Origin of the sequence: Vulcanococcus limneticus LL (assembly GCF_002252705.1) — a bacterium.
In the GTDB taxonomy this organism is placed as follows: Bacteria; Cyanobacteriota; Cyanobacteriia; order PCC-6307; family Cyanobiaceae; genus Vulcanococcus; species Vulcanococcus limneticus.
In genome coordinates, this window is sequence record NZ_NQLA01000005.1 from 1 (window position 1) to 109,915 (window position 109,915).

Sequence of the window (109,915 nt, forward strand, 5' to 3'; positions counted from 1 at the left end):
TTCTTTTTGCCTTGTTTGCCTTCTGGCTGCAGATTCTGAGCAGCCAGCTTGTAGCTCTGAGGCGCAACAAACTGCCATCAAGCGTTGAGACAGCTGCGGCTTGATAATCACTCAGCAAGGCACCTGACTGCCAGAATCTGTATTGGCGGCAGCGGCTCCGACTTTCTCAGGAGGCCCCACGTAGGCATGCTGGCAGCCTTCTGAACTCAGGCGACGCAGAAGGTCTGCTGGCGGCTCCGAGCTCGCATGCAGCTGAATCCCCGGACCATGGCTGAGGGCGATCGGCCTGGAGTTGAACATCACAACCCTGTTGCCTGCACAGGGCCAGAGATCAAAGCCGGTCACCTGATCGTAGGTGTGGCGTCGCGTGATCAGAACATCCACGCTGGCCGTGAACTCGGCATAGCCGCAATCATCGCCCCGCAGGACAGTCGCGTTGGCTTCCACGAGTCAGTCGATCGCGCCGCTCTCGGGGCGATGAAGCCATCCAGGCTGGCCTGCGCTCCACCGCCTGGAGAAAGGCTCTGCTGTCAGCAGGCGAGCGTCAGTGGTGAACTGGCTTCGACGCGGCGGCGGCGGCAACCAACTGGCGATACCGAGGGGTGAGTCTTGGAATGACAGAGTCACCACGCGGAAGCTGTTCATGCTTCTACGCCAGACGGGGCTCATCGCAGGCCCACCCTCGGGATTGACGAAGAGCGCCTGCCGATAGAGAAGCCCCTCATCAGCCTGTTGCTCCACGCGTTTGCCGGCCAGAACAACCTGAATCAATGGGACCATGAACGCATGGATCAATGAGCAACGCCATCGAGTTCGTCGGGGAGCACAACAAATCACCAGTAGCACATTGGTGGACAGCCTTTGGGCTTCGATTCGCCTTATCCTCACTGCCGCAATGGCACCTGGCGAAAGAGAACCCCGCCGCTGGAATAAACGCCGGAACACACAAAGCCATTACCCGAATAAAACGGGAAGCAAAAGCGACTTACCACCCAAGAAAGATGCGCGAGACGGCGTCGGCCGGACTGACTATCGGAAAACTTCTGTTCCGCCAATACCACCCATCGCACCCTGCCGACAACCTCTATGCTCAGAACAATTGGTTCCGGCAGACTGCGTGCGCGGGCCATAGATTAGCCACGCCTCAAGCCGCGAGAACCGAATACTTGACTCTCGAAAAGCCGGTGAAGGCAGAGGTGGATGCATCAATGCAACCTATGTGGCCAGCAATCACCAGCTCAAGAACCGGAGTTACTCAACGACAAACGCAGGCTTGATCTGGGTTAGGCAGCGGCTATCGGGCGTTTGCTCAGGGTTCGCCAAAAAGTCAGCAGCGATTTTAGTCACACATGCTTCTGCAGCCACGCCCCGTGGCGCAAACAACGCCCCATGCCCGACACCAGGAAAGGTGTAAACATAGGAGGTTTTCATGCTCCTAGCCACGGCTTCACCGTAGGGCTAGGGCGTTACCGGATCGTAAGAGCCGTTCAACACCAGGAGGGGAATTTCCGGATTACCGGAGACAAAGGGCGGCTTCAGCTCGACCTGGAGAACGTCACAAGCTTTCTTCACCGCTTCTGCTTCGCGGATGCCCAAGGGGACCAACTGTGGATAGGGTGGCGGCAGCACTTGGTCAGGCGAAACACGAATTGATTTCGCCCGAGCACAGAGAACAGTGTGATACATCTCCCTCGCCCCCCTAGGTTCCAGATCTGAAAGTGATGCTGCAATCCAAGCAAAGTCACCCTGGCTCGCGGCATGGATGAACTTGGGCAGGGAACTACCACGGGCGGTTTCACCTGAGTAGGGCCGAGCTAGATAAGACTCGATGCCAATGACAAAGGCATTGCCATCGAGCTGGGCAGTGAATGTCCTTTTACTGGAGGGAATGGTCAGGGTCAGAGGCAGGGGTTTCTGGTTGAGTTGATCGACGATCTTCAGAAATCTCTGTTCCAGCTTGGGATAGGTCGAGCTGCATTCTTGATCCTGTGCGCAGGCATGAAACACATTCCTCAGGGCATAGCTAATCGTATGACCAGCCGCCAGGTTAAAATCAACATCTGGCCTGACCACTCCATCCAGGATCACGCTGCGGAGTTTAGATTTGTGCTTGTCTGCCTGGACAATGACATACTGCCCCAGCAACGTGCCATAGGAAACGCCGTAATAGTTAAAGCGTGAGTAGCCCATCGCTTCGGCTACAGCATAGATATCTGCCGCATTCTCGCGAGTATTGAAGGCACTGGGATTAACGCCTTGAGCTTTAAGGCGATCATTGCACCCTTTGATCCAGCCCGAATCGGTGTAGTCTCTTTGCCCCTTGGCCACAGCAATATTGTGAGCGTTCAGCTCTGGACAGGATAAGAAAGGCCTGGAATACCGTGTTCCCCGCTCTTCTACGAAGATCAAGTCGCGGCTCTTTAGCAAAGCCGGGAGCTCGGGATACTTTGGCAAGGCTCCATCGGCGATGTCGCCGATAGTTGAGTCGCCAGGGCCACCCTGTTCGACAAACAATGGATCGGCAGCCGGGGCATTGCCAGTGCTACGGGTACGCACAACAGCAAGCTGGATGGTACGCCCCTCGGGTTTATCGTGCTGTTCGGGGACGGTGACGTATCCACAATCTGACTTGGCAGCAATGGAGGCAGGCACGTCAAAGGTTTTGCAGTCAACGCTTTTCCATGCCACACCAAACTTGGCCCGGCTGGAAACAATATGATTGACAGAGCAACTGCCGATTGCAACAACAGCAGAGGCAAGAAGAGTGAACTGGCAACACCGAGTCAGGGTCGACGGCTCTTGAGGCTTTATCTTTGATCGGGATTCAGAACGGTAGCTTTTCATCAGCCGCCAAGGATTACATGGATTCTAGCAAGGACTTAGTCGACTGGCTTTGGCAGGGTTTACCAAAGGCTGCCTATACGGTGAACCCAGTGAATTGACCAGATGCCTGTCGATTCCTGTCCATGTTTTCCGTCAAAGCCATAAAGACGAGCCTCACATCCAGCGATTCTCCTAGAATTGGCCTTCTTCCTTGGAACAGCAACAACATAGACCTATCTTCACACCATCAATGGCAGCCGAAGTGCACCCGCTTCAAGCACACTGCTGGCCCATACAGGTAGCGGCCTTACGGCGCGGTTCACGACGATCTTCCGGATCGAAGTAGATGGTGGTCCGTCTCGATTAATCCGTCACTCAGTAGTTGCGCTTTGGCGTCAAGACGGTGCCACCTCCGGAAGCCTCTTCAATCTAGAGCTTCAGATCAGAAGCGCGCATTAACTCTTGGACATCAATGATACTTCATAGACCCGTCTTCTACGTCTGGATGCTAGGCCACCAGCCTGTCAGCCATGGCGCGCCGCTTCGATCACGGCAATATCAATCTTTCCCATTGTCATCATCGCGTCGAACGCACGCTTGGCGACAGCAGGATCGCCATCGCCTATCGCTTCAGTGAGAGCCCGCGGCGTGATCTGCCACGACACTCCCCATTTGTCCTTGCACCAGCCGCAGGAGCCCGCTTCGCCGCCATTGCCGACGATCGCGTTCCAGTAACGGTCTGTTTCTGCTTGGTCGTCGGTAGCCACCTGAAAGGAGAAGGCTTCGCTGTGCTTAAACGCAGGTCCTCCATTAAGCCCAAGACAGGGAATGCCCATCACAGTGAAAAGCACGGTCAACACATCACCTTCTTTGCCCGACGGGAAGTCTCCCGGCGCACGGTGCACTGCATCGAGGGAAGAGCCCGGAAAGGTAGCGGCGTAAAATCCTGCTGCGTCTTCTGCATCTCCGTCATACCAGAGGCAAATCATGTTCTTCGCAACCGTTGCCATAGTGCTTCTCCAATGAGATCGAAAGATTCAGCCATTGACCGTAGCGTGGGTATGCGTGAGCGTTGACGGCCTCACTTGCCATCGGCTGGTTCCGCGACCCTTCTCAGCAGTCCCATCCTCGGCGACATCTGCAGCTGGAGTAGTTGCTTCTGAGTGCTGAAGAACAAGGATTGGCCTGCAATTGGCCTCGGGTGGCTCGCTGGAATGAGAGCTTCTTCTCCAAACCCGTGAACAGCCTGTGCCTACCGCCATACGGGCCCAGTGTGGAATCGCCCAAGCCACCCTCATGGCCAGCCGCGATAGCGCACAAACAACTGCAGCATCGACCACGACCCCAGCGTCACCTTGAGGGCCATCAGCACGTTCAACGGCGGGATCCAGCCGCCACTGCCCGTCGTGCCGAATGTTCCCTCCGGCAGGGGGAGCCCCAGCAGGCTCAGCAGGGCGATGGCGATGAAGGCCAGCACCGCCGTCTTTTCCAGCAGCGGCACACGCCAGCGATGATGCAGCGCTTCGCTCTGCCGGCCCCGGCCGCTGAGCAGCCCCAGCCCCAGGGCCGTGCCCCCGGCCACCCCCGCCGCGAAGCCGCCCCCTGGCGACATGTGACCCCGCAGGGCCAGCTCCACCGCCACCAGGGTCGCCAGGGTGGCCCCCAGGCGGCAGAGTTCGATCGCCACCGGGTCGTCCAGGTCCCGGATCGGGCCCTGGACCCGCTCGCCCCGCAGCATCCAGCCCACCCCGAGCGAGGCCAGGGTGAACACCACCACCTCACCGATGGTGTCGAACAGGCGGACGTGCAGGATCACCCCCGACACCGTGTTAGGCACCCCGGCCTCGGCCGCCAGCTGGCTTACCAGGGCGGCGTTGTCTGAAGCTGCCGGCAGCGCACCCGCCAGCGGCGGCAGCAGCGGTGCCAGGCACAGCAGCGCCGCCGCCACCAGCACCAGGGCCCTCATCGCCGCTCCTCCAGCCACAGCGTGCCGCCCAGGCGCTGCCAGTCCTCAGCTCCCTCCAGGGCCAGCAGGCGCTGGCCGAGATGGTGGGTGCGCAGCCGCAGGCACCCGCCTGGCTCCAGCAGGCCATGGAGCTCCGCCGGCCAGGGTTCGCCGCCGGGCTCCAGCGGCACCAGCTCCAGCCGCAGCTGGGCCTGCTCCAGCCAGCGGCGCAGGACGGCCTCCAACTCCGCCTCCGTCCCCGTCTCCGCTTCCGTCCCCGCCGGCACCCCCAGGCGCAGCACCATCGACGCATGCAGCGCCACCGCGTAGAAGGCGGTGGCCAGCAGGGTTCCCACCAGCGCCTCGGTGAGCGCCACATCCGCGGCCCCCAGCAGCGCATACACCAGGGCCGCCACCACGCCGAGCATGCCGCGCAGCACCAGGGCCGTGGCGGGCCGGGCCTGACCCACGCACAGCAGCGCCGTGACCGGCAGCAGGGCCATGACCGGCAGCAGCAGGGTCAGCTCATCCATGGGGATCCGGGGGCCTCTCCAGGGGAGCCGCTGACGCCTCGGGCCGCCGGGCCCCGTGGGCGCTGGACGCCAGCACGGCGCTGAGCAGCGTGTTCCACACCAGCAACGACCCCAGCGCCAGCACCAGCAGGGGCCATTCCGGCGGACGCCGCAGCAGCAGCCCCACCACGATCAGCGCCGAACCCAGCCCGTCCGCCACCGACAGCCCATGCAGCTGGCGCAGGACGCTCGCGCGCCCCAACAGGGGCCAGCTGCCCCACAGCCAGAAGGCCACCCCCAGCGCCATCACGACGGTGCTGCCCCAGCTGCCGAGCGCGATCATGCCCCCCCCCTGCCGCAGCAGCTGGCCCAGCAGCAGCAGGCCGGCGTTGCCCACCGCCAGCACCAGCACCCCCACCATCCCCAGCATCGGATCGTCCCGCAGCACCGACACCACCAGCATCAGCACCGCGGCCTTGGTGGACAGGCTGGCCAGGGCCGCCAGCCGCTGCCAGATCGGGCCGGGCCGGCACACCCCCGCCACCGGCAGCAGCAGGGCCGCCGTCATCGCCACCACCAGCAGGGTCAGGGCCATCAGCGCCACCGCCAGGCCCCCCACCTCCGCCACCCCGGCCATGGCGAAGCTGTGGCGCTCCTGATAGATCAGGGCGGCACCGATCAGATAGAGCAGCATCACGGTGTTGCTGACCAGCCCGTAGCGCAAGGCCAGCCAGATCGCACCCTCACCCCGGCCCTGGGCCAGCAGCAGCACCGCGATCCCCACCGCCTCCAGGGCCACATAGATCGAGATCAGATCCACGGCCACCACGGCGGTGTTCAGGCTCCCCTGCAGCACCAGCAGCAGCAAGAGGGCCGGTTCCGATCCCGGGCGCCGCCATCCCTGGAGCACCGCCGCCGCCACCACCAGGCCGTTGAGCAGCAGGAACGGCGCGGCCAGGTCGTCCAGGCGCAGCGCCACCCCCAGGGGCCCCAGCAGCTGCAGCGGGCCCGCCAGCCAGCCCTGCTGGGCGGCTGCCGCCATGGCGGCCGTGGCCGCCGAGCTGAGCAGCAGCAGCGGCCGGGCCAGCGGGGGCTTCAGGGCGGCCAGGAAGGCGGCCAGGAACGGGGCCACCAGCCAGGTGATCACCAGGCCTGTCATGGCCGCGGCGCCGGCGGATCGGCCGCGAGGGCGTCCAGGCTCTCCACGTCGAGGCTGGGGTCAAGGCGGGCGAGGCGGGTGGTGGCCACCAGCAGCAGCGCCTGCACCGAGAAGCCGATCACGATCGCGGTGAGGATCACGGCCTGGGGGATGGGGTCAGCCCAGCGCTGGGCCGGGTCCGCCAGCAGAGAGCCCGGCGGCAGGATCGGCGTGCGCAGGCCACCCCGGGCCGCCACCAGCACGAACAGGGCGATCACCCCGGTGCCCATCACGTCCATACCGAGCAACTTCATCCAGAGGTTGCGATGGCGCAGCAGAGCCACCAGGCCGATCAGCACCGTGGCCAGCACCAGGGCCTCCAGCACGGCATACGGATGCATCGCGCTGGGCTGCGAGGGTCACCCCATGATGGCCCGAACTGGTCATTCCGCTGAGATCGGCGGTGAGCTGGTGCCGCTGGCTACAGCACGCCCTGCTCGATCTCATCCAGGTAGAGAAAGTGTGGGGCCTTCACGCCTGCCCGGGTACGGATCTCCACCAACTCCGGCGATTCGAAGAAGCGGCGGGCCCCATCCAGCGACGACCACTGCGAGAAGTGGACGATGCTATTTGCATCTGTGTCGTGGCGAAAAAGCTGGTAGCTGATTTCGCCGGCCTGCTTGCGGATGTCCGCAGCCTGATCGAAAATAAGCTTCCATGCCGGATAGGATTCAACCTCGTGGAGGATTAGAACGTAGGGCATGGAGCACTCGGTTCAGGGCGAGCTGATCATGCCATAGGCAGATCCGTCTTTGCGCGTGAATTCCCACAGTCCGTTCACGAAAAGTGCCTGGAGATCGTCATCCGGATACACCGCGGAATCCCCCGGGCTACGGTCTCCCACTTCAAGCACAACCACGTCCTCCTGTGAGCGATTGATCAGATGGTGGGCGCTGCTGGCGCCGGCCTTGAATCCGGCGCACATGCCAGGCGAAAGTTGTGCTTCCCCTTGGTCGGTCACAAGAACGGGATGGCCGGCCAGGATGTAGATGAACTCATCTTGTGTCGAATGGGCATGCCTCAGCGACGAGATCGATCCCGGCTCCAGCGTTGTGAGGTTGACACCGAAATTTGCGAGGCCAAACACCTCGCCGAGGGTCCGCTTTGTCCGGCCGGCCATGCGGGAGGCAAAGGGTTCTGGATAGCTCGATGGCTTGGTGCGTGGGGCCACCTCTGCCGCCACAACGGCCGTTGGCACGGGCCGATGACCCACCCCTTCGCCTGGATCCTGCGAACGGTCCGGCTCGGCTGGATGGCCAGCGAGCTTCGTCAATGCTTCGGTCTTGAGGTCCGGGATGATGGGCATCCCCACCCCAGCCAAGCGGGGGTAATCGGCGATAATGCCAGTTCTTTGATGGCCTCGCCGGCCATAGAAGTCCATCAGCTCGGTCCTTGCTGTCAGCACGCAGATCGTGAACCGCTCGGAGCCCAAGGTTGTGCGCGCGTAGCGCTCGGCATGATCGAGCAACCGCGTGCCCATTCCCTTGCCTTGATGGCGAGGAGTCACCGCGAGGAGTCCGATCGAGCTCGCGCTGTCGCGCCGCTCGATCAACACGCAGGCGACGATCTCCTGGCCCTCAAGGCCCAGCAGGATCACGGCATCTTGCCGGGTCAGGATGGCGGCCACCTGGCTGGCACTGATACGGCTGCCCGCCACGAACTCCGCTTCGTGGGTCCAGCCAGCCGAGCCAGCTTCGGGCCGATAGGCAGCGTTGACGAGTTGGGCAATCGCCTCCGCATCGGAGGGCGTAGCGGCAACGACGTTGACAGGGCCCATGGCGGATCTAGCCGTTGAATGTGGTCAGGAGAGGCTGCTCGGGCGCCACCTCCAGAATGAACGCATCGATGTCGTCGAAGGCCGCCTTGCAGGCGGGCCGCTTGGCGAGGCGGGCGAGGTAACGGCGAAAGACGCTGGCCCTGCAGAGGCCATAGCGCCGCGCCCAGAGCACGTTATGGCCCATGATGCAGTCGGCGGCAGTGAACGCTTCTCCACAGATGTAGGGAGCTGATTCCAGGCGCTGGCAAAGCTGGGGTTCAATCTCCGTGGCAAATTTGCTTCGGTATCGCGTCACCGTGCGGGGATCGCGCTCCTGGATCGCCAGCATGTGCTCGTGGATTCGGATCTGCCAGAGCAGCATGTCCATGGTGGTGCCGCCAAACTGAAGCATCTGCAGGTAATCGGCGCGGCCCCTTGAAGCCTGAACCGGTGGTGCCAGGTGCGCTTCGCCATAGGCGTCGGCAAGGAAGGCCACGATGGCGGTGCTTTCGAGCATCTGCTGTGCGCTGCCATCGGACCAGAAGATCTCCAGGATGGGCACGCTGACGCTGTGGTTGGGATTCATGCGCAGGAACCGCGGGCTGAACAGTGCCCCTGCGTAGACATCGACGATCTCGATCGCGAATCGGCTGCCAACGACTTCGTGGAGCATCCACTTGACCCGCGCACTTCTGGAGGCGGGGAAGTGGTAAAGCTTCAGGGACTCAATGGACATAGCGGCTGACCGGAGGCCCCTATCTCACTTGCATTCTGCAAGTGAGACTAGCTGGTTTGCTTGCGCCATGCAAGTCAGGCCGGCGCCGCCGCGGCCCTGTTCCGCCCCCTGAGCCCCATGGCCCCCACGCCTCGCTCCCCCTGCCCCGTGGCCTGCACCCTCGATCTGATCGGCGATCGCTGGACCCTGCTGGTGATCCGCGACATGCTCTTCTTCGGCAAGAGTCGCTTCGAGGAGTTCCTGGCCTCCCCCGAGGGGATCTCCACCAACATCCTCACCAGCCGCCTGCGCCAGCTTGAGGAGCTGGGGCTTGTTGAGCGCCATCCCTACGGCAACCATCCGCGCCGGATGGCCTACAGCCTCACCGAGCAGGGCCGCAGCCTGCGCCCCGTCCTGCGGGTGCTCGCCCTCTGGGGCCTCCGCCACATCGCCGGCACCCGACCCGCAGCACAATGACCCCCCAGCCGCCCGTGGCCGTGTCGCTAGCCATCGCCCTGCTCACCGTGTCGGATCGGCGCAGCGCCGACCCAGCAAGCGGCGATCCCTCCGGGGATGCCCTGCTCGAACGGCTCACGGCGGCGGGCCATCGCCTCGCGGCCCGCGCCATCGTGCCCGACAATCGCTACGCCATCCGCGCCGTGGTGAGCCAGTGGATCGCCGAACCCACCGTGCAGGTGGTGCTCAGCACCGGCGGCACCGGCCTCACCGGCCGCGATGGCACCCCCGAGGCCGTGGCGCCCCTGCTCGACAAGACGATCGAGGGCTTCGGTGAGCTGTTCCGGGTGCTCTCCTTCGAGACGATCGGCACCAGCACCCTGCAGAGCCGCTGTCTGGCCGGCGTGGCCAACGGCACCGTGATCTTCGTGCTGCCGGGTTCCCTCGATGCCGTCTCCACCGCCTGGGACCGGCTGATCCGCGCCCAGCTCGACGCCACCACCCGCCCCTGCAACCTGGTGCAGCTGCTGCCGCGGCTCACCGAGTCGAGCGAGCGGCCCGCTGCGCCATGACGACGAGCCTGGGCTGGCGCCGGCTTGCGGTGCTGCTGCGGCGCCAGCGCCGCCGCGGCCGGGCCTATCAGCCGCGCTTCCGGGCCCGCCAGGTGGGAGTCACCTGGCTTGGGGCCCTGGCGGCCATCGGCCTGCTGAGCCTGCTCAGCGCCTGGAGCGGCAAGCTGCTGATCGCGGCGCCCCTGGGCGCCTCCAGCGTGCTGCTGTTCGGCTACCCCGCCAGCCCCCTGGCCCAGCCCCGCAACATCGTGCTGGGCAACACCATCGGCGCCTTGCTGGCGGTGGCGGCGGTGGGGCTGGGGGGCCGCGGACCGCTGGTGATCGCCCTGGTGGTAGGGCTCACGATCCTGCTGGGTCAGCTCCTGCGCTGTCTGCATCCGCCCGCCGGTGGCCTGGCCTTTCTGGGGGTGTTCCTCGGGGCGAAGCTGCCCTTTGTGGTGTTTCCGGTGCTCAGCGGCTCGCTGCTGCTGGTGCTGCTGGCCTGGGCCTTCAGCCGCTGGGTGCGGGGCGCCCTGCCCTACCCCCACCACTGGCTGTAGGAAGGAACGGGCGTTCCAGGAGGTGGTGAACGAGCTGGCGTTGCCCAGCGGCACGTTCGCAGCCTGCTCCTGGGTGACGGCCTGGTGCTGCGGGTCGACGATGCTTGTCCGCGCTGCGTGGTCACGACCCTGGCCCAGGGCGGCCTGCCCCAGGACCTTGAGCTCCTGCGGGCCACGGGCCGCCACAACCAGGTGGTGGCGGGAATCCGGCTCACCCCCCCAGGTAGGCCATCTCAGCGTGGGGCTGTGGTCGGGTGGAGGTTGGACTGGCCCCGTACGCCAGGGCGGTGCTGCGCTCCTCGCTGTAGCGGTCGGCGCGCTGACGCCACAGGGCGGCTAGGACGTTGCTCAAGCCCGCGGCGTCGGGGCCCGCCGGGCCGCCGCGCAGGACAGGCTTGAGGTCCGTGCCACTGGAGGCAAACAGGCAGGTGTAGGCCATGCCGTCGGCGGTGACGCGCAGCCGGTTGCAGTCGCCGCAGAAGGGGGCGCTGATCGAGGCCACCACCGCCAGATGGCTGCCGCCTGGACCGTTCCCCTGGTCCGCGGCGCCGCCACCATCGCGGTAGCGCCAGCGGCTGGCGGTGCCGTGGCTGGGGCGGCCCAGGGGTTCGAGGGGCCAGCGCGCGCCGATGCGCCGCACCATCTCGGCCGCCGGCAGCACCTGCTCCGGGCTCCAGCCGTTGCGGCTACCCACGTCCATGAACTCGATCAGGCGCAACTCCAGCCCGCGCTCCCGGGCCAGGGCCGCCAGGGGAAGCAGCTGGTCGTCGTTGCGGCCGCGGGCGATCACGCTGTTGAGCTTGAGCTGGCCGGAGCTCGGATCGAAGCCGGCGGCACGGGCGTGCTCGATGGCCGCCAGCACCCTGGCCAGGAGCGCGTCGCCCTGGCCGGGTGCCGCTGCCGACGCCCCAAACCCCGCCATCCGCGCCACGCTGGCCCCGTCGGCCCCGTCCAGGCTGAGGGTGATCCGGTCCAGGCCGGCGGCACGCAGGGCATGGGCCCGCTCGGCGCTGAGCAGGCTGCCGTTGCTGGTGAGGGCAATCTCCCGCAGCCCGCCAGCGTCCCGCAGGGGCCGCAGTGCCGCGATCAGCTCCTCCAGCCGGGGATGGAGCAGCGGCTCGCCGCCGGTCAGTCGCAGGCTGTGGACCCCCAGCCCCACCGCGGCCGTCACCAGCGCAACCCGCTCGCCGGTGCTGAGCAGCCCCGGGGGATCCCGGTCGTCCGGCAGGCAGTAGGGGCAGGCCAGGTTGCAGCGCGCCGTGAGCGAGAGGCGCAGCACCCCCGGGGGGCGGCCGTGGCGATCCAGGAGGGGGGCGGCCATCGGCGGAGGCTAGGCAGTGGGTCGTGGCCGCTGTCGATCCAGCCGCTGTCGATCCGGCAGCGGCTGATCTGCCGGACCGCCATTGGCGGGGGCCACCTCCAGACCCGCAGAACCCATCAGATCCGCCAGATCCGCCGGGTGGTTGGCGTTGCGCAGTGGCCCGGCGGGCAGGCCCACCGCTGTGTGATCCACGGCGACCAGCCAGCGCTGGAGGCTGCGCCCCCCGGCGGCCGTGAAGGCCGCCAGCGACCGGCGATGCCGCCCATCGGCGGGGTAGAGGCCCAGCAGCGGCTGCAGGCGGCTGCCGTCGTGGGCGGTGTGGATGCGGGCGGGATCGGCGCTTGCGGCCGCCCGCAGATCCGCGAGGGTGGCGATGTCCAGCCAGGGCATGTCCACCGGACAGAGCAGCAGCCGCTCGCTGGGGTATCGCTGCATCAGCCGCGCCAGGGCCAGCAGTGGCCCCTGCCAGGGCTCCGGCTCCTGCACGATCTCCAGCGCCGGCTCCACCGGTTGAGCGGCGCTGCCTGAGCGCACACCCCCGGAACCCCGGTCCGCCCAGGCCTGGGCGAGGGCGCCGTGGCTCCGGTGGCGGCTCATCAGGGTCACGGGTGCCCCCAGCTCCGCCAGCAGCGCCAGGCTGCGCTCGAGCCAGGTGTCTCCGCTGGGATGGGGCAGCAGGGCCTTGTCGCGCCCCATGCGCCGACTCTCCCCGCCGCTCAGCAGGCAGCAGCGAAGCGGCAGGGTCAGAGGTGCCTCCCGGTGGGGGCTGATCCTGGCGAGCGGGGTGCGCGGCGTTCGTAACAACCGACACCGCTGCGGCCCCGACGCCTTGATCGAATGCTGCCCCGCGCCGCCTCAGCTTGAGTCCGACTCCCCTCCAGAGTGCCCGCAGCCAGTGCCCCTACTGCGGCGTGGGCTGCGGCCTGGAGCTGCGGCCTCCGGCCCCCCAGGGAGAGGTTGCCGGCGAGGAGGACGACGAGACTCCGAGTGGCCCGGGCCAGGGCGCCACCAGGGCTCCGGACAGCGACGATCTGCCCTGGACCAGCCGCGGCGATCGGCTGCATCCCTCCTCCCTGGGTCAGGTGTGCGTCAAGGGCGCCACCGTGGGCGAAACCCTCGCCCCCAACCGCCTCAGCCAACCCCTCTACCGCGCCAGCCGCGATGAGCCCTTCGCGCCGATCGGCTGGGAGCAGGCCTTCGCGCTGCTGGTGGAGCGCATCCAGGCCGAACTGGCCACCCGTGGTCCCGGCGCCCTGGCGATGTATGGCTCCGGCCAGTTCCTCACGGAGGACTACTACCTGGCCCAGAAGTTGTTCAAGGGGGCCCTGGGCAGCAACAACTTCGATGCCAACTCGCGGCTCTGCATGAGCTCGGCGGTGGCGGGCTATGCCCGCAGCCTCGGCTCCGATGGCCCTCCCTGCTGCTACGACGACCTCGACCTCGCCGATACGGTGCTGCTGATCGGCACCAACACCGCCGAGTGCCATCCGGTGCTGTTCCAGCGGCTGCTGAAGCGCAAGCGCAAGCAGAAGACCACGCCCCGGCTGATCGTGGTGGATCCCCGCGCCACCGCCACCAGCGACGCCGCCGACCTGCACCTGGCGATCCGTCCCGGCACCGACCTGGCCCTGCTGCACGGCATCTCCCATCTGCTGCTCGCCCAGGGAAATCTGGACCGCGCCTTCATCGCGCAGGCCACCGAGGGGTTTGATGCCTTTGCCGAGCTGGTGCGGGCCTGGACGCCGGAGCGGGTGAGCCGTCTTTGCGGGATTGGCGAAGCTGACCTGCGGACGGCGGCGACGGCCTGTGGTGCCAGCAACACCCTGCTGAGTCTCTGGTCGATGGGGGTGAACCAGAGCGTGGAGGGCACCGCCACCGTGGGCGGCATCATCAACCTGCACCTGCTCACCGGCCAGATCGGCAAGCCCGGTGCCGGGCCCTTCTCGCTCACGGGCCAGCCCAACGCCATGGGCGGGCGCGAGGCCGGCGGGCTGGCCCAGCTGCTGCCGGGCTACCGCACCGTGGCCGATGCCGAACACCGGGCCGAGCTGGAGCATCACTGGGGCTTTGCCCCCGGCTCGATCGCCCCCGAGCCGGGCCTGGCGGTGTGGCAGCAGATCGAGGCGATGGAGCGGGGCGAGCTGGGCCTGTGGTGGGTGGCGGCCACCAATCCGCTGGTGAGCATGCCATCGCTGGATCGGGTGCGGGCCGCCGCCCTCAACTGCCCGCTGGTGGTGCTGAGTGAGGCCTATGCCGGCACCGAGACCGCCGCCGTGGCCCACCTGCTGCTGCCCGCGGCCCAGTGGAGCGAGAAGCAGGGGGTGATGACCAACTCCGAGCGACGCGTGACCCTCTGCACGGCCTTTCGCGAGCCGCCGGGCGAGGCACGGGCCGACTGGGCCGTCTTCGCCGAGCTGGGACGGCGCCTGGGCTTCGCCGAGGCGTTCAACTACGGCTCCAGCGCCGAGGTGTATGCCGAGTTCGCGGCGATCACCGCCGGCCGCCTCTGCGACCACTCGGGCCTCAGCCACGCCCTGCTGGCGGAACACGGCCCCCAGCAGTGGCCCTTCCCTACCGGCACCGCCCCCGGCGACGGACAGGCCCGCCTCTACACCGACGCGCGCTTCCCCACCTCCACGGGCCGCGCTCACCTGGTTGCCGATGCGCCCCTGGGCCTCGCCGAACCCCCTTGCGACGCCTACCCCCTGGTACTGACCGTGGGCCGCTACCTGGGCCACTGGCACACCATGACCCGCACCGCCCACGTGGCGCGGATCGCCAAGGCCCACCCGGAAGCCCTGTTGGAGGTCCATCCCGGTGACGCCCAGCGCCATGGGCTGGTGGATGGCGCCGTGGCCCGGATCCGCTCGCGCCGCGGCGCCGTGACCGCCAAGGTGCAGATCACCGAGCGCATCCGCCCCGGCACGGTGTTCCTGCCGATGCACTGGGGAGGCTCCCAGGCCAACGCCTGTGAGGCCAACCGGCTGATGCACGAGCTGGGCTGCCCGCTCTCCAAACAGCCCGAACTCAAGGCTGCGGCCGTGTGCCTGGAACCCGCCGGGGCCTGATCAGGCCTGCACCAGCTCCGGGGCCAGCCGCAGGCCCCCCTGGGCGTTGGTATCGCCGGCAACCAGGCCCGCCTGGCGCCATTTCGACAGCTGGCGCGTCACCGTGACGCGCGTGTGGCCGACCAGCTCGGCCAGGCGCTGGTGGCTGAGGTGCAGGGGCAGCTCATACCAGTCGCCGCAGCGACGGCCCAGCCGCTCCACCAGCAGCTGCAGCAGGGCCGCCAGGCGCTGCTCGGCTTCCCCCAGATGGCGGATCAGCAGCAGGGCCACTGTCCAGTCGTGCAGGGAGGTGGCTCCCTCGGGGGGCAGGAGGCCGGCCCCCTCCTCCAGGTGCACGGGGGTGAGGGCCTCCAGGTGGAAGCGGCTGCGGCGCAGCAGGTCGAGGGGCAGCTGATCGCCCGCCTGCAGGAAGCCGAGGGTGATCGACTCACTCTCGAGTGCCTCCACATCCGGGCCGGAGACGGCCACCCGCAGCAGGCCCTGGGCCACGCTGAGGCAGTGGCTGAGTTCCATGCTGTTGCGCTCCAGGCTGGCGGCATCGAGCAGCACCGTGTGGCCGGGGGCGATGCGCAGCGCGGCCGGCGCCGGCACGACCTTCGCCGTGGCCCCTGACTCAATCGTCATCGTGGGCATAGCGGCGGAACAGGAAGTCGAGGGCGTGGTTGCGCAGCTGGCCGTAGCGGGGATCCCGCTGAATGGTCTCGTAGCTGCGGGGGCGATCGAAGGGCACCTCGAGGATCTCGCCGATCGTTGCCGAGGGTCCGTTGGTCATCATCACGATCCGGTCGGCGAGGAACAGAGCCTCGTCGATGTCGTGGGTGATCATCAGCACCGTGGGGCGCTGCTCCTGCCAGATGGCGAGCAGTTCCTCCTGCAGCTCCTCCTTGGTGATCGCATCGAGGGCACCGAAGGGCTCATCCAGCACCAGCACGGCCGGGTTCACCGCCAGGGCCCGGGCGATCGCCACCCGCTGGCGCATGCCGCCCGAGATCTGGGCCGGTTTCTGGTGGCGGGCGTCGAGCAGGTGCACCATCTCCAGGTGGTGCTCCACCACCTGGGCCCGTGCCCCTGGGCTCAGCTCCGGCCTGGCGGCCTTCACCGCCAGCTCCACGTTCTGCTGCACCGTCTTCCAGGGCAGCAGGGAGTAGTTCTGGAACACCACCATCCGGTCGGGGCCGGGCCGCTCGATCGGTGCGCCCCGCAGGCTCACCCGGCCGCTGCTGGGGGTGAGGAACCCCGACACCATGTTGAGCAGGGTGCTCTTGCCACAGCCGGAGTGGCCGATCACGCAGAGGAATTCCCCCTGCCGCACCTGCAGATTGATGTCGCGCAGGGCCTCGAAGGGGCCGCGGCGGGTCTGGAACACCTGGCCGACACCGTCGAAGCTGAGGAAGGCCTCCGGGGTGGCGCTGGTCGCGGTTGCGGTGGCCGAGGGAACGGCTCCCGCCTGGGAGGCGCTGGGAGTGCCGGTGTCAAGCATGGCGGGCATCGCGGCTGGCGGCGAGGGGTCGGGGGCTGGCGGCCGGTGGCAGGGTCACCGGTTCCACCGTGGGGGTGGCGCTGCAGGGGAGGCCGTCGAGGTAGCGCAGAGGTGCGTCCTGGTCGAAGCGACGGCCATCGGCCAGGGCAAAGGGCTGGCGCTCCGGCCAGAGGCAGGGCAGACCGGCCTGGGCCATCGCGGCCTCATAGAGGTCACCGCGGTAGGTCTGGCTCAGCAGCTCCAGCCGGTTGCTGGGGAAGGGGCACCAGCCCCAGCGACTGAACTGGCTCAGCATCCAGGCCCCTTCCGCCTGGTCGGGCACCTGGGCCCGATCGGCGTGGTAGCGGTTCAGCAGCAGCCGATCGCTCGACTGCTCACCGGTGCCGAAGTCAAACTGGCGCTGCAGGGCCAGGGCGGAGCTGGGGCCGAGCCACTGGGGGTCGCTGAGCAGGCCGATCAGGTAGGGGCGCTGGCCGCCGTCGTCACAGATCGGACCGGCCTGCAGCAGGCCGGCGCAGAGGTCGAGCAGGGCCTGCCGATGGCTCTCAGCCCAGGCCTCATGGCAGGTCAGCACCTTCTCCGGATGGGCGGGCCAGATGTCGCGGTCCGTGGCGACGACGTAGGCAAGCCCGTCCTCGACTGCCCTGGCCACCCGGTAGCGGCCGGCAATGAACCCGTCGATCTCCCCCGCCCGCAGCGCGGCCTGCATCGCCATCGGCGAGAGGGTGCGCAGCTGCAGGTCCCGGTCGGGATCGAGACCGCCGTTCGCGAGCCAGTGGCGGAGCAGCAGCTCCTGCATGTTGCCCCGCTGGGCGATCGCGAGCCGCAGGGGCGAGGTCCCGGCCCGCTGCCGCTGCGCCAGGGCAGCGAGGTCGGTCAGGCCCTGGCTCAGGAAGCGCTGCGAGAGGCACACCGCGTTGCCGTTGCGGGTCACCGTCATCGGCGTGATCGCCGGCCAGGGGGCCTGGCCGTGCAGGCCGAGGCTGAGGGCCAGGGGGGCGGTGGCCGAGGTGATCGCCGCCTCCAGCTCGCCCGCCATCAGCTTCTCCTCCAGCTGCTGCCAGCGGGTGAAGGGCACCGGCAGCACCCGCAGCCGCTCGCGGTCGAAGAGCTGGCGCTCCAGCGCCACCGCCAGGGGGGCGCTGTCCAGGCCGGGCAGGTAGCCAATGCGGACAGTGGTGAGGGCAGCGGTTTTCGTTGCGCTGGCGCGGCCGCTGCGCGGGGCACCTGGCTGCAGCGTGCTCTGGCCCAGGCTCTGCTTGCGCTGGCGCAGGCGACGCTGCTGCTGCAGGAAGCCGATCAGCTCGCTGCGCAGCTGGTAGTAGTCGGGGTGCTCCATCACCTCCAGCCGCTGGCGCGGTCGGGGCAGCGGCACCTCCAGGATCTGGCCGATGCGGGCCTCCGGCCCGTTGGTCAGCATCACCACCCGGTCCGAGAGCAGCAGGGCCTCGTCCACGTCGTGGGTCACCATCACGGTGGTAATGCCGCTGGCCTGGCAGAGCTGCATCAGCTGCTGCTGCATGTTGCCGCGGGTCAGGGCGTCGAGGGCGCCGAAGGGCTCATCGAGCAGCAGCAGGCGCGGCTGGATCGCCAGGGCGCGGGCAATGGCGACCCTCTGCTTCATGCCGCCGGAGAGTTCAGCGGGGTGCTTGTCGGCCGCGGCGGCCAGGCCCACCAGCTTCAGCTGCTCATCCACCCGCTCGCGCTGCTGCTCTGGGGTGAGGTCGGTGAGCACGTTGCGCACCGCCAGCGCGATGTTCTGGCGGACGGTCTGCCAGGGCAGGAGCGAATAGTTCTGGAACACCACCATCCGGTCGGGGCCGGGGCTTGTGACCTCGCGGCCGTCCAGAAGGATCCCGCCCTCGCTGGCGCGGGTCAGGCCCGCCAGCAGGTTGAGCAGGGTGCTCTTGCCGCAGCCGGAGTGGCCGATCAGCGATACGAACTCACCCTCGGCGATGTCCAGGTCGATGTCGCGCAGGGCGATGTAGGCGCCGCCGCCGGCCAAAGGGAAGCTCTGGGTGACTGCGTCGACGGTAATCAGGCCCGGCATCTCAGCGGCCTCCTGCGGCGACGCGATCACCCACCAGGCCCACCAGCCGGTCCAGGGCCAGGCCCACCAGACCCACCACCAGGATCGCCAGGATGATCTGGCTGGTGCTGCTATCGCCACCGGCGTTGTAGGCGTCCCAGATGAAGAAGCCGATACCGCCATCGGCCTTGAGCATTTCGGCGGCCACGATCGCCAGCCAGGCCAGACCCACGGAGATGCGCAGGCCCGTGAACACGTAGGGCGCCGTGGCCGGCAAGAGGATGTCGCGCACGTAGCTACGCTTGCGCAGCCGCAGCACGCGGGCCACGTTGGTGTAGTCCTGTGGAATTTCGCGGATACCCACGGCGGTGTTGATCACGATCGGCCACACCGCCGTGATGAAGATCACGAAGATTGCGGCGGAATCGGCCTGCTGCAGCAGCAGCAGCGAGATCGGTAGCCAGGCCAGGGGGGGCACGGTGCGCAGCACCTGGATCAGCGGGTCGAAGCCGCGCCGCAGGAAGGCATTGAGGCCGATCGCCATGCCGGCGGCGATGCCAATCACCGCCGCCAGGGTGTAGCCGATGGCCACCCGTTGCAGGGAGATCAGGATCTGCAGCCCGATGCCCTTGGAGGTGCCGCCGTCGTCATAGAAGGGCTTGCTGATGTAGGGATCCCAGGTCTGGCGGATCACCTGGATCGGGCCGGGAAAGCCATCGGCATTGCCGAGGCACAGCAGTTGCCACACCAGCAGGGTCAGGCCGATGCAGACCACCGGGGCCTTCAGTTGATTGACCAGGGGTGAGCTGAGCCAGGTAGCCCGCGGTCGCCGCAGGCTGCGGGGGGAGGCGAGGGCGGTGGTCATTGGGGGCGGAGCTGGTGGGTAAGGAGGGGGTCTGGAGCCGCTGGCTTGCTGGCTCAGCGTGAGTGTGAGACGGGACCGGGGGATTGCAGACTGGCAATCCCCCGGCGTGCATCACGGCTCAGAGGCTCACTTGAGGGCCTTGATCTTGAGGCTGTCGAGGTAGGCCTTCGGGTTGGCGGGGTTGAACTTCACGCCGTCGAAGAAGGTCTCCACGCCGCGGGAATCGCTGCTGGGGATCTCCTTGTATCCATTGGCCTTGGCGGCAGCGCGCCACAGGTCGGAGCGGTTCACCTGGTTCACCAGGGCCTTGATGTTGGTGCCCTTGGGCAGGTAGCCCCAGCGGATGTCCTCGGTCACGAACCAGGTGTCGTGGCTCTTGTAGGGGAAGGAGGCGTTGTTAGCGAAGAACAGCATCTTGTAGGGCGAGTTCTTCACGTTGCGGCCGTCGCCGTAGTCCACGTTGCCCTGCAGGCGGGGCAGCAGATCCTCCACGGTGGCCTTCACATACTTGTCCTGGGCCAGGATCGTGGCCAGTTCCTTGGTGTTGGAGGGGTTGTCGGCCCACTTCTGGGCCTGCTGCACGGCCTTGAGCAGTCGCAGGGTGGCATTGGGGTTCTTCTTCACCCAGTCGGCGCGCATCGAGAAGGCCTTCTCAGGGTGCTGCTTCCAGAGCTCACCGGTCTGGGCCACGGTGTAGCCCAGTTTCTTGTTGACCAGGCGCTCGTTCCAGGGCTCACCCACGCAGAACACATCCATCGTGCCCGACTGCATGTTGGCCACCATCTGCGGCGGCGGGATCACCACCAGGTCGGCATCCTTGTTGGGATCCACGCCATTGGCGGCCAGCCAGTAGCGCATCCAGAGGTCGTGGGTGCCGCCGGGGAAGGTGACGGCAGCCTTGAACTTGTCGCCCGTGCTGTTTTTCTTGGCAACCACCTTCTTGAGGCCGCTTGCTTTGATCTGCAGCTTGGCGTCCAGGAAGTTCTTGGATGCCGAGATTCCCTGACCCTGGGTATTCAGTCGCGCCAGGATCGCCATCGGCACGGGTTTCTTGCTTTTGCTGATCGCCCCGGTGGTGAGCAGGTAGGGCATCGGCGAGAGGATGTGGGCGCCGTCGATGCCGCCGCGGCTGCCGCCCAGCTCCAGGTTGTCGCGGGTGACGGCCCAGGAGGTCTGTTTCTTGAGCTCCACGCCGGTCATCCCCTCCTTGGCGAAGAAGCCCTTCTCCTTGGCGATGATCAGGGGAGCGGCGTCGGTGAGGGCGATGAAGCCCAGATCCACCGAGGTGGTCTCCGGCTTGCCGGGGGCCGTCTGGGCCTGGGCCGGTGCCAGGCTGATGCTGCCCGCCAGCTGCAGCGTCAGGCCGGCCACAGTGGCGAGACCGGTGAACAGAACCTGGCGGCGGGAAAGGCGGCGGGAAGGATTGACCATGGAGGGGGATAGCTGTGGAGCGCAGAACAGATCAGGCCGATGCACCACGGCATCAACCAACGGATAGGGAGCGGGTCGTTCTCTGGAAGCCCGGGCTAGAAACCCATCACCGCGGGACGTAACGCACCCGGGCGGTGAAACGCGTCGTTGGCGCACAGGCTGACCAACGGCATTAAGAACACCACGTCGCTCGCCCTTGCAAGCGTCACATTGGCTACCGATTCGCGGATGGTGCGGATTTGCCGATGGCGCCCACCCCAGGCATTTGTGCCCAGAGCTACCAAAGCCGAAGCAGGATCGTGCCGGGGGTCATGGGCGGAGCCTCTCCAGGGCCGCCAGGCCGGCTCGGGCCGCCAGCAGCGCATCGGCCTGGGCCAGGGCAGCGGGCAGTGACTCCAGCTGCCCTGCGCACCAGAGGTAGGCCCCCACGTTCCAGCGGAGCGCCGGAGCCAGCGGGCCCTCGCCGGCCAGGGCGGCCAGGGCCTCGTCCTGCCACTGCTCCAGGTTGCTCCAGGCCACCTCGTCCGCGTCGATGCCGTGCTCGCGGGGATGCAGCAGGATCCGAGCCGGCGCGCCATCCCGCAACCGGGCCGTGATCGCGGCGCGGGTGGTGGGCAGGTCCGTCGAGCCCTCCAGGCCCTTCACGGTGAGCACGTCCCGTTCGCCGGCGGCCTGCAGCGCCTCCCAGGCCCGGCTCTCGGTGGGGGGGTGCACGAAGCCGCTCACCAGCAGGTGATCGCCCCGGTGGGGCGTCCAGAGCAGCTCCAGGCTGGCCACCGGCGGACGCTTGCCGATGTCCTCGCGGATCCGAACCAGCCTCTCGGCGGCCGGGAAGTGGTCAGGCTGGTGGGTGAGCGCCAGCCCGTGCTGATCCAGCCGCTCCTGCACCGCCGCAAGCGCCAGGCCGCGCCACTCCACCCCCAGGGCGGCGAACAGTTCGGCGAGGGTCACGCCGTATTTCACCGGCATGGGGGCACCGCCGTGCAGCACCACCGGCTGGCCTGCCGCCGCCAGCACCAGGGCCACGAGCGGCAGCAGCGGCGCCGTGCGGCTGCGGCCGTCGTAGGGCACGCCGAAGCACAGGGGCCTGCGGCCCGGGGTGTGCAGACGGGGGCCCTGCTCCCGGTAGGTGTCGAGCATGCCGGTCAGCTCAATCGGCGTGGGCCGGCGGATCCGGTGGGCGATCAGGAAGGCACCGAGCTGGCTGTCGCTGGCCACGCCACTCAGCATGAGGTCCATCGCCTCGCGGGCTTCGGCCCGGTCCAGCCCCGTGCTGGTGTGCTCGCCGCTGCCCACCTTGCCGAGCAGGTCGCGGAAGCGCGCCCGCTCCGGGCCGAGCTCGCCGCGGCGCTCCTGGCGGCGGCGCGTGTCGCGCCCCTCGGCACGCAGGGCCGCGCTGTCGATGGCGGTGTCGATGGCGGTGTCGGTGCCGCTGCCAGGTGTCGTGCCGGTGCGGGTCATCGGTAGCGGTTGTGACACGGGGGCCTGGGTGCCGCCGCCACATTGTCATTCCCGCATGCTGGCCGGTCTGTCCAATGGCGTCTGCTGCTCCTGAGGCCGAATCGCCGCTGGCCGCGGCTCCAGGGCCAGTGACTGCCATACCGGGGGCCTCCGGCACCGAGAAGCTCAGCAAGGTCGAGCAGGCCAAGGCCGCCTTCTGCGGGCTCGAGCTGGAACCCCGCCTGGCGGAGCTTGGCGCTCAGGGTTGGGAGGCCCTCGATGAGGCCACCCTCACCATCCACCTCAAGTGGCTGGGCATCTTCTTCCGGCCCGTGACCCCCGGGCGCTTCATGCTGCGGCTGCGGCTACCCAACGGCGTGATCCAGGCCGATCAGCTCGCCGTGCTCGCCGATGCGGTGGATCGCTGCGGGGCCGAGGGCAGCGCCGACATCACCACCCGCCAGAACCTTCAGCTGCGGGGCCTGCTGCTCGAAGACATGGCTCCCCTGGTGGAGGCGATGGCGGCGGTGGGTCTCACCAGCCGCCAGTCGGGCCACGACAACCCCCGCAACATCACCGGCAACCCCCTGGCCGGCATCGACCCCGAGGAGCTGGTGGACACCCGGCCGCTGGTGGAGGCGATCCAGGCGCGGCTGCTGGGACCGGGCGGGCCACGCAACCTGCCGCGCAAGTTCAACGTGGCGGTGGGCGGCGCCCCCGACAGCTTCCTGCTGCACAACGACCTCGCCTTCCTGCCGGCCGAGCGCGACGGCGAACTGGGCTTCACGGTGCTGGTGGGGGGCTTCTTCTCGGCCCAGCGCAACGCCCTGGCGATCCCGCTGGGCCTGTGGCTGCGCGGTGCCCAGCTGCCCGATTTCAGCCTGGCGGTGCTGCGTCACTTCGAACGACACGGCAACCGCGCGGCCCGCAACAGGAGCCGCTTGCTCTATCTGATTGACGAGCTGGGCCTGGATGCCTACCGCGCCGAGCTGTTAGCAAGCTTCGCCGCGGTGCTGGCCGAGGGCGCGGGGGCTGGCACCGGGGAGGCCCATGGCCTGGCCGGTGCCGACGGCTCGCCGGAGAGCGCCCGCCTCGCCACCACGTTGGCGCTCTCCCACGATGGCTCCCACCTGGTCAACCAGGCGCCCCGCTCCGGGCTGGGGGTCAACGCCCAGGCCCAGCCGGGGCTGCATTGGCTCGGCCTGCATGTGCCGATGGGTCGCCTCGACGCCGACACGATGCTGGAACTGGCCCGCCTGGCCCGCCACTATGGCTGCGGCGAGCTGCGCTTCACCGAGGCCCAGAACGTGCTGCTCGTGGGCATCCCCACCGAGCACCTGGACGCTCTGCTGGCCGAACCACTGCTCCAGCGCCTGCGGCCCGAGCCCGGTCCGCTGCAGGCCGAGGCGGTGAGCTGCACCGGCAGCCGCTACTGCAGCTTCGCCCTGATCCCCACCAAGACCACCGCCCAGACCGTGGTGGAGGAGCTGGAGCGGCGCCTGGAGTTACCCCACCCCCTGCGTAGCCACTGGACCGGCTGCCCCAATGCCTGCGGCCAGCCCTACATGGGTGAGATCGGGCTGATGGGGGCCAAGGCCCGCCACGAGGGCCAGATGGTCGAGGCCGCCAAGATTTTCCTGGGGGGCTCGCTGGGGTCAGAGCCGGCGCTCGCCGAATTGCACGGCAAGCCCATACCCCTCACCCAGCTACCCGACGTGCTCGAGGAACTGCTGGTGGAACGCTTCGGTGCCCGCCGCCGGCCTGGAACCTGAGGCCGCTGCGCCGGCCGGGCCACCAGCCCGCGCCCCGGCGCCGCGGGGCATTGCGGCGCCGCCAGGCGTCATCCAACGCCTGCAGGACTTCCCGATCGTTCACGTCGTGGCCGCCATAGAGCAGGGCGGTGATCCGCTCCGGGTCGATCTCCAGCGCAGCCACCTCCTGCCACAGCCGCTCGCCGAGGGCCGCCGCGGCCGGTTCCTGCTGGGCCGCGGCTAGCTGGCGCACCAGCAGGAGCACCAGCTGCTGCTCCTTGCGCTCGGCAAAGCTGCCCTCAAAACGGCCCGTCCCGCCGCCGCTCCCCCGACAGTCGCCCTCCGTCCAGCCCGTAACCGCGCCACCTGATCCGTCCATTGCCCGTCCCCGCCTCTGACTCCGTGTTAAGTCCGCCCTTCCGCTCTGCCAAGCACCCCCTGGCCGCCGCCGGCCCCGGAGCGGCTGCCAGGGTGGAGCTTGCCGCCGCCCCCAAGCGGGTGCCTGAGGCCCTCCCCCAGCCCGAAGCCCATCCGCCCCTGCCAGCGCCGGACAGCGAGGCCCGCTGGCGGCTCCTGCAGCGCCTGCGGCGGCAGGGCGTCGATCCGCGACCCTGGCTGGAGCGCCTGGAGCGCGGTGCGCTGGATCCCGAGCCCGACCTGTTGGCGACGCTCGCGGTCCTGGTGGACCGCGCCGGTGCGGAGCGCCTGCTGGCCCTGGCCAGGCACCACGGGCCGGACGGCCTGCGGCAGGCCCTGGCTCAGGAGCTGCCGGGGGTCGATGGGGCGGCGTCTGCCGCCTGGCTGGAGCCGCTGCTGTCCGCCTGCGCGCTGGATCCCGTCTGGCTGGTGCCGCTGGGGCGCTGTCGCGAGCCACGGGTGGCCCAGCGGCTGCGGGAGGCCATCGCCCAGGCGTTGGAGGAGCACCCCCCGGCGCTGCAGTGCCCGCCCGCCGCCCTGATCGACCTGCTGCCGCTGCTGGGTCAGCAGCGGCAGGGCCAGGACGCCGCCCTGCTGATCAGTCTGGCCCTGGACCCGGCCCCGCTGGCGCTGCGGCGGGCCGCCCTGGAGGGTCTGGCCCTGGGGCTGGCCGCCTGGCCCCAGGCCCCCCTGGGCCAGGCCCTGGCCAGGCTCGCCCAGGATCTCGACCCGGCCCTGGCGGCCAAGGCGGTGGACCTGCTGGCGCGGCTGCCAGCTGGGCAGACCCTGTTGCATCGCCTGGCCCCCAGTCCCCTGGAGGCCAGCGTGCGGGCCCGGCTGGGCCGGCGCCTGCGCTTCTCGCCCCTGGTGCTGCTGGTGCACGGCCGCAGCGGTGGCCGCATCCCCGCCGAGCTGGAGGCCCTCGCCCAGGATCTGGCGGCGCGCCGCGGTGCCCCAGTGCTGCTGCAGGCCCTCACCGCTCCAGCGCCCGAGGCCGATCCCGCCTTCTGGGCCGCCGCCAGGACGGCCGGGGCCCTCACGCTGGTGCCCCTACTGCTGCTGCCCGGCGGCCATGTGCGCCACGATCTGCCGGCCATCGCCGAACGCTGGCGCTGCCAGGCGGATGGGGCGGGCGTGGCCCTGCGGCGCCGGCCGTTCCTCGGGGCCTGGCCCGCCTGGCAGCGGCAGCTGGCGGCCCGCTGCGCCGCCGATCGCCAGGCAGGTCTCGATCCCCTATGGCTGCACCATCCGCTGGAGGGCCACCTGGCCGCCCGCTACCTGGGCCATCTCAGGCTCCAGCTGGCCGCACCGGGCCTTGCTACTCCATACAGTGCCCAGGCCTGCGAGCTGCCGCTGGCGGGTCCCGGGCCCGTGGCGCTGCTGCCGATGACCCTGGCCAGCAACCGGCTCAGCGAGACCCTCAAGGCCGCCTTCCCTAGGGCTGCCGACCCGAGCCAGCAGCCCCCCGTCCGGCTCCATCCCCCGTTGCTGCAGCAAGCCCCCGTGCGCCAGTTCCTGATCGACGCCCTGGAGGTGCTGCCATGAGTGGGCCGGAGGCCCCGGGTGGCGGCAAGGTCTATCTGGTGGGGGCGGGGCCGGGCGATCCCGAACTGCTCACCCTCAAGGCCCACCGGCTGCTGAGCCAGTGCGATGCCCTCGTCTACGACTCGCTGGTGCCGCGGGCCCTGCTCGATCTGGTGCCGGCCCACTGTGAGCGCCATTTCGTGGGCAAGCGCCGCGGCCACCACTCCGTACCCCAGCCCAGCACCAACGCCGTGCTGGTGGAGCTGGCCAGTCGCCACAGCCTGATCGTGCGGCTCAAGGGTGGCGACCCCTTCCTGTTCGGCCGCGGCGGCGAGGAGGCGGCCCACCTGGTGAAACACGGGGTCGCTGTGGAGGTGGTGCCCGGTGTCACGGCGGGCATCGCCGCTCCGGCCTACGCCGGCATCCCGGTCACCCACCGCCGCGCCGGCTCCAGCGTCACCTTCGTGACGGGCCACGAGGAGATCGACAAGGCGCGCCCCGGGGTGGACTGGCAGGGCCTGGCCCGTTGCAGTGATGGCCTGGTGATCTACATGGGGCTGCATAACCTGCGCCGCATCTGCGCGGAGCTCATGGCCGGCGGCCTGGACCCCGCCACGCCGGCCGCCGTGGTGCAGCAGGGCACCGTGCTGGGTCAGCGCCAGCTGGTGGCCTGCTTGGCCGAGCTCGCCGACCAGGTGGAGGCCGAGGGCTTCGGCTCCCCCTCGATCGTGGTGATCGGCGCGATGGTCAACGAGCGGGTGCCGGACTGCGCGCCGGCCCCGGCCGATGCGGAGATGCCCATTCCCTTCTGAGCTTCAGGTCAGCCCGGGGCTCAGGGCGGCAGCAGCCTGAGCCCCTCCCCCTGCCGTTCCACCCGGTAGGTCCGCAGGGCCGGATGCCCGCCGCCCGCCGCCTCCCCGCTGCAGGCATGCCAGCGCCAGAAATGGTCGAGGCAGATCACCAGTCCTCCCTCGAGGGTGCCCCGGCAGAGGGGCACGCCCCGGTGGGGACAGCGGGGCTCGAAGGCCGCCAGCTCGCCGGTTTCGAGCAGGGCTAGGCAGACCGCCTGCCCATCGCGGCTGGTGGCCTCCACGATCTCGCCGACCTGGGGCAGCGCCGTGCTGGCCGGCAGCTCCAGAACGCCGGGCTCCGTTGCCCGGCTCCCCTGTGGGTCGTTCATGCGACCCGGGCCTCCAGGCCGAGGGCTTCGATCGCGGCCCGGGAGAAGAAGTTCACCCGCGTCTCCTCACTGATGTCCGGGTAGTTCTCCAAGTAGCGCACCACGCCGGAGACGCCGCTCGAATCCCAGTGGGGGTAATCACTGGTGCAGGCCATGTGGCGTCCTCCCAGCCATGCCATCGTTTCCTTCAGCAGGGCCTCCTCGGGTTCGAAGGAGCAGATCACGCACTGGCGGCGGAAGTAGGCCGAGGGAGCCATGGCGAGATCGTGCATCTCGCTCGGCCTGGCTTCGTAGTGGTTGTCGAGGCGGAACAGCATGTAGGGCACCCAGGTGGCACCTCCTTCGCAGAACAGCACATGCAGGCGTGGATGGCGCTCGAGCACGCCGTAGCCGATGATCGCCGAGAGTGCGGTAGCCATCTCCAGCGGGTGCGACACCGCGTGGGCCAGCCAATAGCGATCGAACTTGTAGTCGGTGCTGTGGGTGGCGTTGTAGGTGCCGGTGGCCTCGTGGAACACCAGGGCCATGCCCAGCTCCTCCATCGTCTGCCAGACCACGTCCCAGGCCTCGGTCCACCAGCGCACCCCCTGCATCACGTTGGGGCGCATCCACACAGCCGTGGCCCCCAGGGCATGGCAGCGCCGGATCTCCGCCACGGCCCAGATGGGGTTCAGCGGAATCGACACGCACCACAGATGGCGCCGGCCCGTCGCCCAGTCGCGTGCGGTCCAGTCGTTGAGGGCCCGCATCACCGCATATTGCAGGTCGGGATTCTCGATGTCGGGGGTGAACAGGCCCAGGGTGGGAATCCAGAGGGCGCAGTCGATCCCGGAGAGATCCATGTCGCGGTCCCGGTGCTCGAAGGCGTGGCGGTAGGCCAGCTCATAGGAGAGGCCATCGCCGCGGGGGCGCTGGTCGCCACAGCCCTCAGGCCGGCCGGGGCCGAATCCGGAGGGTTTCTGATACAGACGGCCCTCGATCATCAACCGTGGCGCCCCGGTGTTGTCGCTTACAAGTCGGGGGGCCTGATCGCTCCATTCGCGATCCAGATAGAGACTGAAGGCTTCCGGCGGTTCGATGATGTGGCGATCGCAGTCGATCACGAAGTACTGCTGCCCCACTGTCTTGGCAGTGGAGCGGTAGTGCGCCTCCACTGCCTCATGACAGTCGGCAAGCGGTTCGATACTGGCCACCATGACAGGAGGAGCAGGGAGAGAAACTCCAAGCTGTAGGCCCTGAGATGGCAGGGGGCATGTAGTGGCGGGCACCCCCATCGGGACCGGAGGCTGTCAGGGTCAAACAGCGGTGCCGAAGACATCGCCTGCGGCCTGCTCCCAAGCAGTAGCAATTGAAGCCGCGGCAGTCTGAATTCTTGTCGTTGTCCATGATCCGCCAGACCTCGTCGTCCCGACCGGCGCCCCATCGTCACTCCCGTCGTTCGCTGCTGGTCGCCCTGACGGCCCTGGCGGGTTCCACGGGCCTGCTGGTGGGCCTGGGCGTCTCCTCCACCCTGGCGGCCGAGAAGGGCCAGCCCCAGGTGAAGGTCCTGCGCATCGGCCTTCAGAAATCGTCCACCTTCAATATCCTGCGGGCACGCGGAGACCTGGCCCGCAGGCTCCAGCCGCAGGGAGTGCAGGTCACCTGGGCAGAGTTCACCTCAGGGCCGCCCCTGCTGGAGGCCCTGGCGGCCGGAAAGATCGACGTGGGCGAGGTTGGCGATGCCCCGGTGATCTTTGCGCAGTCAAAAAATGCGCCGATTGTGTATTTCGGCCAGTCGCAGCCCAACCCCGAGGCTGTGGCCCTGCTGGTGCCAAAGGATTCATCCATTCGCACTCTGGCTGATCTCAGGAACAAGAAGGTGGCCTTTGCGAAGGGCTCCAGTGCACAACCCCTCGTGGTGAACGCCCTCGCCAAAGCGGGCCTCAAGCTGTCTGACATCACCCCGGTGTATCTGCAGCCTCCCGAAGCTCGAGTCGCGTTCGAATCCGGCAAGATCGATGCCTGGGCTGTCTGGGATCCCTTCTACGCTGCCGCCCAGGTTGGTGGCAACGCCAGGGTTCTGGCCAACGGCAGGGGGCATACCCCATTCCGCCTGTTCTTCGTGGCCAACAGCGACTTCGCTGCGACCAACGCCTCACTGCTGCCCGGTCTGCTTCGCGACCTCAGGTCCGCTGGCCAATGGGCACTCGCCAATCCCGGCAGGTCTGCCGATTTCCTCTCCAAGGCCACCAAGATTCCGGTTGACGTTCTCGAAGTATCGGAACGACGTCGACTGGGGCGCTACCAGGTATCTCCGATCCAGACCGGCGGCCTGCGCGATCAGCAGCAGGTTGCAGACACCTTCGCCAGGCTGAAGTTGATCCCCAAACCGATCAACGTCAACGACATCGTGGTGAACGTCAAGAACTGAGGCCGATGCCCCAACTTGTCGATGCCGCCCAGGCCGCTGTGGCTTCAGGGCCTGCCGATCCTGCCGCTCAGATGGAGGCCCTGGTCCGGGAGTTCCAGCGCACGGCGGTTGAGCGCGACCAGCAAGGGGGAACGCCGCAGGCGGAGCGGGATCGCATCCGGGCTTCAGGGCTGCTGCACCTGGTGCTGCCCGCCCGCCACGGCGGCCATGGTGCCGACTGGATCACAGCCTTCGACCTCGCGCGCCGACTGGCCCGGGTGGATGCCTCCCTGGCCCATGTGTACTCGTACCACAACCTCGGGGTAGCGATCCCGCGCATCTTCGGCAGTGAGGAGCAGCGCCATCACTACGAGGCCGCCACGGTGCGTGAGGGCTGGTGGTGGGGCAATGCCCTCAACCCTCTCGATCGGCGCTGCCATCTCGTGGCCGACGGCGACAACTACCTACTGGAGGGCGAGAAGCGCTTCTGCTCCGGTTCCCACGATGCCGAGATCCTGCCGGTCACGGCGGTGGATCAGGCCAGTGGCGCCCTGGTGGTGCTGGTGCTCCCCGGCGACAGGGCCGGCATCCGCCTGCACCACGACTGGGACGCCATCGGCCAGCGCCAGACCGACAGCGGCTCGGTGAGCTTCGAGCGGGTCCGGGTGTTCCGCCACGAGGTTCTGGGCAGTCGCTCCGACGCGGCCACCCCGTTTGGGACGATCCGTGCCTGCCTGACCCAGCTCAACCTGGCCCACATCTTTCTGGGCATCGTCGAAGGTGGCCTGGAGGAAGCCAGGGCATGCCTGCTGGGCCAGGCAGCTGGCGGCCGTTCACACGATCCCCACGTGATCCAGCTGTTCGGCGAGCTCTGGCTGCAGCTCCAGGGCGCCGCTGCCCTCGTGCAGCAGGCGGCGGTGCCACTGCAGCAGGCCTGGGACCGGGGCCCGGCCCTCACGGCCGAGGAGCGGGGGGCCTGTGCCCTGCGCATCGCCGCCGCCAAGGTGGCCACCTCGCGGGCGGGGCTCGACATCACCAGCCGCCTCTTTGAGCTGGTGGGCGCCCGGGGTGTGACCCGCGGCCTGGGCCTCGATCGCCACTGGCGCAACCTGCGCACCCTGAGTCTTCACGATCCCGAGGCTCGGAAGGTGGAGGTCCTGGGTGCCTGGGCCCTGCACGGGCAGTGGCCCGAACCCGGCTTCTACCTCTGACTGCACCCCTGATCCCCACCCACCCCGCTGCACGCCCGATGGCTGACCCCACCACGGTGTCCTACGCCCAGGACAATCCCGCCCTGGCCAGGGACTACGACACCACCAGCGACTTCCAGTTCGAGCACGGCAAGCGGCTGGCAGAGGAGCTTCAGCTGCGGGGCGGTGAACGGGTGCTGGATGTGGGGGCCGGCACCGGTCGGCTGGCCCTGCACCTGGCTGGTCTCGTGGGGCCGCAGGGTGAGGTGGTGGCCGTGGATCCGCTCGCCGACCGCGTGGCCTTGGCCCGCTCCCGCGCCAGCGCCAATCTGCAGGTGGCCCAGGCCAGGGCCGAGGACCTCGGGGCCTACCCCGACGATCACTTCGATGCCGTGGTGCTCAACAGCGTGTTCCACTGGATCGCCGATCAGCCCGCCGCCCTGGCCGAGGCCTGGCGCGTGCTGCGACCCGGTGGCCGTCTCGCGGTGAACAGTGCCGATGCCGACCGCCCCCATGAGTTCGTGGGGTTGCTGGCCGAGGGCCTGGCCCGCCAGGGAGTGCAGGATCGGCGGGGTCTGGTGCCGCCCCACGTGATCAACGAGGAGCGCTTCGGGGAGCTGCTGGATCGGGCCGGGTTCGTGGAGCTCCGCATCACTCCCCTCACCTTCCACGACCGGTTCCAGGACCTGGAGCATCTCCTGCGCTGGAACCAGAGCTCCTATTTCGGCAACTTCCTGCCCCACCTCGACCTCAACGGCCCCCTGCAGCAGCCGCTGCGGGAAGCGCTCGCCCAGCGCACCGACGCCCAGGGCATCCAGCTGCAGCGCCACCTAGTGTTCGCCTGGGCCCGCAAGCCCGCCAGGACCTAAGGGCAGGTCCTCATTCCAGCTGCAGCACCCCGCGGGTGCGCTCGCGGCGTTGCTGCTCCTGGGCCTCGTAGGCGGCCATGCAGCCGGCCTTCGGCGCCAGCAGGCAGCTCACATAGCCGGAGGCGTCGATCAGGGCAGCGCGGATCGCCTTGGCGGCGGGGGTGCGCTGGGCCTGGGAGCTGTTGTTGCCGAAGTTGAGCGTGCCGGCGGCGGCGGTGATGCCCTGGCCGGTGCGGCCCATGTTGGGGGCGAGCCAGAGGGCCAGGCCGGCGGCCGGCAGCAGGTTCACGCCGCTGGAGCGGGCCTCGGCGCTGTTGCTGGCGCGGCCCTCCACGGTGCGGGAGCCGATGACCTCGCCGGTGCTGCTGTCCACCACGCGGATGTCGATCGCCACGTAGTCGCGGGTTTCGGCCTGCTGCTTGCTGGTGCCGAAGCCCAGCAGGCCGAAGTTGCTGCCGGAGGTCTTGCTCTCCACGCCCGTGTCATAGGAGGTGACGGTGCCCAGCACGATGTAGCGGGCGCCGCGCATCTGGCCCCTGCGGGCGGCATCGGGCCCCTTGCGCACGATGCCCAGCTCCGCCAGCTCCTGCTCGGAGAGCACCGCTTTCAGGTTGTTGCGCTCCACCACCTGAAGATCGCCCGTGGCCTGCAGCTCGTTGGCCAGGGCCGCCGCCAGGTCGGCCGCCACCGGACCCTGCCACCACCAGGCGGGCTGGGTCACCGTGTTCTTGAAGTCCGGCACCGAGACGGTGGGTCTGGCGGCGGGCCGGGCGTAGGGCCTGGGGCTGCTGGGGATCGGGGTCTGGGCGCTGGCCTGGGGAGCCGCGCCAATCAGGCCGGTGGCGGCACTGCCCAGGCCGAGGCCCAGGGCCGCCAGCAGGGCGAGCGGGCGACAGGGTGGCTTGGCCTTTGGCGACGCCATCGCAAGGGGGGAGGCCATGGGGCTCAGACCGGCTCGATCCATTGAAGCAACACCGGCCCGAAGCAATGGCCCGAAGCAACGCCGCCGCGGGGATCCGCAGGCCCTGCCCGCATCCCTCGGAGCCTGCCGGTTCGGTAGCGGATCGGACGACCGGGGCGCCATGGGTTTGCGTCAATGGCCCATCCCGCCCCCTGCTGCCCCTCCGGCAGCGCCGACCATGGCCTCCACCCTGCTGCCGCAGCACCGGCAGCCCCAGCCATCCCCCTCCGGCTCCACGGCCCAGGCACCGCGCCCGGCGCCGATGTTCGAGCTCATCCCCTACGAGAGGTTCCGCGACACTCCGGCGGTGCGCTTCTTCGACATCACCGTGGCCGAGTCCAACGCCCGCGACCTGGTGGTGCACACAGGTCCGGCCGTCAGCCCCCCGGATGACCCGGCCAGCGGAGCCTGGCAGTTCTATCTGCACCCCCACCAGCAGGACAACCTGCTGGCCCTGCAGGGGGGGCGCACCTTCTATCTGGTGAACCTGGGCTGGAACTATCCATTCCACATCGTGCGCCTGGAGAGCGGCGGCGACATCCTGCGCATTCCGCCGGGCACGTTCCACCGCTCGGTCTCCGATCCGGACGGCTCGCTGGTGCTCAACCAGGCGGTGCGGGAGGAGGGAGCCAGTGTGGCCCGTGAATTCCGCATCTACAACAGCTCTCACATTCCGCGGCTCTACGCCACCACCGCCCGCACGGCGCCCCTGCCCAAGCTGCACGGCGTCAGCTGGTAGAGCAGCCTCCAGACCAGGGGGCCTCAGCTGGAGAGGCGTCGCGGCAGCAGTGGGGCGCTGCGCGTGTGCAGGAGCTCACAGAGGGCATAGGCGGCGGGCAGGTTGGCGGCCCGTCGCTCGGGGATATCGCCGTTGGCCGCGCACACCAGATAGCCGCCGCGGATGTCCCTGAGGATCCTGCAGCCGTCTTCGGCTTGGCCCACGACGTGGAGATCGGCTGCCATGGTGATCCGGGCGGGTTGCAGCTACGTTGTAGGTGTGCGATCCGCCAGGTGGCTGTAGGGGATCCCTCACGCAATCAATCGTGAGCCAACAGCGCCGCCGCCAGCCGGGGCAAGTGCCGACCGGCCTCGGCCGCCTCCCTGTCCAACGCCAACCGCAGAAGGGGTGCCGCACGCCAATTGCAGTAGTATGTGGTCATGTTCATGTCTGAGCGGACTGTTCAGAACGGCTGATTGATGGATGCCCCCAGGTCCGCGTTCGATCCTGTGGGGGCGGCCGATCTCAATCGACCCCTCTCCGAGCACCTGAAGCTGGTCCACCAGCGCATCCGCAGGCAGGAACCGTCGATCGAACGACTGGATTTTCTGCTGCATCAACCGGTTCAGGGCCAGCTGATCCCCTACCTGAGTTCCGGCCAACGCCTGTCTGCTGGGGCCCCGGATCGGTTTGCAGACGAGCTCGCCGTGGCCGAGCTGCCCTGGCTGCCGGAGCTGGTGCGGTGTCGCCAGGGGCTGCGGGTCGCGACGGATACCTTCGCCCTGCCCCTGCTCTGGGGTCAGCAGCTGCAGGGGCTGCTGCTGCTGCGCCGCGGGGATGGGCTGGAGCTGGTCCCAGATCTGCAGGACCGGCTGGCCTGTCAGCTGGAACTGCTCGGAAGCCTGGTGGCCCACGAGCTCACCACCATCAACAGCCTCCGGAGCGCCGTGCGGATGGCCCTGCAGTTCAGCGGCCTGCAGGACCTGGAGACCGTCGCCCACATGGAGCGGGTCTCGCTCTACAGCCGCCTGATCGCCGATGGGCTGGGCCGCTCGATGGCGCTGCCCCAGGACTTCGGGCTGGATCTCTACGTCTTCGCCGGCCTGCACGACATCGGCAAGGTGGCCATCCCCCAGGAGATCCTGCGCAAGCCCGGGTACCTCGATGCGGGCGAACAGGAGATCGTGCGCACCCACGTTGATCAGGGGCTGCGGCTGGTTGAGCAGCTGGTGGGAGGCTTCCAGCTGGTGGGCGACGGCAAGCTGCAGATCCTGCGCAACGTGGTGGCTTGCCACCACGAACGGATGGATGGCAGCGGCTACCCCCTCGGGCTGCGGGGCGAGCAGATCCCTCTGGAGGCCCGGATCGTGGCGGTGGCCGACATCTACGACGCACTCATCCAGCGTCGGCACTACAAGCAGTCCATCGGCGAGGAGGAGGTCCTAGCGATGCTGGCGGTGATGGTGGAACAGGGCAGCCTCGACAGGGGCTGTGTGGAGGTGCTGCAGCAGGCGACGGAACAGCGCCGCTGCATCCGCCTGCACTGGCCTGAGTGAGACCCGCGTCGGGCAGGACACCTCAGCCTGCCGTGGCCATTCAGCCTGCCTGGGGGAGGGCCAGGTCGGCCGCCAGCTGAACGCCTGGGATGTTGTCGGGGCTGGGCGGTGGATCGAGAATGTCTGCTTCGATGCTCCAATCCAGGCTGCTCTCCACCCCCGGCGGGCCGGAGAAGGTCCCACTGATGGCGGCGCTGAGGTCGGAGCGGGAGGAGGTGGCCAGGGGGATGTAGCGCTCGTCCACCGCCCCCTGACCGCTGGCGTCGAAGCCGCGCCAGCCCGCCCCCTGCAGGTACACCTCGGTCCAGGCGTGCAGGTCGTAGCGGGCGGGTCTGGGCTCGAGCAGGTGGTAGCCGCTCACGAAGCGGGCCGGGAGGCCCACGCTGCGGCAGGCCTCGATCATCAGCACCGCCAGGTCGCGGCAGGAGCCCACCCGCTCCTTGAGGGTGCGGCCGGCGGGCCAGGCCGGGCCCACGTGGCGCTCGGTGTACTTGACCCGGTCCTGGATCACCTCGATGAGCTGCTGCAGGAAATTGAGGCTGCGCTGGTCACAGCCCATCAGCGCCTCCTGGGCCAGGTCCACCGCCGCCGGGTCGTGCTGGCCGTTGGGCAGCCAACCCTGCAGGTTGCTGAGCAGGTCCGGGTTGAGCCGCCCGATCGACACCGGCAGGCGGGCCATGTCCTCGTCCAGGCAGGCCGTGATCAGGGGCTGGCTGAAGGTTTCCACCTCGGAGCGGGCCACCACCAGGAAGTGGTCGCTCTCGCCCAGAAAGCGGGCCCGCGTCACGGTGTCGCCGCTGGCGGCCAGCAGGTCGTAGAGCTGGCTGGGCTCGGGACTCACCTCCAGCCGGTAATCCAGCACCCGCTGGAATCCCTGGGGCCGCGGCCGCAGGCAGAAGCGATGCGGTCCCAGCAGCACGGGCGCGCTGTAGCGGTACTCGAAGCGATGGGTCAGGCGGGCGCGCATGCCGGGGTGGAACTCGAAACGGGAGAAGTAGGGAGGGACGCGGGGCCGGGTGGGCTGGCCGCGGCGGTGGCACCAGCCTGGCCTGTATCCCCGCTGGGGGGACTGGCGACGGGGGGCGCACCCACGGGCGAGGAGCTCACGAAGTAGCGCGCGTGGATCAGATCGTGGAGGCTGTTCAGGTCGCCCTGCAGGTCGTCGATCGCCTCGTGCAGGCCGTCGGCGATCAGGGCATCGATGTGGGTGTAGCTCCAGCGGGCCAGGGTCAGGCCGCTGAGGCACTCCAGGGCATCCGGCGTGCCCGGCAGCCGCTGGCCCCCGACGATACGCAGGGTTTCGTGGATCCGCTCCAGGCAGTAGCGCACCGAGCGTGGGAACGCCGGATCCAGCAGCAGGAAGTCGGCCACGGCCCTGGGGCAGATCGCCTGCTGGCTCGACTGGCGGAACATCTGGTAGGCACCCGCGCAGCGCAGCAGCGAGATCCACTGCAGCTCATCCAGCACGCCGCCAACCTCCTCGGGGCTGGGCAGCAGCAGGAAATACTTCACGTCCAGGATCCGGGTCGTCTTGTCGGCGCGCTCGATCAGCCGGCCCAGCCTGCTGAACTGCCAGGAGAGGTCGCGGCTGAGGGTGGCGTCGGTGATGCCGTAGAAGAGCTGGCAGCCCCGGCGGATCTCCCGCAGTTGCTCCTGCGGGGGCTGGTCCCAGAAACTGTCGTTCTCCACCAGGGTCCAGTAGAGCCCGTTGATCTGCTCCCACATCTCCGTGGTGATCACATCGCGGATCTGGCGAGTGTTCTCCCGCGCCATGAGGATGCAGCTCACGATGCTGTTGGGGTTGTCCGGGCAGTGCACCAGGAACTCCACCACCTGCGGCGGGCCGCCGCCGGGATAGAGGCGGTCGAACAGTTCGCGGTCACCGCTGGCATCGATCAGCGGCAGCCAGGGCTCGGCGCTGCCGGGGGGGCAATCCAGCGCCATCGCCTCGCTCACCTCCACAAAGCGGGAGATGTTCTCGGCCCGCTCCACGTAGCGGTTGATCCAGTAGAGGGAATCGGCAACGCGGCTCAGCATGGGCGCGCCTCCTGCTGGGCCTCTTGCTGGGCCTCCTGGTCATCGACGATCCAGGTGTCCTTGCAGCCGCCGCCCTGGGAGGAATTCACCACCAGCGAGCCGCGCCGCAGGGCCACCCGGGTCAGCCCGCCGGGGCTCACCCAGGCCCCCTGGCCCCGCAGCACGTAGGGGCGCAGATCGACGTGGCAGGGGTAGAGCTCGCCCTCGCTCAGGGAGGGGACCGTGGAGAGATCCAGGGTGGGCTGGGCGATGAAATTGCGCGGGTCGGCCTCGATCTTGACGGCGAACTCGGCGATCTCCTCGGCGCTGGCATGGGGGCCAATCAGCATCCCGTAGCCCCCCGCCTCCGATACCGCCTTCACCACCAGTTCACCCAGATGGGCCAGCACGTAGGCCCGGTCATCGGGCCGGGAGCAGAGGTAGGTGGGCACGTTGGCGATGATCGGCTCTTCGCCGAGGTAGTAGCGCACCATCTCCGGCACATAGGCATAGATCAGCTTGTCGTCGGCCACGCCCGTGCCCGGAGCGTTAGCGATGGCGACTCTCCCCGCGGCATACACCTCCATCAGGCCCCGCACCCCCAGCATCGAGTCGGGACGAAATACGGCGGGATCGAGGAAGTCGTCGTCAATACGGCGGTAGATCACGTCCACCGGCTGCAGTCCGCCGGTGCTGCGCATCCACACCCGTCCGTCCTGGCAGGCGAGGTCACGCCCCTCCACCAGCTGGATCCCCATCTGCTGGGCCAGGTAGCTGTGCTCGAAGTAGGCGCTGTTGAACACCCCCGGAGTGAGCAGCACCACCCGTGGGTGCTCGGTCCAAGGAGCCAGGTCCCGCAGGGTCTGGAGCAGGTGTGAGGGGTAGGCGTCGATGGGCTGCACCGTGCGGCCCTCGAACAGGCTCGGGAACATGCGCTTCATCACGCGCCGGTTCTCGAGGAAATAGGCGACTCCAGAGGGGCAGCGCAGGTTGTCCTCCAGCACGCGCCAGGTGCCGCTGCCGTCGCGCACCAGGTCCAGCCCAGACACATGGCACCAGCGGCCCAGGGGTGGACTAAAGCCCCGCATCTGGGGCCGCCAGCCCTGGGAGCTCTCCACGTCCTCACGCGGCACCACGCCATCATTCAAGATGCGTTGCTCGCCGTAGACATCGGCCAGGAAGGCATCGATCGCCTCCAGGCGCTGGATCAGGCCCCGCTCCAGCCGCTGCCACTCGCCGGTGCGGATCAGCCTGGGCAGGGGATCGAAAGGCAGGATGCGCTCGCCGCCGCTATTGCCCGAGCCGTTAAGCCGGAAGGTGGCCCCCAGCCGCTTGAGCAGCACGCCGGCGGCGGCGTGGTTGCGGTTCAGCTCCTCCAGGCCCAGGGCCCCGAGGGAGGAGAGCAGGGGCCGCAGGGCCGCGCGCGGCTCGTCGCAGCTGCTGAAATACTCGTCGTAGCCCTTGTCGGGCCGGTAGTCGGTGAACATGGCGGGGCTCCCCAGGGGGGCATCCTGCAGAGCGGAAACGCCCCGTCGGGTCTCGATTGCTACGGAATCGCGGGGCTGACGCTTCGCGACGCGGGGCTGGATTCCTGGGCGGGTGGGATGTGCGGGGGCGGCCACCGTTCCTGGCCCCCCCCTCCGGAGGACAGTGGTCGCGGCTGGGGCACGGCTCTAGCTTAGGCGCGGACTTTGCTGGTGCCCAGCAGTCCCACCGCCGTTTCCGATCCATGCCTTCGATCTTTCCGCCCGATGAGTTGCCCCATCCCGATGCGGGTGCCGCTCGCGGCACGGCCAGCGGCCAGGGCAGCTCCACAGGCGACCCAGCGAGCGCGCCCGAGAGCGGCCTCGCCGAGCTGGAGCAACTGCTAGAGATCGAGGCCGGCACGCTGCTCCATGGATCCGGAGAAGACGAGGACGGGGGGGAGCCAGGCGACGACCAGCGCCGCACCTACCGCCATCCCGTTGAGGTGTGTAGACCGATCGGCCTGCAGTTGCTCAACGACGCGCTCGAACCGGTCACGGCCTGGCTCCTGGCCGACATCCTCGATATCAGCCTCGGTGGCCTCTGCCTGTTGATCACCGACAGCACCGACCATCACTTCGCGCCCCGCCACCGCGTGCGAGTGAATGTGACGGCCCACCCCTCCTTCGGCGTCAGCGACCTGCTCGGGGAGCTGCGCTGGTTCGTCAAGTCCGACTACGTAGTGACCATGGGGATCGGCTTTAATCAGCAGCTGGCCGAGCTGCCGGACCTGCTGCCCTGTCGCCGGGCGGTCCGCCGGGCCCTCTAGATCTGAAGGCCGCCCCGACCAGGCTCTCGAGCCACCTCAGAGAAGGAAGTAGCGCTGGGCCATCGGCAACACCTCGGCCGGCTCGCAGGTCAGCAGGGCGCCGTCGGCGAACACCTCGTAGGTCTGGGGATCCACCTCCACCCGGGGCAGGGCCGTGTTGTTCTTCATCGACGCTTTGCCGATGCCGCCGCGGGTGTTCTGCACCGGCACGCAGAGCCGCTCCAGACCCAGGCGGCGGGGCACGTCGTCTTCCAGGGCGGCCTGGCTCAAGAAGGTGAGGCAGCTGGGAGCGAGAGCCTTGCCGAAGGCGGCGAACATCGGCCGGCCGTGCACGGGGCCGGGGGTGGGGATGGAAGCATTGGCATCGCCCATCTGGGCCCACACGATCGAGCCGCCCTTGATCACCAGCTCCGGTTTCACCCCGAAGAACCCGGGCTTCCAGAGCACCAGATCCGCCAGCTTGCCCACTTCCACCGAGCCCACCTGGTGGTCGATGCCGTGAACGATCGCCGGGTTGATCGTCACCTTGGCGATGTAGCGCTTGAGCCGGGTGTTGTCGTTGCGCTCCGAGTCTCCCTCCAATGCGCCACGCTGCACCTTCATCTTGTGGGCGGTCTGGAAGGTGCGGGTGATCACCTCGCCCACCCGGCCCATGGCCTGGGAATCGCTGGCGATGATCGAGAAGGCGCCGATGTCGTGGAGGATGTCCTCGGCGGCAATCGTCTCCCGGCGGATGCGCGACTCGGCGAAGGCCACGTCCTCCGGGATCCTGGGATCCAGGTGGTGGCACACCATCAACATGTCGAGGTGCTCCTCCAGGGTGTTGCGCGTATAGGGGCGCGTGGGGTTGGTGGAGCTGGGCAGCACGTTGGCCTCGCCGCAGATCCGGATGATGTCGGGCGCATGGCCGCCGCCGGCGCCTTCGGTGTGGAAGGTATGGATGGTGCGGCCGCCGATGGCGCGGATCGTGTCCTCCACGAAACCGGCCTCGTTGAGGGTGTCGGAGTGGATCGCCACCTGGATGTCGAAGCGATCCGCCACCGACAGGCAGCAGTCGATCGCCGCGGGGGTGGTGCCCCAGTCCTCGTGGAGTTTCAGGGTGATGGCGCCGGCGCGGATCTGCTCCTCAAGACCCTCGGGGGTGCTGGCGTTGCCCTTGCCGAAGAAGCCCAGATTCACCGGCAGGCCTTCGGCCGCCTGCAGCATGCGGGCCATGTGGAAGGCGCCGGGGGTGCAGGTGGTGGCGTTGGAGCCCGTGGCCGGGCCGGTGCCGCCGCCGAGCATCGTGGTCACCCCGCTGGCCAGGGCGGTTTCCACCTGCTGAGGACAGATGAAGTGGATGTGGGTGTCGATGGCGCCGGCGGTCACGATGTGACCTTCCCCGGCGATCGCTTCGGTGCCCGGTCCCACCACGATCGTCACCCCAGCCTGGGTATCGGGGTTGCCCGCCTTGCCGATGGCCACGATGCGGCCGTCGCGCAGGCCGATGTCGGCCTTCACGATGCCCCACCAGTCGAGGATCAGGGCGTTGGTGATCACCGTGTCCACGGCACCATCGGCGCGGGTGGTCTGGGCCTGACCCATGCCGTCGCGGATCACCTTGCCGCCGCCGAACTTCACCTCATCGCCGTAGACGGTGTAGTCCTTCTCCACCTCGAGAATCAGCTCGGTGTCAGCCAGCCGCAGCCGGTCGCCCGTGGTGGGGCCGTAGGTCTCGGCGTAGGTGCGGCGATCGATCCGGTAGGGCATGGCCGGGGCGGCTGAGGAGATGGGCAGGCAGGGGGGCCGGGGTTCGCGTTGCGGCCTGGAGGGTTCAGTCGAGTGGGCCGTTGACCAGGCCGTTGAAGCCGAACACGCGGCGTGCACCGGCGAAGGGCACCAACTGCACCTCGCGGCTGTCGCCAGGCTCGAAGCGGATCGCCGTGCCGGCCGGGATGTCGAGGCGCAGGCCGCGGGCCGCTTCGCGGTCGAACTGCAGGGCGCCGTTGGCCTCGTGGAAGTGGAAGTGGGAGCCCACCTGCACTGGCCGATCGCCGCTGTTGGCCACCAGCAGGGTGGTGACGGGGCGGCCGGCATTCAGCTCCAACGTGCCGGGTTCAGGGAGCAGTTCGCCGGGGATCAGGGGGGGCATCGCAGGGTGGCGGCTGTGGGTGTCGGGAGCGGTTCAGCGGATCGGGTCGTGCAGGGTCACGAGCTTGGTGCCGTCAGGAAACACCGCTTCGATCTGCACCTCGTGCACCAGCTCCGGCACCCCCTCCATCACCTGGTCGCGGCCCAGCCAGGTGGTTCCCTCCGCCATCAGTTCGGCCACGCTGCGACCGTCGCGGGCCCCTTCCAGCACGAGGAAACTGAGCCAAGCCACCGCTTCCGGGTAGTTCAGCCTGAGGCCGCGGTTCATGCGCCGCTCCGCCAGCAGGGCCGCGGTCACGATCAGGAGCTTGTCCTTCTCCTGGGGGGTCAGGTGCATGGCGCCTGGGCGGGTGCGGCGTTGGGCTGGATGCCTTCACTCTGACAGTGGGATGCCGCGTTGGACCGTTCAGGGGGAACGGGCTGGTGGTCTGCCCGGTGCCCTCAGGCCGCGATCCCCGCCAGCGGGTCCTCCTGGAACGGCCACACCCGCGGCAAGGCGGGCGGCTCCAGGCCGCGCACGGCGCGGGTGCGGGCCCAGAGGCGCGTGAACCAGAAGCGTGCCGCCTGGGTGGAGCGGCCGCGGTAGCGGGCCACCAGGCCTTGAGGCAGGGGGCCGCAGGCCATCTCCCCCTCCAGCCCCTCGCGGTCGCCGCGGCAGGCGGCGAGCAGGTCGGCCAGGCGGCCGGCCTCGAGCGGTTCAGGCGCCGCCCACACCAAGCTGCCGAACACCGGCTGGCCCGCCATGCCGTGCTCCTGATCCAGGCCCTCGCCGCCCAGTTCCAGCCGGTCCACCAGCTCCCAGCGGCTCCCATCAGCACCCTGGCGACGGATCTCCAGCTGGGAGCGCCAGCGGCCCGAGCCCAGGTCTTCGCCGGCCGCACTCAGCCCCAGCCGCACCACCTCGGCGCTGAGGAAGCCGGCCCCGGGCGCCAACTCCACCCGGGTGCGCTGCTCGAACAGGCCACCGCCGTAGAGCACCAGCTCCTGGGGCAGCCACTCCAGGTCGGCGCCGGCCGCCAGCCGCAATCCCAGCTCCTGCTGGGCCCAGCTGCCCCCCGGCGCGCGGCGCGAGCGCCCCACCGAGCCGTAGACCTTCTGCGCCGCCACGCTGGTGAGCAGGGCGCGGCTGCCGGGCGCCAGCTCGGCCTGGAGCCGCAGTTGATCGCCGCCCACCAGGCCACCGGCGGTGTGCAACAGCGGCAGTTCGCAGCGGCCGTCCCCGTGGTGGATGGCACGCTGCAGCTTGAGCGGCGCCGTGGCCCCGCCCTGGTTCACGGTGCGGCCGCCTTCGCCGGGGGCGAACTGCAGCCGGGCCTCGCCGCGCCAGGGGGCGGGCGGTGGCATGGCGGCGGGATCGGCCTGGAGGCTGATAGGAACTGGGGCCGGACCGTTCATGGGTCCATGCTGGGGTCGCGGTAGGCGCGTTCCGGTAACAACGGGCACAGGGTCGTGATGCCCCAGGTCGCCAGGGTGGGCTCGCTGTACCCCGGCCGGCCTGCTTCCCGGTCGCCCGGCTGTCCCGCCTCTCGCCATTCCGTTCGTCCGCCCCGCCCCGTGTCGTCCGTCCTGCCTTCCGCGTCGTCCACCGCAGGCAGCCCGGATCCGGACCGAGGCCAAGGTCCCGAATCCCTGGCGCCCCTGCTGCTGGAGCAGCGCCTGGGCCACGATCCCCAGGCTGCCACTGGCCCTGCCTCGCTGCGCCTGCCGCTCACGGCCCAGGAGCGCACCAGCCTGCGGGGGCGCCGCAGCAGTGCCTGCGGCCGGGCGTTGCTGTTGCAGCTGCCCCGGGGGGCAGCCCTGGAGCCAGGCGAGTGGCTGGGCGGCCCCGGCGGCACGCGGGTCCAGGTGGAGGCGGCGCCGGAGCCGCTGCTGCGGGTGCTGGCGGCCGACCCCCTGGCCCTGCTGCAGGCGGCCTATCACCTCGGCAACCGCCACGTAGCCCTGGAACTCCACCCCGGCGAGCTGCGGCTGCTGCAGGACTCGGTGCTGGCGGAGCTGCTGAGCCAGCGGGGCCTGGAGCTGGAGGAGCTGCAGGCCCCCTTCCGGCCCGAGGCCGGCGCCTATGGCGGTGGCGCCCACCAGCACCACCACCAGCACCACGCCTGATGGCGGACGCCGCGCGGCTGCGACTGTTCCAGCTGGTGAGTCCGGCACTGCCGGTGGGTGGCTTCAGCTATTCGGAGGGGCTGGAGGTGCTGGTGCAGGCCGGGCGCCTGGGCGACGCGGCAGCGCTGCGGGGCTGGCTGGAGGCGGAGCTGCGGCGCGGCGCGGTGGCGATCGAGGCGGCGGCGCTGGCCCCCCTGGCCGCGGCCCTGCGGCACTGGCGGGAGGCGGAGGGTGGGGAGCAGGCAGGCGACCTGGAGCGGGCTGCGGCGGGGCGGCGGGAGCTGGTCGAACTCGATGGCTGGCTGCTGGCCCAGCGCGAGGCGGCCGAACTGCGGGCCCAGCAACTGCAGATGGGCCAGTCGCTGCTCCAGCTGCTGACCGATCTGGGCTGGCCCCTGCCCGGCTCGGGCATGCCGCTGGCCGCCCGGGCCGGTTCCACCCGTGTTCAGGCTCTGGCCTGGCCGGCCGCCTTTGCCTGGGCCGGCCTCTGCCTGGAGCTGGCGTCTCCGGCCCTGGAGCAGGCCTACCTCTATGGCTGGGTGGCCAACCAGATCAGCGCCGCGGTGCGGCTGGTGCCCCTGGGGCCCACCGACGGCCAGCGGCTGCAGCTGGCCCTGGCGCCGCTGATCGCCGAGCGGGCGGCGAGCCTGGCCGCAGCCGATCCCCGCGATCTCTGGAGCGGCGGGGTGGGAGCGGGCCTGGCCCAGCTCCAGCACGCCGAGCTGTATTCGCGCCTGTTCCGCAGCTGAAGGTGCTAGGCCCCACCTGGGCCCCCACCCGGATTGCCGGCACAATGCGCCGATGCTCTCCATCTGGATCGGCGCCCTCGACCAGGGCCTGGCCTATGCCGGCCTCGCCCTCGGCGTGTATCTCACCCTACGGGTGCTCAACTTCGCCGACATCACCGTCGACGGCTCCTTCGCCCTCGGCGGGGGCAGCGCCGCCCTGCTGATCAGCCGCGACGTGGCCCCGCCCCTGGCCCTGCTGGCGGCCGTGGCCCTGGGGGCCCTGGCGGGCACCGTCACCGGCCTGATCCACACCCGCCTCGGGGTGAATGACCTGTTCGCCGGCATCCTCACCACCACCGGCCTCTACACCGTGACCCTGCGGCTGATGGGCCGCTCCAACATCCCGCTCACCGACCCGCCCCTGGCGATCCGCCACCTGCCCGATCTGGGCCTGGGCCCCGACGGCCAGTGGGCCCTGGCGCTGCTGTTGGTGGTGGCGGGCCTGATCGGCTTCCTGGCCCTGATGCTGGCCACCGACATGGGCCTGGCCCTGCGGGCCCTGGGCAACAACCCGGTGATGGCCCGTGCCAACGGCATCAGCACCGGCCGAGGCCTCACCGTTGGCATTGCCGCCGGCAATGGCCTGGTGGCCCTCGCCGGTGCCCTGGTGGCCCTTTACAACGGCTTCGCCGACTCGGCCATGGGCATCGGCTCGCTGATCCTCGGCCTCGGAGCCGTGATCGTCGGCGAGTCGGTGCTGCGGCCCCGCAGCGTGCCGATGGCCCTGCTGGCGGTGGTGGTGGGTTCGGTGCTGTTCCGGGCGATGATTGCCCTGGCCCTGCAGCTGGGCATGGAGCCGGTGGATCTCAAGCTGGCCACGGCCCTGCTGCTGCTGGCGGCCCTGGCCCTGGGCCGGGTGCGCATCCCACGCCTCTCCGATCCCGGAGGCCGGCCATGAGCCTGCAGGTCCGTGATCTGCGCTGGGGTCACCCCCAACCCGGCGGCGGCTGGCGCCAGCTGTTCGACGGCTTCCAGCTCGCCTGCCCCACGGGCCAGTTCGTGGTGGTGATCGGCAGCAACGGCTGCGGCAAGTCGACGTTGCTCAATCTGATCGCCGGCAGCCTGCGGGCCGGCGGAGGCTCGGTTCAGTTGGATGGCCGGGACCTGGTTGGATGGCCGGACTATCGGCGGGCCCGAGTCATCGGGCGGGTGATGCAGAACCCGCTCGATGGCACGGCCCCCAGCCTGACCATCGCCGAGAACCTGCGGCTGGCCGAATGCCGTCGCAGCAGTGTGTTCGGTCGGCGCGGTCTGCTCGGCGGTCTGCACCCCAGCCGCGCCGATCGCCAGCGCTACAGGGCCCTGCTGCAGGAGCTGGGCCTGCCCCTGGCCGATCGGCTCGACACAGCGGTGGGCCAGCTCTCCGGCGGCCAGCGCCAGACCATCAGCCTGGTGATGGCGACCCTGGGGAAGCCGAGCCTGCTCCTGCTCGACGAGCACACCGCCGCCCTCGATCCCCGGGCCGAGGCCACCGTGATGGAGCTCACCGAGCGGCTGGTACGCCGGCTCGGCACCACCACCTTGATGGTGACCCACAGCCTCGAGCAGGCCCTGCGCTACGGCGACCGGCTGGTGATGCTGCAGGACGGCCAGCTGATCGGTGACTGGAGCGCCGCCGAGCGGCAACAGTTCACCCCGACCTCATTGCGGGCCCTCTACGGCAGCGCCACAGTTGGAGCTGGATCCTCCACCTCCCCATGACCCTCGGCCGTCGCGAGTTTCTGGCCCTGATGGGGGCGGGTGCCGGCAGCAGCCTGCTGCTGGCCGCGTGCGGCAAGCTCGGCGGCGATCGCAGTGCCAAGGGCCCGGTGATCGGCATCCTGCAGATGGTGGATGCCCCGCCCCCCAACCAGACCCGCGACGGGGTGATCGCGGCCCTGGCCGATGCCGGCTTCAAGGACGGCTCCACCGTGACCCTGATCCGCAAGGACGCCGCCGGCGAACTGCCCAACACCACCCTGGTGATGAAGCAGTTCCTAGGCGAGCCGGTGGACATGGTGGTGGCGGTGGGGACGCCGCCCCTGCAGGCAGCCATGAAGGTGATGCCCGCCTCGGTGCCCGTGATCTTCACGTACACCTCCAACCCCTGGGGCGCCGGCGCTGGCACGCCCCCCGGCGGCGTGGGCCAGCACAAGCCCAACGTGGTGGGCACCATCGGCACCAACCCGGTGGGCAAGGAGCTGGATCTGGCCCGGGCCGTGAACCCGGCCCTCAAGACCGTGGGCCTGATCTTCAACCCCGGCGAGCCCAACTCCGAATACGAAGCCAAGGTGCTGCGCCAAGAGGCCGCCAAGCGCGGCATCACGGTGGTGGAGCAGGCGGTGGCCAACTCCGGTGAGGTGCTGCAGGCGGCCCAGGCCCTGGCGGAGAAAAAGGTGGAGGCCTTCGTGAAGATCGGCGATTACGCCACGATCCAGGGCTTCGGCTCGATCGCCAAGGTAGGTCTGGAGAACAAGATCCCCGTGTATTCGGTGGATGCCGACGACATCAAGTTACCGGGCACCCTCGCAACAATCGGTTGGACCTATCACGCCGATGGCTATGCCGCCGGCAAGCTAGCGGTGCGGGTGCTGAAGGGCGAATCGCCCGCCAAGATCGCCTTCGAGCCCCTCACCAAGACCGACCTGCTGGTGAGCAAGACCACCGCTGCCGCCATTGGCGTGACCCTGCCGGAATCGCTGCTCAAGGAAGCCACCCAGGTGGTGGGCTAACCGTGGCCAGCGGGGGCAGCCGGCTGCGGGTCGGGGTCGCCGGACCGGTGGGCTCGGGCAAGACGGCCCTGGTGGAGGCCCTCTGCCGGCGGCTGCGGGAGCGGCTGCAGCTGGCGGTGGTCACCAACGACATCTACACCCAGGAGGATGCCCAGTTCCTCACCCGCGCCGGCGCCCTGGAGCCGGAGCGCATTCGCGGCGTGGAGACGGGTGGCTGCCCCCACACGGCGATCCGTGAGGACTGCTCGATCAACCGGGCGGCGGTGGAGGAGCTGGAACGGGCCTTCCCGGGGCTGGATCTGGTGCTGGTGGAGAGCGGCGGCGACAACCTGGCCGCCAGCTTCAGCCCCGAGCTGGTGGACCTGTGCATCTACGTGATCGACGTGGCTGCCGGCGACAAGATCCCCCGCAAGGGCGGCCCCGGCATCACCCGCTCCGACCTGCTGGTGATCAACAAGACCGACCTGGCTCCGCTGGTGGGCGCCAGCCTGGAGGTGATGGAGCACGACACCGAGCGCATGCGCGGCGGCCGCCCCTGGTGCTTCACCAACCTGCGCAGTGGCGAGGGGCTGGAGCAGGTGGAGCGGTTTCTGCTGCAACAGCTGCCCGGCTGAGCCTGTTCTGCCAAGGCCCTGAAGACACCAGAGCGTTGGGGGCCGCATACATCACTTTGCGCATCAGGATAGTGATCTTTGGAGGGCAGGTTGTTGTGTGCATGGCGACGAAAAGGGCTGCCCCAGAACCGCAAACTCACATCCACGCCTGGGCTTGGCTGGTTCTGTCTCATCGGATACATGAAAGGCCGGTCCCGGTCCTTAGGTTCCGGCTGCCGTCAGCGTTGCGGCGCCCATTCAAATTGAAAAGGGACCAATGGTTCTGAATTTCCCGAGGCGACTGGTTGCCGGTCTCGCCGCAACCGCCGTCGGCGTGTCTCTGGCCTCCTGCGGTGGCGGTGGCGGCGGTGAATCCGGAGGCAAGTTCGACGGAGAAGTGAAGGTCGGCATCCTCCACTCCCTGAGCGGAACGATGGCCATTTCCGAAACGACCCTGAAGGAGGTCGAGGAGATGGCGATCAAGGAGATCAATGAAGCCGGTGGTGTCAAGGTCGGTGGCAAGTCCTACAAGATCGTGGCCGTCTCCGAAGATGGCGCCTCGGACTGGCCCACCTTCGCCGAGAAGGCCCAGAAGCTGATTGATTCCGACAAGGTCGCCGTGGTGTTCGGGGGCTGGACCTCCGCCAGCCGCAAGGCCATGCTGCCGGTCTTTGAAGCGAAGAATCACATCCTCTTCTACCCGATTCAATACGAAGGTCAGGAGTGTTCCAGGAACATCTTCTATACCGGCGCCGTTCCCAACCAGCAGGCTGAGCCTGCCGTGGATTGGCTGATGAAGACCTTCGGCGACAAGCTGGGCAAGAAGGTCTACCTAGTTGGCTCCGACTACGTCTATCCGCGGACGGCCAACACGATCATCAAGGAGCAGATGAAGGCCCTTGGCGGCGAGACCGTCGGCGAGGACTACATCCCCCTCGGTAATACCGAGGTTGCTCCGATCATTGCCAAGATCAAGAAGGCCTTCCCTGACGGCGGCATCATCATCAACACCCTGAACGGGGACTCCAACGTCGCCCTGTTCAAGCAGTTCAAGGCCGCCGGCATCGATCCGGCCAAGTACCCGATCATGTCCTTCTCCATCGCTGAGGAGGAGATCCGCCAGATCGGGCCTGAGTACACCACCGGCACCTACGCCGCCTGGAACTTCTTCATGAGCCTGGACACCCCAGCCTCCAAGAAGTTCACCGCAGACTTCCAGTCCATGTATGGCAAGGATCGGGTGACCGGTGACCCGGCCGAATCGGCCTACAACATGGTCTATCTCTGGAAGAACGCCGTTGAGAAGGCCGGCACCTTCGAGGATCTCGACAAGGTCCGTAAGGACATGATCGGCATCACCTTTGCCGCTCCGCAGGGTGAGATCAAGATGTTCCCCAACCACCACACCTCCGAGCGGGTGCTGATCGGGGAAGCTGAGGCCACCGGCCAGTTCAAGATCCTGGAGGACAGCAAGAAAGCCATTCCGCCGATCCCCTGGAACCAGTTTGTGCCCGACACCAAGGGCTACACCTGCGACTGGACCTTGAATCGGCCGGATGCCGGCAAGTTCAAGATGGGCACCTGATCGCCGTCCCAACCGCTGGTCCGATCCCGGGGTTACCCGAGATCGGACCACCCCGCCGTCCCTCTGGACCTGTCACCGGCCTCGCCCCGCCGCCTTCAGGCGGCGGGGCGGCCCTGTCACCTTCCCCCTCGGGCTGGAGCTGCTCCGGTCCTGAGAACGTCGCTAGCGCTTTCCACCCGTGGAACTTTTCTTTTCCCAGATTCTCGATGGACTCAGCATCGGCTCCGTGCTGTTGCTGGCCGCCACGGGGCTGTCGATCGTCTTCGGTCTGATGGGTGTGATCAACCTTGCCCATGGCGAGTTGATGATGCTGGGTGCCTACGTGACCTTCGTCGTCCAGTCCCTGTTCAAGCCCATGGGGGGGGTGATCTTCGAGCTCTACTTCCCCGTGGCACTGGTGCTCTCCTTCATCGTGACTGCCCTGGTGGGGGTCTTGCTGGAGCGAACCCTGATCCGCCAGCTCTATGGACGACCCTTGGAGACCCTGCTGGCCACCTGGGGGGTCAGCCTGATCCTGATCCAGCTGGTGCGCAGCATCTCCAGCGCCATGCTGATGGGGATCCTGATCGCCGTCGCCCTCGGCTTTCTGGGAACACGTCTGTTGCGCCTCAAGATCGGCGACAAGCCTTTCTTTCCCTATCTCTATGGCGTCACCTGGGCCATTGCCGGCGTGATCGGCCTGGTCAGTGTCAACGCCCTCTCGGCGATCAGGCCCCTCGCGAGCGCCTGGTTCGGACCGCGCAACATTGACGTCACCGCTCCGAAATGGCTGCAGGGCAGCTGGGGCAAGATCGGCGGCATTGAACTGCCCGGCATCCGCATCTTCATCATCCTCCTCTCCATCGTGCTGCTGCTGGCGATGGTCTGGTTCCTGACCAAGAGCGCCTGGGGGCTCCGCATCCGTGCCGTCACCCAGAACCGTCAGATGAGCAACTGCCTGGGCATTCCCACCGATCGGGTTGACAGCATCACCTTCGGTATTGGCTCCGGGCTGGCTGGGGTGGCTGGATGCGCCATCACGTTGCTTGGTTCCGTTGGGCCCAACCTGGGGGCGGCCTACATCGTGTCCTGCTTCATGGTGATCGTGCTGGGAGGTGTGGGCAATCTGCTTGGCACAATTCTCGCCTCGCTGATCCTCGGCATCATCCAATCCGTTGTGGGATCGGGGTCTCTGCTGATCGTATTCCCGAACCTGCCTCCGGCTGCCAAGGGTGTGGTCGAGTTCTTCGCCACCACCAGCATGTCCCTGGTGTTGGTGTTCATCTTCATTATCGCCTTCCTGCAGTTCCGTCCAAACGGCATGTTCCCGCAAAAGGGACGTTCCGTCGAAGCCTGATAGCGCCCGCGCCGATCCCCCTGACCGCGACCGTTCTCCTCCAACTCTGGAGCTCCAGCCTTGAAACTCGTTCAACGCCTCGTTCCCTGGATCCTGCTGGCGATCGCCCTGTTCATCCTGCCGGCGATCCTGGATGACTTCCGACTCAACCTGTTCGGTCGCTATTTCGCCCTGGCCATCACGGCCCTGGCCATTGACCTGATCTGGGGCTACACCGGTCTTCTCAGTCTGGGACAGGGAATCTTCTTCTCCCTGGGCGGTTATGCGGTGGCCATGAACCTGATGCTCAACACCAAGAGCGAGGCAGGTGGCAATGGCATACCCAAGTTCTTCGAGAACTACGGCGTTGAACAGCTGCCCTTCTTCTGGCAGCCCTTCTGGTCGCCCACCTTCACCCTGATTGCCCTGTGGCTGATTCCGGCGATCGTAGCCGGTCTGGTGGGTTACCTGATCTTCAGGAACCGCATCAAGGGCGTGTACTTCTCGATCATCACCCAAGCGGCGTTGATGGTCTTCTATCACTTCTTCAACGGCCAACAGAAGCTGATCAATGGTACCAACGGTCTAAAGACCAGTACCACCGAACTCTTTGGCATGTTGGTGGGCTCTCCTGACATGCAGCTCTGGCTTTACCGCCTTACCGTGGTATTGCTTCCAGTGGCCTATCTGATCTGCCGTTACTTCACCAGCGGTCGTTTCGGAGATGCCCTGATCGCCATACGCGATGATGAGCAGCGCCTTCGCTTCACCGGTTTCAACCCCGTTCCCTTCAAGACAATCGTCTTCCTGGTGGCGGGTGCCCTCTGCGGCGTTTCGGGTGCCCTCTACACCGTGCAGACCGGCATCGTCTCGCCCCAGTTCATGTCCATCTCCAACTCGATTGAGATGGTGATCTGGGTGGCTGTGGGCGGTCGCGGCACCCTGGTGGGACCGATCATCGGCGCGACCCTCGTCAACTACCTGCGCAGTCTGGTCAGCGAGGCCTTGCCCGAACTCTGGCTCTTTGTTCAGGGGGCCCTGTTCATCTTCGTTGTTGTGCTGATGCCGGACGGCATCTACGGCTGGTTCAAGAATGGCGGGTTCCGTACCCTACTGGCCGCGTTTGGCATCGCGCCAAAGGCCCGCACTTATCCCAAGCTGGATGAAAATGCAACAGCATTGGAGGAGCTCTCCTGATCATTGTCCGCATCGGTGCCAGGCACCTCGCTCGATGCGCCTCCAGTTCTGTCCTCAGCTTTCCTCTGTTCCGTTCGCCTCTTCAGTCGGTCCGAGCCCATGACTCAACCCCTGCTTGAACTCCACGACGTGAGTGTAAGCTTTGATGGCTTCTATGCGCTCACCGACCTCAGTCTGACCCTAAACAAGGGCGAGCTCAAATCCATCATTGGTCCCAATGGTGCCGGCAAGACCACGTTTCTGGATGTGATCACCGGCAAGGTGCGCCCCACGAAGGGAACGGTCACTTTTCGAGGCAAGTCCTTGGTAGGACTGTCCGAGCAGCGGATCTCCAGGGAAGGCATCGGGCGTAAGTTCCAGACCCCTCGGGTGTTCGAGAACCTGACCGTGCTGCGCAACCTGGAACTGGCCGTTTCGCCCCACAAAAGTGCCTTCAACCTCCTCATCGACAAGCTACCTACATCGGCCAAGGATGAAGTTCAGCGGCTGATGCACTACGTCGGCCTGGCGCCCTTCGCCACCACCCGTGCCGGCTCCCTCTCCCATGGCCAGAAGCAGTGGCTGGCCATCGCCACCCTGGTAGCCCAGGCGCCCGAGGTGTTGTTGCTGGATGAGCCTGTGGCAGGTCTCACCGATGAGGAGACGGTGCGCACTGCCGAGCTGATCAAATCCCTGGCGGGCGATCACACCGTGGTGGTGATCGAGCACGACATGGAATTCATCCGCGACCTGAACGCCCCTGTAACGGTTCTGCACCAGGGCCAATTATTGACTGAAGGCCCGCTGGAGCAGGTCAAGGCCGATCCGCGGGTGATTGAGGTGTATCTGGGCCAGAGCGACGACTAGTGCGCTGACCCCGCAGGATTTGCCGCATTCCTTCCCTACTGTCTGCTCATTTTCGCCTTTCCTTTGGACCCATCGCCATGAGCCTCCAGCCGATCCTGCAGGTCTCCGACCTGAACGTCTATTACGGCGAGAGTCATATCCTGCGCAACGTGGATCTCTCGATCCCAGAAGGGCAGATGGTCTGCCTGATTGGCCGCAATGGTGTCGGCAAGACAACCTTTCTCAAGACCATCATCGGGTTGCTGCAGCAGCGCTCAGGCACTGTTCAATACGGCGACAAACAGCTCAAGACGGAACCGCCCTACCGTCGGGCCCGCTCTGGCATTGGCTACGTTTCCCAGGGGCGCGACATCATCCCCCAGGTCACGGTCCGCGAAAATCTGCTGCTTGGTATGGAGGCCCTGCCGGGAGGCCTCGGCAGGAATCGGCACATCGACCCGTTGGTCTTTGATCTCTTCCCCATCCTGGAGAAGTTTCTGAACCGCAAAGGCGGTGACCTGAGCGGGGGCCAGCAGCAACAGCTGGCCATCGCACGGGCCCTGCTTGGCAAGCCGAAGCTGCTGCTGCTCGATGAACCCACCGAGGGAATCCAGCCCTCGATCATCCTCGACATTGAGCATGCCGTGCAGCGAATCATGAAGGAGACGGGCATCAGTGTGTTGCTGGTGGAGCAGCATCTGCACTTTGTACGCCAGTCGAATTTCTACTACGCTATGCAGCGTGGTGGCATCGTTTCCAGTGGCCCGACCGAGCAGCTCTCAGATGCCATCGTCCAGGAATTCCTTACGGTCTGACTCCCGCTCACCATCAGACAAGCCCTGCAGGCCTGGACTCGCGTCCTCGGTCAGCAGGGCTTCTGGTCGTGTGGGTCGTGGGACGACCTGTCCCTGGATCAGCAGCCCCGGTTGAGCATCCAGGGCCTGGTATCACTGGCCCGCAGCCGAGGCTTGGTGCCAGTCTCGCTGCCGGGGTTCTCCTTGCGGACCAGGCGTGGCTCAGCGACTTCGCGCTTCAGACGCAGAGGACCTGTGAGAGTCATTGGCGGGTGGTACAGGCGGCTGCCCTGGGCGCCGCACTGGGGACAGTCCGTGTCGGTCTGACGTTCCGCAATGCTGCGCCAGACCTCATAGGTGTCGCATCCTTGCGGGCACCGGAATTCGTAGACAGGCATCGAGGCAGGGGTGGGAATCGGGGGATCACAGAAGCAGGGGAGGGATCAGCTCCCTCCCCCCTGGTTCACGGGCTTGTCAGCCTTCTCGACGTCCCTGAGGACAGGGACAAGGGCAGGGACCGAGCGTCAGCGGGGCAGGATGTCCTGATCGAAGATGGACGTGGGAATGGCCAGGGTGGCGCAGGCATTGGGAATGTCCACGATGCCACTGATCCGTCCCTCCACAGGTGCACAGCTCAGCAGCAGGTAGGCCTGCTCGCCCGTGTAGCCGAACCTTTTGAGATATTCGATCGCGTTGAGGCACGCACGGCGGTAGGCAATATGCACATCCATGTAGTGCTGCTTGCCCTCAAACTCATCCACCGAGATTCCCTCGAACACCAGGTAGTCGGTGAAGTGGGGCTCCACTGGGCTGGTCTTGAACATGGGGTTGACCATCCCGTACTTCTCGACACCCCCCTTGATGATCTCCACGTGCAGATCCAGGTAGCCCGACATCTCGATGGCGCCGCAGAAGGAGATCTCCCCATCCCCCTGGGAGAAGTGGATGTCGCCCATCGAGAGTTTGGCGCCTTCCACATAGACGGGGAAGTAGATCCTGGTGCCCTTGGTGAGGTTCTTGATGTCGCAGTTGCCGCCATGCTCCCGAGGTGGCACGGTGCGGGCCGCCTCGTTAGCCACCCGCTCAAACTCCGAGCCGGGCAGGGTGCCAAGAATGGCGCTGTTGGGGTTCGGCAGCGCCGCCAGCACCGGCTCGCTGCCGGATAGGCCAGCGCCGTAGGTGCGGCGATCCGGTGCGGTATTCACCAGCTCGGTTTCGCGCCGGTTCCATTCCCGCAGCAGTTCTTGGGAGGGGGCACAACCGATCAGGCCCGGGTGGGTGATGCCGGCGAAGCGCACACCGGGTATGTGCCGCGATGAGGTGTAGATGCCCTCGAAATCCCAGATCGCCTTGGCGGCCTTGGGGAAGTGATCCGTGAGGAAGCCGCCACCATTTTCCTTGGCGAAGATGCCGGTAAAGCCCCACTCATCACCCTGCAGGGCACCCACATCCAGAATGTCCACCACCAGGATGTCCCCCGGCTGGGCCCCATTGACCCAGATGGGTCCACTCAGCACATGGACGACTTCGAGATTGACGTCGGCGATGTCCTGGGGGTCATCGTTGTCCTTGATCTGGCCGTCGGTCCAGTCCTTGCATTCGATGCGGAACACCTCGCCCGGGTTGACCGATACCACGGCAGGAATGTCGGGATGCCAACGGTTGTGACCCGGCATCTCCTGTTGATCCATCGGCTTGGTGAGATCAACCTTGAACAAAGTCTTGGGCACAGCAGACAACCCGAACGGTTTCGGGGGCATCCAAGGCGACGAATCCACGTCGCGAGGTGTCATTTGCTACTGGATCTGGGTCGCTGTAACGTGCCTGGGCCCGCAGATGGGCCCCTCGGCTCACCCTTTGGATCGGACCTCAGCCGGGCGGTCGTCGAAGTCACCCCGGCGGCAGAGATTGTCCTTGAGGCGCTGCATCCATGCCGTGGGGATGAAGCCACCGCTGGCTTCGATCCGTCCGTCGAAGTGATACAGAACCTGGCCCTGCTTCTTGCTGGCTGGGCGTTCCGCCTCCGCCAGGTTGTCGATCCGATGGCCGTAGAGATTATCGTAGGTGGGCCAGCCGGGCTGGTTGCGCACGCTGCAGATCCCGCTGAGCGTGTAGAGCTGGCCGCCTGCGGGGGCGCCGGGCTCCTGCACCCGCACCACCCCCCTGTAGAGGCCATTCGGGAAGCCGGGGCGGAACGCCTGGACCAGATCCACCCGGGTATCCCCCTCAGCGACCAGGGTGTCACCGGCGCGGGCCTGCTGGACCGCCACCTCACGCCGGGCGCCGCAGGCCGCCAGCGCCAGCAGCAGAGCCACCCCCACCCCTGCGGGCGTCAGGCGCCGCGAGTCGCCAACCGCCATGTCGTCTCGAGCTTGTCGTGCGCAGCGCGACCCTATGACGGCTGCCCGGGCGGTGTCCGCCGCCCCTGGTCCGCCGCCGCCTAGCCGGCCGCGCTACGCAACTCCACCCGAGCGTCGGACGAGATGTGGGGCAGGCGCGTGGCTACCGCCAGCGGGAACACCGCCAGCGCGAAGGCGGCCACCACGGCCGCCTGCCCCCCCGCGGACCAGGCCAGGGTTCGCCCCGGCCCGATCAGTTCGCTGATGGCCAGCAGGCCCCCCAGGTAGAGCCACCACCAGGCGCCGCTGCGGGCCTGCAGGGGACGGCCACGGCGCCACTCCACGAGGTTGAACACCAGGGCCGGACCCAGCAACAGCCCCACGGCCCCTTCGAGGGCGCCGCGGCCGCACCACAGGATCGCCCAGCTGGCCGCCACGAAGGTGAGCGGGCACCAGAGCCCGGCCCAGGGGAGCCTGAAGGCCCGCGGTTCCTCGGGCAGCTGCCGCCGCAGGGCCAGCAGGCTCACGGGGCCCATGGCAAGGGCGATCACCAGGGTGGCGGTGAGGAAGCTCACCACCCGCTGCCAACTGGGGCCGCCCAGCAGCAACAGCAGGCCGATGGCCAGGCTCCAGAGCAGCGCCATGGCCGGCACGGCCTGGCGGTTCAGGCGGCCCAGGCCGGCCGGCAGCAGGCCGCAGCGGCCCATCATCCAGCCCACCCGCGCCGACACCCCCAGGTAGGTGAGAGCCGTTGCCCCGGGGGAGATCACCGCATCGCTCAGCAGCAGGGTCACCACCCAGCCGAGGCCGAGGCCCAAGGCGACCGCCACCAGCGGCCCGCCGTGGGCGGTGAGCCGCAGCTGGGCCCAGCCGCCAGCAAGCAGCTCGGGCGGCACCGCCACCAGAAAGGCCAGCTGCAGCACCAGGTAGATCGCCAGAGAGATCCCGAGCCCCAGCCCCATGGCGAGCGGCACATCCCGCTGGGGGCGGCGGGCCTCCCCGGCCAGGTCCATGGCGGTGCGGAAGCCCAGAAGGCTGAACAGGATGCCGCCGGCGCCGATGGCGCCTACCACCCCACTGCCAGCTGCGCCGGCGCTCGCCGGCTCGGTACCCACCAGCGGCGCGCCCAGGTTGCCCCAGTGGCCCGCCGTGAGCATCAGGGTCAGCGACACCAGCAGCGGCACCACCAGCTTCCAGGCGGTGAGCCCCTCGATCCAGCGGGCCAGCCAGGTGATCCCCGCCAGATTGATCCAGGCCATCGCCAGCAGCAGCAGCACCGCCACCATCAGGCCGGCGCCGCTGAGCACCTGGCCGGCGCCCCCATCGGCGGTGAGCCAGGGCAGGCTGCTGGCCAGGTACTGGAGCATGGCCAGCACCTCGATCGTGGGCAGGCTCACGTAGGCGATCCAGGCGCACCAGCCGCCGATGAAGCCGGCGCTGCGGCCATGGCTGAGCAGGGGGATCTGGGCCAGGGCGCCGGAGCTGGTCACCAGGGCCCCGAGCTCAGCGAACACCAGGGCCAGCGCCAGGGCCAGGGCACCGCCCAGCAACCAAGCCAGCAGGCTGGCGGCACCGGCGGCGCGGGCGGCGTAGAAGGGGGCGAACAGCCAGCCCGAGCCGATGGTGCTGGTCACCACCGCCAGGGTGAGGCTGCGCAGGCCCAGGCTGCGGCGCAGTTGGCTGCTGGAGTCGGGGGCCATGGCGGAGGCGGCGGTGTCCCATTGTGGCCGCTGCCGGGGTGATCAGCCCGCGAGGATCAAGCCGCGAAAAGGGACCGCCAGAGCCCCTCGGGATCCGGCCAAAGCGGCAGAGGGTGGCCGTCGAGCGCCGCCAGGGGGCGGCAGCCCAGGCTGTTGAGCAGCAGCACGGCGCCATCAGGGAGGGCCGGGGCCCCCGGTGGGTTCGTGCCGCTCGACACGTCCATGGTGCTGGCCTGGCCCGCGCCGCCTGCTGGGCCGCTCAGACCGCACGGGTCGCCCAGGCTGGCGGGTTCGATCCGGGCCTCCGTGGCCAGCCCCAGCTCCAGGGCCCGCCGGCGCATCACCCCCGGCAGGCAGCCACTGCTCAGCGGTGGCGTGAGCCACCGGCCAGCGCGCCGCACCAACAGATTCGCGGCACAGGCGCAGCACAGCTCGCCCGTGGTGCTCAGCAGCAGGGCGTCGTCGGCACCGGCGCGGCGGGCCTCGTGGCGGGCCTGGATCGCGGGGGCGTAGGCGAAGCCCTTGCAACGGCTCAGCAGGCTGTCGGCGTTGCGCCGCTCCAGGCGACTGGTGATCGCCGTGAGCGGCTGAAACGTCGCTTGGGTAGGGGTGAGCTGCAGCCAGAAGCGGGGCTCCAGGGGCGCTGCCCCGGGTTCCGGCAGATCCAGACCGCGGGCGTTGGGACCCCCTGATCCCCGGCTCCAGTTCAGCCGCAGGGCAGCGCTGCTGGCCCCCACCTGCGCGCGGGCCACGGCTTCGTGGATCAGCGGCTCCAGGACGGCGGGGCCCGGCGGCGGCGCCATGGCCAGCAGGGCCGCCGCGTGATGCCAGCGCTCGAGATGCTCCGCCAGCAGCCGCGGCTGGCCCGCCTCCACCAGCACGGTCTCGAACAGGCCATCGGCCAGCAGCAGGCCCCGATCGCTCAGGGGGATGGCCAACTCATCCGGGCCGCCCCAGCGCCCCTCGAACCAGGCGATGGGGCGGGGAGCGGGGGCCGGGTGGCTCATGGGGCCACGGCCCGCGGGGTCACCACTTCTTATACGGCAGGAATTTGCCGCACAGGGTCACCTGAACCCGGTCGCCGGCTGGGTCCGCCACCCGATCGACCTTGAGGCTGAAGTCGATCGCCGACATGATCCCGTCGCCGAACTGCTCCTGGATCACGTCCTTGAGGGGCAAACCGTAGACCTGCAGGATCTCGTAGAAGCGGTAGAGCAGCGGATCGGTCGGCAGCACCGGATCCAGCCCTCCCTTCACCGGAAACTGGGTGAGGGGTTCCACCAGCTCGGCCTCCAGGCCCAGGGCATCCGCCAGGGCACTGACCTCCTCAGCCGAGGCGGTCGACTGGCCGTGCAGGAGGCTCGCCACCCACACCGGGTCGCGGCCGAGGCGGGCGCCGAGATCGGCGAAGCTCAGACCGGCGCGACGCTTGGCGGCCAGCAGGGTGTCGGTGAGGGGGGAGAGGGCCACGGGATCGGGGCATGGGCGGGGCGGACCGTATGGCCCGGCGGCATCCGGCATGGTCGCGGTTGCCACCGGGGGGTGTGCCATCGGTTCCTGCTTGCCCTCAGCCCGCCAGGGCCCGCAGCAGCGGCTGCAGCTTCCAGCCCAGCTCCTCGGCCTCAGCTGCGGGGTCGGAGTCGGCCACGATGCCGCAACCGGCGTGCAGGCGCAGCTGCGCCCCCTGCATCAGCAGCGTGCGGATGAGGATGTTGCTGTCGAAGCTGCCGTCCCAGTCGAGACGCAGCAGGGCGCCGCAGTAGGGGCCACGCGCCACGGGTTCCAGCTCCCCCAGGCGCTGGCAGGCCCGCACCTTGGGCGCGCCGGTGATCGAGCCCCCGGGCCAGCTGGCCCGCAGCAGGTCCACCCAGCTCCGGCCTGGCGCCAGCTGGCCGGTCACCACGGAGGTGAGGTGATGCACCTGGGGGTAGCTCTCCAGTCCCACCAGCTGCGGTACAGCAATCGAGCCGGGCACGCAGACCCGGCCCAGGTCGTTGCGCAGCAGGTCCACGATCATCACGTTCTCGGCCCGGTCCTTGGGGCTGCACACCAGCTCGGCCGCCGCGTCGGCATCCCGCTCCGGATCCCTGTAACGCGGCCGGGTGCCCTTGATCGGCCGGGTTTCGATCAGCCCCGTGCCGCTCACCTGCAGGAAGCGCTCCGGGGAGGCGGAGAGCACCGCTTCCCCGGCGGCGCCATCGCCGCCGATGGCCAGGCCGGCAAAGGGGGCCGGGCAGTGGCCACGCAACTGTCCGTAGAGGGCGAGGGGATCGGGCGCCGCGGCCAGGGTCTGTTCCACGCAGGCCGTGAGGTTGGCCTGGAACAGATCGCCGGCGGCGATCCAGGCGCGGATGCGCTCCACACCGCGGGCGAAGCCGGCGGGGTCGGTGTGCCAGCGCCAGCCCTCGAGGGGGATGGCACTCGTGGGGGGAAGGTCCGAACCCTCGCCGTCCGCGGCTCCGCCACGCCTAGGGGCCCCGCCAACCCCAGCGGGCTCCGGCAGGTCTGTCACCAGGGCGGCCAGAGCCGCGTTGCGCTCTGGGTCGCTGCCCTCCATGACCAGCCTTCGCTCCCGCAGGTCGAAGCGCAGCACCGGATCGTGGCGGGCCAGCCAGAGGCTGGCCATGGCGCTGGCCCGCCAGTGGGGTGCCGGCTCCAGCCAGGCTCCGGCCTCGTAGCTGAGCCAGCCGCTCCAGTGGGCCGGCTCACCGGCCGCCCTGGCCGCCAGTTCCGCCAGCACCTGAAAGGGATCCACGGCGCCTGGCTCGCCGGGCCGGCCGCGGCAGACGCGCTGCTCCAGGGGATCCGCCGCCAGGGTGGCGTGACGCCCAAGGGCGCTGCCGTCGCCATCGAGCCAGATCAGGCCCTCCCGGCCGTAGGCGCGGGCCAGGGCGGCTGCCACGGCGGCCGGCTCCCGCCAGGGCAGTGCCTGGGGCCACAACGCCTGCCCCGTGCCCCCAGCCGTGGCCGTCACGCGCCCGCTGCCCCCGAGGCCAGGTCGGGGCGGCCCGCCTCCACCAGGGCGGCATCGCGGATGCGGCAGCTGTCGCAGACGCCGCAGGGCCGCTCGCCGCCGGCATAGCAGCTCCAGGTGGCGGCGATCGGCACCCCCAGGCGCAGGGCCTGGCGCACGATCTCGGCCTTGCTCCAATACACCAGTGGCGCCCACAGCCTCGCCCCGTGGCCCTCGCGGCCTGCCTTGCTGGCCAGGTCCGCCAGAGTCTGGAAGGCGTCGAGGTAATCGGGGCGGCAGTCGGGGTAGCCGGAATAATCCACCGCGTTCACGCCCAGCACGATCTGGCTGGCTCCGCGGGCCTCGGCCAGGCTCAGGCCCAGGGCGATGAACACGGTGTTGCGGCCCGGCACATAGGTGGAGGGGATCACGCCGACCTCCACGCCGCCGCTGGGCACGGCGATGGTGGTATCGGTGAGGGAGGAGCCGCCCCAGGCGGCCAGGTTCACGTCGATCACGTGGTGCTCCGCCAGGCCCAGGGCCGCGGCCACTGCGGTGGCAGCCTCCAGTTCGCGGCGGTGGCGCTGGCCGTAGTCGAAGGAGAGACCGATCACCCGATAGCCGGCCTCCAGGGCCAGGGCGGCGGCGGTGGCCGAATCGAGGCCGCCGGAGAGCAGGGCCACGGCGGTGGGCCGGGATCCAGGGCTGGGCTGAGCCATGGCCGTGGGCTGGGGGCTGGTGTTGCGGCTCACGGGCGGCAGGGCACGGCGTCCATTGTGGAAGCTGGCGCGCTGGGCGCTGGCCCTTTGGCGGCCAGCGTGCTGGAAGCCAGCCCAGCCCTGGCCATGATGCGGACAGCCGCCCCCGCCCGCGATGGCCCCGCCCGCTTCGATCGCCTCCCCCATCCCCCCCGCCGCCCCACGGCGCGCGCCCGGGCCTGGGCCCCTGCTGAGCGCCGCCCTCGCCGCCGGCCTGCTGGCCCCCCTGGCCGCCACCGCCATCCCCCGCCTCGACCTCAAGCCCTACGCCCCGCCGGCCGCCGGTGAACGCCGCTGGGTGATCCAGCTGCCCGGGGTGCTGCGGCCCAGCCCCGATCCGGCGATCTCCCCCAACCCGGCCGACTGGCGGGTGGAGCTGCTGGTGGGTCGCACCGTCCAGGTGGACTGCAACCAGCAGCGCCTCAGCGGCCGGCTCAAGGCCGAAACGGTGCCGGGCTGGGGTTACACCGTCTACCGGGCGATCGACGTGGGGCCACTGGTCTCGACCAGGCGGGCCTGTCCGCCCAATGAAGGGCTGCGCCAGGCCTTCGTGCCGCTCGGCAGCAAGCCCTTCGTGGTGCCCTTCAACGCCAGCCTGCCGATCGTGCTTTACGCCCCCAAGGATCTGGAGGTGCGCTGGCGCCTGTGGAAGGCGGAAGCGGTGCAGCGCCCCGCCCAGCAGCTCTGAGGCGCGGCCAGCGCCTCTGGACAGCCCGTCCGGCTCCGACGTGGGCCTGGCTCAGCGCACGCCCAGCCACTTGTGGCTCTGCAGGCTGAGACGCCAGCGGGGATCGCGGCGCACGTGGGCGATGGCCAGGGCCTGGCCCTCCGGGCTCTGCCAGCCCGGCTGCAGCAGCAGCCCGGGGCCGTCGCCGCCCGGAGCCCCATCGCCAGGGGCCCCGCCGGCATGGGCGGCCCGGGACGCGACCGCCGCCTGGGCCATGGCCTCAGCGAAGGCCAGATCCTCTTCCCCATGCACCACCACCTTCAGCTCGTGGCAGGCGGCCAGCAGCTCCGGCCGCGGTGGGCGGTGCCGCTTGGGCGAGAGGGTGATCCAGTTGAAGCGGCCCGTCAGCGGATCCACGCCGCTCGTTTCCAGGTGCAGGGGCAGACCCGTGCCCGCCAGGGCGGCGCAGAGGGGGCCCAGGTCGTGGTGCAGCGGTTCGCCGCCGGTGACCACCACGAAGCCGGCTCCCTCCCGACCGGCGGAGCTGGCCGCGGCGGCCAGCTCCGCCAGCGGGAGCCGGGGGTGCACCTCGGCAGGCCAGGAGTGCTTGGTGTCGCACCAGGGACAGCCCACGTCGCAGCCGCCCAGCCGCAGGAAGAAGGCACTGCGGCCGGCGTGGGCCCCCTCGCCCTGGAGCGAGTGGAAGGTCTCCACCACCGGCAGGGTCAGGGCGGCGCTGGTGGACTCGGTCACGGCACGGGAGAGGGCTCGGTCACGGCACTGCCTCGATGCGGCTGTGGAGCGGAACTGGGCCGGCACTGGATCCTCTCTACCGTGCCACGGCAACATGCCCTGGAATGAACGGCTGCAGCGGCATGGCGATGAACTGCCTGATCCTGGAGGACCAGGCGCTGCTGGCCGATCTGCTGGCCCGCAACCTGGCCACCTACCCGGGCCTGAAGGTGGTGGGGATCGCCGGCAGCGTGGCCGAAGGCCGGCGCCTCTGCCGCGAGCACACGCCCGACCTGCTCGTGATGGACCTGATGCTGCCGGACGGCCTGGGGGTGGAGGTGGCCGAGCAGCTGATCCGCGACCGCCCCGAGGCGCGGGTGATCGTGCTCTCGGCCGAGTGCCAGCGGCTGCAGTGCTCGCGCCACCTCCACAACGCGATCGTGGCGGTGATCGACAAGACCGAGGCGCTCGAGAAGCTGCAGCACCAGGTCCGCCGCCTGCTGGTGGAGGCCCGGCTCGGTGGGGAGGGCGCCGACGGTGGCGAGGCCCCCGCCGGGGCGCCGGCCCACTGGGACCGCCTGACCCGCCGGGAGCGGGAGGTGTTCCAGCTGATCGGTGAGGGACTCTCCAGCGAGGCGATCGCCGAGCGGCTCGGCCTGTCGGTGCTCACCGCCCGCACCCACCGCAAGCACATCACCTCCAAGCTCGGCATCAAGGGCGGCGAACTGGTGCTGCTGGCCTCCGCCTTCGTGCGGCACGCCCCCTGATGGGCCGACCGCGCCTGCGGCTGCCGGCCCTGGGCAACCGCGCCACCACGGTGCTCCTGGCGCTGGCCTACGCCCTGGTGGGCAGCCTGACCCTGTGGCTGGTGCGGGAGGCGGGCTATGGCCTGGCGGTGCCGGTGTGGCCCGCCAGCGGCCTCGCCCTGGCCCTGCTGCTGCGGCGCGGCCGGGCCCTGGCGCCGGGGGTGCTGGTGGGCTCGCTGCTGGTGAACCTGGTGAACCTGCCCCTGCTCTCGGACGCACCGGCCCCCCGACTCGCCACCGTGGCCGTGCCCCTGGTGATCGCCCTCGGGGCCACCCTCCAGGCCGTGCTGGGGGCCGCCTGGGTGCGCCGGCGGCTTGGATCCCGCCCGGCCCTCGACCGCGCCCAGGACATCTTGCGGCTGGTGCTGCTGGGGGGGCCCTGCGCCTGTCTGGCGGGCTCGGTCTTCGGTGTGGGTGCCCAGCTGCTGGCCGGTGTGGTCACGCTGGCCCAGGCACCGGTCGCCTGGCTCACCTGGTGGGTGGGTGATTCGGTGGGCGTGATCGTGTTCGCGCCGCTGGTCCTGATGTTGCTGCCAGACCGGGGGGCGCTGTGGCGCGGCCGCCGCTGGCGGGTGGCCCTGCCCTCGCTGCTGGTCACTGCGCTGTCGGTAGCCGTGTTCCTGTTCAGCGCCGCCCAGGAGCGGCGCCAGCTGCAGCTCTATCTGGCGCAGCAGGCCACCCAGGCCAGCAGCGCCCTGCAGCGCAATCTGGTGCGCCACCAGGAGGTGCTCGAGGGCCTGCGCAGCCTGATGGCGGTGCACACCCTGACCGTTGCGGGCGACTTCGAGCGCTACACCCGCAGCAGCCTGCAGCGCCTCGACGGCCTGGATGCCCTGTCCTGGAATGTCTTTCTCCGCCCGGAGCAGCTGGAGCCCTTCGAGCAGCAGCGGCGCCGGGAGACGCCGGGCTACCGGATCTTCGAGAGGGGACCCAACGGGACGCCGCAGCCGGTTGAGCCAGGTCGCTCCGGCTACGTGGCCGTGGACTACATCGAGCCGCTGGCCCGCAACGCCCGTGCCCTTGGCTTCGACATCGCCTCGGATCCGGTGCGCGCCCATGCCATCGATCGGGCCCGGGATTCCGGCCGGATCCAGGCCACGGCCCCGATCCGGCTGGTGCAGGAATCCGGCAGTCAGCAGGGGATCCTGCTGTTGCTGCCCGTGTATCGCAACGGCGGGCAGGGCCAGGATCCGGAGCAGCGCCGCCGCGATCTGAAGGGCTTTGCGGTGGGCGTCTACCGCTTCGGCAACCTGCTCAACGACACCTTCGCCGGCGGCGATTACGACCAGCTGAGCCTGCGCCTGCTGGATGTGACCCCCGGCGAGGGGGCTGTGGAACTGGCCCGCCGCGGCCACCCCGACCTGCTCAGCGCCGCGCTGCCCCGCACCCCCGTGGTGAGCCAGCGCTTCGAGCAGGCCGGACGGCTCTGGAAGCTGGAGGTGCGGCCCGCCGCGGGCTCGCTGCAGGGCCGCAACCTCTCCACGGCCCCGGCCCTGCTGGTGGGTGGCCTGCTGGTCTGCGGTCTGCTGGAGGCGCTGTTGCTGCTGGCCACGGGGGTGGAGAGCCGGGTGCGCATCGAGCTGGAACGCAAGCTGCGCACCAGCCTGGCGGCCGCTGCGGTGGCCCATGAGATCAAGCAGCCGCTCACGGCCCTGCTCTACCAGGCCGACTGGCTGGAGGCGGAGCTGAGGCGCATCGAGGGGGCTCCGGCCGCGGTCCAGGGGCTGCCGTCTGGCCCGGATCAGGCTGGCGTGCTCCTACCCCTGATCAAGGCCGCCGAGGGCGTGAGCTGCCAGGCCCGCCAGGTGAGCATCACCGTGGAGAAGATCCGGGACGTGCTCCGCAACGTGGCCAGCCAGCTGGCGCCGATCGACCTGACCGATCCGATCTTTGGCGCCCTGCTGCTGGCCAAGGCCGATCTCAACCGCTACCGGATCCGGCTCGAAACCGTGGGGCTGGAGGAGCCGGTGACGGTGCTGGGGGACCGGGAACAGCTGCAGCTGGTGGTGCACAACCTGATCCGCAACGCCATCGAGGCCACCGGTGCCGGCGGCGGGGTGCGTCTGGCGCTGCACCGCGGCGACCAGGCGGTGGAGCTGGAGGTGGCCGATGACGGCCCCGGCTTCCCCCAGGGCCCGGTGGACCTGGATGGGCTGCTGATGGCCAGCAGCAAGAGCGAGGGCCTGGGCATCGGCCTCTATGTGGTGCGCTGCGCGGTGGAAAACCACCACGGCAGCCTGGAGATCGGCCGCTCCGACCTGGGCGGTGCCTCGGTGCGGCTGCGCTTCCCACTGGCCTCCAAGCTCTGAGGGGGCCGCAGGGGGAGGAGCCGGCCTCCCCGATACCACTCCTCCGCTCAGGCCACGGCTGCCGGAGCGCTGGCGGCGGACTCGAGCCCGGGCTCCAGCCGCAGCTGCGCCGCCTCGATCAGGCCACGGAACAGGGGGTGGGGTCGCCCAGGACGGGAGAGGAATTCGGGGTGGTACTGGCAGGCGGCGAAGAAGGGGTGGCCCTTCAGCTCGATCAGTTCCACGAGGCGGCCATCCGGTGAGGTGCCGCTGATCTCGTAGCCCGATTCCAGGAACAGGTTGCGGTAGGCGTTGTTGAACTCGTAACGGTGGCGGTGCCGCTCGTAGACCACTGCATCGCCATAGAGGCGGTGGGCCAGGGTGTCCGGCGCCAGGCGGCAGGGGTAGACACCCAGGCGCATGGTGCCGCCCAGGTCCACCACGTCCTGCTGCTCGGGCAGCAGGTGGATCACCGGATGGGGGGTGTCGGCATCCAGCTCGGCGCTGGTGGCGCCCAGCAGGCCGGCCTGGTTGCGGGCCCACTCGATCACGGCGCACTGCATGCCCAGGCACAGCCCCAGGAACGGCACCCGCTGCTCGCGGGCCCAGCGGATCGCCGCCACCTTGCCGTCCACGCCCCGGTTGCCGAAGCCCCCCGGCACCACCACCGCATCCATGCCCGCCAGCAGTGACTCCGCTCCCTGCTCCTCGATCTGCTCGGCGCAGATCCAGTGCAGATCCAGCGAGGCATCGCGGTCGATGCAGGCGTGGCGCAGGGCCTCCACCACCGACAGGTAGGCGTCGTTGAGCTGCACGTACTTGCCCACGAGCGCCACCTTCACCACCGGCCCCGGGTTGCGCAGCTTGTGCACCAGCTCGGCCCAGCGGGCCATGTCGCTGTCGTGGTCCTCCAGGCCGAGCAGCTCCAGCACCTCGCGGCAGAGGCCCTCCTGCTCCAGGGCGATCGGCACCGCGTAGATGCTGTCGGCATCGAGGGCCTGGATCACGGCCCGGCTGCCCACGCCGCAGAAGCCGCCGATCTTGGCCCGCAGGTCATCGCTGATCTCCCGATCGCTGCGGCACACCAGCACATCCGGCTGGATGCCGATCGAGCGCAGCTCCTTCACGGAGTGCTGGGTGGGCTTGGTCTTCAGTTCGCCCGAGGTGCCGATGTAGGGCAGCAGGGTCACGTGGACGTAGGCCAGATCCTGGCGGCCCACGTCGCCCCGGAACTCGCGGATGGCTTCGAGGAACGGGAGAGATTCGATGTCGCCCACGGTGCCCCCGATCTCGGTGATCACCACGTCGGCGCCGCTGTTGGCCGCCACCCGATGGATGCGCTCGCGGATCTCGCGGGTGATGTGGGGGATCACCTGCACCGTGCCCCCATTGTAATCCCCCCGGCGCTCTTTGTTGATCACCGACTGGTAGATCGAGCCGGTGGTCACGCTGTTGAGGCGCGACATGGCGGTGTCGGTGAAGCGCTCGTAGTGGCCCAGGTCCAGGTCGGTCTCAGCGCCGTCCTCGGTGACGAACACTTCACCGTGCTGGAACGGGCTCATCGTGCCCGGATCCACGTTCAGGTAGGGGTCGAGCTTGAGGATCGAGACGCTGTAGCCCCGGCTCTTCAGCAGGCGCCCCAGGCTGGCGGCCACGATCCCCTTGCCGATGCTGGACACCACGCCACCGGTCACGAAGACGAATTTGGCCATGGCACCTCGGGCGACCCTTCAATTTACCGATCGTCATCGAGGGGTTCGCGGCGGCCCTGCGCCGGAGGCGGCTCGGCGCCCGCGGGGCGGGCGATAGCCGCCTCCGGCGCAGGGCCGCCGCGAGGGCGGGAGGGGGTGGGGCAGGGGGCCGAGTTCGGGTGGGGAGGGTGGTGGGGCCGAGGGCTTGGGAAGGGGGCGTGGTCGAGGTCCTGGGTTGGGGCTGCATGGGTTCGGCGCTGGCTGTTGGCCCTCTGGTGGCTACCTGCTGGCCGTTCGGCCTGCCCTTCCCCCTGCTGGCTGCTGCCAACCGCCCTCCCCCTCACCCCAAGGACCTTGCGGAGCGCTCCCAGTGTCGGGCTGGCGGCGGGATTAAAGCCCAACGGGCTGCCGCCCGCCGCCAGCCCGACACTGGGAGCACACTCACCCCTCCAGCAGGCTCCGCAGCATCCAGGCGGTCTTCTCGTGGATCTGCAGCCGCTGGGTGAGCAGGTCGGCGGTGGGCTGATCGTTGGCGGCATCGGCCAGCTCGAACACGCCACGGGCGGTGCGGGCCACGGCCTCGTGGCCCATCACCAGCTCCTTCACCATCTCCAGGGCAGGCGGCACCCCCTGGGTTTCCGGGATCGAGGCCAGGGCGGCGAAGGCGGCGCCACCGAAGGGAGCGGGATGGCCCAGGGCGCGGATGCGCTCGGCGACTACATCGAGGGCATTCCACAGCTCCGTGTACTGATCCATGAACATCAGGTGGAGCGTGTTGAACATCGGCCCGGTCACGTTCCAGTGGAAGCCGTGGGTCTTGCCGTAGAGCACATAGGAATCAGCCAGCAGCCGGCCCAGGCCCGCGGCGATGGCCTGGCGCTGGTCTGCGGGGATGCCGATGTCGATCGGGGGTGCGACGACGGCGGAGGCCTTGGCCATGGTCCTGTCCGGAGTGAATCCGGGGTGGAGATGCCCTCGTTCTAGCGATGGCCTCCGGCCTACCACCCAGCCCGCAGCAGTTCGTCAGTTCCAGGGCCAGATCAACGCAAGACCCGCCCAGGCCACGGCCAGCTCAGCCCAGGTCCAGCAGGTAGTCGCGCACGCGGCCGCGGCGCTGGGGCTGGCGCAGCTTGTGCAGGGCCCGCGACTCGATCTGCCGCACCCGCTCGCGAGAGAGATGCAGCCCCTCGCCGATCTGGGAGAGCGTCTGGGGGGTGTCGTCCTCCAGTCCGTAGCGCAGGCGGATCACGGCCGCCTCCCGGCTGCTCAGTTCCTCCAGCAGGGCTTCCAGGTCGGCGTGGAGCTGCTCGCGGCTGAGATGCTGCTCCGGCGTGGCGTGGCTGTCCTCCAGCAGGTCGCCGAGCTCGGTGTCCTGGCCCTGGCCCACCCGGGCCTCCAGCGACACGGACCGCGGCACCTGCAGCAGGATGAGGCGCACCACCTCCTCGCTCAGGCCCAGCTCCTGGGCCAGGTCGGCCACCGAGGCGACGCGGCCCTGGACGCTGGCGATCTGGCGCTGGGCCTTCTTGATCCGGTTCAACTTCTCCGTCACGTGCACCGGCAGGCGGATCGTGCGGCTCTGGGTGGCGATCGCCCGGGTGATGCCCTGGCGGATCCACCAGTAGGCGTAGGTGCTGAAGCGGAAGCCACGGGTGGGGTCGTACTTCTCCACGGCCCGCTCCAGGCCCAGGGTCCCCTCCTGCACCAGGTCCAGCAGTTCCAGGCCGCGCTGCTGGTACTTCTTGGCCACCGCCACCACCAGCCGCAGGTTGGCCTGGATCATGCGGTCGCGGGCGCGGCGGCCCCGGTGCAGGGCCTGCCTGAGATCGGCCACGCTCAGCTCAAGCCGCTCGGCCCAGGCCCGGTAGCCCTCCTGCCGCTCTGCCCGCAGCTCGGCGGGGCCCAGTCCGGCGCGCTCCGCCCACTGCTGCAGGGTGGGAGCGTGGCCCAGCTGGACGGCCAGCTGCCGCTGGCTCTCCTCCAGGGCAATCAGGCTGGCCAGCGCAGGGGTTTCGGCGGCCAAGCCGCCCCGCTCCCGCAACAGCTGCTCCCGCCGCTGCACCAGGCGGGCCAAGGTGAGTTCCTCCTCGTGGCTGAGCAGTTCCACCCGGCCGATGTCCTGGAGGTAGAGACGAACCGGATCGGTGCTGGCGCACCGTGGGCTCGGGCGGCTCCCGGAACGGGACAAGGCGTGGGGCACCGGGCCAGGAGGGTCTGGGGACAGTCCAAGGCTCGGGTCTCAGTTGAGAAGGTCTGGCAAATCCCGGGTTTCTGTTTGGGATTGCGTCATGGCTGGTCCCTCCATGGCCGGGGATCGTCGTGGGACGTTCCGGCATCGGGACCGGCTCCGCCGTCTCAGCCCTCCTCCTCCACCCAGGTGCTGGCCACGTGCAGTTCCTCCAGCTGCTTCGCTGATACGCCACCGGGGGCGCCGGTCATCAGGCAGCGGGCCTGTTGGGTCTTCGGGAAGGCGATCGTGTCGCGGATCGACTCCTCGCCCGCCAGCAGCATCACGATCCGGTCCACGCCATAGGCCAGGCCGCCGTGGGGTGGTGCGCCCATGTCCAGGGCCTCCATCAGGAAGCCGAACTGGCGGTTGGCCTCCTCCAAGGGCAGGCCGATGGTCTGCAGCACCTGGCGCTGCAGGGCCGAATCGTGGATGCGCAGCGAGCCGCCACCCAGCTCCAGGCCGTTGAGCACCAGGTCGTAGGCCTGGGCCCGGGCGGTGGGCAGGGTGTCGGCCCAGCGTTCCGGATCGCTGCCGAGATCTTCGGCGTTGGGGGCACAGAAGGGGTGGTGCAGGGCCTCGAGACGGTTCTCGTCGACGTTGAACTCGAACATCGGGAAGTCCACGACCCAGAGGAAGTTCCACTGGTCGTTCTCGCGATCGGGCTTCACCAGACCCAGCTCGCGGGCCAGGAACTGGCGCACCCGATCGAGGGCCTTGTTGACCGTGGCGGTGTCGCCGGCCCCGAACAGCAGCAGGGTGCCGGGCTGGGCGCCGGTGCGCTCCAGCAGTTCGGCCTTCCTGGCGTCGGAGAGGTTGTCCTTGATGGCGCCGATCGTGTCGATCTCGCCGCCCTCGCGCACGCGGATGAAGGCCAGGCCACCGGCGCCGGCGGCCTGGGCCTCGGAAAACACGTCGCCGCCGGGCTTGATGCGCACGTTGCTGATGGCGTCGTTGCCGCCGGGCACGGCGATCACCTTCACCGCGCCGCCGCCGGCCACGGCACCCGAGAACACCTTGAAGCCCATGTCCGCCACCAGGTCGCTCACGTCGGTGAGCTCGAGGCCGTAGCGGGTGTCGGGCCGGTCGGTGCCGTAGCGCGCCATGGCCTCATGCCAGGTGAGGCGCGGGAAGGGGCGGGGCAGCTCCACGCCTTTCACCGCTTTCCAGATGCTGGCGATCAGGGCCTCGTTGAGCTCCAGGATCTGCTCCTGGTCCATGAAGCTCATCTCGATGTCCAGCTGGGTGAATTCCGGCTGGCGATCGGCCCGCAGATCCTCGTCGCGGAAGCAGCGGGCCACCTGGTAGTAGCGCTCCAGGCCGCCCACCATCAGCAGCTGCTTGAACAGCTGCGGCGACTGGGGCAGGGCAAACCACTCGCCGCCGTTCACACGGCTTGGCACCAGGTAGTCGCGGGCGCCCTCGGGGGTGGAGCGGGTGAGCACCGGCGTCTCCACCTCGATGAAGCCCTGCTCTTCGAGGAAGCGGCGCATGGCCTGCACGGCCTGGTGGCGCAGGCGCAGATTGCCGTTCATGCGCTCGCGGCGCAGATCCAGATAGCGGTGGCGCAGCCGCAGCTCCTCGCGGGTGTTCTCCTCGTCGTGCACCGACACCGCGAAGGGCAGGGTGCCCTTGACGGCGTTGAGCACGGTGATGCCGCTGGCCAGCACCTCCACGGCGCCGGTGGCCAGCCGCTCGTTGATCGATTCGGCCGGGCGGGCCCGCACGGTGCCCTCCACCCGGATCACCGTCTCGTTGCGCAGGTGCTCAGCAACGGCGAAGGCGCTCGCCCCCAGGTCCGGGTCCACCGTGATCTGCACGGTGCCGCTGCGGTCCCGCAGGTCGATGAAGATCACGCCGCCGTGGTCGCGGCGCCGATCCACCCAGCCGCAGAGCTGCACCGCCTGGCCGGCGGCATCTGCACGCAGGTCGCCGCACCCGTGGCTGCGCATCAGATCAAACGAGGGGAATCAGCGAGTTTCCCACGCAGCGGGACAGGCAGGGGCACCGGTGGCACCGACTGCGGCGGGGCCCGGAGGGGGGTCAGCACCGGGCTGGGTCGGCGTCAGCGCCGATAGAAGGGGCGTTTCACCACCACGGCCGGCTCGGCCTTGCCGCGGATCTCCACAGCCAGCTCGCTGCCGATCCTGGCGGCGCCGGCCGGCACCAGGGCCAGGGCGATCGCCTTGCCCAGGCTCGGCGACCAGCTGCCGCTGGTGACCTCCCCCACCGGCTCTCCGTTCCAGAGCACCGGGTAGCCGTGCCGGGCGATGGCCCGCCCCGCCAGCTCCAGGCCCACCAGGCGCCGGCCCACACCCTCGGCGCTCTGGCGCTCCAGCACCTCCCGGCCGATGAAGGGCTTGGGCATCTCCAGGTGCACCAGCCAGCCCAGGCCCACCTCCAGGGGGGTAGTGCTGGCGTCCATCTCGTTGCCGTAGAGGTGTAGGCCCGCCTCCAGGCGCAGGGTGTCGCGGGCGCCGAGGCCGCAGGGGGCCACGCCCTCGGCCAGCAGCTGCTCCCACAGGGCCAGGCCGGCCTGGCGCTCCAGCAGCAGCTCGAATCCGTCCTCACCGGTGTAGCCGGTGCGCCCCACGAAAACGGGGGCGCCAGAGGCGGCTCCCTGGGCCGAGCCGGCCAGACGCAGCGTGCGGTGGCCGAAGCGGGGCAGGCCGCCCAGGTCGACGCCCGCCAGGGCCTCCAGGCGGGCCGGGGCCTCGGGGCCCTGCAGGGCCAGCAGCACCCCGTCGCCCTTGCGGTCGGCGATGGTGATGCCCTGGGGCTCCAGCTGGCTGCGCAGCCAGGCCGTGTCGGCCTCGGCGCAGGCGGCGTTGATCACCAACAGCAGCTCGTCGGTCTCGGTGGGGTCATCCTCGGTGGGGTCATCGGCTGCGGTGCGATGGCCCCGGTCGTAGACGATCAGGTCGTCGCGGATGCCTCCGGCTTCGTTGAGCAGCACGGTGTAGCAGGCCTCGCCGGGGCCGATGCGGAACAGGTCGCTGGGCACCAGGCCCTGCAGAGCGTCCTTGGCGCCCTCACCCCGCAGGCGGAGCACCCCCATGTGGGAGATGTCGAACACCCCGCAGCCCTGGCGCACGGCCTGGTGCTCGACCACCAGGCCGGCGAACTGCACCGCCAACTCCCAGCCGGCGAAGGGCACCAGGCGCCCGCCTGCCGCGCGGACGGCCTCGAACAGGGGCGTGCGCGCCAGGGGCGCGGCCGGGGCGGCCTGGGCTTCGGCCATAGCGGCGGCTCGGCAGGTGCTCGGATCCTATGGAGGACGGGCTTCGGGGCGGCTGGCGGGGTCTTCCGATGGGCTTCTGGATCCCGAAGAGAAGCCGCAGCTTTCGGGTTTCCGGGTATCCACTTTTGGCCTATCGCCCTAGCTTGGGCCACCCCTACGGGTCTGGATGGGCCATCGTCCCAGCTGCCGCAGCTGTCGCCACTGCACGCCCCTCAGCGGCGTGGAGCAGGGCTGGTGTCAGCTGCGCCAGCTGTCGATCCATTGCGAGCTGGCCGGGGACCTGTGGTGTCACCATTGGACCGCCCGGGCTCCGCGCCTGCCAGTGCTGGGCAGCGGACAGCCCGTTCTTGCCCCTGCCGCCGAGCGCCAGCTCGTCCTGGCGGAACTGCTCCACAGCGACGCGGCCTGAGATCCCACAGCTCGCCTGGGCGCCGCGGGTCCCGGCCTGGCCAGGCGGTTTCACCCCACGGCTCGGCGGCATCAGCCAGCGGATTGGCACCACCCGCCCAGGATTGGACGGGGCCCCTCTGGGCGGATTGTGCGTTTGGTATCGCAGAAGGCTTGCCCGTGGTGCGATCCTGCAGGTCTGACTACGACGTACTGCGGAGGTGGGTTATTGACCACGACCCTGTTGGCGGCCACGCCGCTTGACCTGATGGCGGCCCAGGTGGACAGCGACTGTCTGTCGTTTCCCACCGGCGCCCCGATCTTCCGGCGCGGCCAGGCCGCTGATGCCATCTATGCGGTGCGCCGCGGCATCGTGGAGGTGACCAACCCGGCCGGTGAGCACCTCTGCTACCGCCCGGGCGAGTTGTTCAGCTACGAGGACATCGTCTGGCGGGACTGCACCTACCGCAATGACGCCATCGCCCGCACGCCGGTGGAACTGCTCAAGCTGGATCGGCTGAGGTTCCTCAACCTGCTGCACAACCACCCCACCCTGGCGGTGCAGCTGATCGGCCAGCAGCACGAGCGGCTGCGGGAGCAACGGGCCAGCGGTAGCTGCGCCTACTGAGGACCAGAGGGGGGCCGCCGTTCGCTGGCCCCTTGGCGATCCAGGGCCCAGCGAGCCGAGGCCCAGCGAACTGAGGCCCAGCGAGCGAAGACTCAGCGATCCAGCAGAAACAGCAGGCTGCGCACCACCTTGGCGGCCAGCACGCTGCTCACACCGCTGGGATCCAGCTGGGGCGCCAGTTCCACCACATCGGCGGCCACCAGAGTGTGGTGGCGCAGCTCCTCCACCAGGGCGGCGAAATCCTTCCAGAGGAAGCCGCCCGGCTCGGGGGTACCGGTGCCGGCCATCACCGCCGGATCGAACCAGTCCAGATCCACGGTGAGATAGAGGGGCTGGCCGCGCAGGGGCTGCAGCGCCTCGGCCATGCGCTCGATCGCCACCAGCCGGCCCGTCTGGCGCAGCTCGCTGAATTCCTCGCGGGTGCCACTGCGGATGGCGATCTGAAGCAGCTGCTGGCTGGGCAGCACCTCCAGGCAGCGGCGCATGGCACAGGCGTGGCTGTGGTGGGCGCCGAGCCACTCATGGCGCAGGTCGGCGTGGGCATCGAGCTGCACCAGCACCAGTGCGGGGTACTGGGCAGCCACGGCGGCCACGGCGCCGGAGCTGATCGAGTGCTCGCCGCCCAGCATCAGCGGCTTGAGCCCCAGGGCCAGCACGGCCTCGGTGGCGGCCTTCACCGCCGCCACCACCGGCTCAGGGGCGCCGAAGGGGATGTCCACCGCGCCGAGGTCGGCGATGGCCAGCTCCTCCAGATCGCGATCGAGCTGGGGGTCGTAGCTCTCCAGGCCGCTGCTCACCTCGCGGATCGCCGCCGGCCCGAAGCGCGTGCCGGGGCGGAAGGAGGTGGTGCCGTCGTAGGGCACGCCGAACAGGCCGACGCGACAGCCGGCCGGATCGCGCTGGCTGCCCATGTAGATGGCGCCGTCGCTGTCAAACAGATCCGTGTCGAACAGGGGGAGATCGGACTGGGGCATGGCGGGCGGGTGGGGATCTCAGGGGTGGTTCCAGCGGGCGGATGGCCTCAGGGCGCTCCGCTGTGGATCAGGCGCTGAGGGAGTGGAGGGAGCGGAGGGAGCGTTCAATGGCGGCGGGGATGGCGTCGAAAGCGCCGCGCTGCCAGCGGGGGGACCAGATCTCACAGCCATCGACGACGGCCGCGGCACGGGAGGGATCCGGCTGCAGATACCGACGGCCGTCGATGGCGGCGAACGTCCAGCTCCACCAGCCACTCGGATACATCGGCACCCAGCCATACATCGGATCGGCGTGGCCGAACACCGCGCGGATCAGCTGCACGGTGTCGAGGTGCACCTGGCGGAAGGCCTCGGGCGATTCGCTCTGGGTGGCGAACACGCCGCCGGGCCTAAGGATGCGGCGGCACTGCTCGAAGAAGGCCCGGTTGAACAGACCCTCAGCCGGGCCGGCGGGGTCAGAGCCGTCGACAATCACCACGTCGTAGCTGGCGTCGGGGGCGTTCGCTGCCCAGGCGATGCCGTCGCCCACGGTGAGGTGGAAGCGGGGATCACTCCAGGCGCTGCCGCCGATCGAGGGCAGGTACTGCTGGCTCCACTCCACCACCAGGCCATCGATCTCCACCATGTCGAGATGCCGCACACCGCTGTGGCGCAGGCACTCGCGGGCGGTGCCGCCATCACCGCCGCCGATCACCAGCACCCGCTCGATACTCGCCGCGCTGCACAGGGCCGGATGCACGATCGCCTCGTGGTAGTGACGCTCCTGGCGCTCGGCGGTCATCCAGCAGCCATCGAGCAGCAGGCCCTTGCCGTAGCGCTGGCTGTCGATGATGGTGACGCGCTGGAAGGCTGAGGTCTGCTCGGCCAGCACCGTGCCCTCTAGGCCGTAGCGCACGCCGTCGAAGATCTCGTCGATCCAGCCGGAGGCGGGGTTGGGGGTGGAGACGGGCTCAGCCATGGGGCCTGGTGGCGCTGCGTGGCCTCCAGATTTGCGCATCGCCGGTGTCGTCCCCGCCACCTGGCCTCTGCGAGCCTGGGGCCATGGCCGGCGAGCGCCCCACCGACGATCTGCGGGTGACCCCGGCCGTGCGCATCCCGGCGGCGGAGCTGGGCTGGCGCTTTTCACGCAGTTCCGGGCCAGGCGGCCAGAACGTGAACACCACCGATTCGCGGGTGGAGCTGGTGTTCGACCTGGCGGCCTCCCAGGCCCTGCCGCCGCACCTCCAGGCGCGGGCCCTGCGGCGGTTGGAGGGGAAGCTGGTGGACGGGGCGATCGTGGTTGCCGCCAGCGAGCACCGCTCCCAGTGGCAGAACCGGGTGGCGGCCCAGCGGCGCCTGGTGGAGCTGCTGCAGGAGGCGCTGCGGCCGCCGCCGCCGCCGCGGCGCCCCACCAAGCCCAGCCGGGGATCGGTGGAGCGGCGCCTGGCGGCCAAGAAGCAGCGCGGTGCCATCAAGGGGCAGCGGCGCTCGCGGCCCCAGCTCCCGGAAGAGTGATGCCTGGTGTCAGGGGCCCGCATCCCGTGGGCCGCTTTCCGCCCGGATCTGCGCCTTGGCCTGCTGCCACAGGCCCTCCAGCTCGCGGATCGAGCGGCCGCCCAGCTCCCCGCCCAGGGCGGCCTCCACGCGGGAGAAGCGATCCAGGAAGCGGCGGTTCGTGCCGGCCAGGCCCTCCTCCGGGTCGATGCCGCACCAGCGGGCCACGTTCACCAGGGTGAACAGCACGTCGCCCAGTTCCTCCTGGGCATGGGCCCGATCACCGCTGGCCACGGCTTCCTTGAGCTCATCGAGCTCCTCGTGCACCTTCTCCCAGACGCCATCGAGGCCCTCCCACTCGAAACCGGCCGCGGCGGCCTTGCGGGAGATGGTCATCGCGCCGGCCAGGGCCGACTGGCCGCGCACCTTGCCAGCGAGGCGATCGCTGAGGGGGCTGGCCGAAGGCCCGGGCGGGCTGTCCTCGCCAACCCTGCGCCTGGCGGCGGCCTCCTCCGCCTTGATCGCGTCCCAGCTGCGCCGTACCGCCGCACTATCGCCGCCGCTGCCCCGGTTGGACGGCTGCTCACCCTCCACGGCCTCGAACACATGGGGGTGACGGCGGATCAGCTTGGCGCTGATGCCCCGGGCGATCTGCTCCAGATCGAAGCGGCCCGTCTCGCTGGCGATGCGGGCGTGCAGCACCACCTGCAGCAGCAGGTCACCCAGTTCCTCGGCCAGGTGGCGGTCATCGCCATGGCGGATGGCATCCGCCACCTCGTGGGCCTCCTCCAGCACGTAGGGCACCAGCGAGGCGTGGGTCTGCTCCAGGTCCCAGGGGCAGCCGGTCTCGGGATCCCGCAGCCGGTCCACCACGGCCAGCAGCTCGGCCAGGGCCTCCAGGCTGGCGGCGGCCGTCGCGGGTGGAGGGGCGGCCGGATCGACGGGGCGGGGCTCCATGAACGGCGCGGGGCAGCTGGGGCCACCCTGTCATCTCCGCCGCGGGCGGCGCCGGGGACGCAGCAGCGGCCGCAGGATCCGGGGGGTCTTCGGCAAGGGGTCGCCGTCCTGGATCAGGTGCAGCCAGCTGCTGGCCTCCAGTCCCGTAAGGGCGGCGATCAGCAGCGGCCGCTGCAGCTGCCACAGCCCCTGCACTGCGGCCGCGAGCGCCTGGGGAGTCGGCGCGCCCAGGGGTTGCAGCAGCAGGCAGAGGGCCAGGGTCACCGCCGCCAGATAGGCCAGGCGGCCAGCGCTGCCCAGCAGCGGGCTGTGGGAGAGCAGCGAGCGGTGGCGCAGCAGGCGCCGATACGGCCACCACAGCAGCCGCAGCGGACCCCAGCGGCGGGTGGCGTTGGAGCGGGTGTCCAGGTCGGGCGACAGCAGCAGGCCCCCCGCCAGGAAGGCCGCCGTGGCCGCCGTGAGACCGCCCAGGCCGAGCCAGGGCCACCACAGCAGTCCGAAGGGCAGGGCCAGGGCCCAGGTGGTGCGGTCGTGGCTGCGGCCGCTGGCCATGCTGATCTGCTCTGCCTGGGGCGAGTGTGCCTGCAGAATGGCCGCACCGCCCGCTTAGCTCAGCGGTAGAGCGCCTGCCTTACAAGCAGGATGTCGTCGGTTCGAATCCGGCAGCGGGCATCTCCAGATCACCCAGTCCACGACTGGGATTGGTGCAGTCGTGGCAAGGGTTTTTTTGGGAACCCTTGCCGCTGCTATGGGCTCTGTCTTCATGGAACAGAGCGATCAGAGCGGCTCGGTGCCCTCGCTGAGAATCGCCAGGTAGGTGTCGTAGGCGAACAGGCGATTGCGGCGACCGCCCGTTATCTCCCGGGCGATGCCGAGGTCGACCAGGGCCTAGATCGCCTTGCTGGCGGTGGGAAAACTCAGGCCGCTTCGCTCCTTGAGCAGCTTTGTACTGGTGAGCGGCCGCCGGCACAGGGCCGCATAGGCCAGGCACGCTTCAAACTGCACGTGGGCCAGGGCGGCGCGAACCAGTACCGGCAAGGAGTACTCACCGTGGTGGTCGCCGTGGATGAACTGCTCCAGCTGGCCCATGCAGCCCTCCACCAGCCCCGGCGGCGGCGGCACGAAGCGCGCGTTGCCTGGGCGGGTGCCACCGATCCAGTTCTGGCTACGCCGCGACCACGGGCCAGCAGCCGGCCGTGGATCTCGCGCAGCAGGCCAGAGGAGAGCGGGAACCCCTCCGCCAGGCTGGTCAGGCCATGCTCCAGTCCGGCCACGTAGCTGGAGACCTCCACCACGTCGTCCAAGGGAACGCCGGGTGCTTCCTCCAGCTCGAACAGCAGCAGATCGGCCAGCGACGACTGGGTGCCCTCGATCTGGGAGGGCAGCAGGGCCTCCCGCCGCACATAGGCGTGGAGGACCAGCTCGGGGTCGGGCAGGAGGGACCAGACGCCATCGAGGCGGCCGCAGGCCAGCAGTGCCCGCTCGTGCAGCGCCTGCAAGGACCCAACCAGTCCCACCGGCGGCTCAGGGGGCAACGGGGCCGGCACAAAGGCCCGCACCGTTTCTCCGGCGGTGCTGGTGACCTCGTCGTGGCCGGTGGCCTCGCGCCGCACGGAAGCCTCCAGGACGAACCTTGAAGACGCCGTCAGCTTATTCAAGGAAACGGCTTTTCCCATGAATAAGGGCCCTGAGTGCTTGTGGGGCAGCCCGCTCGTCCCGCCGCGGTTTCGGGGCTGGGTGCGATCAGCCACTCGCCCCGATCGAGCCGCTGCCTGACAAGGGGGATGCCGCTGGTTCGAACCCGGCAGCGGGCCTCGTTGCGGAGGCTGTGCCGCAGCCCGCCAGCCGGCAAGGGAGCCCCGACCGCCGATGCCTGCTGCTGTGCCTTTATGACCATAAAGACATTCATTGGGCCCAAAACAATCAGGACACCCGTCGCGCAACGGCCTTAGCGCAGAAACACCAGCGGCTTCTGGCGGACCTTCCTGCCGCCTGCGCAACAGCAGTGGAGTGCGCAGGTCCTGCAGAGCAGCGATGGCCGCCGCCATGGGCCGAGCATGGGCCTCAAGCTCATCTGCGGGAGCGGCTATGGGCCTCCGAGGCCTGCGAGACCGCAGATTCAGCCGAGCCACTCCTGGGATAGATCGGCGATGGCCCGAAACTCTGGATCCTTGTGCAGGAGGGTGGCCCCCACCTGCTGGGCCGCAGCGGCAATCCAGGCGTCAGCCAGAGACAGGGCGTAGCGGGCCTTGATGCTGGCGGCCTGCTCAAGCAGGGGTTCAGAAGCCTCGATCCAGTGCAGCGGCAGGGCCTTGAGCTGCTCGTAGGCGAGCCGACCAGCGCGCTCATCTTCGTCTTTCCAGACCCGATAGAGCACCTCCATGCGGGTGAGGAAGCAGGCGTAGCAGCGCTGGGGCAGCTCCAGCAGCGCTTCCACCCGATCAGCACCAGGTTCATCGTCGCGGAGGGTGAGCAGCGCCGAGGTGTCGAGCAAAACCAGAGACGCCATCACCCGCGCATGGCTTGTTCGGCTTGCCGCTCGGCTTCCCGATCCGCCAGCAGGCGCTGCGTGGAGCCGCCACAGCGGCCCATGCCGCGAAAGGCCTTCACCGGCGAGGGGTCCACGGGCACCACCCGGATGGAGCCATCGGCCTCCACGATCCATTCAAGGCGCTGGGCTGGCGTGAGGGAGAAGCGCTCACGGATGGCAGCGGGAATCACGGTCTGGCCGCGGGCGGTGATGGTGCTGCGCATGGCCAGAGGGGGCAGGCGTGAATTACCAGAATCCTAAAGACTGCATTCATCCGTGCGTGCCGCCGTCAGTCGAGCCAGCGCATCACAGCTGAGGGGCAGCCGTTCCAGGGGCCAGTGGCGCAGGCGCTGATGCTGGGGGCCTACGGCGCGTTCGTCGATCAGCAGCAGATCCAGGTCGCTGCCCACGGACGCGGTCCCCCTCCCGTAACTGCCGAACACTCCCACGCGCTGGAGGCTGGGCCGCGCCCGGCGCTGGGCTGCGGCCCAGGCCTGAACCTCCTGCTCAGGCCGGGGCCAGCGCAGCACGGATTGCGTCAACGAGCGCACGGGCATGGCAGAGGGCGGCCTGGCTTTGCAGGCGACCGAAATGATCGGTGGGGGCACCTTCCGGAAGGCTATCGGGGTAGCGGGTGGGGATGTACAAGGCATCGAGCACCCTGAGCCGATCCTCCAGATCCGCCACCTCGGCATCGAGAGCCTGGGCCACTTTGCCTGGCCGCCAGCGCCTGGATGGCCTGGGCGCTGATCACGGGCACGGCCAGGGTTACCTCAGAGTCCAGCAGCGCAGCACAGCGGGAGGCCTGACGGCCATCGGCCTCCATGGCTCAACGCCGCAGACTTGGAACTGGCTCAGCATCCGGTTGCCACTCGGGCACCAACGTGGCCAGCACGTCCAGTGCGGTGTTGCGGTCAAAGCGCCTCAGGGCCTCATCGAGGGCCTGGAGCTGCGGCCAGAGCTGCTCGGCGGGGCAGGTGCGTTCATTGGCCTGGAAGATCAGAGGATGGTCCGTTGGCGCCGATTCGGCATCGATCAGCAGCTCCTCATAGAGCTTCTCACCGGGCCGCAGCCCGGTGCACACGATCTCGATATCCCCGTTGGGATTGCCGACATCCTTCACGCTCAGGCCACTGAGCCGCACCATCTGCACGGCAAGGTCGCGAATGCGTACCGGATCGCCCATGTCCAGCAGAAACACCTCACCACCCTCCGCCAGGGCAGCGGCCTGGAGCACCAGCTGCGCAGCTTCCGGAATGGTCATGAAGTAGCGAATGATCTCCGCATGGGTGAGGGTGATCGGCCCTCCAGCAGCGATCTGCTTCCGGAAAAGCGGAACAACAGAACCGGAAGAACCGAGCACATTGCCAAAGCGCACCATGGCGAAACGGGATCTGTGCGTCTGCTTCCCATTGTCAATCGGCTGCCGATGGTGGAGGGGTTGGGCCTGTTCCTCCGCTATCGCCTGCACCACCAGCTCCGCCACCCGCTTGGAGGCCCCCATCACATTGGTGGGTCGCACGGCCTTGTCGGTGGAGATCAATGTGAAGCTTTCCACCCCGCTGCGTACAGCAGCTCGGGCCAGGGTCCAGGTGCCGATCACGTTGTTGTGCAGGCCAGCAAGGGGCCAGCCCTCCACGATCGGAACATGTTTGTAGGCAGCGGCGTGGAAAACCACCTGGACGTGCAGGCGCTCCAGCAGGTCTTCCAGCATCGGAGCGTCGGTGACGCTACCCAGTACACCGATCAGTTGCGGAGTCGTTGCCGTCTGCATGGTGCCCAGCTCCTGCTGAATGGCATAGAGGCTGTGTTCATGGTTCTCCAGCAGGATCAGGCTTCTGGGGCCGAGGTGGAGGATCTGGCGGCAGAGCTCGGAGCCGATGGAGCCGCCGGCGCCGCTGACCAGCACCACCTTGCCGGAAACACCGGGCCCGAGCAGATGCGGCACAGGGGGCACGGGGTCGCGGCCCAGCAGCTCCTCGATGGCAATCCGACGCAGGGCATCAATGGAGGTGCGGCCAGCGGTGATCTCCTCCACACTCGGGACCTGCAGCACGGGGATCCCGGTGGGCTGGAGATCGTCCACGATGCGCCGCCGGCGGCTGCGGCTGATGCTGGGCATCGCCAACAGGATCTGGCTGGGTCGCTGCGACTCGATCAGCCAGGGCAGGCGCTGGGGTGCCAGCACGTGAATGCCGTTGATGGTGCACCCCCAGAGGTTGGGGTCGTCGTCGAGGAAGGCCAGCACGCGATGGCTCTGGGCATAGCGCAGGGCTGCGGCCAGTTGCACACCGGCATCACCGGCGCCGTAGATCACCGCCAGCACCTGGCGGCGGCGGCGTGACCCGGTGTTGATCTGCTGCAGCAGGTCCCGTAGGAGCAGCCGAACCAACCCGGTGAGGCTGGTGAGCAACAGCCAGAGCAACACCCAGCTGCTGCGGGGCGGAGTCGGCAGCTGGAGCAGGCCATCCAGGGCGTGGAGCAGCAGCACCACCGCCAGGTTGCGTAAGGCCAGGGCGTACAGCACCTGGCTGCCGGCATAACGGGTGATGCCCTTGTATTGGCCAGTCCAGCCATACACCAGGGGCGCGATCAGCCAGGCCGCGGGGAACAGCCAAAGGCAACTCTGCAGCTGGGTCGGCCAGGGCTCGGCGAGCCGCAGAGCGAAGCTGAGCCATACGGCGAAGGGGATCAGCAGCAGATCCGTGGCGATCAGGAGCAGCCGCCTGCGGAGGGGCGGCAGGCGTAGCAGGTAGGTGGAGAAGGTCTGAATCGGCATAACAAAAGCACCTGCCACCGAAGTGGAAGGGGCGGGGTTTCGGAAGATCAAGCCTCAGGGCAGATTGGGCCGGTGGGCCGCGGCAGCGAATGGCACCGCCACCTGCCGGTCGAGCCACAGGCCAAGCAGCAGTTCAGCAGTGGAGAGACCCACCACCCAGGGCCAGCCACCGATCAACAGCGCCAAGGCGAGCAAAGCAGTGGCGCTGATGTAGAGGCTGGACACGCGGGCATGGGGCCAGCCGGCCTGGTGCAGCCGCTGGAACAGGTGCAACCGGTGAGCCTGAAGCACGGGCTGACCGGCGAGCAGTCGACGGGGCACGCAGAGGCAGGCATCGCCCAGCAGGGGGGTGGCGACCAGGAGCACACCCAGGGCCTCGGGCCAGCTGGGGGCCCGAAGCACCACTCCGGCAAACACGGCACCGAGGAACGTGCTGCCCACATCCCCCATGAACAGCTTGGCTGGGCTCCAGTTCCAGAACAAAAAACCGAGCAAGGCACCCACCAGAGCCCAGAGGGGCCAGGGAGCGCTGAGCTGCAGGGCGGCGGCGGCCAGGGCCACCGCCAGGCATCCGGCCACCAGGCCATCGAGGCCATCCATGAAGTTGGTGAAGTTGATCACGGCGGTGATGGCGATCAACAGCAGCGTGAGAGCCGGCAGTGGCAACAGCCAGCCCAGGGGAACGGCAGCCGACAGGGCGACGGGAAGGGCGGTAGCCAGGGGACTGACCAGGATCAACAGCAGCGCGGTGGCCAGCTGCGCACCGTAGCGCCAGCCGGCGGGAAGGTTGTGGCGATCATCGAGAAAGCCCACCAGCGCCAGGGGAAGGGCCAGCAGCGGCAGCCCGCTGTAGGCAGGATCAACCTGGCCGCTGGTGATCAAAGCCAGGCCGCTGGCACCAGCAGCCACCAACACAAATGCCAGGCCGCCGCCGCGGGGCGTGGGGCGCTGGTGGGAGCTGCGGGCGTTGGGTTGATCGAGAAGGCGGCGCCGCAGCTGGGGGATCAAGACCCACAGCAACAGGCCACTGGCGAGTGCCGAGAGAACAACCACCAATGCAGGTGAGGACAGGAACACAGGCAGGGGGGTGGAAGACCTCAGGAGAGGCGCCGGCGCAGCCAGAGGCCGAGTTCACGGCCATCCCAACCGCTGATGCGCCAGAGCTGCACGCGCAGCACATCGCGTTGCAGGCGCAGGGGATCCTCGCCTGGAGATGCTGGCGGCAGCTCCAGGGGCGGAGGCGAGCTCACCGCAATGCCTTCGCCACCGAGAGCATGGCGGGCGATGGCCAGGGCGCGATCACGGTGGGCCTGGTCGGTGATCAGCGTGACCCGGCCGATGGCCTGGGGCAGGCGGCTGGTGAGGGCGGTGAGCTGCCCCACCGTGTCGTCGCCCGCGGGCAGGGCGGCCAGTAGCGGGTTGGAGGGATCAAGGCCGCGGCGGAGCAGTTGCTGCCGTGATGCCAGCTGCAAGGAGGCGCTGCCGAGGATCCAGAGCGGCTGGTCGGGCTGCTGCTGCCAGAGCTCGAGCGCAGCTTCGGTGCGCCGCGGGTCTTCGGCGAGCACCACGATCGCCGTGGAGCGTCCGCGCAGGGGCAGGGACGGTGCGAGCTGTGGCCAGTGCCACCACAGGCCACCAGCTCCCAGGAGCAGCAGGAGCCAGACCAGTGGTGGCGATGGGCGACGGCTGGGCTGGTGGGTATGCCGTGCTGCGGCACCACACAGCGGCAACGCGGACTGTTGTTTCAGGGGGCGACTGGCTCGCACAGCGGGAACGGCTGAGGGGGCTCAGCCAGCAGCTGGTGGCTGGGCATGAAGCCGGCCAGATCGGCGCCCATCCGCAGGACGGCCTCGTAGGCCTTGGGGGAACGGAGCAGCAGCGGCGCAGCCAGCAGGAAGACCAGCGGATTCGGGATCGGCAGCAGCCGGCAGCGGCGGGCGGGATCAGCGGGGGGTTGGGCCTGCTGCAGGGCCTGGAGCATGGCGCGGTAGCTGAGCTCCACGTCGCCGCCGAGGGGGATGCGCTCCGGAAGGGCTGCATCCCAGCCGGGTCCAAGGAGCTGCCGGGTGAGGTGAAGCGCAACGGCCGCGAGCTGGGAGGCATGGATCGGCTGGCGCAGGCCCGTTTCAGCAGGCAGGGGCAAGCACGGCAGACGCCGCATCAGCTGCAGCAGGCGACTGAGGTTGCGGTCTTGGTAAGGCCCCACCTGGCCGTAGATCAGGGTGGGCTGGAGGATGCGGCAGGGCACCTGCAGGCGATGGCAGGTGGCCAGCAGCTGATCTTCTGCACCGCTGAGCCGTGCCACCAGCTCGCGATCGAAGCGATTGGCGGCAAAGCGCTTGGTGATGGCGGAGGAGGACGAACAGGCAATCAGGCCGCGCAGCCCTGCCAGACGCTGAGGCTGGCCGCGGGCCAGCTGGTCCAGGAAGGGTGCAAGCAGCCAGATGGGCCCAAAACTGATCCAGATGGCTGGGGCACCTGGCTCGCCAGCCGGCCGGAAGGCTCGGGGGTTGGAGAAATCGGCGGGGTGGGTGATGCCCGTGCTGCCGCTCTGCCCATTGGCCTGGCGGGAATAGACGTGAAGCGGCCAGGCGGGATCCGCACCGGAAGCCTGATGGCGCAGGGCTTCTCCCGTAGGCGTGGCGGCGCCGAAGAGATGGAGCTCCATCAGGGGTTGCGCTCCAGCAGGCTGGCCAGGCGCCGCAGGTAACGCGCACAGAAGGGGAACCACCAGCGCCAGCCAAAGGCACGGCGGTAGGCATGGCGCACTTCCTGCAGCCGGCGCTGGGTCTGCTGGCCGCTGACGCCACCATCAGCCATGTGCACCAGCTCGAGATCGAGGCACTGCACACGCAGGCCGGGATGGCGGCTCAGCTGGAGGAAATAGTCAAGGTCGGCGGAGAGGCGAAAGCCCTTGGCGTAGCGGGCCAGACGCTGGCGGGCGCCGGGGCCGAACAGGGTGGCCTGATGGGGCGGCGTGGAGCCGAGCAGCAGGGCGCGACGGTAGGTGGCAGTGCCGAGCAGGCCAGCAGGCTGGAAGGCGGTGGCGCGGGCCAGGGCACCGGTGGCGGCATCGGCATAGCGGCCGCGGCACACCAGCAGATCGGGGGCCATGCCTTGGGCTGCAGCCGTTGCCAGGGTGGCGGCCACCTCGGCCAGCACGGTGGGAGCGGCCGCCCAGTCGTCAGAGCCCCAGAACAGCAGCCAGTCGGCAGGGCCGGCGCAGGCGAACCCCTGGTTCATCGCCCCGAAGATCCCCGGCTCTGCTGGGAGTTGCTCGAGCCAGCGGCAGCGGGGATCGGCGGCGCAGCACTGATCCAGCCACTGGCGGTGCTCAGGCCCGGAGGGGCCATCAATGAACAGCAGCTGCCAGTGGGGCCAGCTCTGTTGCTGCAGGGAAGCCAGCAGCCGGGGCAGCAGGGCGTGGGAGTTGAGGGTTGGAACGACGATCCGCAGGGAAGGGAGCATCAGGGCAAGCCGATGACTAACGCTGCCCCACGACCACCGCCGGGTTGCCGCGCACGATGGCACCGGCAGGCACGGTGCCGCTCACCACGGCACCCAGGGCCACCACGGCGCCAGGGCCGATCCGGGTGCCGGGGGCAAGCACGGCGCGGGCGGCGATCCAGGCCTCAGAGCCCACCGTGATTGGGCCGAGGCGCAGATCGAAGCCGGGGGAGCGGAAATCGTGGTTGCCGGTGCAGAGGTAGGCGCCCTGGGAGATGCAGACACGATCGCCGATGGTGATGGGGGCGAGGTTGTCGAGCCAGGCGTCTTCCGCCAGCCAGCAGGCCTGGCCTACCTGCAAACGCCAGGGGAATTTCACGCGCAGGCCGGGCTTGAGGCGGCAACCGGCGCCGATCTGGGCCCCGAAGGCGCGCAGCAGCCTCACGCGCCAGGCGGAGCCGGGCAGCCAGCGGGCGCTGAGCAGGGGGGCACCGACGCAGAACCAGAGGGTTTGCACCAATAAAGGAGCATCCGGATGCCAATCGGGGGGTGTGCGGTAGCGGTCGAGCTGCTGGGTCAATCGCGTTAAAAATAACCATTGTGCGGTCCCGGAAATAGAAGCTCCTGGGCACAAACGAGCCAGATCTCGTACTTTTTAACCGAGGAAACTGCTCACATCCGTTGCGCCGCAGTGGATCTAGCCTTTCTCAGGAGTCCCCAATTACATGAAGTGCATCTAATACAAGAAAATCTTCTTGTGGGCTGCCAGAAATGCCGGCTTGCTTCCATCCATGCTGTGGACTAAATCAGTGGAAAACATTTCTTTCCAGACAAATGCCCTAATTCATCTACGCCGACTCTTGATTCCTTCATACAAGGCCTCCTCCAAAAGCCTACTGAGACCTGTCATGCGAACCCTCACCAATTCTATTCCGACAGAGCGACTGACTTTCAGATAGCTTTATAGCTTCTCAGACTTTGACGGGTCTGAGATAGAATTGATGGAACACGCACATGCCAGGGTAGGCAAGGGCATTGCGGTAACCCTTGAAATAGCACTGAAATGATTTCGCTACAGTCTTCTCGGTTCCGATGCGTAGCAACACCATTATCGAGCCGGGAAGCCTTATTCGGGTACTGGCGCGCCACAGTGCAGAGCAGCCAGACCGTCGCCACAATCAGAATCGACCATGACATGTGATAAAGATACGGTCTTTGAAGTAACAGCAGAAACAGCCCGATCGACGTGTAAGCGTTATTGAATCCGTTCTGGAAAGTGAGGAAGAGCAGCCATATCAGCAGAGTTGCATAAGGCAACCATATGATTAGTCCGTAGCCAAATAGGATTGAAAACGGATGTGAGCTCTGGTCGTGAACATCATAGTACGTGTTTGCATTTTTTGCCCCCACCAGGAGTATCTGATCGTCGACAACCTCGAAGAATTCGTCCACCTGGTTCGACCTGTTGTCTCCGGCGATCGTGCCGTCTTCAATCACCAGACGATCGCTGTAAAACGTGTCAAAGGATAGGGATATTGGATTCGTCGGTGCCAGGAGTGACATAGTAAAGAAAGAAGCGAACAGGGCAACAACAAGGACGATGTTTCGCTTCAGGTGGACGCGTGTAGCATTGGATGCTACAAAATAGAGAGCGGCCATGGCAAGACCAGCAAGCGAACCGGTAAAGATAAGCAGAAGAACCAAAGCATGATTCAGCTTCTGATTCTGCCGGAACGTGTCGTTGAACATCGTCACGATCGCCACGAACATTGCAAAAGCTCCGGGTTCATCGAATATGGCCGACGGCCGGATGATGTCCCCTATAAAAGCGAAGGAGAAGGTCGTAAGATAGAGATACGTGGTTCGATAACCTGCTTGCAGTTCCAGCAGGGGAGTACCGCCGGCCTTGACATAAACGATCCCGACCAAGCCTCCCACGAGCAGGACAAGCGCAAACCAACTAACTATTCGGAGAACATAGGGTCTGCTTAGGGAACGGAACAACTGGCGCCCAATCAATACTGCAACCGCAAGCGAGGTGCCCATGAGCAACTGACTCATGCTCATGGAGATCATGCTGGCGACCACCCCCGTAAGCACAAGCACGAAGATCACCGTCAGTATTGTTTTGGGGATCCGGTCATTCTGTGTGGCAAGAAACAGACACAGAAAGCAGGAAGCAACCAGTGCAAACGCAGCCCGTTCATCGAATCCAAATAGGCCCTGGATAACGCTCGATGGCAAGAATATCAAACAGAGGAGAATTACTACGAAATCCAGCAAACGGACCCGGCCAGCCGACTTCAAGGTCATATTTAGAGTGTCATTTTGCATGTGAACATGCCGCGGTAAGGACCCGGGCTTCAGTTTCATATATGTTCCAGCATTGTCCTCCATCTTTGAATAATTCAGTCAAGGTATTGAGAGTCGGAGGCCAAGATGGCGTGGCGCCATGCCTTCGTGCAGATTTTCGGTCCGCATCAGGGCTGCGAGGTGTGCGTGGCAAAGGCCGCACGTTCGCGTTCTCAACGAGGAGGCCGTTTACACCTTCAACAATCAACACTTCGAAGACTGGGGAACTTCGCATCACCAGCGGCACAACGCCTTTTTGCATTGCCTCGGCGATCGTGAGCCCCCAGCCTTCACGCTTCGCGGTGTGGAGGTAAATCGCAGCTTCCTCGTAGTAAGGTTCCGGGTTGATCCTGCCGACGAATTCGACATTCGGGATCCGTTTGCGGGCGACCAGTTCACGGTAGTCCTCACGGTAGTCGCCGTCGCCCAGCACCTTCAGGGTCCAGTCGGTAAACGCGCCACCCGCCAAGGCCCGTCCCCAGGCCAGGAGCGCCAGCGAGACGCGCTTCTGCGGCTCGTCGAGGCGAGACACGATAAGGACGGTCTTTCGCTTGTGCAGCACGCGTTCCTGCTGAAGCGGGGTCGCGAAGGTGTTCGGGTTCGAGATCGCCCGTAACTTATTCTCCTGCGACTTTCCTGACAATTTGAGGAACTTCTGGCGGTACTTATCGGACAGGATGACGTAGGCATCGGACTGGTCGAGTAGATAAGCATAGGCCTCGCGCAGGGTTCGTCCCGCCTTGCGCCGTTCGAGGGGTAGCAGAGCGATCCGACCGAGACGGCGGAGCTTCATTCTCGGGCTCCGGTGGCCCCAGTCGCGCAGGAGTTCGCGCAAGCCCGTGGTGAACATCAGCGGATCGAAGTGCAGCTTGGTGACGATCCGCCCCCCTTCATCATGCCAGCGCGAGCCGCCACGGGAAAGAAACTCCTCGAGCAGCCATTTCGAATAGCCGATCTGGTTGACCACGACGTCGATGTCATTGGCTTTGAGGAAGGCGTATAGATCCTCGACTGGGTCTCCCCCCGCGTCGTGGATCGCGTGCGGAGGATCCTGCTGAACCACGAGAAAGCCCGCCGTCGGGTACCCACGCTCGGCAAGGGCGGTCATGACCAGATGCGTCGCGCGTTCCGTCCCGCCCGCGTGCGGGTCAATCGGCTTGTCATAGATCCAGAGGATGCTCATGACGGATCGGCTCCCTGATTTCAAACGGACAGGCCGCAAGCAACTTTTCTAGGTTGATCCGGCCAGGACGCCAGGTCTGCGCGGCCAGAAAAGCCCGAGGATCCCAATTGTCGTCGAGCTCGATTGGCGCTGTGACGGGTTTTCCGACCGAGGCGAAAAAGTCCCGGAACTTGAAGCCCTGGCCTAGAACGTTATCCGTAATTTTCACCCATTGATTCGGAATACCGAAAGCCTCTGCCACGATGAGCCCATGCAGCGAGCTCGAGAACACGACGTCACACGCACTGACCCGGTCGATGAAGTCGGTCCAGGTTCCGTAGTTGGCGATGTCGATGAACTCGAGCTCAGGATGGGCGCGCCGGATCGCGGCAAAGATTGGCGATGTCTGATCCTTGTAATGCGGTACGATCCCCATTTTGCGCCCCGGCCCGCGCTCCGCAGGCGCGGGTTTGTAGAAATACGGGATCAGCAACGCCGGATCGCCGTAGACCTCCGGGCAGTCAATCCCGCGGGCAAGCAGGAAGTCGCGTGTCAAAGGTCCGCGCACCGCGGTCACCCGGGCCGGTTGCGCTCTTAGATCCAGCGTATCATCAATCACGCCAGCGCCCCAGACGATAGTTTGGGGTGTCGTAAGGTAATTTAGCGTGCTGCCAATGCACAAGAAGTTAGGCCGTTTCAGCGCCATCGCGACCGGCGTGTCGAAGTAGATCTCGACCTCCCGGCCGCTCAGCAGCCGGATGAAATGGTCGTTGATGTCGTCGCCCCAGTTCACCGAACACACCCGCCCGTTTAACTTCTCGACATAGGCGTTGACGAACAAGGGATTGACCAGTAGCGAACTGGCCGCCTTCGCGAGTTTTCCAAAGCTCAGTGCCATGATGATCCTATGCTGACCGGCGGGGGGGAGGTGATTCGGGTCGGTTCATCTACCGCCCGTATGCACGAGGCTCTCGTACACGCCTTGCCATTTATCCCCGATAACCGGCCAAGAGAAGTCGCGTTTGATCCATTGCCGGCCGTTGCGCCCCATGCGGTGCAACTCCGCTTCGGGCAAACGCATTGCCGCGCGCAGGGCCTGCTCGAGGGCTTCCGCGCCCGGTTTGATCCACCAACCTGCAGCCGCATCTGCAAGACCCGACCACGGCGTACCCTCGGTCGCGATGACCGGCACCTCCATCATCATGGCCTCAGCAGCGGTTAAGCCGAAATTTTCGCTTCGGCTTGGCATTGCGAGAAGCTCCGATGCAGCCAAGAACCGGACCTTTTGCTCGCCATAGAGTGGCCCCACAAAGTTAACGCGTTTTCCAGTGGTCGCCTGTTTCAAACGCTCGATCTCGTGAGCATAGCTGAGCTCCTGCGGCCCGACGATGGCCAGTTCCCAATCGCCAAAGTCGGCCTCGAGGCGCAACCAGGCATCGACCAACCAGTCGATGCCCTTTTGATGATGCAAACGCCCAAGAAATAGAAGCCGGCGCCTCTCCCCACGGGCGACCTCGGGACGCGCAATCACGTCCATACCGAGGGGGATCGACACGATTCGACTGCGAAGCCCGAGGGCTAGAAAAGACGTTTTTTCGCTGGAAGATGTAGCGTGGAGTATATCTGCGGCCCGGAGGATTTTGTCTTGGAACAGCAATCGTGCGAGCCGTTTACGACTACCCGAATACTTAAGTGACACTGAACTAAGCATTCCATGGGCCGATACAACCAGTGCTGCGCCCATGCGATACGCGCCAAGGTACCCGGCTATCGAGGGATAGGTCCAGAGACCGTGGAGATGGACAACATCAGCATCGAAGGCGCGGAGAGCTGACAGCATTGCAGGCGCGTAACCGAACGGACCTGACCAAGCAGCTGGTTTGAACATCGTCGCAGGTGCCCCGGTCCAGCAGGCACCATCGCCCGCAACCCAGTCGTCGCTAGACAAGCCGAAGACGCGAACCTCGTTGCCCTCGGCCAGCGTCGCTGACGAAATCGCCTCAATGGCGACGCCCAAACCCGCGGAAGCCCGATCGAGTTGCGAGGCGACATGAGCGATCCTCATCCGCGGCCACGTTCCCACAGCGGCACGATGACCTTGCTTGCATCGTGGTCCAAGATCTCTAACAGGTAGCGTGCTCCCGCTTTTGCTGTCAGGCACCGGGCCCAATTCGACAGGTCTTCGCGCCCGGTCTCAGAGAGCGGACCACGGTGCAGCATCGCGCCAAGAACTCGGCGCAGGTCATCCGCGTCCCCAGCTGTGAACACCGCGCCTGTGCCACTCGCGCGCACCACTGCTGACGCACCGCATTCTGAGCTACAGATTGCAGGCGTTCCGTTTATGAGCGCCTCAGAGAGCACTGCACCAAAGCCATCGTGATCGCTCGGCAGCACGAGGCAGTCGGCCGCCTGGATCCGTTCGATAGCTTCACTCATGGTGAGCGTGCCGCGAAAGGCCACCCGTCTGGGCAGATGAGCGTCGGTCAAGTCTTTCAGCTGCCCTCTCATCGGACCATCGCCGACGATTTCGAGCTCAAACGGCCGGTCGGCGAGCCCAGCCAACGCCTCGACTAAGAGGTCGACACGCTTACGCTCAATCAGACTGCCGACGTAAACAAACCGAAACGAACCTGCTGCGCGCGCTCCGCGATCTGGGATCTTTCCTTGCAGGAAGTAGGCGAAGGGAAACACCTTTAATTCCCGCGGTGCGTGCTTCGCCACCCATGCATCGGTGCCGGCACCGATGCACAGCATCCCGTTGGCACGGCGTAACACCGACCGGAACCGAACCGCGTAGATCAACGGTTTAATCCAGCCGGCCGGCCCGCGCAGATCAACCTTCTCCATGATGGGAAAGTGCCGCCGCCCAAGCGCATCGATCCGTTTCTGCACGTCAGCGACCAGCCCGTTGGCACGAACTCCTTGGGTGATATGAACAGCAGCCGCCGGAAACCGGTCGACAAGCGCGCACGCCGACTTTGGCGTATCGACAAAATGGACATCGATCTCTGCAAGGCTTCCTGTTACCCAGCCCATCGCTCGGCGGTCTTCAGACAGGACCTCTTCGCTGACATAATGTACTTCGACGCCCAAATGCGCCAACTCGTGAGCCAATTCCGTCATGTGCGGCGTCAGCATCCGCTGCCAGATAACAATGCAATCGGACATTATTTATATCAGTCGCGTCATCTCAACGCCGACCGCATCCAGTGAAAAAAACTCATTGCAGAGCCTCCTCCCAGCAGCGGCGACCTTTTCAACGCGTACAGGGTCTTCTGCCATAGTTACAATTGTCTTAGCAAGTTCTTCGGCGTTGTAGGCGTTGAGAAAAAAGGCAGTGTCGTTCACGAATATTTCGGCCACGTCGCCAAATCGGGCTGAAACCAATGCGAGGCCTGCTCCAGTTATTTCGATGACCTTTGAGGGAAAGGTTGTATTGGACATCGCCGATCCGGGCCGTTTTAGCGAGAGGCTGCCATGGCAGGCATCGATGATCCGCAAATAATCCAACTTATCAAGCTCTTGAAAAACTTCCACCTCAATTGCTCTAACTTCGCGGACCCGATCCTGCAAAGCTCTGATTTTGTGAAAATTTCCGACGCCCGTGATCCTGAAATTCACGGGGCGTGCGAGACGGCCCACATTTTGGGCCAACTGTTCGACCGCTTTGCAAAACAATTCTACGCCAGTCTCTGCTATTAGGGTCCCGCCGTAGTGCAATTTCAGCGGACCGCCGGATTTTAACTCACCCCATTTGGCATTGTTCGTGGACAGCCCCAGGTCGATCTCCTGCGCGGCGACTCCTCTGATCGAGACAAAATCATTCAGCCCCAGACCTTCCGCAACGTGATCCGCGACAACCATCTTGCGTGCCGCCGTAAGACGGAATGTCACGGCGAAAGTAAACCTGTTTAAGTGGCCTCGAAAGCCCCGCTCCTGCGCAATCGGCGCATCTTCTATATCCTGAACAAGTTTCACACCGCGCAGGCGCAGCGCTAATTGGGAGGGAAGATACTCGAGAGCGTGATTATAACAAATTACTGTATCACCTCGCCGGGCGTGGCGCAGAAAAAAAATCAGTGGAAATACCGGTCCGACAAGTTTACGCAGAACTGGTGAGCGTAAAGTTGCTGTGAACACGGCTGGTACACGCCCTTCGGAGATTACGACTGATGAAAACCAAAAGCATCTCGCCCCGGTCCCAACGAACGGAAGGGACACGACAATCGTTCTCAGGCCGACGCTTCTCATCGCTTGCGCGACCAGAAGCATTTTTCGCGTAGCCGCACCAGAATAGGTGCGCTCGCCTATGGCCCGCCCATAAGAATCCGTGGTGATCATGCCGAGGTAGAAAACGCGGGGCCGCCGAGTCACTGGGGGCCTCTTTCTTCTGTGTCGATCGTCTTTGCGCGCGCAGGTACGCCCTTCAGCAGCACGTTGTCCGGGTATTTGCCGGGCAGCACCATGGCACCTGCCGCGACAATGGAACCGGCACCAATGCACGCGCCGCCGAGCAGTGTGGCGCGGCATCCGATCCAGGTGCCAGGGCCGATCTCGATATTATCCGAGCGATCTGTCCCTGCCCGCCGCTTGGGGCCGCCGACGTCGTGCGAACCGCATTCGATCATCACCTCGGGGCCGATGTCAACATTAGACCCAATTAAGACCTCCGATCCGGCCGGCACGATGATGAAGAGGTTCATCCCCAACCACGTGTCGCGCCCGATTGTCACGGGCCCGCTGCCCCAGATCCGTGCACCTGCGTTGATCCGTGTGCCATGACCGACATCCGCCCCAATCCTGCGCCAGAGGAACCGCTTAAATCCAAAAGCCCGCGTCGGCGGCAGGATTGCAACAATCAAGTTGACAATGTAGCGAAGCATGTCTGGTCAGCCCCCAGCGGCAAGCCGTTGATAAAGAGCTATGTATGCCGGGAGCGCCGCCGCGGGCGAGAATTTCGCCTCCGCGTGTGCGCGAACCGTCGCCTGCGCGATTGGCGCGCGGAGCAGCCGGGCCATGCCTGCGGCGAGCGCGTTGGTGTCGAACGGCGCTACCAACGCTCCAGTTTCGCCGTCGGTGACGATATCGGACATGCCACCGATGTCGAAGGCGACGGTCGGCACACCACAGGCAGAGGCTTCGACCACGGTGTTGGGCAGATTGTCTTGGCGCGAGGGGGCGACGAAGATGTCGGCTGCCGAATAGACGAGACGGAGGCTGATCTCGTCAGCGAAAGTGCCCAAGAAGTGGCAAGGGAGTGCAACGCCGGGAATTTCTCCGCTGCTCTGTCCGCCGAACACCATCACGTCTACGCCGCCCGCGTCATGGTCGCGCTCAAAGGACCGCAGCGCCTCGACAAGCAGGTCATACCCCTTGCGTCTGTCCGACGTCGCGCCGAGCGCGCCGAACAAGATAAATTTCCTGTCCTGAGGCAGGCCAAGTAACTCCCTCGCGACGTTCCGGTCGATGGGGGCAAAGGCCGTGGTGTCAAGAGGGTTGTGGATGACCTCACAGGGTTGGTTCCCCATCAGAGCGCTCTCACGGGCGCAATTGGCGAGCCAAGTGCTGGGGGCAACCAGGTTGAAGGTCTTTCCCGACCAGAGCCGCGCCTTGCGGGCCCAAACCCATGCATCGAGATCCGGACCGGTAGTGCCGGGTGGCCGGTTGGCCGCTGAATAAGGGGCTTTCCAACGCCCAGGGTGGTCGCCGTCGTCGTAGTGCTCGGCGCCCATGAACGCCCACATATCATGCATGGTCCAGACGATTGGCTTCTCGATCCGAGCGATCTCGCCCAGGCTCAGCGTTTCGGCGCAGACCCAGTGCAGATTAACGATGTCGACGTCGCTTGCGTTGATCCAGGCACCGAGGCCCGAGGTGAACAATCCGAGCGAGTGGATGATCGGGTTGGCCGGGGTCTTCTGCAACCGCGCGATTCGCAGCGCGACCTGGCGTTTGACCAGAGCAACCACCTGCCGTCCCTGACCGAGCGGCGACACCACGCCGGGGCCGCCAACCCCGCTCTTCACCGATGCAAATAGGCTATCGACACCGTATGCACGCAACCCCTGGTGAAGGCGCATCGCGGCCCGCGCTGCGCCGCCGCCGCCATCAAAGGCGTTGACATGCAGGACCTTCATGAGCCCGCCCCCTTCTCACGGAGCTTCTCATATCTGGGAGCGATCTCCCGAGACCGGAGCGCGGCGTGTGCCTTCCGACCCTCGAGCCGTCCGGAGGCCACGGCCCTCATCCCAAAGACCGCATCGTCTTCTATCCGGATATCTGGAGCCAAAGTGGCCCGGTCGCAGACCAGTTCCACACGGATGTGGTCGACCAGCGCGTTGCCGACGACCTTGCGCGAGAACAGATCCAGAAACAAAAGCAGATAAAGCCAGCCTTCCAAGGTTCTCAGATAGATGATGAAGCTGGACCACTACTGATTCGGTGCAGGGGCATTCAATTGGTGATCAAGCAGAATGGGTGCACCGTGAGGTTGTGATTGAAGTAGGCGGCGATCACCCAGAAGCGCTTGCCGGCCCCGACACTCAGACCCCGACTTCGCAGGATCTCGGCTAGGGTCTTTTGATTCATGTCTAGGGGGAATTGCTTGGTCACGGCGAGGAATTATTTGGCACCATGAGGGAAGCAGGAGTTTATGCTTCGTATACGCAGAAATCCATAAAACCCATATCTTTCGAGCCTCAAACTTTTACGTTTTTTGCAAAACTTCGACATCTGTGTTTTAGATTATTTGCAAGATCTCTCCAAGAGTCCTTGTTTGGCGGGTGGTTGAATACTGTGATAGGCAATGCAGTTTCAAATTGCGGCACTAGAACTCCGTTGACCACTCTGACTACATTGAACAACTCTTTTAGCCCTGCCAACCTACATTTGCTCACTTCAGCATCCTGACCTTTCTCCAAATAGATAACAGGTGTTTCCAGCCCAAGGCACGGGAGTGCACAATGTATTCGCGACGTTATCACAAAAGAAGCTTCAGCATATAGACGCACTAGACGCTCTGCTTCTTCTAGGCGATTTAAATCAGTCTTAAATCTCGTCTTGTAAAACATACCTTCATGACTCACATATGTTGACTTCATAATAAGCTTTCTGCCGAATACTTTTGAATACTCATTGTAGTACAGAGCAGTCTTTAATAACTTTTTTATGCAGTTTCGGCCACAATGGAGGCGAAGGTTCTTGTTAAGATATAGTCTTAATATGTCAAATGGATGGGTCGCTATTATGCTAATTCCTTTGAAAAGATCAACCCAATTGGGCTCCCTGCTTATACAAGGGTCAACAATATAAGTTTTATTTCCTCTCGTAGATGAACGGTACTTCTCTCCAAGTGTTAAAGTCAGGCAGCCGGAAAAATATGCTTCTACACCATTGCCCATCAAAAGCTCCAGAGTATTTAAATCACGGCAACCTATCGGCTGATGACTCTTCAAATAAGCAATGCTTGAGGCGGATAATAATTCTTTGCTTGCCCCACTGTTAATGTGGAAAGAAAGAAATAATGGATTTATTAGTTCAGATGGAGGCCAATTCTTCGGGCTGTGCATGTACCAACCATTCATTATCACATTGCATGGGATTCCGTCGTAATCTTTTAGTTCTTCATCCCTATCTATAAAGCCGTCTAACCGAGAGATAAATTGAGCCGATGCGAGTGCTTGGATATAGTCACCAATATTTACACCGGAAATATTAGGGAATTTTGAGACTGATAGTAGTTTGTGGCTCATGATTAATTAAAGAAATCCTTAGTTGTTCATTAGGACGCGACTGAGCACTTTGCTGTAAACATCCAATATTTTGTCTCCATAGACCTCAAAAGAAAAGTTTTCTTGAGCAAACTGTTGCGCGCGTTTGATGATATCTTGATGGTCATTTCTTGTAGCATTTTGCATTGCAACTATACAACCATCCATATCGCTAAATAGCAGCCCTGTTTCACCATCAGAAATGAAATCTTTAGTGCCGCCAGAATTGCGACCAATAACTAAACAGCCATAAAACATGGCCTCTATGGATACACGCCCTAGACCTTCATTATCGGAACACATCATGAATGCTGTCGCCCGAGACATATATTCTTTCACTTGGTCGCTTCGTCCGAGGAATTCGACAGCATCTGAAATACCTGCCCCTATCATGAATCTATTCAATCGCAACATATATTTTGGATGGGCCTCACCGATTATTATTAATTTGTAGCCATTTAATGCCAGACCCGACCTTGCAAAGGCAGCAATGGCAAAGCCACATCCTTTCTGTTCTGTCAAAAACCCAGCAACAAAGAGGAAATACTTTTTCTTTGGCATCACAAGGCATGTATCATCCTTGCTCCGCACTGCATCCGATATTACATACGTATTCTTGCTCTCCAAAGGAATATAATGTTCAAGGACCGATTTGGTGATACCAATTACAGCATCCGCCTCCCTTAGCGTCTTGCTGTATTTATGCCATCCTCTCAATGGCATGCACCCGAAGTCCAAGTTCATAAATCCACGTAAATGCCAGACAAACTTAGAGTTAAGTCTTTTTGCTATATCATAGCCAACTGACACAACGGTATTATTGCTATGCACTATGTCGATCTTCCGCCCTCTTAGAATTTGTGCTAATTTTACTAAGCATTTGCCGTTCTTATAATAGTAATTCAAATGGTCTGGAATGTATTTAGCAGCATATTTGATATACTGGTGTGGTTTCACTGGCTGTCCCACCAAGTCCTCTCTAAAGTCGCACACGATACACTCCACGCCTCTGCTGGTGAAGTAATCATATACGCATCCCTTTGCTCTAACCATCACGATGGGGTGGACATGTTGCCGAACTGATTCTATTAAGTCCATCAGCGAATATGTCGCACCATCGAAATTCTTATGTGCAAATGTTATGAATAAAACATTTATCATTTTATATTAATTCAGCTTAAAGCCGCTGTGACTAGCAACTTCCACCATAGATCTGCTATGCGATGTGGTGAGTATTTTAGCGAGGAAGCCATGGCTTGCCTTGCCATTTGCTGCCGTACATCACTATTACTCATCAATTCTTTCATTCTGTGCTCATATCCACCCACGTCACCCTCCATGATTATTGCCCCGTTTTCGCCATCGGTAATGATTTCACGCAATGAAGCGTAGGTATCAAAGGCCATGGGTACTACACCCATTTGTTGTGCCTCCGTCAGCGTTAACCCCCAGGCTTCGCTCCTTGACGTCATCATGAAGATGGATGCTTTTTCGTAGTAGGGAATGGGATCTTTCCTGCCCTCAAGAAAAACATCTGGGATCTGCTCTTCATGGATTATGCGTTCATAGAGCTCACGATCATTACCATCACCCACAATGCGTAATGTCCATTCCTTGGCTACTGGACTTTGTTTTACACGTGCCCAAATTCGAAGTGCCAATGACAACCTTTTGTGGACTTCGTCCAAGCGTGAAACGATAAGTACCACTTTGTGTTTAGAGACCTTATCAAACCAAGGTGTAACATCGAATGACAGTCCGTTAGGTATGACCACAAACTTTGATGTGTCCTGTAAGCCTGCAAATTCTGAAAAGGGCTTGATAAAACTTTGACAAAGCAGCACCACATGGTCAGAACACTCGTATGCAGCACGGTAGGCGGAAGAAAGTTGCTGTTCCCTCTCCATCGCCGTCAATGGATGCATAATTATTCTTTTTATCCATCTAGCAAAGTCCACAATCGATTTCGGACGATACTTTATGATTTTGCTAAAACGACCGAACACGAGTTCCGATCGTGGCTCAAAATGATGAGCCAGTATGATTTTGCATGTTAAACCCTCTATTGCAGCTCGGAATCTGGGTGCGTGAATAAATGCACCCTGCACAATGACACAATTAATACGATTCGACAGAATTATATTCCTAAGCGCCTGGCTGTTTCTTTTCAATTCCTTGTGTGGAGCCCAAAGGAACTCTTTGACGAAACACTCCTCCTTAGGTGTATCGGCTGGTGCTTCATAGATAGAGTAGCAGTTGGCACCATAGAGCCTTGTCAAAGCCGTAGCCATGGTGATGGTTGTGCGCTCTGTTCCACCCTTAGTGGAATGCACTTTACCGTATGTGTGGTATAGGATGTTTATGAGTACCTCTATTAATCTGATTTGTACCTGTTCAGGGGTCGAGAAGGCTCAATGCGAACTTCGGGCCTTCTTAACCCTTGACGGCTGCTTGATTCCCGGTTGCATCTCAGGCAGAGAGCGCCTGTGATGAGCACCACTCCTGCTGGGATTGCAGAAGCGGACTGGCTGGCGACACCGGCTGCCGTCAGAGCGTTCATCCTGGCCCAGCAGGGCCAGCTCTGCTGGGCTCATCTGATCCGTGATCTGACCGCCATGGCCGAGCGCTCCAGCGCCAGCGCTGCGTTCGGAGCGGCCGAATGCTGTGCCTTGATTTAGTCAAATTTAGAACCAAATTCACAAGACAAGCGTATAGAGCAAGAGCCTCAATACTTGTATTTTTAGACTACCAGGGTGCTGTTCGATTGATTTGTCGAGGTTTACCAGTCGGATTGCCCGATTGCATCTCTACACTCTGCTAAGCCGCTGGGCAATCAATAGAATAGTAAGATCATTGCGTAGACCTTCCACCGCCTCTATCACCGCTTCCTCCGTTACGGTGTCGAGCGCACCGGTGGCCTCATCAAACACCAGCACGGGCGCCTGCTTATAAGAGCATTCGTGCGATGCCGATACGCCGCCGCTGGGTTCCCACTCAGGCGAATGCCGCGCTCGCCCACAAAGCTCTGGTAGCCCTCCGAGCAGGCCTCAATGAAGCTGGCGATCTGGACCTGCTCAGTCGCCTGCTTCACTCGGTTCAGATCGATCTGATTTCGGAGAACACCAAAGGCGATGTTCCCATCAATCCATATAGTAAGCCAAGTAGATGTTCTGGTGCACATGAACAATCGGCTCCCGCTAGGTGGCAAGCCGCTCTCGATGAGGAGGCTGAAATAAAAGATAATAGAAATCAAGCATGGGCTTGGTGGGTGGTTTGGCTCTGCTGCTGCCAAAGCTGCTGGTAGAGCCCACCCTCAGCCAGCAGGCTGCTGTGGCTGCCCCGCTGCACCACTCGGCCCGCCTCCAGCACCAGGATCTGATCAGCCCGCACGATCGTGCTCAGCCGGTGGGCGATCACCAGCACCGTGTGGTTGTGCTCAAAGCGCTCAATCGCCTCCTGCACCAGCCGTTCGCTCTGGCTATCGAGGGCGCTGGTGGCCTCATCAAGGATCAGCAGCTCCGGATCCCTCAGGATCGCCCTCGCCAGGCTCAAGCGCTGCCGTTGCCCGCCGCTGAGGCGGTAGCCCCGCTCTCCCACCAGGGTGTCGTAGCTCTGCGGCAGGCTCTCGATGAACCCCGCTGCCTGGGCCGCCTGGCAGGCGGCCTGAATCTGGGCAAGTTTGGCCCCTGGTGTGCCGAAGGCAATGTTCTCGGCGATGGTGGCGTTGAACAGAAACGTGTCCTGGCTCACCACCCCCAGCCGTTGCTGCCAGCTGCTGAGCTCCAGCTGCTCCAGGGGTGTGTCGTCGATCCAGATCTCCCCGGCAGTAGGTGCATAGAGACCGGTGAGCAGGTCGGCGATCGAGCTCTTGCCCGCTCCACTGGGGCCCACTAACGCCAGCATCTGGCCTTTGGGCATGGTGAAGGAGATGTCGCTCAAAGATGGGAGGAGCTCGGGGGCGTAGCGCAGGCCCACACCTTCGAAGCGAATCTGGAGCTGCAGCTGCCGGAAGGGGATGCCGCCTTGGCGGCGGAACTGCTTGCCTGCCGGCGAGAGGAGCTGGTTGAGCCGAGCCAGCCGGCCACTGTTGTCGGCCAGCTGATTGACGTTAGAAGCCACACCACTCAAGCGCACGTTCAGCCGCTGCAACGCCAGCACGAAGGTGACCAAGCTGGGCAGCACGCCAGTACTGCGCCCACCCAGCAGCAGCAGGCTCAGCCCCGCAATCACGGCAATCGCCAGGATCGGCAGAAAGCTGGAAAAGGGCCCCACCACGGCTAACCGCCGCACCTGGCCGCGCAGCTGCCGTTCCAGCTCGCCCATACGGCTGCGCAGGTGCTGATCGGCCCCGTCCAGCTGGCCGCTGCTGTGCAGCAAGCGCAGGCCCTGGAAGTCTTCCGTGATCCGGCTGCTGATTGCCACCTGGGCCTGGCTGACCGCCTCGGAGCCGGCCCGGATCCGCGGCAGCAGCTGCTTCTGCAGCATGGTGATCAGCCCACCCATCACCAGCACCGCCAGCAGCAGCCAGGGCGAGATGCCCACCAGCACCGACAGGTAGGTGGCGATCAGCAGCACCCCCACCAGCAGCTGGCTGCCCATCTCAATCTGCAAGCGGATGGCCTCTGGCCCCTGGCCGGCGTAATCGGTGAGGTCGCCCACCTTGTAGCCACTGGCGCAGGGAAAACTGAAGCTCAGCACCTGGCTATGAATGAGCGCGGTAACCAGCGCTCTGCAGCGAGCGGCGAAACAGCCCACACTCACCAAGATGAGAAAGCGAGTGAGGCTCTGCAGGGCCTGCAGCAACACCGCCAGCGCCAGCAGGCTCGCGAATACGCCTGTGGCCGGCAACCCGTTCAACCAGTTCGCCGCCGCCGGCAAGCGGCTCAAGATCGGATTGCTTGCCCAGTTAAACGGCGTACCCGCCGGCGCCGACAGCACTTGCACCGCCAGAAACACCACCGCCAAAGTGGCCCCTTCCGTGAAGGCCTCCACCAAGCTGCTGCCCAAGTTTAGAACGATCAGCCGCCACTGCTGCCGTGCTGTGCTGCGGATCAGTTGGGCGGCCGGCTCCTGGCTGAGGAGGCTCTGCAGCGACCTCTGCAAGCGGGGCGTCAGGCGCATGAAGGTGGGGCTGGTCAAGAGTTTGGGGGTTGCAGATCGTGCGGGGGCTGGTGGGGCCGGGAGTTGCTGGGTGGTGGTGGCACCGGGGTTCGTTCCGGCTGGGCTGCCTGGGGGCTCAGAGGCAAGCCAACGGCCATAACCCTTTTCGCGTTTGCACAACCTGGTCCTGTTCAGCCTGTACAGACTCCTGCACAGTTGCAAATCAGGTATGGCGGGCTAGGTGTAGCGAATCAGCAGTCGGAAGATGGATCGGTCGTTGACCTCATGACTTCCAGTCCCCGCATGAGGCCCTTGGGGCTGGGGGGCTCAGAGGAGTGCCAGTTCAACCAAGTTGGCGGATCACGACGACGCAATCGCCCATGCAGGGGGGTCATGAAGGAAGAGAAAGGGTGGGTCAGCCCAGTCGTTGATCCAGCTGGAAGGGCTCCTGGTGCACCAGCGCCACCTGGGCCATGGCCGGATGCAGGGGATTGAGCAGCAGGTTGCGGGCCTGGGGCACCACCACCGAAGGCAGCAGCAGGCCCAGCGGCTCTCCTGCCCGCAGCCAGTCGCCGCCAAACGCGGCGCTGGCCTGGCGATGCGGGATGGCGTTCCAGCCCTCCGGCAGGGCCGTGGGATCGGCTTCGGCGATGAGGCCCGCTGTGTCTGGCACGTCATAGCCACACAGAATCAGCGGGGCGCTGAGTACACCGTTGAGGTGCACCAACACCTCCAGCACGGTGATTTCGGCTGTCATCCCCAGGTACACCGCCCGCTGCCCGGGTTGGTTCCAGCGCTGGCCATCGCGGGCCGCCCCCTGGCCCGTGAGATCACCGGCGTAGCGGGCCTTGCTCAGCCGCCAGGCTCGAATTGCTCCCTCGCTCACACCGGTGCGCCCTGCTCCAGGGCCTGCAGCAGCCGCCGCACCTGGCCCGCGCCGATCGCGGTGCGGCAGTGCTGCAGTGGGCTTGCTTGATGGAGCAGCGGGTGGGGTGCCTTGAGCCAGGCCTCGGTGCTGGCGGGCTGCTCAAACACGCCGTAGGCCAGGCTGATCACCTCCACCAGGCGGTCCAGCCGCTCGGAGGCGACCAGATCCAGGGCCGCCTGCTCGCGGCTGCGGCGGGCCATCGTGGCCTCCGAGAGGGCCAGCAATGGCTCCAGGTCTGCCGGCTTGAGATGCAGATGCTGCCGCAGGGCCGCCAGCCAGCTGCTGCTCCAGCCCTGCTCAATCGCTGCCAAGCGCTGCTGCTCGTCCAGGGCGCCGAGCTCGGCAGCGCGTTGCCAGAAGAACTGATTCAGGTCAGCGTCCTGGGCTGCATCAAGCGCGGGGACGGGGATCGCAGACGTCAAAGACTGAGCGCTCCGGTTGCTGTCATTTGAAGCGATACTAGCCCCAAATGACGTAGTCGGATGAGACGCGGCTGGGCTTGCTCATCAGCTCGCTACAGGATCAGGCCAGCGGCCTTCCACCAGGAACTGCTCCCGCAGGAGCGTGACCACCTGGCTCAGGCCAAACGAGGCCAAGGTCACCCCATCGGGGCGGATCTCCAGCGCCCAGTCCTGAAGGTCGAACGGGGTGCTGGCAAACGCTGCTGGGGTGAGCACCCCCACGCAGGGAGGCTCCAACGGGGCACGGGCTGAGGGCACTTCGAAGGCTTCCACATCGAGCTGGCGCATCTGTTTTCCCAGAGCCTGGCTGGCTTGATAGCTGCACCGATCGGTCACCGCCGCCAGGTCTGCGGCGCTCAGGCAGTGCTGCAGTTGCAGGCCGCGCTGCACATCAATCTCTACTTGAAACGACGTTTGCTCGCGCTGTATCACCTTGCCCGCCGGCAGGGGTGAACCCTCCAGAAACCGCAGGGCATGGAAGGCCCGCTCGGCCAACACGGTGCCCAGGCCCCTGGCGCCATAGAACAGCTCCCGCTGGTCGGCTGCCGTGAAGCGCGAGCCGCTGCGCAAGGGCGGATAGCGAAAGGGGGTGGTGAGCAGCCGGTGCTGCCCCGGCGGGGCCGGCGGCTTCACCGTGTCGATCAGGGCCTCAAGCCGGGCCTGATCCTGCAGCGAATCGGTCCAGCGTTCGCTGGCCTGGTAGCCCTGGCGGTCGGTGATGCGCACCACCGCGCCCGCCAGCGGCTGGAGATAGGCCTCAAGCACGCATGGCATCGAGATAGGCCGCCACCCGCGCCAGGCCCTCCACCGAGGCCAGCAACTGGCGTGGCGCCTGCTCGCCCAGGTGGTGATTGGGCTGCTCCAGCCAGTGGCGCATCAGCTCCGGATCGGAGCCCATCAGGGCATCCAGGCTGCGCATCACCCGCAGAAACAGCAGCCCCAGCTGCCCCTCCTTGCTCTGGGGCGGCAGCCCGCTGCGCTCCAGGCTGGTGCGGTGCCGGCCCACGATCTCCCCCAACTCCTCCTTGGACAGGCCCACCTCAGAGGCTGCCCGCAGGCAGGCCTCGGCGATGAGGCGCGCATCCGCGGCTGAGGCATCCTGCCGCCGCTCCAGAACGGGCATATCAAATTTGGTGCATGTGGTCAGATCTTAGGGGTTTTCGAGCAAAAGCACCGAGACGGTCGGGGTGGGTCCGCTTAGATCACATCCGCAAAGCGCTTCTCCATCCGCCGGAACTGGCCGATCCCCGTAACAAGCAGCAGCGCCACGATCGCCATCGACAACCAGAACCCCGCCGGGTTGATCGCCGCGCCTCGGCCGATGATCGCCCAGCGAAAACCCTCGATCACACCCACCATCGGGTTGAGTGCATAGAGCAGCTGCCACTTGGCCGGCACGATCGCGCTGGAGAAGCCCACCGGGCTCACATACAGGCCGAACTGCACCAGAAACGGCACCACATAGCGGAAGTCGCGGTATTGCACAGTCAGGCTGGCCAGCCACAGCCCGGCGCCCATACTGGCTGCAAAGGCCACCGCCACCCACAGCGGCAGGGTGAGCAGCCGCCAGCTGGGCCACCACTGATACCAGAGCATCAGTCCGGCCAGGATCACAAACGAGATCAGGAAGTCCACAAAGCTGGTGATCACCGCCGCCGCCGGCACGATCAACCGCGGGAAGTACACCTTGGTGAGCAGGTTGCTATTGGCAATCAGGCTGTCGGAGCAGCTGCTCAGCGCCGTGCTGAAGAACTGCCAGGGCAGCATCGCGGCAAACACCAGCACCGCATAGGGCGCATCACCCTCCGTGGGCAGCTTGGCCAGCCGGCCAGAGATCACCGTGAACACAAGCATCGTGAGGAACGGCCGGATCAGCGCCCAGGCCACGCCGATGACGGTCTGCTTGTAGCGCACGGCGATGTCGCGCCAGGCCAGGATCGCGAACAGCTCCCGGTAGCGCCACAGGTCTTTCCTTTACTGCTTCTCGATCCGGTTGGGCTCGAGCACCAGCCACTGGTTGGCGGGGTCGCGGGTGCGGGTGGCGGGCATCACGGAACTGGTGGGGTGGCGGAGGCACCGGGGTTTGTTCCGGCTGGGACGCCTGGCGGCTCAGGGGGGAGCCCCTCCAAGGCGCTTAGGACTGTGGCCGTTGGGCACACCAGATGTGTTGCTGGGGCGGGTGGCCGGCAACAAAAAGCCCCGCTGCCGGAGGCAGCGGGGCAGGGGCCTCAGGCGTTGGTGGTTCAGGCGTTGGCGGCCAGCCAGGCGGCCAGGTCGGCCGGGCCATGGAAGTCGAGCAGGGCGTCGGCCAGGGCTTCCAATTGCTCCAGCGGCAGGGCCTGGATCTGGGCGGTGATGGCGTCGCTGAGGGGGCCGCAGCGGCGGTTGAGTTGGCGGAGTGTAACAGCCGCTTCGCCTTCCTGGCGGCCCTCCTGTCGGCCCTCCTGGCGGCCCTCGGCAAGCCAGTCCTGAACGGCGCGGGTGTGGCGGATTTCTTCGCGGGGGATGCCGGCAATCACCATGATTTGCTCCTCGGTGAGTTCAGGAAACCGTTGCACCAGCATAGGCAGCACAACCGTGTCTAGATCAGGCCGCCTGGCCAGAATCTGCTGACTGCTGGCCGCCAGCTCGCTCTCTGGGCGCACCGGCAAGGTGAGCAAGTTGAGCAGGGGGTCGAGATCTGGCTGCTGGCTCAGCTCCTCCAGGCTGATCCAGTGCACCTCCTGCAAGAGCACCTTCAGGAGTCTGGGCAGCTTGGTGGGGCCGAGGCCGATCCGCTTGTGAGGCGTGATCAGCACAACTTCCAGGTGTTCCAGCTGTGGGTGCCGCTGCAGAAAGCGGTAGCTCTGCGCCGCCAGGCGGTGGTGGAAGCCTGGATCCGGGTGCATCTGCACCTCCAGCAGCACCACAGGGAAGTCGGCGCAGCCGATTTCAGCGCAGCCGGTGCTTTGGCGGGGCCACAAAACACCATCGAGGCGGTGGCTCAGCTCTTTAATCTCCAGTGCCTCAAAGCGGTAGAGGCGATCGCCGGGGGCTGTCGGGTCAAGTCCCAGTGCGGTGGCGGCGGTGGCTGAGCCGGGCAGCAGTGAGCGGATCAGATCGGGGGCGCTCTGGAAGACGCGGTAGTACCAGCGGTCGGTGTTCAATGGCAGCGGGCGCTGGCTGGCGAAAAGGTAGCCGCGGCGTGGGGTTGGGGCTGCAGGTCGTGAGGGGGCTTGGTGTGCGTGGAGCCTCGTTGGTGGCAGGAGGCTGAGTGGCTTGTTCCGGCTGGGACGCCTGGCGGTTCAGGGGGAAGCTCTCCAGATCAGGTTCACGTCCGCAAGCCGTGCCGCGAGTTCAAGCATCTGATCCGGCCCGGCGGGGTTCCGGTGGCGGTAAAGCCCAGTGCGCAGCATTGAAAAGCAGTCTGGAGCTCTCTTTCGATGAAGGTCACCGTCGCCGTGGTGATTGAACCGGCTGGCACCGGCTTTTCGGCCTACGTGCCCGACCTGCCGGGGTGTGTGGCCGCTGCCTCCAGCCGCGAGGCCGTGCTGGTCGAGATTCGAGCCGCCATCCAGTTCCACCTGGAGGGCCTGGAGATGGTGAGCGTGCAGGGAGGAAGCGCTCCAAAGAGCCCTAGCATGAAGGCATGAAAACCAGGGCAGCATGAAAACCGTCAAGCAGATTGGGGCCAGCGGCCAGATCTCTTTGGGCAAGGAGTTCGCTGGTCGCACCGTGGTGGTCGACAGCCGCGAGCCCGGGGTCTGGGTGATCAAAACGGCCCAGACCATCCCCGACAGCGAGCTCTGGCTGCATCAACCGGAATCCGCGGCTCGTCTCGATCGGGCCATGGCTGCCATGGATCAGCCTCCTATCTCCGCGGATCTCGACGCCCTGGAGCAGCACCTGGGGATGTTGTGATTCGGCTCGACCTCAACAACCCGGAGTTTCAGGCCAATCTGCTGGCCTTGGAAAAGTCAGAGGCCTGGGCCGTGCTCAAGACCCTGCGCCTGCTTCAGGCGATGAGCTGGGAGCAGCTGCAAGGCAGCAAGGGGCTGCGCTGGGAGCTGATCCAGAGCCGCCAGGGCTCTGCGGGTGAACGGCTGTATTCCCTGACGATCAGCCGCAGCTGCCGAGCTGTGGCCTGGCGCGATGGCTCCTGGCTGAGGTTGCTCTCGCTCCACCCCGATCACGACTCGGCCTATTGATCGGGATCAGCCATCGGCCCCCTCTCCCACACACCAGACGTTCAGCCCCGCCGCCCGCGCTGCCGCCGCATCGGCCTTGGCCCGCGCATCAAACAGCCAGGCCGGCGATGCGCTGCTGTTGCCAGCTGTTGAGCGCCACTACCTGCTGCCAGTAGGCCGCCACCTCCTGGAGGCCGTAGTGGCCGCAGAGGTACACCAGGTTGAGGATGTCCTTCTGGAAGCAGCTGCCGCCAAAGCCCGGACCGGCCTTGAGAAACTTGGAGCCGAGGCGGGTGTCGCTGCCGATTGCCCGGGCCACCTCCTGCACAGCCGCTCCGGTGGCCGTAGATCGCCGCCAGCTCCTCGATCGCTTCGGAATCCTCGCCCCCGATCAGCACCCGATCGGGGGCCTCCAGATCGGCGATGGCCGTGCCCTCCGCCAGGAACTCCGGGTTGGAAAGCACGGAGAAGGTTTTGCCATCCGCAGCCTGGGCGGCGCTGAGGATGGTCTGCACCGTTTCGGCAGTGCGCACCGGCAGGGTGCTCTTCTCCACCACGATGGTGTGCCCCTGGGCGGCGGCGGCCACCTGGCGGGCGGAGGCCTCGATCCAGCGCAGGTCACTGGCCTGGCCGGCCCCCACACCCTTGGTCTTGGTGGGGGTGTTCACCGAGAGGAACACCGTGTCTGCCCCGGCGATCGCCCTCTCCACCGCAGTGGTGAAGTGAAGGTTGCGGCACCGCGCTCAGCCCACCACCGCATCGAGCCCCGGCTCATACACCGGCAGCTGGCTGCGGTCGGGGTCGTTCCAGGCGGCGATGCGTTCGGCGTTGAGGTCCACCACCGTGACCTGGATGCCGGGGCAGCGATCGGCGATCACCGCCATCGTGGGGCCGCCCACATAACCGGCGCCGATGCAGCAGATGCTGCGAATCGTTGTGCTCACGCGCCCAGGGCCTCGCGGAAGTAGGCGATGGTGGGCTCCAGCCCCTGCTCCAGCGGCACCGTGGGCTGCCAGCCCAGCTCCTGCTGCGCCAGCGCGATCACCGGTTGGCGTTGCAGCGGATCATCCGCCGGCAGCGGTTGTTCGATCAGCGGCAGCTCCGGATTGATCCGAGAGCGCACCAGCTCCGCCAGCTGGCGGATCGTGAATTCACCGGGGTTGCCGATGTTGATCGGGCCGGTGTGCTCTCCGTTCATCAGCCGGATCAGGCCCTCCACCAGATCGTCCACGTAGCAGAAGCTGCGGGTCTGGCTGCCGGTGCCATAGAGGGTGAGGGGCAGGCCTTTCAGGGCCTGCACGATGAAGTTGCTCACCACCCGGCCGTCGTCGGGCAGCATGCGCGGCCCGTAGGTGTTGAAGATCCGCGCCACCCGAATCTCGGTGCCGTGCATGCGCCGGTAGTCGAAACACAGGGTTTCGGCGATGCGCTTGCCCTCGTCGTAGCAGCTGCGCAGGCCGATCGTGTTGACGCAGCCGCGATAGCTCTCCGGCTGGGGGTGCACCTCGGGATCGCCAAATACCTCACTGGTACTGGCCAGCAGCAGCCGGGCCCCCACCCGGCGGGCCAGGCCCAGCATGTTGTAGGTGCCCAGGAAGCTGGTTTTGGCCGTCTTGATCGGATTGAACTGGTAGTGCACCGGCGAGGCCGGACAGGCCAGGTGCCAGATCCGGTCCACCTCCAGCCGGATCGTTTCGGTCACGTCGTGGCGGATCAGCTCGAAGCGCGGATGGCCGATCCACTGGCGGATGTTCGCCTTGCGACCGGTGAAGAAGTTGTCGAGGCAGAGCACCTCCTCGCCGGCTGCCATCAGCCGGTCCACCAGGTGCGATCCCACGAAGCCGGCGCCGCCGGTGATCAGGTTGCGGGGGAGGGAGGCGGGCATGCAACAACGCAGTGGGGGCTGAGGGGCGCTTTCGGGCTGGGACGCCTGGCGGCGCAGGGGCGAGATCCTCGGATCGGGCTCAAGGCCACGCATCCAGCCGTGTTTTCACGGATGCCCCTTGCTGCGCTCCCGTGCTGCTCTTGCAGGAGGTCTGAGCGAGTGAATGACGTGAAGGTTGGTGCGGTGATCAAGCGCTTGGAGGCGGCCGGCTGGTTCCTGGCAGCCACCCGGGGCAGTCATCGCCAGTTCAAGCATCCGATCCAGACCGGCAGGGTTACGGTGGCGGGAAAGCCCAGTGATGAACTGGCGCCAGGCACCCTGCGCAGCATTGAAAAGCAGTCAGGAGTTGAACTTCGATGAATCACACCTACGCCGTGGTGATTGAACCGGCTGGCACCGGCTTTTCGGCCTACGTGCCCGACCTCCCGGGTTGTGTAGCGGCTGCATCCACCCGCGA

The 109,915-nt window shown here is 66.8% G+C and carries 115 protein-coding genes, 1 tRNA gene and 1 pseudogene (1 of these 117 cut by a window edge); 37 read left to right on the plus strand and 80 right to left on the minus strand.

All coding sequences use genetic code 11. The annotated features are described in order from the left end of the window. The first annotated feature begins 794 nt into the window (after nt 1–794). Nucleotides 795–1,277 carry a hypothetical protein gene (locus CJZ98_RS18165; protein ID WP_157910862.1) on the plus strand — a complete coding sequence of 161 codons (483 nt, stop codon included), beginning with the start codon at nt 795–797 and terminating at the stop codon, nt 1,275–1,277. 181 nt (nt 1,278–1,458) lie between these two features. Here the strand turns inward: CJZ98_RS18165 and CJZ98_RS04130 are convergent, their stop codons facing one another. From CJZ98_RS04130 to CJZ98_RS04170, 9 genes are all read right to left on the minus strand, one after another. After that, entirely contained in the window at nt 1,459–2,844 is a 1,386-nt protein-coding gene (locus CJZ98_RS04130) for an alpha/beta hydrolase family protein (protein ID WP_094588658.1), read from the minus strand. A gap of 503 nt (nt 2,845–3,347) precedes the next feature. Continuing rightward, nucleotides 3,348–3,833 (minus strand): VOC family protein, encoded by a 486-nt coding sequence (locus tag CJZ98_RS04135; protein ID WP_094588660.1) that lies wholly within the window; start codon nt 3,831–3,833, stop codon nt 3,348–3,350. A gap of 284 nt (nt 3,834–4,117) precedes the next feature. Next, on the minus strand, nt 4,118–4,789 hold the full coding sequence (locus CJZ98_RS04140) for an MnhB domain-containing protein (protein WP_094588662.1): 672 nt from the start codon (nt 4,787–4,789) through the stop codon (nt 4,118–4,120). Next, nucleotides 4,786–5,301 carry a hydrogenase subunit MbhD domain-containing protein gene (locus CJZ98_RS04145; protein WP_094588664.1) on the minus strand — a complete coding sequence of 172 codons (516 nt, stop codon included), beginning with the start codon at nt 5,299–5,301 and terminating at the stop codon, nt 4,786–4,788. The genes CJZ98_RS04140 and CJZ98_RS04145 overlap by 4 nt, the downstream gene beginning before the upstream one ends. Next, entirely contained in the window at nt 5,294–6,439 is a 1,146-nt protein-coding gene (locus CJZ98_RS19320; RefSeq protein ID WP_094588666.1) for a monovalent cation/H(+) antiporter subunit G, read from the minus strand. Before CJZ98_RS19320 ends, CJZ98_RS04145 begins: the two co-directional genes overlap by 8 nt. Beyond that, on the minus strand, nt 6,436–6,819 hold the full coding sequence (locus CJZ98_RS04155; protein ID WP_198537476.1) for an NADH-quinone oxidoreductase subunit K: 384 nt from the start codon (nt 6,817–6,819) through the stop codon (nt 6,436–6,438). Before CJZ98_RS04155 ends, CJZ98_RS19320 begins: the two co-directional genes overlap by 4 nt. Nucleotides 6,820–6,899: 80 nt before the next feature. Further along, nucleotides 6,900–7,181, minus strand: coding sequence for an antibiotic biosynthesis monooxygenase (locus CJZ98_RS04160; RefSeq protein WP_094588668.1), 282 nt, complete (start codon nt 7,179–7,181; stop codon nt 6,900–6,902). A gap of 12 nt (nt 7,182–7,193) precedes the next feature. Then, nucleotides 7,194–8,255 carry a GNAT family N-acetyltransferase gene (locus tag CJZ98_RS04165; protein ID WP_094588670.1) on the minus strand — a complete coding sequence of 354 codons (1,062 nt, stop codon included), beginning with the start codon at nt 8,253–8,255 and terminating at the stop codon, nt 7,194–7,196. Between the two features lie 7 nt (nt 8,256–8,262). Next, the gene (locus CJZ98_RS04170) at nt 8,263–8,970 is read right to left on the minus strand and encodes a glutathione S-transferase family protein (RefSeq protein WP_094588672.1); all 708 of its coding nucleotides are present in this window, start codon (nt 8,968–8,970) and stop codon (nt 8,263–8,265) included. A 117-nt stretch (nt 8,971–9,087) separates the two neighbouring features. On the opposite strand from CJZ98_RS04170, the gene CJZ98_RS04175 reads away from it, so the two are divergent. From CJZ98_RS04175 to CJZ98_RS04185, 3 genes are read left to right on the plus strand one after another with little or no spacing between them, the layout of a single operon-like run. Continuing rightward, nucleotides 9,088–9,426: a winged helix-turn-helix transcriptional regulator gene (locus CJZ98_RS04175; RefSeq protein WP_094588889.1), complete on the plus strand. Its 339-nt coding sequence runs from the start codon at nt 9,088–9,090 to the stop codon at nt 9,424–9,426. Between the two features lie 20 nt (nt 9,427–9,446). Then, nucleotides 9,447–9,977: a molybdenum cofactor biosynthesis protein B gene (moaB, locus tag CJZ98_RS04180; protein WP_232756207.1), complete on the plus strand. Its 531-nt coding sequence runs from the start codon at nt 9,447–9,449 to the stop codon at nt 9,975–9,977. Beyond that, nucleotides 9,974–10,516: an HPP family protein gene (locus tag CJZ98_RS04185; RefSeq protein WP_094588676.1), complete on the plus strand. Its 543-nt coding sequence runs from the start codon at nt 9,974–9,976 to the stop codon at nt 10,514–10,516. The genes moaB and CJZ98_RS04185 overlap by 4 nt, the downstream gene beginning before the upstream one ends. A 211-nt stretch (nt 10,517–10,727) precedes the next feature. On the opposite strand, the gene CJZ98_RS04195 is transcribed toward CJZ98_RS04185, so the two are convergent. Continuing rightward, nucleotides 10,728–11,837 (minus strand): GTP 3',8-cyclase MoaA, encoded by a 1,110-nt coding sequence (locus CJZ98_RS04195; RefSeq protein WP_094588678.1) that lies wholly within the window; start codon nt 11,835–11,837, stop codon nt 10,728–10,730. A gap of 9 nt (nt 11,838–11,846) precedes the next feature. Further along, nucleotides 11,847–12,533 carry a molybdenum cofactor guanylyltransferase gene (locus tag CJZ98_RS04200; RefSeq protein ID WP_094588680.1) on the minus strand — a complete coding sequence of 229 codons (687 nt, stop codon included), beginning with the start codon at nt 12,531–12,533 and terminating at the stop codon, nt 11,847–11,849. A gap of 164 nt (nt 12,534–12,697) precedes the next feature. On the opposite strand from CJZ98_RS04200, the gene CJZ98_RS04205 reads away from it, so the two are divergent. Continuing rightward, nucleotides 12,698–14,905 (plus strand): molybdopterin oxidoreductase family protein, encoded by a 2,208-nt coding sequence (locus CJZ98_RS04205; RefSeq protein ID WP_094588682.1) that lies wholly within the window; start codon nt 12,698–12,700, stop codon nt 14,903–14,905. Here CJZ98_RS04205 and CJZ98_RS04210 read toward each other — a convergent pair whose 3' ends face one another. The 6 genes from CJZ98_RS04210 to CJZ98_RS04235 all read right to left on the minus strand — a co-directional run bounded on the left by CJZ98_RS04210 (nt 14,906) and on the right by CJZ98_RS04235 (nt 22,171). Further along, a complete protein-coding gene (locus tag CJZ98_RS04210) occupies nt 14,906–15,529 on the minus strand; it encodes a helix-turn-helix domain-containing protein (RefSeq protein ID WP_094588684.1) in 624 nt (207 codons plus the stop codon). Continuing rightward, nucleotides 15,519–16,385: an ABC transporter ATP-binding protein gene (locus tag CJZ98_RS04215; RefSeq protein WP_094588686.1), complete on the minus strand. Its 867-nt coding sequence runs from the start codon at nt 16,383–16,385 to the stop codon at nt 15,519–15,521. The genes CJZ98_RS04210 and CJZ98_RS04215 overlap by 11 nt, the downstream gene beginning before the upstream one ends. After that, a complete protein-coding gene (locus CJZ98_RS04220) occupies nt 16,378–18,435 on the minus strand; it encodes a nitrate ABC transporter ATP-binding protein (RefSeq protein WP_094588891.1) in 2,058 nt (685 codons plus the stop codon). Before CJZ98_RS04220 ends, CJZ98_RS04215 begins: the two co-directional genes overlap by 8 nt. Before the next feature lies 1 nt (nt 18,436). Then, complete coding sequence (ntrB, locus tag CJZ98_RS04225; protein ID WP_094588687.1) at nt 18,437–19,279, minus strand: nitrate ABC transporter permease; 843 nt, start codon at nt 19,277–19,279, stop codon at nt 18,437–18,439. Nucleotides 19,280–19,405: 126 nt separating this feature from the next. Beyond that, a complete protein-coding gene (locus tag CJZ98_RS04230) occupies nt 19,406–20,710 on the minus strand; it encodes a CmpA/NrtA family ABC transporter substrate-binding protein (protein WP_094588689.1) in 1,305 nt (434 codons plus the stop codon). 309 nt (nt 20,711–21,019) lie between these two features. After that, the gene (locus tag CJZ98_RS04235) at nt 21,020–22,171 is read right to left on the minus strand and encodes an anthranilate phosphoribosyltransferase (RefSeq protein ID WP_094588691.1); all 1,152 of its coding nucleotides are present in this window, start codon (nt 22,169–22,171) and stop codon (nt 21,020–21,022) included. 74 nt (nt 22,172–22,245) lie between these two features. On the opposite strand from CJZ98_RS04235, the gene CJZ98_RS04240 reads away from it, so the two are divergent. After that, complete coding sequence (locus tag CJZ98_RS04240; protein ID WP_094588693.1) at nt 22,246–23,922, plus strand: ferredoxin--nitrite reductase; 1,677 nt, start codon at nt 22,246–22,248, stop codon at nt 23,920–23,922. Here CJZ98_RS04240 and CJZ98_RS18170 read toward each other — a convergent pair. Beyond that, a complete protein-coding gene (locus CJZ98_RS18170) occupies nt 23,849–24,280 on the minus strand; it encodes a hypothetical protein (protein ID WP_157910863.1) in 432 nt (143 codons plus the stop codon). The two genes, CJZ98_RS04240 and CJZ98_RS18170, sit on opposite strands and share 74 nt — an antisense overlap. Nucleotides 24,281–24,303: 23 nt before the next feature. Between CJZ98_RS18170 and CJZ98_RS04250 the strand changes: the two genes are divergently transcribed. After that, a complete protein-coding gene (locus CJZ98_RS04250; RefSeq protein WP_157910864.1) occupies nt 24,304–25,863 on the plus strand; it encodes a CbiX/SirB N-terminal domain-containing protein in 1,560 nt (519 codons plus the stop codon). Then, nucleotides 25,860–26,654, plus strand: coding sequence for a uroporphyrinogen-III C-methyltransferase (gene cobA / locus CJZ98_RS04255; protein ID WP_094588699.1), 795 nt, complete (start codon nt 25,860–25,862; stop codon nt 26,652–26,654). The genes CJZ98_RS04250 and cobA overlap by 4 nt, the downstream gene beginning before the upstream one ends. 20 nt (nt 26,655–26,674) lie before the next feature. Here the strand turns inward: cobA and CJZ98_RS04260 are convergent, their stop codons facing one another. After that, entirely contained in the window at nt 26,675–27,022 is a 348-nt protein-coding gene (locus tag CJZ98_RS04260) for a Rieske (2Fe-2S) protein (protein WP_094588701.1), read from the minus strand. Beyond that, nucleotides 27,019–28,218: an amidohydrolase family protein gene (locus CJZ98_RS04265; protein WP_157910865.1), complete on the minus strand. Its 1,200-nt coding sequence runs from the start codon at nt 28,216–28,218 to the stop codon at nt 27,019–27,021. Before CJZ98_RS04265 ends, CJZ98_RS04260 begins: the two co-directional genes overlap by 4 nt. Nucleotides 28,219–28,559: 341 nt before the next feature. On the opposite strand from CJZ98_RS04265, the gene CJZ98_RS04270 reads away from it, so the two are divergent. From CJZ98_RS04270 to CJZ98_RS04280, 3 genes are read left to right on the plus strand one after another with little or no spacing between them, the layout of a single operon-like run. Beyond that, nucleotides 28,560–29,432 (plus strand): sulfonate ABC transporter substrate-binding protein, encoded by an 873-nt coding sequence (locus tag CJZ98_RS04270; protein ID WP_198537478.1) that lies wholly within the window; start codon nt 28,560–28,562, stop codon nt 29,430–29,432. Nucleotides 29,433–29,437: 5 nt separating this feature from the next. Next, nucleotides 29,438–30,622 carry an acyl-CoA dehydrogenase family protein gene (locus CJZ98_RS04275; RefSeq protein ID WP_232756187.1) on the plus strand — a complete coding sequence of 395 codons (1,185 nt, stop codon included), beginning with the start codon at nt 29,438–29,440 and terminating at the stop codon, nt 30,620–30,622. A 38-nt stretch (nt 30,623–30,660) separates the two neighbouring features. Further along, a complete protein-coding gene (locus CJZ98_RS04280; RefSeq protein WP_094588709.1) occupies nt 30,661–31,470 on the plus strand; it encodes a class I SAM-dependent methyltransferase in 810 nt (269 codons plus the stop codon). Nucleotides 31,471–31,480: 10 nt separating this feature from the next. Here the strand turns inward: CJZ98_RS04280 and CJZ98_RS04285 are convergent, their stop codons facing one another. After that, a complete protein-coding gene (locus CJZ98_RS04285; protein ID WP_094588711.1) occupies nt 31,481–32,410 on the minus strand; it encodes a CsgG/HfaB family protein in 930 nt (309 codons plus the stop codon). A 283-nt stretch (nt 32,411–32,693) separates the two neighbouring features. Here CJZ98_RS04285 and CJZ98_RS04290 point away from each other — a divergent pair, with 283 nt between their 5' ends. After that, the gene (locus CJZ98_RS04290) at nt 32,694–33,170 is read left to right on the plus strand and encodes a redox protein (RefSeq protein ID WP_094588893.1); all 477 of its coding nucleotides are present in this window, start codon (nt 32,694–32,696) and stop codon (nt 33,168–33,170) included. Between the two features lie 23 nt (nt 33,171–33,193). Here the strand turns inward: CJZ98_RS04290 and CJZ98_RS04295 are convergent, their stop codons facing one another. Next, the gene (locus tag CJZ98_RS04295; protein ID WP_094588713.1) at nt 33,194–33,394 is read right to left on the minus strand and encodes a hypothetical protein; all 201 of its coding nucleotides are present in this window, start codon (nt 33,392–33,394) and stop codon (nt 33,194–33,196) included. Between the two features lie 234 nt (nt 33,395–33,628). On the opposite strand from CJZ98_RS04295, the gene CJZ98_RS04300 reads away from it, so the two are divergent. Further along, nucleotides 33,629–34,705, plus strand: a complete 1,077-nt coding sequence (locus CJZ98_RS04300) for an HD-GYP domain-containing protein (RefSeq protein ID WP_094588715.1) — start codon at nt 33,629–33,631, stop codon at nt 34,703–34,705. A 40-nt stretch (nt 34,706–34,745) separates the two neighbouring features. Here the strand turns inward: CJZ98_RS04300 and CJZ98_RS04305 are convergent, their stop codons facing one another. The 3 genes from CJZ98_RS04305 to CJZ98_RS04315 are packed head-to-tail and all read right to left on the minus strand — an operon-like array spanning nt 34,746 to nt 38,208. Further along, nucleotides 34,746–35,672, minus strand: coding sequence for a transglutaminase family protein (locus tag CJZ98_RS04305; protein WP_094588717.1), 927 nt, complete (start codon nt 35,670–35,672; stop codon nt 34,746–34,748). After that, nucleotides 35,657–36,742 (minus strand): alpha-E domain-containing protein, encoded by a 1,086-nt coding sequence (locus tag CJZ98_RS04310; protein WP_094588719.1) that lies wholly within the window; start codon nt 36,740–36,742, stop codon nt 35,657–35,659. The genes CJZ98_RS04305 and CJZ98_RS04310 overlap by 16 nt, the downstream gene beginning before the upstream one ends. After that, nucleotides 36,736–38,208 (minus strand): circularly permuted type 2 ATP-grasp protein, encoded by a 1,473-nt coding sequence (locus tag CJZ98_RS04315; protein ID WP_094588721.1) that lies wholly within the window; start codon nt 38,206–38,208, stop codon nt 36,736–36,738. Before CJZ98_RS04315 ends, CJZ98_RS04310 begins: the two co-directional genes overlap by 7 nt. A gap of 242 nt (nt 38,209–38,450) precedes the next feature. Between CJZ98_RS04315 and CJZ98_RS04320 the strand changes: the two genes are divergently transcribed. Next, the gene (locus tag CJZ98_RS04320; RefSeq protein WP_094588723.1) at nt 38,451–39,014 is read left to right on the plus strand and encodes a PilZ domain-containing protein; all 564 of its coding nucleotides are present in this window, start codon (nt 38,451–38,453) and stop codon (nt 39,012–39,014) included. Between the two features lie 36 nt (nt 39,015–39,050). Here CJZ98_RS04320 and ureC read toward each other — a convergent pair whose 3' ends face one another. The 4 genes from ureC to CJZ98_RS04340 all read right to left on the minus strand — a co-directional run bounded on the left by ureC (nt 39,051) and on the right by CJZ98_RS04340 (nt 42,488). Next, on the minus strand, nt 39,051–40,763 hold the full coding sequence (ureC, locus tag CJZ98_RS04325; RefSeq protein ID WP_094588725.1) for an urease subunit alpha: 1,713 nt from the start codon (nt 40,761–40,763) through the stop codon (nt 39,051–39,053). 64 nt (nt 40,764–40,827) lie between these two features. Then, nucleotides 40,828–41,145, minus strand: coding sequence for an urease subunit beta (locus tag CJZ98_RS04330; RefSeq protein WP_094588727.1), 318 nt, complete (start codon nt 41,143–41,145; stop codon nt 40,828–40,830). A gap of 33 nt (nt 41,146–41,178) precedes the next feature. Next, the gene (locus CJZ98_RS04335) at nt 41,179–41,481 is read right to left on the minus strand and encodes an urease subunit gamma (RefSeq protein WP_094588729.1); all 303 of its coding nucleotides are present in this window, start codon (nt 41,479–41,481) and stop codon (nt 41,179–41,181) included. Between the two features lie 104 nt (nt 41,482–41,585). Then, entirely contained in the window at nt 41,586–42,488 is a 903-nt protein-coding gene (locus CJZ98_RS04340) for an urease accessory protein UreD (protein WP_094588895.1), read from the minus strand. A gap of 285 nt (nt 42,489–42,773) precedes the next feature. Between CJZ98_RS04340 and ureE the strand changes: the two genes are divergently transcribed. From ureE to urtE, 11 genes are all read left to right on the plus strand, one after another. Continuing rightward, nucleotides 42,774–43,250 carry an urease accessory protein UreE gene (gene ureE / locus CJZ98_RS04345; protein ID WP_390625479.1) on the plus strand — a complete coding sequence of 159 codons (477 nt, stop codon included), beginning with the start codon at nt 42,774–42,776 and terminating at the stop codon, nt 43,248–43,250. Continuing rightward, nucleotides 43,250–43,999 carry an urease accessory protein UreF gene (locus CJZ98_RS04350; protein ID WP_094588733.1) on the plus strand — a complete coding sequence of 250 codons (750 nt, stop codon included), beginning with the start codon at nt 43,250–43,252 and terminating at the stop codon, nt 43,997–43,999. Before ureE ends, CJZ98_RS04350 begins: the two co-directional genes overlap by 1 nt. A gap of 52 nt (nt 44,000–44,051) precedes the next feature. Next, nucleotides 44,052–44,936 (plus strand): ABC transporter permease, encoded by an 885-nt coding sequence (locus CJZ98_RS04355; protein WP_094588735.1) that lies wholly within the window; start codon nt 44,052–44,054, stop codon nt 44,934–44,936. Further along, a complete protein-coding gene (locus CJZ98_RS04360) occupies nt 44,933–45,739 on the plus strand; it encodes an ABC transporter ATP-binding protein (RefSeq protein ID WP_094588737.1) in 807 nt (268 codons plus the stop codon). The genes CJZ98_RS04355 and CJZ98_RS04360 overlap by 4 nt, the downstream gene beginning before the upstream one ends. Beyond that, the gene (locus CJZ98_RS04365; RefSeq protein WP_094588739.1) at nt 45,736–46,749 is read left to right on the plus strand and encodes an ABC transporter substrate-binding protein; all 1,014 of its coding nucleotides are present in this window, start codon (nt 45,736–45,738) and stop codon (nt 46,747–46,749) included. The genes CJZ98_RS04360 and CJZ98_RS04365 overlap by 4 nt, the downstream gene beginning before the upstream one ends. A gap of 2 nt (nt 46,750–46,751) precedes the next feature. Next, a complete protein-coding gene (gene ureG / locus CJZ98_RS04370) occupies nt 46,752–47,363 on the plus strand; it encodes an urease accessory protein UreG (protein ID WP_094588741.1) in 612 nt (203 codons plus the stop codon). Between the two features lie 256 nt (nt 47,364–47,619). Further along, a complete protein-coding gene (gene urtA / locus CJZ98_RS04375; RefSeq protein WP_094588743.1) occupies nt 47,620–48,927 on the plus strand; it encodes an urea ABC transporter substrate-binding protein in 1,308 nt (435 codons plus the stop codon). A gap of 178 nt (nt 48,928–49,105) precedes the next feature. Continuing rightward, the gene (gene urtB, locus CJZ98_RS04380) at nt 49,106–50,263 is read left to right on the plus strand and encodes an urea ABC transporter permease subunit UrtB (RefSeq protein ID WP_094588745.1); all 1,158 of its coding nucleotides are present in this window, start codon (nt 49,106–49,108) and stop codon (nt 50,261–50,263) included. Nucleotides 50,264–50,323: 60 nt separating this feature from the next. Then, a complete protein-coding gene (urtC, locus tag CJZ98_RS04385; RefSeq protein WP_094588747.1) occupies nt 50,324–51,439 on the plus strand; it encodes an urea ABC transporter permease subunit UrtC in 1,116 nt (371 codons plus the stop codon). 99 nt (nt 51,440–51,538) lie between these two features. Further along, on the plus strand, nt 51,539–52,285 hold the full coding sequence (gene urtD, locus CJZ98_RS04390; protein ID WP_094588749.1) for an urea ABC transporter ATP-binding protein UrtD: 747 nt from the start codon (nt 51,539–51,541) through the stop codon (nt 52,283–52,285). A gap of 77 nt (nt 52,286–52,362) precedes the next feature. After that, nucleotides 52,363–53,079: an urea ABC transporter ATP-binding subunit UrtE gene (gene urtE / locus CJZ98_RS04395; protein WP_094588750.1), complete on the plus strand. Its 717-nt coding sequence runs from the start codon at nt 52,363–52,365 to the stop codon at nt 53,077–53,079. A gap of 98 nt (nt 53,080–53,177) precedes the next feature. On the opposite strand, the gene CJZ98_RS04400 is transcribed toward urtE, so the two are convergent. The 8 genes from CJZ98_RS04400 to queC form a co-directional block, all read right to left on the minus strand. Then, nucleotides 53,178–53,456 carry an FmdB family zinc ribbon protein gene (locus CJZ98_RS04400; RefSeq protein WP_094588752.1) on the minus strand — a complete coding sequence of 93 codons (279 nt, stop codon included), beginning with the start codon at nt 53,454–53,456 and terminating at the stop codon, nt 53,178–53,180. Nucleotides 53,457–53,582: 126 nt separating this feature from the next. Continuing rightward, entirely contained in the window at nt 53,583–54,851 is a 1,269-nt protein-coding gene (fmdA, locus tag CJZ98_RS04405; protein WP_456300663.1) for a formamidase, read from the minus strand. 57 nt (nt 54,852–54,908) lie between these two features. Then, nucleotides 54,909–55,418 carry a hypothetical protein gene (locus tag CJZ98_RS04410; RefSeq protein ID WP_094588756.1) on the minus strand — a complete coding sequence of 170 codons (510 nt, stop codon included), beginning with the start codon at nt 55,416–55,418 and terminating at the stop codon, nt 54,909–54,911. 80 nt (nt 55,419–55,498) lie between these two features. Continuing rightward, nucleotides 55,499–57,097 carry an APC family permease gene (locus CJZ98_RS04415; protein ID WP_094588758.1) on the minus strand — a complete coding sequence of 533 codons (1,599 nt, stop codon included), beginning with the start codon at nt 57,095–57,097 and terminating at the stop codon, nt 55,499–55,501. Nucleotides 57,098–57,153: 56 nt separating this feature from the next. Then, nucleotides 57,154–58,104, minus strand: a complete 951-nt coding sequence (locus CJZ98_RS04420) for an aminotransferase class IV (protein ID WP_094588760.1) — start codon at nt 58,102–58,104, stop codon at nt 57,154–57,156. 19 nt (nt 58,105–58,123) lie between these two features. Continuing rightward, nucleotides 58,124–58,567 carry a cyanase gene (cynS, locus tag CJZ98_RS04425; RefSeq protein ID WP_232756188.1) on the minus strand — a complete coding sequence of 148 codons (444 nt, stop codon included), beginning with the start codon at nt 58,565–58,567 and terminating at the stop codon, nt 58,124–58,126. A 97-nt stretch (nt 58,568–58,664) separates the two neighbouring features. After that, entirely contained in the window at nt 58,665–59,999 is a 1,335-nt protein-coding gene (locus tag CJZ98_RS04430; protein WP_390902061.1) for an anthranilate synthase component I family protein, read from the minus strand. A 68-nt stretch (nt 60,000–60,067) separates the two neighbouring features. Beyond that, nucleotides 60,068–60,769, minus strand: a complete 702-nt coding sequence (queC, locus tag CJZ98_RS04435; RefSeq protein WP_094588897.1) for a 7-cyano-7-deazaguanine synthase QueC — start codon at nt 60,767–60,769, stop codon at nt 60,068–60,070. 154 nt (nt 60,770–60,923) lie between these two features. Here queC and CJZ98_RS04440 point away from each other — a divergent pair, with 154 nt between their 5' ends. After that, entirely contained in the window at nt 60,924–61,496 is a 573-nt protein-coding gene (locus CJZ98_RS04440) for an ecotin family protein (protein WP_094588766.1), read from the plus strand. A 51-nt stretch (nt 61,497–61,547) separates the two neighbouring features. Here the strand turns inward: CJZ98_RS04440 and CJZ98_RS04445 are convergent, their stop codons facing one another. Continuing rightward, nucleotides 61,548–62,228, minus strand: a complete 681-nt coding sequence (locus CJZ98_RS04445) for a 7-carboxy-7-deazaguanine synthase QueE (protein ID WP_094588768.1) — start codon at nt 62,226–62,228, stop codon at nt 61,548–61,550. A 104-nt stretch (nt 62,229–62,332) separates the two neighbouring features. On the opposite strand from CJZ98_RS04445, the gene CJZ98_RS04450 reads away from it, so the two are divergent. Continuing rightward, on the plus strand, nt 62,333–62,974 hold the full coding sequence (locus tag CJZ98_RS04450; protein ID WP_232756189.1) for a response regulator transcription factor: 642 nt from the start codon (nt 62,333–62,335) through the stop codon (nt 62,972–62,974). Then, nucleotides 62,974–65,322 (plus strand): CHASE domain-containing protein, encoded by a 2,349-nt coding sequence (locus CJZ98_RS04455; protein ID WP_094588772.1) that lies wholly within the window; start codon nt 62,974–62,976, stop codon nt 65,320–65,322. The genes CJZ98_RS04450 and CJZ98_RS04455 overlap by 1 nt, the downstream gene beginning before the upstream one ends. 47 nt (nt 65,323–65,369) lie before the next feature. Here the strand turns inward: CJZ98_RS04455 and CJZ98_RS04460 are convergent, their stop codons facing one another. The 5 genes from CJZ98_RS04460 to gcvT form a co-directional block, all read right to left on the minus strand. Then, nucleotides 65,370–67,013 carry a CTP synthase gene (locus CJZ98_RS04460; protein ID WP_094588774.1) on the minus strand — a complete coding sequence of 548 codons (1,644 nt, stop codon included), beginning with the start codon at nt 67,011–67,013 and terminating at the stop codon, nt 65,370–65,372. 420 nt (nt 67,014–67,433) lie between these two features. Next, nucleotides 67,434–67,931: a Dps family protein gene (locus CJZ98_RS04465; RefSeq protein WP_094588776.1), complete on the minus strand. Its 498-nt coding sequence runs from the start codon at nt 67,929–67,931 to the stop codon at nt 67,434–67,436. A gap of 133 nt (nt 67,932–68,064) precedes the next feature. Next, complete coding sequence (locus tag CJZ98_RS04470; protein ID WP_198537481.1) at nt 68,065–69,180, minus strand: sigma-70 family RNA polymerase sigma factor; 1,116 nt, start codon at nt 69,178–69,180, stop codon at nt 68,065–68,067. 167 nt (nt 69,181–69,347) lie between these two features. Continuing rightward, on the minus strand, nt 69,348–71,171 hold the full coding sequence (aspS, locus tag CJZ98_RS04475; RefSeq protein ID WP_094588780.1) for an aspartate--tRNA ligase: 1,824 nt from the start codon (nt 71,169–71,171) through the stop codon (nt 69,348–69,350). Between the two features lie 113 nt (nt 71,172–71,284). Next, nucleotides 71,285–72,460: a glycine cleavage system aminomethyltransferase GcvT gene (gcvT, locus tag CJZ98_RS04480; RefSeq protein WP_094588782.1), complete on the minus strand. Its 1,176-nt coding sequence runs from the start codon at nt 72,458–72,460 to the stop codon at nt 71,285–71,287. A 166-nt stretch (nt 72,461–72,626) separates the two neighbouring features. On the opposite strand from gcvT, the gene CJZ98_RS04485 reads away from it, so the two are divergent. Further along, entirely contained in the window at nt 72,627–72,869 is a 243-nt protein-coding gene (locus CJZ98_RS04485) for a hypothetical protein (RefSeq protein ID WP_094588784.1), read from the plus strand. A gap of 207 nt (nt 72,870–73,076) precedes the next feature. Next, the gene (locus CJZ98_RS04490) at nt 73,077–73,475 is read left to right on the plus strand and encodes a cyclic nucleotide-binding domain-containing protein (RefSeq protein WP_232756190.1); all 399 of its coding nucleotides are present in this window, start codon (nt 73,077–73,079) and stop codon (nt 73,473–73,475) included. A 92-nt stretch (nt 73,476–73,567) separates the two neighbouring features. On the opposite strand, the gene speB is transcribed toward CJZ98_RS04490, so the two are convergent. Together speB and speE are read right to left on the minus strand one after the other, a co-directional pair. Beyond that, a complete protein-coding gene (speB, locus tag CJZ98_RS04495; RefSeq protein WP_094588788.1) occupies nt 73,568–74,449 on the minus strand; it encodes an agmatinase in 882 nt (293 codons plus the stop codon). A 67-nt stretch (nt 74,450–74,516) separates the two neighbouring features. Continuing rightward, nucleotides 74,517–75,407, minus strand: coding sequence for a polyamine aminopropyltransferase (gene speE, locus CJZ98_RS04500; RefSeq protein ID WP_094588790.1), 891 nt, complete (start codon nt 75,405–75,407; stop codon nt 74,517–74,519). Nucleotides 75,408–75,490: 83 nt separating this feature from the next. Here speE and arfB point away from each other — a divergent pair, with 83 nt between their 5' ends. Then, the gene (arfB, locus tag CJZ98_RS04505) at nt 75,491–75,943 is read left to right on the plus strand and encodes an alternative ribosome rescue aminoacyl-tRNA hydrolase ArfB (protein WP_094588792.1); all 453 of its coding nucleotides are present in this window, start codon (nt 75,491–75,493) and stop codon (nt 75,941–75,943) included. Nucleotides 75,944–75,952: 9 nt separating this feature from the next. On the opposite strand, the gene mazG is transcribed toward arfB, so the two are convergent. Further along, on the minus strand, nt 75,953–76,879 hold the full coding sequence (gene mazG / locus CJZ98_RS04510; RefSeq protein ID WP_094588794.1) for a nucleoside triphosphate pyrophosphohydrolase: 927 nt from the start codon (nt 76,877–76,879) through the stop codon (nt 75,953–75,955). 30 nt (nt 76,880–76,909) lie between these two features. Then, nucleotides 76,910–77,431 carry a DUF2227 family putative metal-binding protein gene (locus tag CJZ98_RS04515; RefSeq protein ID WP_094588796.1) on the minus strand — a complete coding sequence of 174 codons (522 nt, stop codon included), beginning with the start codon at nt 77,429–77,431 and terminating at the stop codon, nt 76,910–76,912. Nucleotides 77,432–77,479: 48 nt separating this feature from the next. Between CJZ98_RS04515 and CJZ98_RS04520 the strand changes: the two genes are divergently transcribed. Next, a tRNA-Val gene (locus CJZ98_RS04520) sits at nt 77,480–77,551 on the plus strand. Between the two features lie 245 nt (nt 77,552–77,796). Here the strand turns inward: CJZ98_RS04520 and CJZ98_RS04525 are convergent. The 31 genes from CJZ98_RS04525 to CJZ98_RS04675 form a co-directional block, all read right to left on the minus strand. Then, the gene (locus CJZ98_RS04525; RefSeq protein ID WP_198537482.1) at nt 77,797–78,492 is read right to left on the minus strand and encodes a Fic/DOC family N-terminal domain-containing protein; all 696 of its coding nucleotides are present in this window, start codon (nt 78,490–78,492) and stop codon (nt 77,797–77,799) included. Nucleotides 78,493–78,998: 506 nt separating this feature from the next. Next, on the minus strand, nt 78,999–79,388 hold the full coding sequence (locus CJZ98_RS04530; protein WP_094588798.1) for a PIN domain-containing protein: 390 nt from the start codon (nt 79,386–79,388) through the stop codon (nt 78,999–79,001). Continuing rightward, entirely contained in the window at nt 79,388–79,633 is a 246-nt protein-coding gene (locus CJZ98_RS04535; RefSeq protein ID WP_094588800.1) for an AbrB/MazE/SpoVT family DNA-binding domain-containing protein, read from the minus strand. Before CJZ98_RS04535 ends, CJZ98_RS04530 begins: the two co-directional genes overlap by 1 nt. A 33-nt stretch (nt 79,634–79,666) precedes the next feature. After that, nucleotides 79,667–79,939, minus strand: coding sequence for a nucleotidyltransferase domain-containing protein (locus CJZ98_RS04540; protein WP_232756191.1), 273 nt, complete (start codon nt 79,937–79,939; stop codon nt 79,667–79,669). After that, nucleotides 79,917–80,120, minus strand: coding sequence for a HEPN domain-containing protein (locus CJZ98_RS04545; RefSeq protein ID WP_094588804.1), 204 nt, complete (start codon nt 80,118–80,120; stop codon nt 79,917–79,919). Before CJZ98_RS04545 ends, CJZ98_RS04540 begins: the two co-directional genes overlap by 23 nt. A 118-nt stretch (nt 80,121–80,238) precedes the next feature. After that, entirely contained in the window at nt 80,239–82,188 is a 1,950-nt protein-coding gene (locus CJZ98_RS04550) for a polysaccharide biosynthesis protein (protein WP_094588806.1), read from the minus strand. Nucleotides 82,189–82,242: 54 nt separating this feature from the next. Continuing rightward, nucleotides 82,243–83,241: an MraY family glycosyltransferase gene (locus CJZ98_RS04555; RefSeq protein WP_232756192.1), complete on the minus strand. Its 999-nt coding sequence runs from the start codon at nt 83,239–83,241 to the stop codon at nt 82,243–82,245. 44 nt (nt 83,242–83,285) lie between these two features. Beyond that, the gene (locus tag CJZ98_RS04560) at nt 83,286–83,756 is read right to left on the minus strand and encodes an ElyC/SanA/YdcF family protein (protein ID WP_198537484.1); all 471 of its coding nucleotides are present in this window, start codon (nt 83,754–83,756) and stop codon (nt 83,286–83,288) included. Between the two features lie 176 nt (nt 83,757–83,932). Next, entirely contained in the window at nt 83,933–84,856 is a 924-nt protein-coding gene (locus CJZ98_RS04565) for a Rossmann-fold NAD(P)-binding domain-containing protein (protein WP_094588811.1), read from the minus strand. Continuing rightward, entirely contained in the window at nt 84,856–85,656 is an 801-nt protein-coding gene (locus CJZ98_RS04570) for a glycosyltransferase (RefSeq protein ID WP_094588812.1), read from the minus strand. Before CJZ98_RS04570 ends, CJZ98_RS04565 begins: the two co-directional genes overlap by 1 nt. Nucleotides 85,657–85,672: 16 nt before the next feature. After that, the gene (locus tag CJZ98_RS04575) at nt 85,673–86,215 is read right to left on the minus strand and encodes a WcaF family extracellular polysaccharide biosynthesis acetyltransferase (protein WP_232756193.1); all 543 of its coding nucleotides are present in this window, start codon (nt 86,213–86,215) and stop codon (nt 85,673–85,675) included. Nucleotides 86,216–86,586: 371 nt separating this feature from the next. Continuing rightward, on the minus strand, nt 86,587–87,879 hold the full coding sequence (locus CJZ98_RS04580) for a hypothetical protein (protein ID WP_232756194.1): 1,293 nt from the start codon (nt 87,877–87,879) through the stop codon (nt 86,587–86,589). Nucleotides 87,880–87,958: 79 nt separating this feature from the next. Then, the gene (locus tag CJZ98_RS04585; protein WP_094588816.1) at nt 87,959–89,170 is read right to left on the minus strand and encodes a glycosyltransferase; all 1,212 of its coding nucleotides are present in this window, start codon (nt 89,168–89,170) and stop codon (nt 87,959–87,961) included. Continuing rightward, nucleotides 89,148–90,047, minus strand: a complete 900-nt coding sequence (locus CJZ98_RS04590) for a polysaccharide pyruvyl transferase family protein (RefSeq protein WP_094588818.1) — start codon at nt 90,045–90,047, stop codon at nt 89,148–89,150. The genes CJZ98_RS04585 and CJZ98_RS04590 overlap by 23 nt, the downstream gene beginning before the upstream one ends. Nucleotides 90,048–90,092: 45 nt before the next feature. Further along, a complete protein-coding gene (locus CJZ98_RS04595; RefSeq protein ID WP_198537488.1) occupies nt 90,093–91,166 on the minus strand; it encodes a glycosyltransferase in 1,074 nt (357 codons plus the stop codon). A gap of 44 nt (nt 91,167–91,210) precedes the next feature. After that, nucleotides 91,211–92,317, minus strand: a complete 1,107-nt coding sequence (locus tag CJZ98_RS04600) for a glycosyltransferase (RefSeq protein WP_094588822.1) — start codon at nt 92,315–92,317, stop codon at nt 91,211–91,213. Between the two features lie 3 nt (nt 92,318–92,320). Continuing rightward, a complete protein-coding gene (locus tag CJZ98_RS04605; RefSeq protein WP_157910869.1) occupies nt 92,321–93,490 on the minus strand; it encodes a glycosyltransferase family protein in 1,170 nt (389 codons plus the stop codon). A gap of 29 nt (nt 93,491–93,519) precedes the next feature. Next, nucleotides 93,520–94,032, minus strand: coding sequence for an acyltransferase (locus tag CJZ98_RS04610; RefSeq protein ID WP_094588826.1), 513 nt, complete (start codon nt 94,030–94,032; stop codon nt 93,520–93,522). 6 nt (nt 94,033–94,038) lie between these two features. Next, nucleotides 94,039–95,286, minus strand: a complete 1,248-nt coding sequence (locus CJZ98_RS04615; RefSeq protein ID WP_094588828.1) for a glycosyltransferase — start codon at nt 95,284–95,286, stop codon at nt 94,039–94,041. Then, entirely contained in the window at nt 95,283–95,549 is a 267-nt protein-coding gene (locus tag CJZ98_RS19505; RefSeq protein WP_094588830.1) for a hypothetical protein, read from the minus strand. The genes CJZ98_RS04615 and CJZ98_RS19505 overlap by 4 nt, the downstream gene beginning before the upstream one ends. Nucleotides 95,550–95,602: 53 nt before the next feature. After that, a complete protein-coding gene (locus tag CJZ98_RS18735; protein WP_198537490.1) occupies nt 95,603–95,761 on the minus strand; it encodes a hypothetical protein in 159 nt (52 codons plus the stop codon). 86 nt (nt 95,762–95,847) lie between these two features. Beyond that, nucleotides 95,848–96,900, minus strand: coding sequence for a polysaccharide pyruvyl transferase family protein (locus tag CJZ98_RS04625; RefSeq protein ID WP_094588832.1), 1,053 nt, complete (start codon nt 96,898–96,900; stop codon nt 95,848–95,850). A gap of 18 nt (nt 96,901–96,918) precedes the next feature. Further along, nucleotides 96,919–97,875, minus strand: a complete 957-nt coding sequence (locus CJZ98_RS04630; protein ID WP_198537492.1) for a glycosyltransferase family 4 protein — start codon at nt 97,873–97,875, stop codon at nt 96,919–96,921. A 215-nt stretch (nt 97,876–98,090) separates the two neighbouring features. Continuing rightward, nucleotides 98,091–99,209, minus strand: coding sequence for a glycosyltransferase (locus CJZ98_RS04635; protein WP_198537494.1), 1,119 nt, complete (start codon nt 99,207–99,209; stop codon nt 98,091–98,093). A gap of 958 nt (nt 99,210–100,167) precedes the next feature. Next, on the minus strand, nt 100,168–102,057 hold the full coding sequence (locus tag CJZ98_RS04645; protein ID WP_232756195.1) for an ABC transporter ATP-binding protein: 1,890 nt from the start codon (nt 102,055–102,057) through the stop codon (nt 100,168–100,170). A gap of 376 nt (nt 102,058–102,433) precedes the next feature. Further along, a complete protein-coding gene (locus CJZ98_RS04650) occupies nt 102,434–102,904 on the minus strand; it encodes an RES family NAD+ phosphorylase (RefSeq protein ID WP_157910871.1) in 471 nt (156 codons plus the stop codon). Continuing rightward, the gene (locus CJZ98_RS04655) at nt 102,901–103,368 is read right to left on the minus strand and encodes an antitoxin Xre/MbcA/ParS toxin-binding domain-containing protein (protein WP_157910872.1); all 468 of its coding nucleotides are present in this window, start codon (nt 103,366–103,368) and stop codon (nt 102,901–102,903) included. The genes CJZ98_RS04650 and CJZ98_RS04655 overlap by 4 nt, the downstream gene beginning before the upstream one ends. 84 nt (nt 103,369–103,452) lie before the next feature. Next, nucleotides 103,453–104,172, minus strand: a complete 720-nt coding sequence (locus CJZ98_RS04660; protein ID WP_157910873.1) for an RES family NAD+ phosphorylase — start codon at nt 104,170–104,172, stop codon at nt 103,453–103,455. Further along, nucleotides 104,165–104,446: an MbcA/ParS/Xre antitoxin family protein gene (locus CJZ98_RS04665; protein ID WP_232756196.1), complete on the minus strand. Its 282-nt coding sequence runs from the start codon at nt 104,444–104,446 to the stop codon at nt 104,165–104,167. The genes CJZ98_RS04660 and CJZ98_RS04665 overlap by 8 nt, the downstream gene beginning before the upstream one ends. Nucleotides 104,447–104,604: 158 nt before the next feature. Beyond that, complete coding sequence (locus tag CJZ98_RS04670; protein WP_315861401.1) at nt 104,605–105,372, minus strand: ABC transporter permease; 768 nt, start codon at nt 105,370–105,372, stop codon at nt 104,605–104,607. Nucleotides 105,373–105,650: 278 nt separating this feature from the next. Further along, on the minus strand, nt 105,651–106,553 hold the full coding sequence (locus CJZ98_RS04675) for a DUF2887 domain-containing protein (RefSeq protein ID WP_094588848.1): 903 nt from the start codon (nt 106,551–106,553) through the stop codon (nt 105,651–105,653). A gap of 276 nt (nt 106,554–106,829) precedes the next feature. On the opposite strand from CJZ98_RS04675, the gene CJZ98_RS04680 reads away from it, so the two are divergent. Genes CJZ98_RS04680 through CJZ98_RS04690 form a run of 3 tightly spaced genes read left to right on the plus strand, consistent with a single transcriptional unit; the run spans nt 106,830 to nt 107,594 of the window. Further along, a complete protein-coding gene (locus CJZ98_RS04680; protein ID WP_094588850.1) occupies nt 106,830–107,039 on the plus strand; it encodes a type II toxin-antitoxin system HicB family antitoxin in 210 nt (69 codons plus the stop codon). Nucleotides 107,040–107,052: 13 nt separating this feature from the next. Continuing rightward, entirely contained in the window at nt 107,053–107,307 is a 255-nt protein-coding gene (locus tag CJZ98_RS04685; protein WP_094588851.1) for a hypothetical protein, read from the plus strand. Next, on the plus strand, nt 107,304–107,594 hold the full coding sequence (locus CJZ98_RS04690; protein WP_094588853.1) for a hypothetical protein: 291 nt from the start codon (nt 107,304–107,306) through the stop codon (nt 107,592–107,594). Before CJZ98_RS04685 ends, CJZ98_RS04690 begins: the two co-directional genes overlap by 4 nt. Before the next feature lie 91 nt (nt 107,595–107,685). Here CJZ98_RS04690 and CJZ98_RS04695 read toward each other — a convergent pair. Together CJZ98_RS04695 and CJZ98_RS04700 are read right to left on the minus strand one after the other, a co-directional pair. Continuing rightward, nucleotides 107,686–108,457, minus strand: a pseudogene (locus tag CJZ98_RS04695) (nucleotide sugar dehydrogenase); the annotation flags it as partial. Nucleotides 108,458–108,513: 56 nt separating this feature from the next. Next, nucleotides 108,514–109,458: a UDP-glucuronic acid decarboxylase family protein gene (locus CJZ98_RS04700; protein WP_094588855.1), complete on the minus strand. Its 945-nt coding sequence runs from the start codon at nt 109,456–109,458 to the stop codon at nt 108,514–108,516. Nucleotides 109,459–109,617: 159 nt separating this feature from the next. Here CJZ98_RS04700 and CJZ98_RS04705 point away from each other — a divergent pair, with 159 nt between their 5' ends. Further along, a complete protein-coding gene (locus CJZ98_RS04705; protein WP_232756198.1) occupies nt 109,618–109,818 on the plus strand; it encodes a type II toxin-antitoxin system HicA family toxin in 201 nt (66 codons plus the stop codon). Continuing rightward, nucleotides 109,815–109,915, plus strand: the start of a protein-coding gene (locus tag CJZ98_RS04710; RefSeq protein ID WP_094588857.1) for a type II toxin-antitoxin system HicB family antitoxin. It continues 112 nt past the right edge of the window; only the first 101 of its 213 coding nucleotides appear in the window; it begins with the start codon at nt 109,815–109,817; its stop codon lies off the right edge, out of view. The genes CJZ98_RS04705 and CJZ98_RS04710 overlap by 4 nt, the downstream gene beginning before the upstream one ends.

Excerpts from the sequence above, each read along its gene's own strand:
- CJZ98_RS18165 (WP_157910862.1), top strand. The coding sequence starts at position 795 with ATGAGCAACGCCATCGAGTTCGTCGGGGAGCACAACAAATCACCAGTA.
- CJZ98_RS04130 (WP_094588658.1), bottom strand. The coding sequence starts at position 2,844 with ATGAAAAGCTACCGTTCTGAATCCCGATCAAAGATAAAGCCTCAAGAG.
- CJZ98_RS04135 (WP_094588660.1), bottom strand. The coding sequence starts at position 3,833 with ATGGCAACGGTTGCGAAGAACATGATTTGCCTCTGGTATGACGGAGAT.
- CJZ98_RS04140 (WP_094588662.1), bottom strand. The coding sequence starts at position 4,789 with ATGAGGGCCCTGGTGCTGGTGGCGGCGGCGCTGCTGTGCCTGGCACCG.
- CJZ98_RS04145 (WP_094588664.1), bottom strand. The coding sequence starts at position 5,301 with ATGGATGAGCTGACCCTGCTGCTGCCGGTCATGGCCCTGCTGCCGGTC.
- CJZ98_RS19320 (WP_094588666.1), bottom strand. The coding sequence starts at position 6,439 with ATGACAGGCCTGGTGATCACCTGGCTGGTGGCCCCGTTCCTGGCCGCC.
- CJZ98_RS04155 (WP_198537476.1), bottom strand. The coding sequence starts at position 6,819 with ATGCATCCGTATGCCGTGCTGGAGGCCCTGGTGCTGGCCACGGTGCTG.
- CJZ98_RS04160 (WP_094588668.1), bottom strand. The coding sequence starts at position 7,181 with ATGCCCTACGTTCTAATCCTCCACGAGGTTGAATCCTATCCGGCATGG.
- CJZ98_RS04165 (WP_094588670.1), bottom strand. The coding sequence starts at position 8,255 with ATGGGCCCTGTCAACGTCGTTGCCGCTACGCCCTCCGATGCGGAGGCG.
- CJZ98_RS04170 (WP_094588672.1), bottom strand. The coding sequence starts at position 8,970 with ATGTCCATTGAGTCCCTGAAGCTTTACCACTTCCCCGCCTCCAGAAGT.
- CJZ98_RS04175 (WP_094588889.1), top strand. The coding sequence starts at position 9,088 with ATGGCCCCCACGCCTCGCTCCCCCTGCCCCGTGGCCTGCACCCTCGAT.
- CJZ98_RS04185 (WP_094588676.1), top strand. The coding sequence starts at position 9,974 with ATGACGACGAGCCTGGGCTGGCGCCGGCTTGCGGTGCTGCTGCGGCGC.
- CJZ98_RS04195 (WP_094588678.1), bottom strand. The coding sequence starts at position 11,837 with ATGGCCGCCCCCCTCCTGGATCGCCACGGCCGCCCCCCGGGGGTGCTG.
- CJZ98_RS04200 (WP_094588680.1), bottom strand. The coding sequence starts at position 12,533 with ATGGGGCGCGACAAGGCCCTGCTGCCCCATCCCAGCGGAGACACCTGG.
- CJZ98_RS04210 (WP_094588684.1), bottom strand. The coding sequence starts at position 15,529 with ATGACGATTGAGTCAGGGGCCACGGCGAAGGTCGTGCCGGCGCCGGCC.
- CJZ98_RS04215 (WP_094588686.1), bottom strand. The coding sequence starts at position 16,385 with ATGCTTGACACCGGCACTCCCAGCGCCTCCCAGGCGGGAGCCGTTCCC.
- CJZ98_RS04220 (WP_094588891.1), bottom strand. The coding sequence starts at position 18,435 with ATGCCGGGCCTGATTACCGTCGACGCAGTCACCCAGAGCTTCCCTTTG.
- ntrB (WP_094588687.1), bottom strand. The coding sequence starts at position 19,279 with ATGACCACCGCCCTCGCCTCCCCCCGCAGCCTGCGGCGACCGCGGGCT.
- CJZ98_RS04230 (WP_094588689.1), bottom strand. The coding sequence starts at position 20,710 with ATGGTCAATCCTTCCCGCCGCCTTTCCCGCCGCCAGGTTCTGTTCACC.
- CJZ98_RS04235 (WP_094588691.1), bottom strand. The coding sequence starts at position 22,171 with ATGACCCGCACCGGCACGACACCTGGCAGCGGCACCGACACCGCCATC.
- CJZ98_RS04240 (WP_094588693.1), top strand. The coding sequence starts at position 22,246 with ATGGCGTCTGCTGCTCCTGAGGCCGAATCGCCGCTGGCCGCGGCTCCA.
- CJZ98_RS18170 (WP_157910863.1), bottom strand. The coding sequence starts at position 24,280 with ATGGACGGATCAGGTGGCGCGGTTACGGGCTGGACGGAGGGCGACTGT.
- cobA (WP_094588699.1), top strand. The coding sequence starts at position 25,860 with ATGAGTGGGCCGGAGGCCCCGGGTGGCGGCAAGGTCTATCTGGTGGGG.
- CJZ98_RS04260 (WP_094588701.1), bottom strand. The coding sequence starts at position 27,022 with ATGAACGACCCACAGGGGAGCCGGGCAACGGAGCCCGGCGTTCTGGAG.
- CJZ98_RS04265 (WP_157910865.1), bottom strand. The coding sequence starts at position 28,218 with ATGGTGGCCAGTATCGAACCGCTTGCCGACTGTCATGAGGCAGTGGAG.
- CJZ98_RS04275 (WP_232756187.1), top strand. The coding sequence starts at position 29,438 with ATGCCCCAACTTGTCGATGCCGCCCAGGCCGCTGTGGCTTCAGGGCCT.
- CJZ98_RS04280 (WP_094588709.1), top strand. The coding sequence starts at position 30,661 with ATGGCTGACCCCACCACGGTGTCCTACGCCCAGGACAATCCCGCCCTG.
- CJZ98_RS04285 (WP_094588711.1), bottom strand. The coding sequence starts at position 32,410 with ATGGCCTCCCCCCTTGCGATGGCGTCGCCAAAGGCCAAGCCACCCTGT.
- CJZ98_RS04290 (WP_094588893.1), top strand. The coding sequence starts at position 32,694 with ATGTTCGAGCTCATCCCCTACGAGAGGTTCCGCGACACTCCGGCGGTG.
- CJZ98_RS04295 (WP_094588713.1), bottom strand. The coding sequence starts at position 33,394 with ATGGCAGCCGATCTCCACGTCGTGGGCCAAGCCGAAGACGGCTGCAGG.
- CJZ98_RS04300 (WP_094588715.1), top strand. The coding sequence starts at position 33,629 with ATGGATGCCCCCAGGTCCGCGTTCGATCCTGTGGGGGCGGCCGATCTC.
- CJZ98_RS04305 (WP_094588717.1), bottom strand. The coding sequence starts at position 35,672 with ATGCGCGCCCGCCTGACCCATCGCTTCGAGTACCGCTACAGCGCGCCC.
- CJZ98_RS04310 (WP_094588719.1), bottom strand. The coding sequence starts at position 36,742 with ATGCTGAGCCGCGTTGCCGATTCCCTCTACTGGATCAACCGCTACGTG.
- CJZ98_RS04315 (WP_094588721.1), bottom strand. The coding sequence starts at position 38,208 with ATGTTCACCGACTACCGGCCCGACAAGGGCTACGACGAGTATTTCAGC.
- CJZ98_RS04320 (WP_094588723.1), top strand. The coding sequence starts at position 38,451 with ATGCCTTCGATCTTTCCGCCCGATGAGTTGCCCCATCCCGATGCGGGT.
- ureC (WP_094588725.1), bottom strand. The coding sequence starts at position 40,763 with ATGCCCTACCGGATCGATCGCCGCACCTACGCCGAGACCTACGGCCCC.
- CJZ98_RS04330 (WP_094588727.1), bottom strand. The coding sequence starts at position 41,145 with ATGCCCCCCCTGATCCCCGGCGAACTGCTCCCTGAACCCGGCACGTTG.
- CJZ98_RS04335 (WP_094588729.1), bottom strand. The coding sequence starts at position 41,481 with ATGCACCTGACCCCCCAGGAGAAGGACAAGCTCCTGATCGTGACCGCG.
- CJZ98_RS04340 (WP_094588895.1), bottom strand. The coding sequence starts at position 42,488 with ATGCCACCGCCCGCCCCCTGGCGCGGCGAGGCCCGGCTGCAGTTCGCC.
- CJZ98_RS04350 (WP_094588733.1), top strand. The coding sequence starts at position 43,250 with ATGGCGGACGCCGCGCGGCTGCGACTGTTCCAGCTGGTGAGTCCGGCA.
- CJZ98_RS04355 (WP_094588735.1), top strand. The coding sequence starts at position 44,052 with ATGCTCTCCATCTGGATCGGCGCCCTCGACCAGGGCCTGGCCTATGCC.
- CJZ98_RS04360 (WP_094588737.1), top strand. The coding sequence starts at position 44,933 with ATGAGCCTGCAGGTCCGTGATCTGCGCTGGGGTCACCCCCAACCCGGC.
- CJZ98_RS04365 (WP_094588739.1), top strand. The coding sequence starts at position 45,736 with ATGACCCTCGGCCGTCGCGAGTTTCTGGCCCTGATGGGGGCGGGTGCC.
- urtA (WP_094588743.1), top strand. The coding sequence starts at position 47,620 with ATGGTTCTGAATTTCCCGAGGCGACTGGTTGCCGGTCTCGCCGCAACC.
- urtD (WP_094588749.1), top strand. The coding sequence starts at position 51,539 with ATGACTCAACCCCTGCTTGAACTCCACGACGTGAGTGTAAGCTTTGAT.
- urtE (WP_094588750.1), top strand. The coding sequence starts at position 52,363 with ATGAGCCTCCAGCCGATCCTGCAGGTCTCCGACCTGAACGTCTATTAC.
- CJZ98_RS04400 (WP_094588752.1), bottom strand. The coding sequence starts at position 53,456 with ATGCCTGTCTACGAATTCCGGTGCCCGCAAGGATGCGACACCTATGAG.
- fmdA (WP_456300663.1), bottom strand. The coding sequence starts at position 54,851 with ATGACACCTCGCGACGTGGATTCGTCGCCTTGGATGCCCCCGAAACCG.
- CJZ98_RS04410 (WP_094588756.1), bottom strand. The coding sequence starts at position 55,418 with ATGGCGGTTGGCGACTCGCGGCGCCTGACGCCCGCAGGGGTGGGGGTG.
- CJZ98_RS04415 (WP_094588758.1), bottom strand. The coding sequence starts at position 57,097 with ATGGCCCCCGACTCCAGCAGCCAACTGCGCCGCAGCCTGGGCCTGCGC.
- CJZ98_RS04420 (WP_094588760.1), bottom strand. The coding sequence starts at position 58,104 with ATGAGCCACCCGGCCCCCGCTCCCCGCCCCATCGCCTGGTTCGAGGGG.
- queC (WP_094588897.1), bottom strand. The coding sequence starts at position 60,769 with ATGGCTCAGCCCAGCCCTGGATCCCGGCCCACCGCCGTGGCCCTGCTC.
- CJZ98_RS04440 (WP_094588766.1), top strand. The coding sequence starts at position 60,924 with ATGGCCCCGCCCGCTTCGATCGCCTCCCCCATCCCCCCCGCCGCCCCA.
- CJZ98_RS04450 (WP_232756189.1), top strand. The coding sequence starts at position 62,333 with ATGAACGGCTGCAGCGGCATGGCGATGAACTGCCTGATCCTGGAGGAC.
- CJZ98_RS04455 (WP_094588772.1), top strand. The coding sequence starts at position 62,974 with ATGGGCCGACCGCGCCTGCGGCTGCCGGCCCTGGGCAACCGCGCCACC.
- CJZ98_RS04460 (WP_094588774.1), bottom strand. The coding sequence starts at position 67,013 with ATGGCCAAATTCGTCTTCGTGACCGGTGGCGTGGTGTCCAGCATCGGC.
- CJZ98_RS04465 (WP_094588776.1), bottom strand. The coding sequence starts at position 67,931 with ATGGCCAAGGCCTCCGCCGTCGTCGCACCCCCGATCGACATCGGCATC.
- aspS (WP_094588780.1), bottom strand. The coding sequence starts at position 71,171 with ATGCGCAGCCACGGGTGCGGCGACCTGCGTGCAGATGCCGCCGGCCAG.
- gcvT (WP_094588782.1), bottom strand. The coding sequence starts at position 72,460 with ATGGCCGAAGCCCAGGCCGCCCCGGCCGCGCCCCTGGCGCGCACGCCC.
- CJZ98_RS04485 (WP_094588784.1), top strand. The coding sequence starts at position 72,627 with ATGGGCCATCGTCCCAGCTGCCGCAGCTGTCGCCACTGCACGCCCCTC.
- speB (WP_094588788.1), bottom strand. The coding sequence starts at position 74,449 with ATGCCCCAGTCCGATCTCCCCCTGTTCGACACGGATCTGTTTGACAGC.
- speE (WP_094588790.1), bottom strand. The coding sequence starts at position 75,407 with ATGGCTGAGCCCGTCTCCACCCCCAACCCCGCCTCCGGCTGGATCGAC.
- arfB (WP_094588792.1), top strand. The coding sequence starts at position 75,491 with ATGGCCGGCGAGCGCCCCACCGACGATCTGCGGGTGACCCCGGCCGTG.
- mazG (WP_094588794.1), bottom strand. The coding sequence starts at position 76,879 with ATGGAGCCCCGCCCCGTCGATCCGGCCGCCCCTCCACCCGCGACGGCC.
- CJZ98_RS04515 (WP_094588796.1), bottom strand. The coding sequence starts at position 77,431 with ATGGCCAGCGGCCGCAGCCACGACCGCACCACCTGGGCCCTGGCCCTG.
- CJZ98_RS04530 (WP_094588798.1), bottom strand. The coding sequence starts at position 79,388 with ATGGCGTCTCTGGTTTTGCTCGACACCTCGGCGCTGCTCACCCTCCGC.
- CJZ98_RS04535 (WP_094588800.1), bottom strand. The coding sequence starts at position 79,633 with ATGCGCAGCACCATCACCGCCCGCGGCCAGACCGTGATTCCCGCTGCC.
- CJZ98_RS04550 (WP_094588806.1), bottom strand. The coding sequence starts at position 82,188 with ATGCCGATTCAGACCTTCTCCACCTACCTGCTACGCCTGCCGCCCCTC.
- CJZ98_RS04565 (WP_094588811.1), bottom strand. The coding sequence starts at position 84,856 with ATGGAGCTCCATCTCTTCGGCGCCGCCACGCCTACGGGAGAAGCCCTG.
- CJZ98_RS04570 (WP_094588812.1), bottom strand. The coding sequence starts at position 85,656 with ATGCTCCCTTCCCTGCGGATCGTCGTTCCAACCCTCAACTCCCACGCC.
- CJZ98_RS04585 (WP_094588816.1), bottom strand. The coding sequence starts at position 89,170 with ATGAGCATCCTCTGGATCTATGACAAGCCGATTGACCCGCACGCGGGC.
- CJZ98_RS04590 (WP_094588818.1), bottom strand. The coding sequence starts at position 90,047 with ATGGCACTGAGCTTTGGAAAACTCGCGAAGGCGGCCAGTTCGCTACTG.
- CJZ98_RS04600 (WP_094588822.1), bottom strand. The coding sequence starts at position 92,317 with ATGTCCGATTGCATTGTTATCTGGCAGCGGATGCTGACGCCGCACATG.
- CJZ98_RS04605 (WP_157910869.1), bottom strand. The coding sequence starts at position 93,490 with ATGATCACCACGGATTCTTATGGGCGGGCCATAGGCGAGCGCACCTAT.
- CJZ98_RS04610 (WP_094588826.1), bottom strand. The coding sequence starts at position 94,032 with ATGCTTCGCTACATTGTCAACTTGATTGTTGCAATCCTGCCGCCGACG.
- CJZ98_RS04615 (WP_094588828.1), bottom strand. The coding sequence starts at position 95,286 with ATGAAGGTCCTGCATGTCAACGCCTTTGATGGCGGCGGCGGCGCAGCG.
- CJZ98_RS04625 (WP_094588832.1), bottom strand. The coding sequence starts at position 96,900 with ATGAGCCACAAACTACTATCAGTCTCAAAATTCCCTAATATTTCCGGT.
- CJZ98_RS04635 (WP_198537494.1), bottom strand. The coding sequence starts at position 99,209 with ATGGCTACGGCTTTGACAAGGCTCTATGGTGCCAACTGCTACTCTATC.
- CJZ98_RS04680 (WP_094588850.1), top strand. The coding sequence starts at position 106,830 with ATGAAGGTCACCGTCGCCGTGGTGATTGAACCGGCTGGCACCGGCTTT.
- CJZ98_RS04685 (WP_094588851.1), top strand. The coding sequence starts at position 107,053 with ATGAAAACCGTCAAGCAGATTGGGGCCAGCGGCCAGATCTCTTTGGGC.
- CJZ98_RS04700 (WP_094588855.1), bottom strand. The coding sequence starts at position 109,458 with ATGCCCGCCTCCCTCCCCCGCAACCTGATCACCGGCGGCGCCGGCTTC.